This is a genomic window from Sphingomonas sp. UV9, from assembly GCF_004101245.1.
In the GTDB taxonomy this organism is placed as follows: Bacteria; Pseudomonadota; Alphaproteobacteria; order Sphingomonadales; family Sphingomonadaceae; genus Sphingomonas.
Genome location: NZ_SCIN01000002.1, coordinates 172,600 through 283,594 on the forward strand (window position 1 = coordinate 172,600; position 110,995 = coordinate 283,594).

A 110,995-nucleotide genomic window follows, 5' to 3' on the forward strand; every position below is an offset into this window, starting at 1 on the left:
ATGATCTCCTGAAACAGGTCGATCTTGGCCTGGTCGTCCACCTTCATGATGTTCATCCGTACGGTTTGCCCGAATCACTCGAGCTCGCATAGGCTGCCGTCATGGAAAATGACGCATCTGAGTTCGATCTTCTCGGCCAGCTCCGGGCCCTGATTGAGCAACGTAACGAAGCGGCGGAGGCGTTCGACGTCTTCAAACAAGACGCCGTCATGGCGCCGGCGGCTGGTTCGGACATCGGCGAAGCGTCGTCCGACGAAGCGGCGAGCATGGCCGCCGAGGAAGTGGATACGTTCACGTCGCAGACCGAAGGCCTGATGGAGAGCGCGACCGACGACGAGCTTGTCGCCGCGTATCGGCAGACCGAGGGTGAGGTAGGAGACCTTGCTGCCGAGACGCTCCTCGACGAGATGCGACGTCGGAACCTCGATGAGTGAGGCGAGGGCGCGACAAGCCCGTGCCCGGAAGGGGATCGAGGTTGCGTTCGCCTGCTTGCTCTTCGTCGCCGGTGCCGTATCGACGGTAGCGACGAAGTAGGAATGTTCTGATGTGTAACCGCGCAAGGTTCGACGGCGAACCCGAAACCATCACCGAGCGCTTCGGTGCGAAGTGGCTGACCGACAAGCCGATGGACAACCGTTTCGATCCGAAGGAGTTGCGACCCTTCGGCCGGGCATATGTCGTGCGGAACGAAGGCGATCGGCCCGGTCTCGACGTGATGGAATGGGACGTCCTGGCGGGGCAGGCCAAGCAGGCTGGCCGCAAGGTCGCACAGACCAACGTACGCACCCTTCACCTACCCCAATGGCGTTCGCTCGTGAGCGATCCTGCCAACCGGTGCCTGATCCCGCTGACGGAATTCTGCGAGTGGGCGCGAGAGCCCACCGACCTCGGCGACGGCAAGAAGCCGATCAAAGGCGAGATGTGGTTCGCGGTTTCCGATCAGCCCGTATTCGCCATCGCGGGGTTCTGGCGACAGGTCGGCGACCAGCGCTATTTCGCGATGGTCACGTGCGATGCGAACGAACTGGTGGCGCCGATACATCCGAAGGCGATGATAACAATTCTGCGGCCGACCGATCACGAACGCTGGCTCACCGGCGGCTATGACGACGTGCTGGCCTTGCAGCGGCCATATCCGGCCGATCAGATGACTGTGCGTGGCCCGGTGTTCCCGACGCGTGGAGGATCAACCGTTGTCTGAACAGACGGTCATGTCCGATCGGGAGGTCTGGGAAAAAGCGTCGACGATCGCGGCGGAGTTCGGAGACGATGATCCCGAGCATTTCGCGGCCAGGCTCTTCGACATCCTTCGAGACACCGCCAACCCGCAGGACTGGCGCCGGGTCGCCGCTGCGGTGGACCTCATCGCCGCCGCGTCCAAACAGTAGCGCGGTCCCTGACCAATGGTCTGGCTCCGTACCGTCGTCCGTGCGTTTGAACGGCGAAGGAGTCTGTCATGGCGAACAGAGAGAAGATCACGGACGGCGCGAATGAACGGGCTATCGACGAGCCGATAGCGGGCACGGCGCCGGGCATTCCTGATGAAGCGTTGCTGCCCGGCGAGGAGTTGGCGGAAGAGCCGAGTGACGAGGAGGTCGCGCGCATCGCGGCGAAGCTCGGCGCGCCAGTGCCCGACCAGTGACAGGTCAGGTCTGCGACAGTCCAGGCTTCTCCGGATCGATCCGCGGGGCTTCGTCGGCGGATTCGTAGCGCAGGGTCCACCGCGGATATCCACCCGGTGCGATCTCCGTATCCGGCAGCCCGACCGGATCATCACCGGTCTCCACCCAGCCCGCACCGTGGCACCGATCGCAAGCGGTGCGCTTGCAACGGAAGCTGACGAGATCGATCTCGGTGTTCCACTGACCTCTGCCCTGACAGACCGGGCACATGGCATCCAGACTACCCTTGCGAGGCTGGAGAGGAACGATGTCGAACGCATGCGGACTGTCGGGGCCGTCGCAATAGACGATGTTGCTGGCGTGGGGCATGCGTCCTACTCGCGGCGCTGCGGGCCAAATGCAATACGGTCTCACCGCCTTCAGGCTCGGACCGTTGGCACCTGCGCTATGTCGGTCGTCCACGCCGGCGACCGCATCTCGGACCGCATCTTCCACTCGCGCCTGAACCCCTGCGATGCCGTCACCGCCGTCCACGTACCGAACCTTGCGTTGATCGCGTCGAGTGCGCCCATCAGTCGGTCCCGCTTGGCCGTATCCTCCTCGAACAGGGTGCGCGGCCGTTCGTCCTCGGGCAACAGATCGTCGAGCATGATACCGGCCTTCGTATAGGCGTAGCCATCGCGCCACGCCTTCTCCGCACCGCGCCTGGCCGCTGCGATCAGTTCGAGGCTGTCGTTCGTCATCGGATGAAGGGTCACCATCCTCGATGCGCCGTACTGCGGACGATCTGGCTTGTGCTTGTTGGTGTGGAAGAACGCGGTCAGCCGGGCAGCAACCAACCCGTGCGATCGCAGCTTCTCTCCTGCCCGCAGCGCATACTGCGACAACGCGCCCATCATCCTCTCGAAGTCGCAGATCGGCGTGCCGAACGACCGGGTGACGGCCATGCCCTTGCGGCGCGGCTCGACAGACTCGACCGCGTTTGACGGGACGCCGCGTAACTCCGCGACCAGCCGTTCGAGCACGACAGTGCCGACGGCGCGAGCCTGCTTCATCGGCATGTCCCGCAGCGCACCCGCGGTGTGGATCCCCAGGTCGGTCAGCTTGCGTGCGGTCGCACCGCCTACGCCCCAAACGTCGCCAACCGCGAACCCATGCATCACTTCACGACGCACGTCGTCGTCACGCAGATCGGCCACGCCGTCGAACCGCTGGTCCTTCTTTGCCGCGGCGTTTGCCAGCTTCGCCAGCGTCTTCGTCTCCGCGATGCCGACGCACGTGGGTATCGTCGTCCATAGTTGGACCTGGGCACGCATCGCGTTCGCATGCGCCACAAGATCGCGTCCTTCGAAGCCGGCGAGATCGAGGAATGTCTCGTCGATCGAGTATATCTCTAAGTCGCGGGCGAAGGACTCGCATGCGGCGATCACCCGGCGCTGCATGTCACCGTAGAGCGCATAGTTTGACGACCGGACCTGGATCCCGTGTTGCCGAACCTTGTCGCGCAAGTGGTGGATCGGATCGCCCATCTTGATGCCGAGCGCCTTCGCCTCTGCCGATCGGGCGATCGCGCACCCGTCGTTGTTCGACAGCACGATGACCGGCACGCCGACCAGGCTGGCGTCGAAGGCGCGCTCGCACGAGACGTAGTAGTTGTTGCAGTCGATCAGAGCGATCGGCGTGCTCATGCAATCTTGCGCGCGACGCCGACGACCGTGCCCCAGATCTCGACATGCTCGTCGACCAGGATGTCCGCGAACCCTTCGGCCTCAGGCACGAGCCAATGGCGGCCGTCGACATAGCGCAACCGCTTCAGCGTCCGGTCGCCATGCACCAGTGCCACAACGATCGAACCGGCCTTCGGCTTCCTGGCACGGTTCACGACAATCATATCACCATCGTTGATCCCCGCGCCGGACATGGATCGGCCATCGACGCGCATGATGTAGCTGGCGGCCGGATGCTCGACGAGCCACGCGCCCAAGTCGATCGGTTCCTGCATGTCGTCTTGGGCCGGCGACGGAAACCCGGCCTGCGTATGGACGAGGAAGAACGGCACCTCGCAGGGCACCAGTTCGAACGGGACGTCGTGAAGCCGCAGGAATTCTTCGAAACGGTTCAGCGCGATAACGACCGGGCGGTCTCGGTTTGTCGAGGACACGACCTAGAGGATCGCGGCGAAGAGAAGCTGCTCGTGCCGAGCGGCAAGGACCGATCGGGCATCCTGGGCCGCACCGACGGCCTGCCGGTATTCCACCGTGCCAAACCGCTCGGCCTCGTCGAAGCTGAATGGAACAGGATCCGCCGACGCATAGACGTTGTCGTATATGGCGCGGGCAGCCGCACGTAGCCGCAAATCGTGCTGCATTTCGTTGCTCCATCAGTTCCAGGTCGCCGCGAGCGGCATGCCCATAGCTAGGCGTGATGCGACTTGATTCGCAAGAACATTGCAAGAACATCAATCTGATGCGATTGACGGGGCCGACGATTCGAGGGACGCCAGATGACCGAGCACGACGACGACAACCAAGAGCCAAAGCCCGTATTCTGCCAGTGGCTCATGACGCAGAAAGACCGTAGCGACCTCGTCGGCCAGCTTGCGATTGGAGCGGTGGCGGATCGCCGCTTCCCCCGCAACGGCGATCCGGAAGCCGTGCGCAAGCACCTCAGTGCCATGCAGGCCGAGGGCGACATGTTCGCGGCAGTGGACGATGCCGAGTCGGACTGGTTGTCCGCGTGATGCAGGACGCATGGGAACAGGCGTTCGCGCTGATGGCGGATCATGGCCAGATGGGCGCATGCGAGATCGTTGCGTCGGGCATGCAGAAGTCGCCCCCGGAGAAGCCCGAGCAGTACCGGCAATGGGAGTTGCTAGCCGATTGTCTGAACGCCGTGGCGGATGCCAGCCGAACGAAGCACTGATGCGGCTGTTGGGGCGATGATCGCCATCGTACCAGCGACGGCCTTCTCATGCATCGTGACGCGCGTTCATGACGGCGACGGTCCTCTATGGTGCTCGAGCGGGATCAAGGTTCGGATCGCCGGTGTCCAGGCGCCGGACTTCGAGAGCGCGTCACCGTGTCGAGCGGAAGACCCGCGGCGGGTCAACTATCGCTGCGACAACGCCGCTGCGAAGCGCAGCCACCAGATAGTCGAGCGGCTGGTACTGCGGAAGACGCTGCGATGTGAGGCGATCGGCAGAAGCTACAGCCGAATCGTCGCCCGGTGCACGCTGCCCGACGGTCGGTCGCTGTCGTGCGCGACGATCGCGGCCGGCGCGGCGGTCCGATGGGAACGGTATTGGCGGCAGTATCGGATGAACGACTGTCGGTGAGAAGCCTGCGCTACCTGCGGTTCGACCCGGCCCACATGTCCGATATCTCGTCATCGAGCAGCTCGCCGCAGTCGCAGAGCTCTCTCGCCATCCACTCTATCGCCGACATGTTGCGGGCGACCAACTCCTCGGCTTCGAGCCAGGCCCGTATAAAGGCGGCGCGTTCGTCCCCCGGATGAAGCCAACAAAGTCGCCGCCGCACACGGCCGAGATCGCTGTCATCGCTGACATTCTCGTCGGCAATGCACCGCTCGGCCATCTCCGAAGCTGCAAGCCAAAGAAACGCGCGCGAGCGCCGCCGCCATCGCAGTTCGGCCAGGGGACCGCTCAGATAGAACAGGATATCGTTCCACGCGAACGTCCGCCATCGCGACTCGTCTGCAGGCGAAGTCCCCGCCGCTTCCATGCGCGACGGTTGCCACTCGGCCATCGTGTCCACGAAGCCCAGCACATCTCCATGGCCATCGCCGACGGACACGGAATATATCGGCGGACCGTGTGGTGTCAGCATCCTGGCAGCAACATGACCTGCCTCGTGCATCGCCACGGCTAGCCTCGTCGGGAGCTTTGCCAAAGTCGTCTCCATTCAGGGACGACCCAGCGGCGCTCCCTGTCTCAATCCATTCTAGGATCGACGGGTAACTTCAGGAAGCAGATGGTCGAACTGAAAGGTCGAAGATGGCCTACCGATCTCCAATCGACTCCGCAGCGCATTGTATCGCATCCGTCCGCTGCGGGCAGCGGACCAAACACCGGCGGACTTTCGATTTCAATCGAGCCAACCGCGCCAAGATGAGGAACCGTCGATCTCGTTCCTGGGAGTGGCGTTGCTCGAGGAGCCCTGCGGCAGCGCGTGCGGGGCGACCGGTAGCCCGAACTTGCCAATCTGACGTTCGCCGGAGCGATTCACGACCGCCTTGAACGCATCGTGGGACGTGCGTCAGCAAACCGAGAAGCCGTCTCAACTGCGGTTTGCTCATCGCTCCGGTCTCCTGGAGATCCTCGAGGCGGGCATCCGCGAACCACCATTTCCCAAGCGTGGTGATCCTACGCGCAACCATCGAAACGCTTTCGGGGGGGCGCTCGCCCCATTCAGCATTGAAGGAACTCTGACGTATCAGATTTGAGGAGGGAAAAACTGAACGCTATCGACGGTCGTCGCGACGGCTTCATGCGCGTGGCGCTGAGTCGGATCCGTGCCGGGTTCATGATTTGCTCATCGTTGAGCTTCAGAGTGATGGACATGCCAGTGCGCAACACCCCGTTCGATCAAGACGAGCTCTATAACCCGCGCAAGGCCGCGCAACTCATCGCCTACTTCGCGCTACGCGAAGGCGGGCGAGCCATCGAGGTACTGAAGGCGGTAAAGCTCGCATACCTTGCTGACCGCGAAAGCCTGCGTCGCTGGGGTACTCCGATCCTGCACGAGCCTCGCGCGTCTCTGCCCCTTGGCCCGGTCAATCGGACGACCTTGGACTACATCGACGGCAAGCATGTCGATCCAAGCGGATGGAACTCGACCCTTCTTCCACGCGAGAAGAAGGTCATTCGCCTTCAACCGACCTTCGTCGCCGAAGACATAGACGAGTTCAGCGACGGGGAAGTCGACTTGCTCAACGACGTCTGGCGCAAGTTCGGCAGCTACAAGTCCTTCCCGCTCGCAATTTGGACCCACAAGGCGAGCAACGTCCCCGAATGGAAGGACCCAAACGGCAGCAGCAAGCCGATCGAGCTCATCGACATACTGCGCGCCGTAGGTTTCCCTAACCCAGACGCGGCTATCGAGCGGATCGAAGAGCAACGCGTCATCGAGCGAACCTTCCGGAATCTCGAATGCCAGGGGTGAACTTCTTCAGGGCCGGAACCCTGCTGATCCCGTCCGGGCCGCCTGCCGATCCCGACAGGATGCACCTGCACGTCATATGCACGAACCCGGATGCGGCAATGCAGCAGATCGTCGTTTCTATCTCCACCTACGAACCAGGTGACGACCCGACCTGCATCCTGCTGCGCGGGTGCCATAAATCACTCACGAAGCCGCAGTCTTTCGTCGTATACCAGTACACCAGGATCCGTCTGCATGAGCAGCTGCTCGAAGGCGTACGCAAGGCGATGTTCGTCCCCAAGCTCGACATGAACGGGCAGGATTTCCTGAGAATCTGTCGAGGCATCGAGAAATCTCCGCGGACTCCGCAAACGATGAAGAACGCGTACCGAAGGATGGCGGCCGCCGAGAACCAGGCTCGTGTCGAGGCGCGGTCAAGAGATGCGTCAAAGGATCGGCCAGATCCGACCGAGGAATTTCTCGCCACGGAGTGACCTCAAGCTCCGGACTGGGTCATGAAAAAATGGGCCGGCGAGCTTGCCGCACCGTGAATCGGCAGGCCGCATCGGAGATAGCCTGCTCCGCGCCACGACGGCGCTCGCCCCGACAGGAACGCCGCCGGTCTGGCAGGATACCACGTCCAGGACAGAGATTACCCCGCCCACATCGACCCGTGCGCGTACGTAGCTGCGATCGCCCCGATGAACGGCTTCACGCAAGCTGCTTATCACTACGATGTAGGATTGCCTCAAGTCCGGGGATCCACTTGGATCAAGCGGGCGTCACAGGGTGATCAACCGGTAGTAACCCAGCGGTCGAGCGTCAGACGAAGTCGATTGACCGAGACACGCTAGACGACGTCGAAGTCGGTCTTTCTACGCGCCCCGTTCACAGCGACAAGGCGTGCATCGATGCGGTCGCCCGGGGTCAGTCCAGCTGCCGCGATGCGGGTGAGTACCGGCAGATCGCGCAACTGGATGCGGGCATGCCGCGTATCAGCGTCCACGACGATCGCAGGAAACGTCCTACCCACCTGGCCCGCGAGCATCACGGTCTCGGCGAGATCGAGTACCGCTCGATCGATCTGACCCTGCCGCGCGCCGGCGCGCGCCATGACGGGCGGCAGCTTCCCGAACGCCGCGGCGATGGGAGCGGGGACTTCACGGCCGTTTGCGATGGCGAGCGCCGCCATGACGACGTGGCGGTCGGCGAGTCGTCGCAACGGCGCCGTGGCGTGGGCGTAGGTCGCGCCCATCGCCGCGTGCCAAGGCTTCGCGTCGGATCGATAGGGCTCGTAGCTCGCCCCGGACCCGGCACGCCGGATCGCAAGCATCATCGCAGCGCCACCAGGCGTCGCAGGGTTCAAAGTCTGTTCGAAGGTCTGAAGCGACATCTCGTCTGGCCAGACGATGCTCATAGCGGCAGCCGTAGCGCGCAGACGCGTCACCGTTCCCGTGTCAGGTTCGGGCATGACCCTGAACAACCCGGTATGATGCGCGAGCATCGCGTCCGCGACGGCGAGGTTGGTGGCGAGCGATAGCGCGGCGTTGTGATCCTCGGAAACAAGACGTGGCCGGAAGGACAGCGCAAATCCTCCGCCAGGCACCGCTTCCACCTGTTGCTCTGGCGGGTCGACGCGAGAGGCGCCGCGGCGGCGCTCCGCCTCGGCGATGCGTTTCGCCAGCTCGTCCATCTGCGGTGGCAGATCGGAGGCGCGGACGTCGTCGTAGGCCAGCTTGGCCCGACTGCGGATGATCGCGCGTTCCGCCCCGTCGAGTTTCACCCCGCCGTCGGGTGCGACGCGAACGATGAACACGACCGCAGGTCGCGGACCGTCCGGCAGCAGGCTCGCCGCATGTTCGCCCAGGATCGGGGGATATAAGCCAGCCTTCCCATCGGGCAGGTACAGCGTCTCTCCGCGCCGCCACGCCTCGGCATCGATCGCGTCGCCCGGTTCGACGAACCAGGCCACATCGGCGATGGCATAGCGCAGCAGTAGATCCTCGCCGCTCGCCTCGATGCAGAACGCCTGATCGAGATCGGTCGAAGTCGCCGGATCCAGCGTAACGAAGGGGAGATCGAGCCTGTCGATGTGGTCCGTAGGAATCCGTTGGGCCGCCATTTCCGCGGCAGCCAGCACGTCCGCCGGGAAGCCTTCTGGAACCTGGAATTCGGTGCGGATCGCGGCAAGTCCGGCGTCAAGCGCGTGATCGGGATCGACAAGTGCTTTCATCGGACTCGTCTATACGCGAGGTCCACGTCCAGAATACAGCGACCAATGACGGCCTCGGGCTTCGAATCATGCAGCACGCATGCAATGTCAGCGCCGCGAACCGCGGAAGAAGACCTGCGAGGTTGGCGACGCAAAAACCAGGCGGCCGCTTCCCAGCAGCTCGTCCCGTTCCAGCTGCGCTTCATCGCGATCGCGATAGCGGCGCTAGCTGACGTGGGCATCGATAACGGCTTGCTGGGTGCTTGCCAGAGTCGGCGGGCACTCGGCCCGCCGACGCTAAGTCATTGAAAACTGGTGCTGCCGGTGAGGATTGAACTCACGACCTCAGCCTTACCAAGGATGCGCTCTACCACTGAGCTACGGCAGCACTCGTCGGCATCGCTGCCGGCGGAGTGGGGCTAAGAGACGAGGGCGGCGCGGTTGTCAAGCTGTCGTGCCGCATTGTAGGGCGGATTTATGGATGACCGGGATAAAAAGGCCGCCGAGAAGGCGGAGCGGATGGCCGCGGCACTGCGCGAGAATCTGCGTCGGCGGAAGGCACAGGCGCGGGCCGTAAGCGCCGCGCCCGCGCCCGGGGACGCGCTGCCTAAGTAAGCGGGGCGCATTTGGCGGCGAGCCACGCGCGATCGTCCGCGTCGGTCATTTCGGGGGTCAGCACCGCCAGCACCTTTGCGTGATAGTCGTCGACCCATACGCGTTCTTCGTGCGTCAGCAGCGCGGGCTCGATCAGCGTGCGTTCGATCGGGCAGAAGGTGAGCGTCTCGAAGCCCAGCATCGCGCGGTCGGCACCGGGAATGTCGCGTGGTTCGATCAGGATCAGATTCTCGATGCGAATGCCGTATTCGCCGGCCTTGTAGTAGCCGGGCTCGTTCGACAGCAGCATGCCGGCGCGCAACGGCTCCATGGCCGCGCCGCCGGGATAGTTGGGGGCGGCGATGCGCTGCGGGCCTTCATGGACGGCGAGATAGGCGCCGATGCCGTGGCCGGTGCCGTGGCCGAAATCGAGGCCGGCTTCCCAGAGCGGGCGACGGGCGAACGCATCGATCTGGCCGCCCATCGTGCCGTCGGGGAAGACTGCGGTGGCGATGCCGATATGGCCCTTGAGGACTCGGGTGAAGCGGTCGCGCATTTCCTCGGTCGGGTCGCCGATCGGCATGACGCGCGTCACGTCGGTGGTGCCGTCGGCGTACTGGCCGCCTGAATCGATCAGATAGAGCTGGCCGGGTTCGATCGGCGCGCTCGATTCCTCGGTGACGTGGTAGTGCGGGATCGCGCCGTGGGGGCCGGTTGCGGAGATGGTGTCGAACGAGGTGTCCTTGAGGAGGCCAGTCTCTTCGCGGAACGCCAGTAGCTTGGCGGCGGCGGAAAGTTCGGTCTGGCCGCCCTTGACGCATTCGGTCTCGACCCAGCGCAGGAAGCGGGCGAGCGCGGCACCGTCGCGTGCGGAGGCGGCGCGGTGACCGTCGATCTCGACCGGGTTCTTGATCGCCTTGGCCAGCACGACGGGATCGCGCAGCGGCAGGATCTTGGCGCCGCCCGCCTTCAGCGCCTGCGTGATCGCGGCGACGGCGCGTTCGGGGTCGGCGGCGACGCGCTTGCCCGCATACATGCCGAGCGTGGTGGCGAAGGCGGTGCGGTCGTGCAGGCGGACGGCGTTGCCGAGATGCTGGCGGACCGCGTCGTCGAGCTTGTCGGGGGCGACGAACAGGTCGGTGGTGCCGTCCGCACTCACGATCGCATAGGACAGTGCGACGGGGGTGTGGTCGACGTCGCCGCCGCGGACGTTGAGCGCCCAGGCGATCGAATCGAGCGCGGTGAGGACGACCGCGTCGGCTTTGTGCTCGGCCAGCCAGTCGGCGATCGCCGCGCGCTTCTCGGCGGAGGAGGCACCGGTGAACTGGTCGGGCTGGACGGTCAGCTTGGCGGGCGAGGGGAGTGGGCGGTCGGTCCAGATCGCGTCGACGGGGTTGGCCTCGACTGGGACGAGCGTCGCGCCGCGATCGGCGAGCGCGGCGGTGGCGTCGGCGACCCAGCCGCCGGTGTGGAGCCACGGGTCGTAGCCGATCCTGCCGCCTTCGGGGGCGTATTGCCCGAGCCAGGCGGCGGGGCTGGTCTGGGGCACGTCGGCATACTCCCACAGCGCGCCGTCGACCTGCTCGCGGACCTGGATCGTGTAGCGGCCATCGGTGAAGATCGCCGCGCGATCGGCGAGCACGACTGCGGTACCGGCGGACCCGCCGAAGCCGGTGAGCCAGCCGAGCCGCTGCGCATAGCCGCCGACATATTCGCTCATGTGCTCGTCGGTCAGCGGGACCACGAACCCCTTGAGGTTATCGGTGGTGAGCTGGGCGCGGAGGGCGGCGAGGCGGTCGGTCGGGATCGGCATGGGACGGGATCTCTGGTCTGAAATGGTGCTTGGTCGCGGGGTGAGGCGATAGCAGAGGGGCAGGTTTCGGGCGATAGCATGCCGCTGCGGTGACTTTGGGGCGTGGCGGCAGAGGGGCCGGTGTATTCCTGCTGAGTTTGTCGAAGCGCGAGTGTTAACCGGCGCCTTCTTAAATCTGCGTCGAACGGAGGATCTCCGCCGCGCGAAGCGTCTGCGTTAGGATGGGTGGCGGCTGGTCCGCTTTTGAGCGGGCAGATAGCGTGAGCCGACATCTCGTGACGCAGCCGCCTAATTGATCGAGAATGTTCATGCGACCGGCAAGGGCAACGTCAGTCGGCGTGGTCGAACAGTTCATTCAGCTTGGCATCGGAAACGTTGCTGCCTGGCCGTGATGTGATCCGTCTTGCTCGGCGAGTTGCCAGACACAGCCGCTGTCGATCGAGAAGCGACGACCGGATTTCGCTATTCGGACGCCACTATATCCCGATACGCACCCCTCATTCCTGACCCTATCCAGGAGGACCTGTCGGTCTGCACGATTGATCGGTTCCGCGGATAGCCGCGATGGTAACGATATGAATTCGGTCCAATCGTAACCAAAGCAACGCTGGGCCGCCATGTTGGCGTAGATGAATACAGGATCGGGATCGCAGTTGTGTGCGACTACGGCGAAGGGTGCGTGGTGGTAGAGCCAATTTTGATCGCAGGTATCAGGCACTAGGGATTTTCCGACTGCGCGCAGATAGCTGCTAACTAAAAGATCGAAGAACGACCTGTCATGGTAAAGCTCGTCACCCATCATCCCGCGGTTCCTGCTGAACCTTCTCCTGTCAGCAGAATGCGCGTCGCGGTTTCGACGTCGTCCTTGCGCATGAGGCTTTCGCCCACCAGAAACGCGTTGATGCCACAGGCTTTCAACCGCTGGCAGTCGGCATGGGTGAAGATGCCGCTTTCTCCGACTATCAGTCGATCGCTCGGCACCATGGGCGCCAGTGTCTCACTGTTGGCGAGGCTTACGTCGAAGGTCCGCAGATCGCGATTGTTGATGCCGATGAGTGGCGACGACAGCTTCAGCGCGCGTTCCATTTCCGGGGCGTCGTGGACCTCCACCAACACATCCATACCGAGCGCGAAGGCTTCGTCCTGGAGGCGCTCCGCGTCGCCATCGGACAAGCATGCCATGATCAGCAGGATGCAGTCGGCGCCCCACGCACGGGCCTCCTGGACCTGATAGGTCTCGAACATGAAGTCCTTGCGCAATACGGGTAAGGCACAGACATCACGCGCGGCCGTGAGGAACGCCGGAGCTCCCTGGAAGCTCGGTGCATCGGTCAGCACCGAAAGACAGGCGGCGCCACCGGTCTCGTAAGCGCTCGCGAGGGCAGGTGGATCGAAGTCCGGCCGGATCAGCCCCTTCGATGGGCTGGCCTTCTTGATCTCGGCGATCAGGCCGAACTTATCTTCCGTCTGCTTGGCCATCAGCGCCCGGCAAAAACCCCGCGGCGCCGATTGATCGACTTGCAGTGCCTTGAGGTCCGCAATCGAAACTGCTGCCTTTGCGGCCTCGATCTCTCGACGCTTGTACGCCTCGATTTTCTTGAGAATGCTGGTCATGTCGGAAGCGCTTCCTTCGATCGCTGCGGTAAAAGACGGCTCAAGCTGCGAGGCAGCACGGCGACACGCCTTTTACAGGGCAATCATGACGGCTGCTTCTGGCCGAATCGGGACCTTATCGCGAAGTTCGCCCGTTCCGGCTGGCTTTGCCAGTTTTCGTATCGACGGAAGCGGGGAAGCCTTCCTGTCGATCGCACGGATCGAACGGCGGCTTTCGGGAGCCGGCTCTCGCCTTCGCGGGAATGAGGCCTCGACAGGCACGTCGGCCCCGACGCACCGGCGTTGGCTTCCACCCGCGGCGCGGCTAACACGGCGGCATGACCAAACCCCCTATCGCCGAGCAGCGCCCGCATAGCTTCACCACGCACGGCGTGACGGTTGAGGATCCCTATGCGTGGCTGAAGGATCCGAACTATCCCGAGGTCGATGACGAAGACGTGCTGGCGTATCTCGCCGCCGAGAACGTCTATTTCGAAGAGCAGATGGCGCCGCACACGCCGCTGGTCGACACGATCTACGAAGAGATGAAGGCGCGGATCAAGGAGGATGAGTCCTCGGTGCCGCAGAAGGATGGCGATTGGCTGTACTGGACCGCGTATGAGACCGGCGGGCAGTATAAGAAATGGTGGCGGAAACCTGTCGCGGGCGGTGACGACGAGTTGTTGCTCGACGAGCCGGCGCTGGCGGAGGGGCATGAGTATTTCCGGCTCGGGGCGTTCTCGGTCAGCAATGACGGGCGCTATCTGGCCTATGCGATCGACGACAATGGCAGCGAGCGGTTCGAGGTTCGGGTCAAGGATCTGGATACCGGCGAGCATCTGCCCGACGTGATCCCGGGAATGCTGAGCGAGATCGTCTGGACCGCGGACGATGCGGGGTTCCTCTACGGGCTGGCGAACGAGCAGTGGCGGACGGACAATGCGCGGTTCCACCGGTTGGGGACGCCGATTGCCGAGGACGTGGTGCTGTTCCACGAGGAGGACGAGGGGTTTCGCGTCGGGGTCGGCGAGACGAGCTCGCGGAAATGGATCGTCATCGCGACGAGCGACCATGTGACGAGCGAACTGTACCTGCTGCCGGCGCATGAGCCTCTGGCGGTGCCGATCCTCGTCTCGGCGCGGAAGGTCGGGCGCGAATATGATGTGGACGAGCATGACGGGACGCTGTTCATCCATACCAACGACGTCGATCCGAACTTCCGGCTGTGCACCGCGCTGGTCGAGGAGCCCGATGCCTGGACCGAGGTGATCCCGGCGTCGCCGACGTTCTACATGACCGGGGTGGAGTGTTATCAGGACTTCTTCGTGGTCGACGGGCGCGAGGACGGGCTCGATCAGATCGCGATCCACCGGTACGAAACGCCCACCGAGGGACGGCGGATCGAGTTTCCCGAGGCGAGCTATGTCGCGGGGCTGGGCGACAACCCTGAGTACGACATGACGGTGCTGCGGCTTGGGTATGAGTCGATGGTCACGCCGGGGACGGTGTACGACTATGACGTCGATACGGCTGAGCGGACGATGCTCAAGGTGCAGGAGATCCCGAGCGGCTACGACGCGGCGAAATACGCGACCGAGCGGCTGAAGATCGTCGCGCGGGACGGGACCGAGATTCCGGTGTCGATCGTCTATCCCGCCGGGTTCGTGCGTGACGGGTCGGCACCTTTGTTCCTCTATGCCTATGGGGCTTATGGCTATGCGATCCCGCCGGGCTTCTCGACCGGGCGGATGAGTTTGCTCGATCGCGGGTTCGCCTATGCGATCGCGCATATTCGCGGCGGCGATGATCTTGGCCAGCAATGGTACCTGGACGGGAAGCTGGAGAAGCGTGCGAACACGTTCAACGATTTCGTCGACGTGGCCAAGGCACTGGTCGATGCGCAGTGGACGTCGGCGGGGAAGATCGCGATCGCTGGGCGGTCTGCGGGCGGCGAGCTGATGGGGGCGGTGATCAATTCCGATCCCGAGCTCTGGGGCGCTGTGATCGCCGACGTGCCGTTCGTCGACGTGCTCAACACGATGCTCGACGCGGAGCTTCCGCTGACGCCGGGCGAATGGCCCGAATGGGGCAATCCGATCGAGGACAAGGCGGCGTTCGACCTGATCCGGTCCTATTCGCCGTACGACAACGTAACCGCGCAGGCCTATCCGCCGATGTTCATCAGCGGCGGGCTGAACGATCCGCGCGTGACCTATTGGGAGCCCGCGAAATGGGCGGCCAAGCTGCGGCTGATGAAGACCGACGACAACGTCCTGCTGCTCAAGACCAACATGGGCGCGGGGCATGGCGGCAAGTCGGGGCGGTTCGAGTCGCTGCGGGAGGGCGCGGAAGAACACGCGTTCGTGCTGTGGCAGCTGGGCGTCGCGGGGTGAGCCGGTTCACGCTCTCGATCACCGCCGAGGACGCGGATATCGACGAGCTTGGGCATGTGAACAATGCGGTGTGGGTGCAGTGGATCCAGGCCATTGCCACCGCGCATTGGGAGGCCGTCGCGCCGCCTGCGCACAAGCTGGCCTATGTCTGGGTCGTGACGCGGCATGAGATCGACTATCGCGGGAGTGTCGTCGCGGGAGAGACAGTTGTTGGCGAAACCTGGGTCGAGGGCGCGCCGAAGGGGGCGCGGTTCGATCGGCATGTGCGGTTTGTCGGCGATGACGGGCGGGTGAAGCTGGAGGCGGTGACGACCTGGGCTTTGCTCGACCGCGGGACGGGGCGGCTGATGCGGGTGCGCGAGGATATCGCCGCGCCGTTTTACTCGTAAATCCCCTCCCGCTTGCGGGAGGGGTTAGGGGAGGGCGCGACGTACGTACTGGCGTCCGGTCGGTGGGGCACGCCCCTCCCCCGACCCCTCCCGCAGGCGGGAGGGGAGCAGCTTTAGCCGCTGTTTCTGAGCGCGGTGGCGATGGCGTTGATCGATAGGAGGATGCCTTCGCCGATGCGGGGGTCGTCCTCGCCGGCGCGGCGGCGTTTTATGAGTTCGATCTGGAGCAGGTTTAGCGGCTCGATATAGGGGAGGCGGAGGCGGATCGAGGCGTCCAGCGCGGGGTGCTTTTCTAGCAGGCGGGACTGACCGGTCACCGTGAGCAGGCCGTCGTGGGTCTGGTGCCAGCCGTCGCGGATCGTCGTGAAGATTTCGCGGAGTTTCTCGTCCTCGACGAGGCCGGCATAGCGTTCGGCGATGGCGATGTCGGATTTCGCCAGCACCATTTCGAGATTGGCGAGCGCGGAGGCGAAGAGCGGCCAGCCTTGCGCCATGTCCTTCAGCAGCGCCTTGTCCTCGAAATCGGCGATCGCGCGGCCGACCCCGTACCAGCCGGGGAGCATGACGCGCGCCTGCGCCCAGCTGAACACCCAGGGGATCGCGCGGAGGTCTTCGATCCGGTCGGACTTGGTGCGGCTGGCGGGGCGGCTGCCGATCTTGAGCCCGGCGATCTCGGCGATCGGCGTCATCTGGCGGAAGAAGGTGCGGAAGCCTTCGGTGCCGTAGACCAGGTCGCGGTAGCTGTGGAACGCAGCGTCGCTGAGTTTATCCATCGCCGCGGAGAAGCTGGCGTTGTCGGCGTTGGAGAGGCGTTCGGGTTCGAGGCTGGCGAGCAAGGTGGCGGACGCGATTGCCTCGAGATTGGTCATCGCGGCGTCGCGCGTGCCGTATTTTGCGGCGATGACCTCGCCCTGTTCGGTGATGCGGATGCGGCCCTGGACGGTGCCCGGTGGCTGCGCGCGGATCGCGCGGAACGCCGAGCCGCCACCGCGCCCGACTGCGCCGCCGCGGCCGTGGAACAGCTGCATGCCGACGCCTGCCGCGGCGAAGACGGGTTTCAGCGCGGTCGAGGCCTTCGATAGCTGCCAAGTGGAGGTGAGGTAGCCGCCGTCCTTGTTGCTGTCGGAATAGCCGATCATTACTTCCTGGTGACCACGCGTCTTGGCGATCGTAGCGATCTCGGGGAGCGCGAACCAGGCGGTCATCACGCCGGGTGCGGCTTCGAGATCGCCGATCGTCTCGAACAGCGGGACCGCCATGACCGCTGCGGTCGGGGTCTCGCCGGGGCGGTAGAGGCCGACTTCCTTGAGGAGCAGGTTCACTTCGAGGAGGTCGCTGACCGACTGCGCCATCGAGACGATGTAGTTGGCGATGCAGGCGGGGCCGTAGGCGGCATGCGCGTCGGCGGCGGCCTGTGCGATCGCGAGTTCGCTGGCGGTCTCGTCGGTATATTCGGTGAACCGCGAGGTCAGCGGGCGGGCGTTGGCGAGTTCGCGGCGGAGGAGCGCGACGCGCGCGTCTTCGTCGAGCGACAGGTAATCTTCCTCGACGCCCGCGACCTGGAGCAGTTCGGCGACGACGCGTTCGTGGACGGCGCTGTTCTGGCGGAGGTCCAAGGTGGCGAGGTGGAAGCCGAACGTCTCGACCGCGCGGATCAGCCGGCCGAGCGCGCCGCCGGTCTTCAGCGCGGTGCCGAGACCGTGCGCGAGCGTGACGAGATCGGCGCGGAAGTCGGTGGGGCTGGCATAGGGTTCGCCGGTGAGACGGCCGGGGCGCGGTGATGGCTTGCCGGTCAGCGCGTCGTGCGTCTTGGCAAGGCGCGCGTAGATGCCCGAGAGCGCGCGGCGATAGGGTTCGTCGGCGCGGCTGGCGGCATCGTCGCCGCTGGCGTCGGCGAGCGCCTGCACCGCTGCGTCCGCGGGCGCGTGTTCGGTCGAGATCGACAGTTCGGCACCAAGCGCGTGGACCGCCTCGCAATAATAGCCAAGGACGGCTTCGCTGGCCTTCGAGAGCGCCGTGCGGAGCGAGTCGGCGGTGACGTACGGGTTCCCGTCGCGGTCGCCGCCGATCCAGCTGCCGGGGCGCAGGAAGCTGGGCGTGCGTTCGCCGAGCGCGCGGTCCCAGCGCTGGTAGAGCGCGGGGAGCGCGGGGAGGAAGACGTCGCGCAGATAGCTGAGCGCGGTGTCGACCTCGTCGGTGACGTAGAGCCGGTCGCGGCGCAGGACGCGGGTCTGCCAGAGCAGCGCGATCTGGCGGAGGATCGCATCGTCGACGCTGTCGCCGTCGGGCGTGGTGTCGCGGCCGAGATCGCGGAGCGCCATCAGCTCGGCGATGCGGTTGCGGTGATCGATCATGCTCTTGCGGCGCACTTCGGTGGGGTGCGCGGTGAGGACGGGGGCGATCAGCGCCTTGTCGAGCAGCGCGCGGATCTGCGCGCGGTCGATGCCCTCTGATTCGAGCTGGGCGATCGCGGAGGCGAGGTCGGCGCCGTCCTCCGCGGCGATGCCCTGGCGATCCTCGGCGAGGTTGGCGAGCATCGAGAACAGCATGAAGCCGCGGACGAAATCGAGTGTCTCGTCGAGGCCGAGCTTTTCGAGGCCGAGATCGACTGCGCTGTGATCCGCAACCCTGCCTTCGGAGACGTCGCGGTGGCGCTCGACCGAGGCCTTGCGGATCGTCTCTGTTGCCTCGAATAGCGCGTCGCCGCCATAAGCGCGGATGACGTCACCCAGCAGTTTGCCGAGGAAACGGATGTCGGAATTGTTCGCGATCGCGGGAAGGCTTGCCATGATTCCCTGCTGCGCTGCGGCAGGGATCAGGTCAACCTCCGACGGTGGATTCATCGCGCAAAACCGTCACTCAACGACAGATAGTTACGCCGATCAGCGCTTGCGCGACTCCGCACGCTCTTCCGACGTGACCGTGCCGTCGTGGTTCAAGTCCATCCGGTCGAACCAGGCGAGCGTGCCTTCGCTCCACTCGATCGCGGTGATGACGCCGTCCTTGTTGCGGTCGAACGCCTTGATGCGCGCGTTGGGGGCGGGCAGCTCTTCCTTCGTAATGCGGTCGTCGGCGTTGCGATCGAGCGTGCGGAAGCGGCGTTCCATGCTGGCGCCGAAATCGAGCCGCGACGTCACCGAGGGGGGCACGAAGCCGGACGCATTGGCATCGGCCTGCGCGCGCTGCGCGTCCTTGTCGCCGCATGCGGACACCAACATTCCCGTCGCGGCGAGGACCACCACCAGTTTCACGCGCATAAAATCTCCCGTCTTTTCGAGAAGCCGTCAGGCCTCGAGTTCGACGTCCCAATACAACCAGTCGTGCCATGTGTCGTGCAGGTAGTTGGGCGGGAAACTGCGGCCGTGTTCCTGGAGATGCCAGTTGGTCGGGCGGATCGCCTCGATATGCAGCGGCATCGCTGCCTGTTTCGGCGTGCGGCCACCCTTTTTCAGGTTGCACGGCGAGCAGGCGGTGACGACGTTCTCCCACGTGGTACGACCGCCTTGCGCGCGGGGGACGACATGGTCGAAGGTGAGATCGCGCAGCTTGCCGCAATATTGGCAGGTGAACTTGTCGCGCAGGAACAGGTTGAAGCGGGTGAAGGCGGGAAATTGCGACGGTCGGACGAACTGCTTGAGCGCGATCACCGAGGGCAGCTTCAGCGCGAAATTGGCGCTGCGCACTTCGCGTTCATAGGTGGCGACGATGTCGACGCGGTCGAGGAACACCGCCTTGACCGCGGTCTGCCACGGCCACACGCTGAGCGGATAGTAAGAAAGCGGCGTGTAATCGGCATTGAGCACAAGCGCCGGACAACCATCCGGATGACGCATCAGATCGGGGTGAAACACGGCTCCTCCCACTCAGGCTTCGCAGAGCGCCCTATGGACGACAGCGATGACACCGGCATGACAGCACGGCGCGTATCGTCAGGTCAAGCGCGGTGAGCGGCGAGACGGTCGTAACCCGGTTCGCGCCGAGCCCGACCGGGCGGCTGCATCTGGGGCATGCGGTGTCGGCGATCCGGTCGCATGATTTCGCGCGGGAGCGGGACGGGCGGTTCGTGCTGCGGATCGAGGATATCGACGGGACGCGCAGCCGGGTGGAGTTCGCCGACGGGATTCTCGAGGATCTGACGTGGCTCGGGCTGCGGTGGGACACGCTCGTGTTTCAGTCGGCGCGGCTCGCGACGTACGAGGCGGCGCTCGATCGGTTGAAGGCGCGCGGGCTGGTCTATCCGTGTTTCTGCACGCGGGCGGAGATCGCGGCGAGCGCGTCCGCTCCGCAGGGGGATGTCGGGCCGGCGTATCCGGGGACGTGTCGGGGGCTGTCGGCGGCGGAGATCGCGGCGCGGACGGGGGCGTGTTGCTGGCGGCTGGATATGGCGAAGGCTGTTGCGGAGACGGGTGCTTTGACGTGGCACGATGCGACGGCGGGGGAGGTGGTCGCGGATCCGATGCCGCAGGGGGACGTGGTGCTGGCGCGCAAGGATGCGCCGGCGAGCTATCATCTTGCGGTGACGCTCGACGATGCGGCGCAGAGGGTGACCGATGTGGTGCGCGGCGTGGATCTGTTCGCGGCGACGCATGTGCACCGGGTGTTGCAGGCTTTGCTGGAGTTGCCGGTGCCGGCGTATCATCATCATCCGCTGGTGGTGGATGCGGCGGGGCGGCGGCTGGCCAAGCGGGATGGGGCGCGGTCTTTGGCGGAGATGCGGGCGGCGGGGGAGGATGGGCTTGGGTTGGCGGCTCGGTTGCGGGCTGCGGGTTAGGGTGGTGTCTGAAGCAACAGCTGCGGCCGCGCCCACTTCCACCACCCCGGCCTTCGCCGGGGTGGTGACCTGCCCTAGGTGGCGGCCTCTGTCGGGTGGCGTCGCGCCCGCTTCCTTGTTCTCCCGCGAAGGCGGGAGCCCAGACTGGGTCCCCGCCTTCGCGGGAGAAACATGCTGGTTTTGCGGGCTTCCTGGTGCGCTCGTTCTAAAGCTCGATCCCTAACCTCGGCGCGGCCCAAGTCATCGCCGCATACAGCGCGATCGTCAGCGCGCAGCCTGCTACGAGCGCCAGCCAGAACGGCGCGCCGTGGCGGAGCATTGCGGGGATCAGCAGGAACATCGGCAGCGACGGCAGGACGTACCAGAAGGTCGCGCCGGCGTGCGCGGCCATCGTTCGCGGATCGGGTTTGTCGTGCCACAGCCAGATCATGCCGAGGACGGATACCAGCGGCAGCGATGCCACGAGCGCGCCGAAGCCCGGATAGCGCTTGGCCAATTCCGACGCGGCGGCGATCAGGATGCCGGAGATCAGGGCCTTGAGCGCTAAATAGAGCATGCGCTATCTGTGCGCATCGCCGACCCTTTCGCAATATCGATACTTCGTAACATCGGTCATTCCGCAGCATCGGCTATGCCATTGCTACCCCGCCGTTGCACGCTTACATTCGGGTAATGAACACGTTTCTCGTCATCCTCCTGATCGCGGCGATGATCGCGACCCTCGTGGCTCTGGTGCGGGGCGTCGTGTCGTTCCTGCAGGAGGGAAGCGCACAGGTCCGCGACGGCAACGGCCCGAGCACGGCCTCGCTCAAATCGAATCGGATGATGCAGCAACGCATCTTCTTTCAAGCGATCGCGATCCTGATCGTCGTCGTCATCCTGTTCGCGGCAGGCCGGACCTAGGTCGGGAGACTGGACCGATGGTCAAGCTGAACAAGATTTACACGCGGACCGGTGACGACGGCACGACGGGGCTGGTAGACGGATCGCGCGTGTCCAAGTCGAGCGCGCTGATGCAGGCGATCGGCGATGTCGACGAGGCGAATTCGGCGATCGGCTTGGCGGTGATTGCGCTGGGCGATCACCCGATGGCGACGGCGCTGACCCGGATCCAGAATGACCTGTTCGATCTCGGCGCGGATCTGGCAACCCTGGCCGGCGCGGACGAAGCGGGAGCCGACGATTTCACGCCGTCGGAGATGGTGTTGCGAATCGTGCCCTCGCAGGTCGAGCGGCTGGAGCGCGAGATCGACGCGATGAACGTGCACCTCGCGCCGTTACGTAGCTTCATTCTGCCGGGTGGTTCGGCCGAAGCCGCCGCGTTGCATCTGGCGCGCGCGATCAGCCGGCGGGCGGAGCGGTCCGCGGTCGGTGCGAGCGAGACGCATCGGCTCAATCCGGCTGCATTAGCGTATGTTAACCGGCTTTCGGATTTTCTCTTCGTCGCATCGCGCGCCGTGAACCAAAACGGCGCCGGGGACGTTCTTTGGCGACCGGGGGCTACGCGCAACTAGGCGCGTATCGTCGCTCGCGTTCCAACGTCGCATCGGTTGACGTAGAACTGAGGAGAGATCGATGCCCAGTCCCGTCCGTCCCGACCGCGCCGCGGCGCCGCAAATCTCCCACATAGCCGAGCGTTTTGCAGCAGTTCGCGACCTGACGCTCGCGCTCGCCGCGCCGCTTTCGGATGCCGACGCGACCGTGCAATCGATGGCGGATGCGTCGCCGACCAAATGGCACTTGGCGCATACGACGTGGTTCTTCGAGACGTTCGTCCTGCGCGATCATGTCGCGGATTATGCGCTGCACGACGAGCGTTTCCCGTTCCTGTTCAACAGCTATTACGAGGCCGAGGGGAGTCGCCATGCGCGCGACCGCCGCGGGATGGTGACGCGGCCGTCGCTCGACGAGGTGAAGGCGTATCGTGCGCATGTCGATGCGGCGTTGCTCGCGGCGTTGCCCACTTTGTCCGAGGATGCGCAGACGCTGGTCGCGCTTGGTTGTCACCATGAGGAGCAGCATCAGGAATTGCTGGTAACCGACATCCTCCACATGTTTTCGGAAAATCCGCTCGAACCGGCGATGTGGCCGGCGGCGCGGAAAGTTCCGGTGGCGATGCCGGGCCCGATCGGCTGGATCGAGCGTGGCAGCGAGATCGTCGAGATCGGCCATCACGGCGAAGGCTTCGCGTTCGATTGCGAGGGGCCACGGCATTCAGCGTTGGTGTCACCGCATGCGATCGCCGACCGGACCGTGACAAACGGCGAATGGGCCGCGTTTATCGCTGATGGCGGCTACCGCGATGCGCAGCATTGGCTGGCGGATGGTTGGGCCTGGGTAAAGGCGGAAGGCATCGTCGCGCCGCTGTATTGGGAAGAGCGAGACGGCGGCTGGACCCGGTTAGGGCTCGACGGTCGCCGCGCGATCGATCCGGCCGCGCCGGTGACGCATGTCAGCTTTTTCGAGGCGGATGCGTATGCGACCTGGGCCGGCGCACGATTGCCGACCGAGTTCGAGTGGGAGGCCGCCGCCGCGTTGCATGACGCGTCCGGCGGCAACCAGATGGACGTCGCAGGTCCGGTCGAACCGCGGCCTTCGTCAGGCGGTCCGGCGTTCTTCGGCGACGTGTGGGAATGGACCGGCAGCGCGTATCGACCTTATCCGAAGTTCGCGAAGGTCGATGGCGCGGTCGGCGAATATAACGGTAAGTTCATGAGTTCGCAGTTCATCCTGCGTGGCGGCAGCTGTGCGACACCGCGCGGCCACGTCCGCGCGAGCTACCGCAATTTCTTCTATCCGCACCAACGATGGCAGTTCACCGGCGTGCGCCTTGCGAAAGATATCTGATGTTGAAGCCTGAGATCGAGGACGGCCAGCAGACGCTTGCCGACCCGCAATTCCGTGCCGACGTGCTGGACGGCCTCGCCCGCCGCCCGCGGGCGATTCCAGCGCGGTGGTTCTACGACCGGCGTGGCTCGGAATTGTTCGAGAAGATCACCGACCTGCCGGAATATTACCCGACGCGGACCGAGCGCTCGATTCTTGAGACGGTGTGTCCGGAGGTGGCGAGGATCGCCGGCGAGGGCCGTGCGGTCGTCGAGTTCGGTTCGGGATCGTCGGTCAAGACGCCGATCCTTCTCGATGCGGTCGCGCCCTCGGTATACGTGCCGATCGACATTTCGGGCGATTTCCTGCGAGAATCGTCCAAGGTGCTGGGCGAGCAGTTCCCCGACCTGCTGGTGCTGCCGTTCGAAGCCGATTTCATGCGGCCGCTGAGCTTGCCGAAGACGATTGCGGACACGCCCAAGCTGGGGTTCTTTCCCGGCTCGACGATCGGCAACATGATTCCGCTGATGGCGGTCGACCTGCTGCGGGCGATGCGGACGTCGCTCGGCGTCGGCGCGATGCTGTTGATCGGGATGGACCGGATCAAGGGAAAGGACGTGCTCGTCCCCGCCTATGACGACGCGCAGGGCGTGACCGCGGCATTCAACCTCAACTTGCTCGAGCGGATCAACCGCGAGCTGGGCGGGGATATTCCGGTCGAGGCGTTCCGGCACAAGGCGGTCTGGAACGACGATCGCGCGCGCGTCGAGATGCATCTGGAGGCGACGCGTGATGTGGCGTTCACGGTGGATGGGCGTACGTTCGAAATGTCTGCAAGTGACTCTATTCATACGGAAAACTCGCACAAATATGGCGAGCGGGATGCGCGGATTTTGTTGCGGTCGGGGGGGTGGACGCCGGTGGCGGCTTGGACCGATCCCGAGGGGCTGTTCGGGGTGTATCTGGCCGAGGCTCAGATGGAGCGGCCGGCGCCCTGATTGCCTGGGCTTTCGGGATTTCGCCCTGCGCGCTAACCCCAGGCCCTGCTCATCAGGAAAAGAAGCGACCATTCGACGAAATCGCCGGTATTGTGCGCGATGATCGGCACCACGACACTGCGGGACCGTTCGAACAGCCAGCCATAGAAGACGCCGAAGGCCGTCTCGTATAGCTACTGACCGATCGCTGCGGTCAGCGGTTTCTGCCAAAAGGACTGGATGTGCGCGAGCGAGAAGATGACGGCGGTGGCGATCGTCGCCTATGAAATGTCGGTACGGCCAACGCTGATGCGCTGTGGCATGATCGCAAGCAGGTAGCCGAGGAACAACGCGCGAAACGGGATTTCCCCGGTGATTCCGACGAACACGCCTTGCATCATCAGCAAGGGGACAATGCCGATATAGGCGTACCCCTTCGGCCAGCGGAAACCCGGATCGAACGTCGGCAGCGGCCGAAGCACGGCGATCAGGGCCAGCGCGACGAGGTATATCGTATATTACAGCGCTGACTTTTGCCGGACCACCGTCGTGCGCCACGTCGTGACGTAGTCGATGTTGCCGCGGCATTCGCCCATTTCGGATTGCTCGGACAGGCGCAGGCGGGTGCCGTCCCAGACGAAACTCTGCATCACGCCGCAGTCGCCGAGGCCGCGGCCCTTGGCGTAGCTGGTGAGGACGCCGTTCTCGAAAGTGCCGTTGACGACGCTCTTCACGCGCGTGCCGGGGTCGGCGCCGGTTTCCTCGAAGCCGGAAGGGGCGTCGGTCTGGGCCGGGACGATCTTCGCGCCGTCGATAATGAAGAGGATGCCGATAAGGTTGTACGCGCCGGTCGAGCAGGGGAGGATCGCGAGCGACTTGCCGCCGCCCAGTGCGTGGATTTCGGGCGCGAACATTTCTGGTGCCGCCCCGGACGGGGAATTGCCGAGATCGCAGGACCCGCGTTTGCGCATCGTCGCGATCTGCGCCGCGGTCAGCCTGGCGGCCGCGCCCGACGGAGCGACCGCGGCGATGACCGGGAGGGCGGGCGTCGGTGCGCGCGAGGCGGCCGGGCCCTTGGCGACGATCGCGTCGGTGCTGCCGGCGCGACCCTGTTGCGCGTCGATGTAGCGGAGCGCGGCGGCGGCGCCCTTGAGCGAGAGCGTGGACAAGGTGCCGCCCTTCGCGTCGAGGATCTTCAGCGACTGGGCGTTGGCGATCGCGGCGGCGAGGGCGCCGCCGTCGCGCAGGGCGATGGGCTTGCCGTCGACCGCGAAGCTGGCGGGCGGGCGCTTGGTGGCGGCCTGGTCGTTGCGGGTTTCGATCGCCAGCGAGATCTTGCCGCCGCCGTTCGCGACCGGGCCGGGCTCGCGCGTGAGGTTCAGCGTGATCGTATCCTGGCCCATGCTCGCCTCGGGGAGGAGCGAGCCGAGCGTGCAGCGCAGGCCGTTGTCGCAGCCGACCGTCCAGTCGGTGAAGGTCTTCGTGGCGCCGGGCTTTGGCGGCGCGTTAGAGTCGGTGGTCGGGGTCGGCTGGGACGCCGGCTGGGGCGTTGCCGGCGCGAGGGGGGCTGGCGCGGGCGCTGTCCCGGTGTCCGCCTTGGGCTCCGGCGCGGGCTGGCTTGGCGAACAGGCTGCCATCAGCGGCAGCATGACGAGGGGCGTGAGGGCGGAAAAGATCGGTTTGCACAGCATGATTGCAGCCTAGCGCTCTGGCAGCGCGGGGAAAAGCGGTTAGGGAGGGGCAACGATTTCAGGAGAGCGACATGCAGACGATCGGTGTGATTGGTGCAGGACAGATGGGCGCGGGCATCGCGCAGGTATCGGCGCAGGCGGGGTACCGCGTGCTGCTGGCGGACGTATCGCTGGAGGCGGCGACCAAGGGGAAGGCGGGGATCGCCAAGGCGCTCGGCCGGCTGGTCGAGAAGGAAAAGATCGCGGGCGAAGCGCGTGACACGGCACTCGCGGGAATCGAGCCGGTCGCGAGCGTGGGCGAGATGGGCGACTGCGCCATCGTCGTCGAGGCGGCGACCGAGCGCGAGGCGGTGAAGCGCCAGATCTTCGCTGAGGTCGGCAAGGTGCTGGGGCCGGACGCGATCCTGGCGTCGAACACGTCGTCGATCCCGATCACGCGGCTGGCGCAGGCGGCGCCAGATGCGGCGCGGTTCATGGGCGTGCATTTCTTCAATCCGGTGCCGGTGATGCGGCCGATCGAACTGATCCGCGGTCTGGCGACATCGGATGAGACGGTGGCGGCGGTCGAGGCATTTGCGGAAAAGCTCGGCAAGCAGGTGGTGCATGCGAACGACGCGCCGGGCTTCATCGTCAACCGCGTGCTGATGCCGATGATCAACGAGGCGTGCTTCGCGCTCGGCGAGGGCGTGGCGAGCGTGCGCGACATCGATCTCGCGTGCCAGCTCGGGCTGAACCATCCGATGGGGCCGCTGACACTGGCGGACTTCATCGGGCTGGATACGTGCCTGGAGATTACGCGCGTGCTGTTCGAGGGGACGGGCGATCCGAAGTTCCGGCCGGCGCCGATGCTGGTGAAGTATGTCGAGGCTGGGTGGTTTGGGCGGAAGACCAAGCGCGGGTTTTATGATTATTCTGGGGCGGAGCCTGTGCCTACTCGGTGAGGGGGGTAGTCGCTTCGCCCTCGGAATTGCGCCCGCTGGTGGAGCCGAGGGGGATCGGTTAAAATCCCCGTAAGCACTGAAAAACAAAGGATATTTATTTCGACATCGGGACCGTTGTGTTAGCCCTTTGTACTAGCTGACGCAAGGGTGAGATAATCCGCGAGACTTACGGGAGGTAAGCGTTGACGATGCCGCGAGCGCAGGTAGGGTAGAACAATGATAGCGTGACGTGCCGTTCACATAGCGGCTAACCATCGTCGGCTAAAGGTTGGAGCCTGCGCCCTGTTCGACTGGCCTTTTAGAGCGGAGAGTACGCTTCTCGTTGCAGGCTGGGGATTTTGGCTTGCCATCGCAGGTATGGTGCTAACAATCGTCGGCTTCGGCATTACGCTAGTTCAGCTTTCTAGAGCAAAGGGTGCAGCTACAGCTGTGAAAGATGAAGTTGCTCGGATACGCGACTCCCTTTCTAAATACGATGCAGCTCAAGACATAGCTAAGGCAAGTTACGCTCTAAGCGCCACTAGACGCTACTTGAGCAACGGATCTTGGCAAGACGTCACTGACAGCTACGAAGACGTAAGGCGCGGCCTTGTTCAGGTCAAAGCCACCGGACATGTCACCGATGAGGACTTGCTAATACAAATATCCACGGCCTCGGAACACATCGAAAAGCTTTGCGCTCGTATTGAGAGGTCGCTTGAGAAGCCGCCCGTATCAATAGATGTGTCAAAAACACGAGGCATGTTACGAAGGCATGACGAGCTTATAGCTGCGATAACGTCTTCCATTCAGAGAGATATGATATGACCCAGTATACCCTTAACAAACAAAAGAAGTTTGTGGAGCTTTTGTACAAAAAGACGCTGGAGCGTGGTATAAATTGGGGAATTAATGATGCCAAGCAAATATATGCAGTCGTAGCAGGACGCTCCCTGTTCGTATATTCTTCACTTAATGGCGAAGGTGAAGAGCTTATAAACTTTGCAATATTTGGAACTGATAGTAAGATATCCGATTCATTTACCGATGAAACCATAAAATATGGCGATATGGCTCCTGCTGGATTTGATAACTGGTACTTATTATGCTCAGCATTACTTGATATGGCAAAGCGGCAAGCGTCTGGGGCAGATGACGCGCTAGATGCAATGATCAACGAACTAGACGACGACGTTCCATTTTGATTGAGATCGTTTGTAGTACCCCGCCTACGGCCCAAAAATCATAGAGATTTGCGAGAGGGCAATTCAAACAGGAGTGAGCGCGGTTCTCCCCGTATACCCGGTCCCAGCCTCAGGCGATTATGACACGCCTAGCGCGACCTGCATTATCGCGCGTGGTTCTTTATCCCTGCATGACGTGTCACAGTCGCCAAACGATCCGCTCCCTGCTCTGTCCAGAATAATCTAACGAGCGATTGGCCGATTGTCCGTCAGACCGTCGCGCGCGCCTTCTTGTTCTCCCGCGAAGGCGGGAGCCCAGGCTGGGTCCCCGCCTTCGCGGGGAAACACGCTGCTTGGTGTAGGCCACACTACTCCGAACCAGATCGGTTAAAAGGCTTGACATCGTCACGCTCCTTTGGTACATAAGGGGAACGCTGAAGAATTGCGGGTTGGGCTGGGTGGCTCGGGCGGAGAGAGGCCGGGACGGTCGGGGTGGGAGCCTCGGGTGTCGCCGGCCTTTTCGCGTTCTGGCGGGTCCTATTGCTGGGAGAGCGGGGATGGTGCGGTTGGTGGCGGCGGATAATCGGATCGTTCAGTGCGCCGCGGTGCGCAAGGATGGGTGGACCAAGGCGCGGCGCGAGGGGTTTTTCGCGATGCTGAGTGCGACGTGCAACGTGCGGGCTTCGGCGGCGGCGATGGGGATGACCGATTGCGGCGCCTATTATCTGCGGCGGCGCGATCCGGTGTTTGCAGGCCAGTGGGAGGAGGCGCTGGCGGAGGGCTATGGGCGGCTCGAACAGGCGCTGATGGCGCTCGCGCTGGAGGGGATCGACCCGGCGCCTGCGATCGAGGCGGGGATCGAGGAGGCGCGGGCGGCGACGTGCGGCGAGGCGAAGACCGAGGGCTTCGGGGCGGAGCGGCGGCGGGCGGAAGCGGCGGCTCGGGCGGCGGACGGGGCCGGGGACGCGGTGGTTCCCGGCGTGGCGCGCGATGCTGGTGGTGGCGCGGGGCGGGCGGGCGTTGGCGACGGCGTTGCCGTGGGGGCGCTGGGCGTTGCTCCGGGGATTACGCCGGCGATTACGCCGGCGATTACGTCGGCGATTACTGGCGTCGATCTGGCGCTGCGGTTGCTGGCGCGGAATGCGGACCGGGTGGCGGGGAAGGCTGGCGGCCGGGGGCGCAAGGCTCGGGCTTCGGCGGAGGAAACCGATGCGGCGCTGATCAAGCAGCTCGATGCGCTGGCGCGGCGGATCGCGGCGACAGAGGTCAAGCGGGTCGGGGGTAAGATCGTCGAGCATGGGGTCGTCGCGCAGGGGGCCGTCGCGCGGGGGGCCTTGGAGCAGGATGGGACCGGGCAGAATGTCGTGCCCGCAGTGCTTTGCGAATGAGCGGGGACGGGGCGGCGCCGGTGCGCGATCCGGTGGCGGAACTGGCGATGCTGCCGCGGACGCGGGCGGATTGGGTGCTGGGCATGCTGACCACGGCGCAGCGGCGCGAGCTGCATGATCGGTGGGCGGTGTGGGCGCATCCGGGGCAGCATCTCGGGACGGGTGCTGGCGCGGGTGCGGCGGCGGACGACTGGCGGATCTGGGTGATCCTGGCCGGACGCGGGTTCGGGAAGACGCGTGCCGGGGCGGAGTGGGTCAGCCAGGTGGCGCGGGATAATCCGGGGGCGCGGATCGCGCTGGTCGGGGCGACGATCGAGGACGTGCGGCGGGTCATGATCGAGGGGGAGAGCGGGTTGCTCGCCGTCGCGCGGGATGACGAGGATCCGGTCTGGCGGGCAGGCCTTGGCGAGCTGCGGTTTGCGAACGGGGCGTTGGCGTCGGCGTATTCGGCCGAGGCGCCGGAGGGGTTGCGCGGGCCCGAGCATCATGTGGCGTGGTGCGACGAGGTGGCGAAATGGCGCAACGGGGCTGCGACGTGGGATAACCTGATGATGGGGCTGCGGCTGGGGACGCTGCCGCGGATCGTGGTGACGACGACGCCGCGGCCGGTGGCGTTGCTGCGGCGGATCCTCGCGCTGCCGGGGGTGGTGCGGTCGCAGGGGCGGACGCGCGATAATGTGCATCTGCCGGCGAGCTTCGTCGAGGCGGTGACGGCGTCCTATGCGGGGACGCGGCTGGGGCGGCAGGAGCTGGACGGCGAGCTGATCGAGGATGTTGCGGGGGCTTTGTGGACGCGGGATCTGGTGGAGGCTCGGCGGGTGGCTTTCGCGCCGGCGGTGACGCGGGTGGTCGTCGGGGTGGATCCGCCGGCCGGCAGTGTTTCCGGGGGGCCGGGGGATGCCTGCGGGATCGTGGTGGTGGCGCTCGGGGTCGATGGGTTTGCGTATGTGCTGGAGGATGCGAGCGTGTCCGGCGCCAGTCCGGAAGGGTGGGCTCGGGCGGTGGCCGAGTGTGCCGAGCGGCACGGCGCGGACCGGGTGATCGCGGAGGCCAACCAGGGGGGGAAGATGGTGGGGAGCGTCCTTGCCGGGGCCGACCGCGCGATGCCGGTGAAGCTGGTGCATGCGTCGCTCGGGAAGGTGGCGCGGGCCGAGCCGGTGGCGGCTTTGTACGAGAGTGGCCGGGCCTGGCATGTGGGGGCGTTTCCGGACCTGGAGGACGAGCTTTGCGGGCTGATCGCGGGCGGCGGGTATGAGGGGCCGGGGCGGTCGCCGGATCGCGCGGATGCTCTCGTCTGGGCGATGACGGAGGTGATGCTGGGGCCGGTGCGGCGGGTTTCCGTGCGGGTTTTGTAGGGTTCCGTTCTCCTGCGTGCGCAGGAGAACGGGGACAACGGGAGATCATCATGAAATTGTTCGGGTGGAAATCCGGGCGCGAGGAATCGCGGCCGGTGTTGTCGCGTGCGCTCAGCGCGCCGATGTTTGGGGATGTGCCGCAGTCGTACGAGGCGCAGGTGCGCGATGGGTATCTGCGCAATCCGATCGTGCAGCGGGCGGTGAAGCTGGTGGTCGAGGGGGTGGGATCGGCGCCGTTGCTCGCGTCGGACCCTGCGTTGATCGCGCTGGTGACGGCGCGGTCCGGGGGGCAGTCGTTGATCGAGACGGTCGTCGCGCAGATGCTGTTGCACGGGAATGCGTATGTGCAGGTGCTGCGCGACGTCGATGGCGGCGCGGCGGAGTTGTTCGCGCTGCGGCCCGAGCGGGTCGCGGTCGAGGCGGATGCGAGCGGGTGGCCGGCGGCGTATCGGTACCGCGTCGGCGAGCGGGTGACGCGGCTGCATGCGGAGGCGGTGCGGCCCGAGGTGATCCACCTGAAGAGCTTCAATCCGGTCGATGACCATTACGGGTTGGGGTGTCTTGGCGCGGCGTCGGGAGCGGTGGCGATCCACAATGCGGCGGCGCGGTGGAACAAGGCTTTGCTCGACAATGCGGCGCGGCCGTCCGGGGCTCTGGTGTTCGATCCGGGTGACGGCTCGGCGTTGTCGGGGGAGCAGTTCGCGCGGTTGAAGGGGGAACTGGAGGAGTCGTTCTCGGGGGCGGGGAATGCCGGGCGGCCGATGCTGCTGGAGGGCGGCCTCAGGTGGCAGGCCTTGAGCCTGTCGCCGGCGGACATGGATTTCGTGGGGACCAAAGCGGCGGCGGCGCGGGAGATCGCGCTGGCGTTCGGGGTGCCGCCGATGCTGCTCGGGCTGCCGGGGGATAACAGCTACGCGAATTACCGGGAGGCGAACCGCGCGCTGTGGCGTCTGGGGGTGCTGCCGATCGCGTCCGCGGTGCTGACGGGGATCGCGCAGGGGTTGAGCGGGTGGTTCGCGGGGGCGGCGATTGCGGTCGATCTCGACCGGGTGCCGGCGCTGGTCGAGGATCGCGAACGGCTCTGGGGGATGGTGAGCGGGGCGGGCTTTCTCAGTGACGGCGAGAAGCGGGCGATGCTGGATATTGCGGAGGTGGCGTGATGGATGGGGCGGTGTTGGCGCAGCTGATGCGGCAGGGGGCGGAGCGGGGCGTCGATCTGGTGACGTTGCGCGCGATTGCGGAGGAGGCGGGGGAGTTGGGCGCGACGCGGGCGTTGGCGCGGGTGGCGCTCAGCGACGAGCGCGCGCGGGAGGACGTGGCGGAGCTGCGCGAGCTGTTGGCGGCGTGGCGCGATGCGAAGCGGTCGGCGTGGAAAGCGGTCGCGGGGTGGATCGCGCGGCTGGCGATGGCGCTGATGCTGGCGGGGCTGGCGGTGAAACTGGGGTTCGCCGCGTGGCTGAAGTGAGGCCCGGCGAGACGGTGGCCTTTGCCGGGTATGCGGCGGTGTTCGATGTGGTCGACCGCGCGGGGGATATAGTTCGGCGAGGAGCCTTTGCCGGGGCTCGCGTGGTGCCTTTGTTGTGGCAGCATCGGGGGGCGGCCGTGGGCTCGCTGTCCTTCGTCGGGGAGGATGCTCGCGGGTTGCGGGTGGAGGGGATGGTCGAGGATCGGGAGGTCGCTCGGCTGGTGCGGTCGGGGGCGATTGCGGGGTTGTCGGTGGGGTATCGCGCGACCTCCGTGCGGCAGGGAGTGCGGCGGGAATTGCTGGCAGTGGAGCTGGTCGAGGTGAGTCTGGTGGCGGTGCCGATGCAGGCTTTGGCGCGGGTCGAACTGGTCGACATCCTGGCGTGATCGTTTTCCTGCGGAGGCAGGAATCCAGGGTGGAGGGGTGAGACGCGTGTGATCCTGGGCTCCTGCGTTCGCAGGAGAACGGGGCGGTTCCGAGCCTCATGCCCCTCACCCTCCCACGCGCGAAGGGCGCGCGGGCCCCTCCCTCTCCCCTGGAGGGAGAGGGTTTTTAGGTTTCACGAGGCGTCCTGCGGGGCGCCTTTTTTCGTTCCATGCGAGGAGATGACTGATGGGTGTTGTTGACCGGCCGGTGTTGGAGGGGGCTTCCCCCTTGGCTCAGAATGCGGCGTTTGCGGGGTTCGTGCGGACCGGCGCTACGCTGGAGATGAAGGCGTTCACGGGGGTGACGGGGGACGCGGGCGGCTTTGCGGTGCCGCGCGAGATCGATGCGCAGATCGATACGCTGTTGAAGGGCATTTCGCCGATCCGGGGAATCGCCAATGTCGTGAAGGTGGGCTCGGCCGGGTATCGCAAGCTCGTTACCACGGGCGGTACGCCGTCCGGCTGGGCGGCGGAGAATGCGGCGCGGCCGGAGACGGCGACGCCGGTGTTCGTCGAGATCGCGCCGCCGGCGGGCGAGCTGTATGCCAATCCTTCGGCGAGCCAGGCGATGCTCGACGACGCGGCGTTCGATGTCGAGGAGTGGCTGGCGGGCGAGATCGCGATGGAGTTCGCCAAGGCCGAGGGGGCGGCGTTCGTGTCGGGGTCGGGTGTCAGCCGGCCGAAGGGGTTCCTGACGCAGCCGACCGCGGCGACGGCGGACGGCGTGCGGGCGTTCGGGACGGTGCAGTATCTCGCGAGCGGTACCGCGGGCGACTTTTCGGCCAGTCCGCAGGAGCGGCTGATCGATCTCGTCCAGTCGTTGCGCGGGCCGTATCGGCAGGGCGCGAGCTTTGTCATGAATGCGGCGACGCTGGCGCGGATCCGCAAGTTCAAGACGACCGATGGCGCGTTCGTGTGGGCGCCGTCGCTGGCGGCGGGGGTGCCGGCGACGCTGCTCGGCTATCCGGTGATCGAGGCGGAGGACATGCCCGATATCGCCGCCAACGCGCTGGCGATCGCGTTCGGCAACTTCAAGGCGGGGTACATCATCGCCGAGCGCACCGAGACGGGGATCCTGCGCGATCCGTATTCGAACAAGCCGTTCGTGAACTTCTACGCGACCAAGCGGGTCGGTGGGTGCGTGACGAACTCCGAGGCGATCAAGCTGATGAAGTTCTCGGTGGCTTGAGTGCTCGTCCCTCTCCCCGTCGGGGAGAGGGACTGAGGAGCCGTGGGGGCGGGAGGGTGAGGGCACGTGCTTTGGTGGGCGTGCCCTCACCCTCCCACGACTTCGTCGCGGGCCCCTCCCTCTCCCCGGAGGGAGAGGGGTTAAGTTTGGGAGATCTGGCATGGGTGGGTCGGCGATTTCTGCCGGGGTGATCGCTGAGGTGGTCGTCGCGGCACGGGCTTTGTTGCGCGTGGAGAGTGGCGAGGACGCGGTGCTCGCGCGGTTGGCGCAGACCGCGTTGCTGCTGGCGGAGGCGTATCTGGGGGCGGCGGTGATCGCGCGGCCGTTCGAGGATGTGGTGACCAGTGCGGCAGGGTGGCAGCGGCTGATGGTCGCGCCGGTTGCGGCGATTGCCGGGGTGACCGGGTTGCCGGCCGAGGGCGCGCCGTTCGTCTTGGGGGTCGGGGCGTATGCGGTCGATATCGATGCGGATGGCGTTGGGTGGGTGCGGGTGATCGCGGCGGGCTCTGCGGGGCGGGTGGCGGTCGCGTATTCGGCTGGGCTGGCGGTGACGTTCGAGGCGGTGCCGGCGCCGATCGCGCAAGGGGTGGCGATGCTGGTCGCGCATCTGTTCGATCACCGCGAGAGCGACGTCGCGCCGCCGGCGGCGGTGGCGGCGTTGTGGCGGCCGTATCGGCGGATGCGGCTTGGCTTGGCGTTGCACCCGAGAGCTTTGGCATGAGTGCGCGGGTGGTTTTGCAGGCGGCTCTGGTGGCGCGGTTGAACGCGGTGCTGGCGGTGAGCGTGTTCGATGCGCCGCCGGTGCGCGGGGGGCTGCCGTACGCGGTGGTCGACGAGCCGGTGCTGTCGGACTGGAGCACCAAGAGCTGGAGCGGGCGGGAGGGGCGCGTCGTGCTGACGCTGTTCGATGGCGGGGAGCGGCCGGTTCGGCTGCGCGCGCTGTTGGCGGCGGCGGAGGAGGGGCTCGACGCGCTCGATCCCGATCTGGGCGAGGGGTGGCGGGCGGTGCGTGTGGCGCTGGTGCGGTCTCGCGTGCTGCGGGTCGGCGATCGGTGGCGCGGGACGGCTGAGTTTCTGGTGCGGATGTACCGCGATATCTGAAGGGAGCTGACATGGCGGTGGAGAAGGGGAGTGCGTTCCTGCTGAAGGTGGGGAACGGGGCGGCGCCGGTCGTCTATGCGACGGTGGCGGGGCTGCGGACGACGCAGATGTCGGTGAATGGCGAGGCGATCGTCGTCACGACCAAGGATTCGGGCGGGTGGCGGCAGTTGCTGTCGGGGGCCGGGGTCCGGAGTGTTTCGGTGTCGGGGGCTGGCGTCTTTACCGGGTCGGTGGCGGAGTTGCGGGTGAAGGCCAGCGCGCTGTCGGGCGTGCTCGATGACTATCGGCTGGCGTTCGAGGGGGGCGATACGATGACGGGGAAGTTCCTCGTGTCGCGGCTGGACTATGCCGGGGATTTCAATGGGGAGCGGTCCTACACGCTGAGTTTGGAGAGTTCCGGGGCGGTTGTTGTGGGGTGATTTTCTCAACCCTCTCCCCTTGGGGGAGAGGGAAGGAGGAGCGGTAGCGACGGGAGGGTGAGGGCACGGTGTTTGGTGGGCGTGCCCTCACCCTCCCACGCTTCGCGCGGGCCCCTCCCTCTCCCCTGCAGGGAGAGGGTTTTTGGGAGATTTCTTATGACGGATCTGGCGAATGCGGTTCGGGGGGAGGCTTCTCTTCGGGTCGCGGGGGAGATGCTTGTTTTGCGACCCAGTTTTCAGGCGCTGGTCGCGGCTGAGAGCGAGCTGGGGCCTTTGTTCGCGCTCGTCGAGCGGGCCGCGGAAGGGAAGCTTGGGATCGGGGAGATGGTGGGGCTGTTCTGGCATTGTCTGCGCGAGTGTCCCGAAGGGGTTACTCGGGAGCGGCTTGGCGAGGCGGTGGTGGAGGCGGGGCTGGCGGCGATGACGCCGGTGCTGCGGGTGCTGTTGCGGCAGATCCTGGCGGGCAAGTGACGTTTTCCGAGAGCGCCGCGCGGCTTGCCGGGTTTGCGGGGGCGGTGTTGGGGTGGGCGCCGGAGGTGTTCTGGCGGGCGACGCCGGCGGAATTGGCGGGGGTCGTGGGGGCGCTGGTCGGCGAGGCGGAGACGCCGCCCGATGCGTCGACGATCGCGCGGTTGAGGGGGGCTTTTCCTGATGGATGATGATCTTGAACCGGCGCTGGTGAGCGTTCGGGTGGGTACGGCCGGGTTTGCGCGCGATGTCGCGTCGATGCGGGAGGAACTGGAAAGCGTGCTGGGGAGCGGGGCCGAGCGGGCTTCGCTGCGGGTCGAGGCGGGGCTGTTGCGCGCGGTTCGGTCGGGGAAGCTGGGGTTCGAGGAACTGAAGGGCGTCGCTCTGTCGGCGTTGGATGCGATCGCTTCGGCGGCGTTGAAGGCCGGGGTGCAGTCGGTGCTGGGCGGCGGCGGTTTGAGTGGCGCGCTGGCCGGGTTGGTCGGCGGGTTGCCGGGGCGGGCGACCGGCGGACCGGTGTCGCCGGGGCGGGCGTATGTTGTCGGGGAGCGGGGGGCGGAGGTGTTCGTGCCTACTTCCAGCGGGCAGGTCGTTGCGGCTGGCGGCGGGGTTCGGGAGGTTCGGGTCGCGATCACGGTGAACGCTGCTGCCGGGGGTGCGCCCGGGGTTTTGGCGCAGTCGAGCCGGCAAGTGGCGCGCGCGGTGAAGGCGGCGCTTGCGGTGGAGTGACGATGTTGGAGCAGGTGGCATTCGTCATGCCGGGCTTGTTCCGGCATCCACCGTTGCGCTTGGCCGTCGGCCGTTGATTCGCGGCACGGTGGACCCCGGAACAAGTCCGGGGTGAGGGGGCTTTGGGGTGGGCGTTCCTACCCTCACGCCCCTCACCCTCCTACGCGCAAAGGCCGCACGGGCCCCTGCCTCTCCCCGGAGGGGCGAGGGACACAAGAGGAGGACTTTATGGCGCAGTGGCTTTGCTCGGCTCGGACGGTGCAGGTCGAGGGGCTTGTGTCGCGGTTCGATCCTCGGTTTTGGACGGTGGATTTTCCTCGGCCGATGATGGCTTCGGTCGTCACCACGGGGCCGGATTCGCTGCGGGTGGATGCGGTGTTCTACAAGGCAGACGATCTGGCGGGGCTGATCTGGGAGGCCGAGGACCGGTTCGATCATCCGTTGCTGAAGTACGAGACGTCGCGGGATTTTCGGGATTGTCGGCTGAGCTTTCGGTGGCGTTCGAGCGGCGTGATGGCGCTGGATGCCATCAATGGCCCGACGTTGACGATCGAGGGGCGCGATGCCGCTGGCGTGGCGCGCGCGTGGTATGTGCGGTTGTGGAATTATGCGGTCGGGACGCCCGAGGATGCGCGCGTTTCGCTCGATTTTGCGGCGATTGTTGGCGGATTCGAACTGCCCGAGGACTCCGATCCCGTTTGGGTGGGGGATATCGACCGGATGTTCGTGTCGGTGGTGCCGCCGGAGTATTCGGGGGTGGATGTGGCCCTCGCCGCGGCGCGAGAGGGGTGGGTCGAGTGGACCGATCTGGTCTGTGAGGGGCCCGGGTCGGTGCTGGCGATCGGCGACGCGGTGGTGCCCGAGCACGAGGTGCGGATCGCGGGCGGGTATGACGACAGCTACAACCTGACGCCGGCGCGGTTGCTGCGCAATGCGCTGCACCTCGGCTACCGGGGGAGCATCACGCATTATGTGGGCATGAGCCATTATTTCCGGCTCGAGGGGGCTGGGGGCGGGTTTTACGTGTCGGCGGCCGGGGGCGTCTTGAACGCGGCGTGTGCGGCCTGGCATCGGGACTTTGCGGTGCGGGCCCAGGCGCTTGGGTTCGGTGTGATCTGGTCGCTGAGCTACGAGCTGTTCGACGCGCATTGCTGGAACGACTGGAAACAGCGCGCCGCGGACGGGTCGCCGGCGTTGACCGGGTGGGCGCCGCCGTCGACGTTGCTGTCGCCGGCGCATGGCGGGGCGATGGGGTATCTGCAGGCGGTGGCGCGGGCGTTCGTGGCGATCGCTGTCGGGGCCGGATTGGCGGCGAAGTTCCAGGTCGGCGAGCCGTGGTGGTGGATCATGCCCGACGGGCGACCCTGCATCTATGATGCAAGCGCGGTGGCGGCGTTCGCGCCGGTCGCGATCGGCAGTATCCTGGGCGCGAAGAACGCCGCGCGGATCGCTACGCTGGATGCGGCGGGGGTATGTCTGGCGGCGTCTACGGCGGCTCTGGTGGCGGCGGCGAAAGCCGAGGCGCATTCGCTCGGAGCGGGGGGATGCGTTTCGCACTTGCTGACGTATCTGCCGACCGTGCTGGATGCGGCGGCGCCCGAGGCGAAGCGGGCGAACATGCCGGTGGCGTGGGCGAGCCCGGCGTTCGATGTGTTGCAGCTCGAGGATTACGACTGGGTGACGGCGGGGGATAGCGCGTCGTCGGCGGAGGGCGTGGCGGTGGCGTTCGCGCGGCTGGGGTATCCGGTGGAGCGGCAACATTACCTGTCGGGGTTCGTGTTGCGGCCGGACCAGGCCGTGCAGTGGGGACTGATCGAGGCTGCTGCCGAGGTCGCGCGCGCGCGCGGGGTGGCGGAGACGTTCCTGTGGGCGCTGCCGCAGGTGATGCGCGACGGGTTCGTGCATTTCGATACTGCTGGGGAGGATGCCGTGGACGCGTTCGATGACGTGCTGTTTCCGTTGGAGCTGGGGCGCGAGGCCGAGGTGGCGCCCGGGTTCTCGACTGCGATCGTGACGAGTGCCGGGGGGCGGGAGGCGCGCAATGCGGCGTGGGCGGAGGCGCGGACATCGTATGATGTCGGGCCGGGGCTGCGGAGCGAGGCGGATATCGGCGTGCTGCTCGCGTTCTTTCGCGCGCGGATGGGGGCGGCGCGGGGGTTTCGGTTGCGCGATCCTTTCGATTTCGACGCGGCGGGCGAGGTCGTTGGGGTTGGGGACGGGGTGGCTCGGCGGTTTGCCCTGGTAAAGTCGTACGGGGCGGCGGAGCGGCGGATCACGCGGCCGGTGGCGGGGAGCGTTGCGGTGGCCGTGGAGGGCGTTGGGACTGCGGCGTTTTCCGTGGAGGCTGGGGGGTGGGTGGTGCTGGATCTGGCGCCTGCCCTCGGGGCTGTGGTGACGGCCGGGTTTGCCTTCGATGTGCCGGTTCGGTTTGCCGAGGATCGGTTGAGCGTGGCGCGGGCTACGTTTCTGGCGGGGGTGGCGGCGAATGTGCCGTTGGTTGAGATTCGGGAGGCTTGAGGCCCTCGTCCCGACGGGAGAGCTACGGTCGGTTGAGGGTTAGGTGGAATTTAGGTCCCGTGCCTCACGCCCCTCTCCCTCCCACGCGCAAGGGCGCGCGGGCCCCTCCCTCTCCCCGGAGGGGCGAGGGAATTGCTTTGGAAGGAGGCTGCCATGTTTCTGGATGCGGAGCTGGCGACGATCGCCTTGTGCTGGCGGATCGAGCGTCGGGATGGGGTGGCGGTGGGACTTACCGCGCATGACCGGGATATTGTGGTGGACGGGCTGGTGCACCGCGCTGCGCCTGGGATGACGCCATCGGCAATCCAGCGCGCCGATGGCCTGGAGGCGGATACGATGGATGTGGCGGGCGCCTTGACGAGCGCCGCTATCGGCGAGCGGGATTTGCTCAGTGGGCGCTGGGATGGGGCTCGGGTCGTGCTGTTTGCGGTGGATTGGACCGATCCAGCTTCTCGGGTCGCGCTGGGCGAGGGCGTGATCGGGGCGGTCGAGGTGGGAGATGATGGCTTTACCGCGGAGCTGCGCGGGGCGAGTGCGGCGCTGGATCGGCCGGTTGTCGAGGAGACGTCGCCCGAATGTCGCGCGGAACTGGGGGATCGACGGTGTCGGGTGGCGATGGCGGGGCGGCGGCGGTTTGCCCGGGTTGTTGCATGCGAGGGGGCGGTGGTGACGCTGGACTCGGGCGCGGAGGGGCTTGGAGGCGGGCTGCTGCGCTGGTTCGGGGGCGAAAATTGCGGGTTGGAGAGTGTTGTCGCGGGGGCGCTCGGGATGGTGGTCACGCTGCGGGCCATGCCGGCGTTCGTGGTCGAAGCGGGGGTGCTGGTCGAGGTGGTGGAGGGGTGTGACAAGAGTCTCGCCACCTGCGCGGGGCGGTTTGGCAACGCGGTGAACTTTCGTGGCGAGCCGTTTCTGCCGGGGATCGATTTGCTCACGCGGTATCCGGGGGCTTGAGCCGGATTGCAGACGCTGCCGTTGCGGCGGTGGGAACGCGGTTTCGGTTGCATGGGCGGGGGCTGGACGGGCTCGATTGCGTCGGGCTGGTCGCGTTGGCGTTGCGGGCTGACGGGTATGCCGGCGCGGTGCCGACCGGGTACTCCCTGCGAGGCGGCGATTGGGGTTTGCTCGATCGGGTGCTGGTGCGGGTTGCGACCGCGGAGCCGGGCGACGTGCTGCTGATGGCGGCGGGGCCGGGGCAGGTTCATCTGGGGATCAGGACGGCTGCAGGGTTCGTGCATGCGGATGCCGCCTTGCGGCGTGTGGTGGAGCGGCCGGGGATGCCGCCCTGGCCCTTGATCGGTGTTTGGCGGATGGGGGTGTAGCATGGCGACCTTGGTATTGACGGCCGTGGGCACCGCCGTGGGTGGGCCGATCGGGGGCGCGATCGGGGCTTTGATCGGGCAGTCCGTGGATCATGCGCTGTTCTCGCCGAAGCGACGCGAAGGGCCGCGGCTGGTCGAGCTGGCGGTGCAGACCTCGTCCTATGGCGCGCAGATCCCGAAGCTGTTCGGGACGATGCGGGTGGCGGGGACGGTGATCTGGGCGACCGACCTGATCGAGAGCCGCGCCTCGTCCCGATCGGGCAAGGGGCAGCCGAGCGTCTCGACCTATTCCTACGCGGCGTCGTTTGCGGTGCTGTTGTCGGCGCGGGCCGTGCTGGGCGTGGGGCGGATCTGGGCGGAGGGGAAGCTGCTGCGGGGGGCTGCAGGGGACTTCAAGACTGCGACCCGGTTCCGGCTGCATCTTGGCGGTGAGGACCAGGCGGTCGATCCGTTGATCGCGTCCGCTGAGGGGCCGTCGCCGGCGTATCGCGGGTGCGCTTACGCCGTGTTCGAGATGTTGGCGCTCGCGGATTTCGGGAATCGGATTCCTTCGCTGACGTTCGAGGTGATTGCCGACGAGGGGCCGGTGCTGGTGTCGACGATAGCAAAAGCGCTGGCGGGGGAGGTTTCGGGGACGGCGGCGCTGGCGGTGGGCGGATTTGCGGCGTCGGGCGGGAGCGTTCGGGCCGTGCTGGAGATGTTGGGGCGGGCCGGCGGGGCCTGGTTTGCGCCTGATGGGGCGACACTGGTGATGCGGGATGCGGCGGACGCTGTCGTTGCGGTGGCCGACGAGGGATTTGCGGTTTCGGGCAGGGGCGTGCGGCGGGCGCGGGCGGTGGCGGCGATCGAGACCGTGCCGCGGACGGTGACGGTCGGCTATTATGATGCGGCACGCGATTACCAGGCGGGCGTGCAGCGGGCGCGGCGGCCGGGCGCTGGCGTGCGCGACCTGTCGGTCGAGGTGCCGGCGGTGCTGGAGGCGGGCGCGGCGAAGACGGTGGCCGAGGCGATGCTGTCGCGGGCCGAGGCTGGGCGGGTTCGAAGGACCGTGGCAGCGGGGTTCGGCGCGCTGGCGATTGCGCCAGGCGCCTGCGTGACGATCGTCGACGAACGGGGCGCGGGCGAGGGTGGCGTCTGGCGGGTCGCCGATATGAGTATCGAGGGGATGGTGACGACGCTCGGGCTGGTGCCGTTCGTGGCGGCGTCGTTGCCCGCGACCGCGACGAGCGGGCGGGTGTCGGCGGCGGTCGATGCGGTCGTCGGGGCGACGATCCTGCGGGCTTTCGAGGTTCCCGGGCTGGAGGACGCGCCGTCGACCGCGCCGCGGATGACGGTGGTTGCGACCGGTACGGGCGCGGCGTGGCGGCAGGCGGCTTTGCTCTACAGCCTGGATGACGGGGCGAGTTGGGTTGCGGCCGGGGCGACGGCTGCGCCTGCGGTGGTAGGGACGATCGCGGTGGTGGCGCCGGGCGCGCCGGCGACGTTGGTCGATCGCCGAGGAGTGTTCGACGTCGTCCTTGCACATGCCGACATGGCGTTGGCGGATGCCGATGCGGCGGCGCTCGATCGGGGCGCGAACCTCGCGTTGCTGGGGGAGGAACTGGTCCAGTTCGCGCGGTCGGAACCCTTAGGTGGCGCGCGGTGGCGGTTGAGCGGGTTGCTGCGCGGGCGGCGGGGGAGCGAGGCGGCGGTTGGCGCGCAGGTGATCGGGGATCGGTTCGTGCTGATCGAGGCAGAGGCGGCGCGGGCGTTCGACCTGCCAGTGTCGGTGCTGGGGCGCGAGGTTCGCGTGATGGCTTCGGGCGTAGGCGACGCGACGCCGGTCGAGACCCGGTGCGTGATGCGCGGGGCATCCGTGGTGCCGCCGTCGCCGGTGCATCTTGGCTGGCGTGGCGAGGCGGATGGCAGCGCGACCGTGCGGTGGACGCGACGGAGCCGGGCGGGGTGGCGCTGGATCGACGGGGTAGACGCGCCGCTGGCCGAGGAAGGCGAGGCGTACCGGGTGACGCTGACGACGGGAACCAACGTCCGCGACGTCGATGTGGCGGTGCCGTCGATCGTTCTGAGCGCGGCGGAGCGGGCCGGGCCGGTCGGCGTCGCGGTGCGGCAGCGCGGCGTGTTCGGCGAATCGCTGGCGGCGGCGCTGATCGTACCGGCCTGATTATCGAACGGGGGAACGAATGATGAGCGACGACATCACACCGCGACTGGCATTGCCGTTGTTGCAGCCGGGACAGGCGCAGAAGGAAACGACGCATAACGAGGCGCTCGCGCTGCTCGACCTGGCGGTGCAGGCGAGCGTGCTGGCGATGGGAACCAACGTGCCGCCGGCGAGTCCGGTGGCGGGGAACGCCTGGATCGTCGGTGCCGCGCCGACCGGTGGCTGGGTCGGGCAGCCGCGCTCGATTGCAGGATGGACGAGCGGGGGCTGGCGATTCGTCGCCGCGCGCGACGGGATGGCGGTGTGGAGCGTGGCCGACGAGCAGGTCGCGCGGTTCGGTGGCGGGGCTTGGACGCTCGGGGTGCTGGCGGGATCGCGCGTGTCGATCGGCGGAATCGACGTCGTCGGCGCGCAGCGCGAGGCCATCGTCGAACCGTCGGGGGGAATCGTCGCCGACCTGGAAGCGAGGGCGGCGATCGGCGCCATATTGGGGGCGTTGCGGGGTCACGGATTGATTTCTGTCTGAAACCCCCAAAAACTGTGTCGTTCCAGCAACAGTATCAACTTTTGTTAGCTTGCGTGGAAACAAGCCCGAGGATAGGGAGTTTGCGATGTCCGTGTGACACTCATGAAAGGGGATTTAGTATGCGGAAGCTTGCCGTCGTTCTGGCACTCGCCTCCACCGCACTCGCCACTCCCGCCCTCGCCCGCGATAAGTCGTGGTACGTTGGCGTCGAAGGCGGTGCGATGATCGTTGAAGACATCGACTATGATATCGGCGCATTGAACAATGCCGGTTCGGTCGATCATGACTATGGTTACGATGTCGACGCCGTAATGGGCTACGACTTTGGCGGTTTCCGCCTCGAAACCGAAGTCGGCTACCGCAAGGCAACCGTGGACGGCTACTCGTCGACCACGACCACGCCAGTGTTCGGCCCGACCGGCGTACGCGGCAACGCGGCTGCTGGTAACTACGACTACGCCGGTGGCTCGTCGTCGGCTCTCAGCTTCATGCTGAACGGCCTTCTGGACTTCGGTCCGGACGATGGCATCCAGGGCTTTATCGGCGGTGGTGTTGGTGTTGCTCGCGTCAAGGCGCAGTACGCACTCAACAACAACGGCGACTTCCTGAACGACTCGGACACCGTGTTCGCGTATCAGGGCTTGGCCGGTATCCGCGCACCGCTGACCGACCACATCGACGCGACGCTGAAGTATCGTTTCTTCAACGCCGAGAACGTCAAGCTGGTCGACAACTCGAACCGCGTGTTCGACGGTCGCTATCGTTCGCACAGCATCCTTGGTGGTGTGACGTACAACTTCGGCGAGCCTGCTGCTCCGCCGCCGCCGCCGCCGCCGCCGCCGCCGCCTCCCCCGCCTCCTCCGCCGCCGCCGGCGCCGGTCGAAGTGGTCTGCTCGCCTGGTCCGTTCATCGTGTTCTTCGAATGGGACAAGTCGGACATCACGCCAGAGGCAGCGTCGATCCTCGACAACGCGATCACGCAGTACCAGTCGTGCGGCAACGCACAGGTCATGCTCGCAGGTCACGCGGACAAGTCGGGTTCGGCTTCGTACAACGTCGGTCTGTCGCAGCGCCGCGCAGATGGCGTGAAGGCATATCTGTCTTCGCATGCCATCCCGGACAGCGTCATCTCGACGGAAGCATTCGGCGAGAGCCGTCCGCGCGTCGAGACCGCCGATGGCGTTCGCGAAGTGCAGAACCGTCGCGTGGAAGTCACCTACGGTCCGGGTTCGGGCCAGTAAGACTTTCGCCAACCGGCTCTCGGGTCGGTTACGGAATGAAGATCGGGGAGGTCGGCGCAAGCCGGCCTCCCTTTTCTTTTGTGGTTTGCGTTTGGGGCGTGGACCGGTCGCGGAGACGGCGGCTTGGGCTGGCGTAGATTGTGTTCACGCGGAGACGCGGAGACGCGGAGAGTAAGAGTGGAGATGGCTCGTTCCGGGTAAGCGCCCGCGAATGCGGCTTTCGATGATTGGCTTCGCCAAAGCGGGGCCATGGCGGGAAGCGCTGTCCAAAGCTTCTTCTCACTCTCCGCGGCTCAGCGTCTCTGCGCGAACAAAATCAACGTTTGGACCTTTCGCGACGGCGGCGTTTGGTGGAACGCCGATGTGTTCACGCGAAGGCGCAAAGGCGCGAAGAGGGTTCGCGTGGGGCGGCGTCGATCGCCTTCTCATGGAATTTTGGGCTGCCGCACGAGTGCGAGGCGGAGCGCGCGGCCGGGGACGACACCTTTGCGCCTTCGCGCCTTCGCGTGAACACATCTATCTACCCTTCACCGTAGCGGCTCGTGGCTATATTGGGGCGGCCCTAGCGAGGAGATGCAGATGAAACCGCTGATTGGCCGGGATACGCAACTGTGCATGTCGCTGTCGGCGCGGCCGGGAAATTTCGGGACGCGGTTCCATAACCGGCTGTACGAACTGACCGGACTGGATTTCGTCTACAAGTCGTTCTCGACCACCGACCTGGACGCGGCGATCGGCGGGATACGGGCGCTGGGGATTCGCGGATGTGCGATCTCGATGCCGTTCAAGGAGGCGGTGATTCCGTTGCTCGACGGGCTGGCGCCGACCGCGGGCGCGATCGACAGCGTCAACACGATCGTCAACGACGATGGCGTGCTGACCGGGCACAACACGGATTACGGCGCGGTGGTCGATCTGGTCGCCGACCTCGATCGGGCGATGCCGTTCGTGGTCCAGGGCTCGGGCGGGATGGCGAAGGCGGTCGCGGCGGCACTGAGCGACAGCGGGTTTCGCAACGGGACGATTGTCGCGCGGAACGAGCGCGCTGGGCGGGCGCTGGCCGATCTCCATGGGTATCGCTGGGCTTCGGTGGCCGATGGGGCGGTGGCGTTGCTCGTGAACGTCACCCCGCTGGGGATGACCGGGGCGGATGCCGAGGCGCTGGCGTTTCCGGCGGCGATGATCGCGGCATGCGAGGTGGCGTTCGACGTGGTGCAGTACCCGATCGAGACGCCGTTCCTGCGCGCGGCCGCGGCGGCGGGGAAGCGGTGCATCACAGGAGCGGATGTCGCGACATTGCAGGCGGTGCAGCAGTTCATGCTGTATACCGGGGTGCAGCCGGATGCGGCGCAGGTCGCGGATGCGGCAGCCTGGGCGCGCGCCAATTCTTGAGTTTTGGGCCGTTCGATCCTTCCTCTGGCGGGGGGAGGATCGTGGGGGCGGCGCTAGAGCGTTTCCGTTAGCGCTGCGGCCAGCCAGGGTGGCGTCAGCGCATCGCCGAGCGCGTCGACGCGGCGGTGTTCGACCATCAGGTTCAACTCGGGGTAGGTGACGCGCGTTCGGCTGCTCGGTTCGGTGAACGGGGCGACGACGAGACGACGGTTGACCTTCGATCGGTGGTGCATCCGCGCGGTGTTCTCCTGGCCGACGTAACAGCCCTTCGTGAAGCTGACGCCGTTGAGTTCGCGGGCGTTGCATTCGAGCCAGAGCGTTTCGCCACTGCCGAGCTCGGCAACGCCCTCGGTGACGCCAAGCGACAGGCGGTGGGCGTGCCAGCCGGTTGCGGGGTCGCCCGCGGGGGCGAGCCAGCGGTGGCCGAGCGCCGCCAGCCGCGGGTCGGGGACGCCCAAGGAGCCGTTCGGGGACCAATGGACTTTGGTATCGTCGGGCTGGAGCGTGATCGCGCGGCGAAGGCGATAGAGCGACAGGCGTTTCATCAGCGCCTCGGCCTGTGCCGCCTCGACGTCGATCAGCACGTCGTCGCCCTCGGCCCAGAGGATGAAGTCGAACAGCACCTTGCCTTGCGGGGACAGGAGCGCGGCCCAGGCGGGGGCGTCTGGCGTGAGCAGGGTGGTGTCGGCGGTGACGAGGCCTTGCAGGAAGCCGCGCACGTCCTCGCCTGCGATACGGATCACGCTGCGGTCGATGAGCATCGTTGCGGGGGCGGGCTGGTCCATACCTACCACCTAGTGCGTGCGGGTCGATTTCCAAGCGCGGTTCAATTCCAAGCAGGGCTGAATTCCAAGCGAGGGGCGGCTGGCATCTCGGCCCATGCGCCGATAGGAAGGCGCCATGACCGAGCGCCTCACGATCCGCCGCCCCGATGACTGGCATGTCCACCTGCGCGACGGCGCGATGCTGGAGGCGGTGGCGGGGTATACCGCGCGGCAGTTCGCGCGCGCGATCATCATGCCGAACCTGACCCCGCCCGTGACCTCGATCGAGGCCGCCACGGCGTATCGGACGCGGATCATGGCGGCGTTGGGAGCGGGGGCGACTTTTACGCCGTTGATGACGTGCTACCTCACCGACGGCACCGATCCCGCCGAACTCGAACGCGGCCATGCCGAGGGCGTGTTTACCGCGTGCAAGCTGTATCCTGCGCATGCGACGACCAATTCGGCGCACGGCGTCACCGATATCCGCGCGCTGACCGGCGTGCTGGAAACGCTGCAACGGATCGGCATGCCGCTGTTGATCCACGGCGAGGTGACCGACAAGTCGATCGACATCTTCGATCGAGAGGCGGTGTTCGTCGAGCGCATACTGACCCCGCTGGTGCGTGATTACCCGGGCCTTAAGATCGTGCTGGAGCATATCACGACCGCGGAGGCCGCTGCATTCGTGACCGAGGCGGATCATCCGATCGCCGCGACCATCACGCCGCAGCATCTGCTGATCAACCGCAACGCGCTGTTCGACGGCGGGCTCCGGCCGCACGCATACTGCCTGCCGGTCTTGAAGCGCGAGACGCACCGGATCGCGGTGCGCCGCGCCGCGGTGTCCGGATCGCCGCGATTCTTCCTCGGAACGGACAGCGCGCCGCATGTCGTGGGGGCGAAGGAATCCGGTTGCGGCTGCGCGGGAATCTTCAACGCGCCGTTCGCGCTGGAGGCCTATCTGCGCGTGTTCGACGAGGAGGGCGCGCTCGACAAGTTCGAGGGGTTCGCCTCCGAGCATGGCGCGCGCTTCTATGGACTGCCGCTCAACGAGGGCACGGTGACGCTGGTGCGCGACGATGTCGAGGTGCCTGCGTCGATCGGCGCGGGCGAGACGGCGGTGGTGCCGTTCCTGGCCGGGACCAATGTAGGGTGGCGGTTCGAGGGGTAATGTCGCCTCTCCCGCACTCTTCCGAAAACGACGGGTGAGGGCAGGGGCAGAACGCTTTTAAGTTGCGGGATCCTGCGCGTTCAGCCGGTCCAGCCACAGGCGCGCTTCCTTCTGTTCGCCGACCGCGCTGGCCTTGACCGGGCCACGGGCGGCGAAGAACTCGCGGTGGAGCGCGAACGGGTCCATCATCAGGCGGTTGCGCATTGCGTCGATGTCGGTGCCCATCTCGGTGAGGACGTCGATCGTCGGGGCAGTCGCGGCGCGGACGCGGCGGTCCGGGGTGCGGTCGAACAGGCCGAGCGATCCTGACGCGGTCTTTTCCAGCGCTGCGATCAGTGTGTCGCGATATTCGGTTTCGAGGTCTTCGCGCTGGGCGTCTAGACGGGCGAGGCGGTCGGGTTTTGCCATTTTCCGGGCGTAGCGCTTGGGGTGGGGGCGTCAACTCGTGTGGCGGGCGAGCCGATCGGCGACGTTGCGGTTTGGGCGCGCGCCGTGGGCTAAGCCCACGGCGTCGGTCGGGGCTTTGCCCCGCCGGCCGGGCTTGCGCGAGTCAGGCGGGCGTGACCGCCTGTCGCGCTGCGCCTAGAACGGCAGCCACCTGCTCTTATGCGTGATGTTCATGTAGCCGACGTTGACGCCCGCGCGCCAGCCGACGCCCAGGCGGATCGGGATCAGGACCACGTTGCCGCGCCGCAGATAGGTCGCGGCGAAACCGCCGACCAGGTACAGACGGCCTTCGACGGCGGGGAAGCGCTTGTAGAGTTCCTCGGTGTCGTAGAGGTTGTAGACCAGCACGAAGACCTTGTTCGCGTCGCCGCCGATGTCGAAGCCGACCGAGGGCCCGGTCCAATAGACGGGCTGCTGACCCTCCACCTTGTGGCTCATGATGCCGGAGCCGTAGCGCACGCCGAGGATGAACGCGCCCGAGGCCTCGCGCCCTGCGATGTACGCATTGGGTTGGCCTTGGTCCTTGAGGATGTTCTCGAGGATGTTGCCCAGACCTGCCGCCCCCTTGCCGAATACCCCTTCGCCGGCGGCGAGCAGGTCGTCGCGCTGATAGGTGTCGGCGGCCTGCATGGTGGCCTCGGCGCGTGTTTCAGGGGCGGGTGTGTTGGTGGTCGCGACGGGCGGTGGCGGTGTGTCCTGCGCCGGCGTCTCCGGATAGGCGGGTTCCGGATCGGCGGGACGCGAAGGCTGCGTGGTTGCCTGGGCGCGCGACGGCGCCTGATAGGCCTTGGCGGAAAGATCGCCGTCGATCGCCTGGTTGGGATCGATCGTGCGGACCTGCGCGGATGCGGTGCCTCCGCAAACGGCTGCCGCTAGGGCACCAAGGCCAAGCCAGACGCTACGCATGTCGATCGATCCCCAAAATACCAAGGCATCCGAGATGGTAGATTGACCACCGGGATGCCCGCCGCTGCCTCAGTTAACCAACGTCGGCCTTGCCGCGCAATGAACGAACCGGGCGCCCGTGTCGAATTTGGGCGAAATCGGGGTGAACGGCTGAAATGCAGGCGTCGGGCTGGTGAGGTGTTCGGTTACCAAGGCGTGGCAGGCATGTCCGGTTTGGCGCGAGCGTGGGCGCGGCGATGGGGCCGAGATTGAGGCCGATCCGGGGAATGCCGGAATTCGCGAACCGGACCATTACAGGCGTTGCCCCCTGGACCGACCCTCGTTATAGCCCCGCATCTGCTGCAGCCGGAGACGTGGGTGAGTGGCTGAAACCAGCGGTTTGCTAAACCGCCGTACCGGGTTTACTGGTACCGAGGGTTCGAATCCCTCCGTCTCCGCCAACAGCTCACATCTTGTCCTGTAGATTCAGCGACCTACGCTCCATCGTGGTCAGCTGCCCCACGCATAGCCCCACCAGATGGATTTGCCGCTAATTGCGTAATGCAGTCAGTACGCTCTCTTAAGCGAGTGTTTGATTACAGATCGAGGTGACTGGCGGGCCTGTTCGCGCACTGCGTTTATCGTTGATCGGGAAGAGAACATCATTCTTTTGTCTGCAGCTCCCAGGCACTTGGAGCATTTTTCCGTCTTACATTTGGGAAGGTGTGGCAAAGGTGAGAAAACTCCCTTTTGCAGGAGGGGCCACAGTCAAGCATGGATGCTCATGACCGAGCCGCCAAAGTTCACAGTTGGCCTTATCAACTAGAGCGGCGACTGGGATGAGCGGCTCAGTACCGATGGAGCAACATGCCGTCGTCGGGATCGCCCGCACTTGCTCGTCCTCGAATGATTAGAAATATGCGAGCGGACGCAAGTAAATCACGCCCTTCTCAATCAGAGCACGCGCACAGGATTCTTCCCGATAATATCTGAAAAGCGGAGCCCACATCTCGCCTTAGCCGGATAGCTTGACGAAGCGCGGCGCTAGGCTCGCGACCAGTTGCTCGCCACAGCCGTTGAAGTTGAACAGGCGGAGGATCGGGCAGGCAAGGCTGGCTGACGTGACCCCCGTTTTTTCCTCCAGTTGGAGCTAGAGTCCGACCCCGGAAGAAGGACGGACAGATGAAGCGGAAGCAGTTTTCGGAAGAGCAGATCGTCGGCATCCTGAAAGAGGCCGAGGCTGGCGCGGTGGTGACGGATCTGTGCCGACGGCACGGGATGTCGAGCGCGACCTACGACGCCTGGAAGGCTAAGTTTGCCGGCCTGGAGGTGTCCGATGCGAAGCGGCTCCGGGCGTTTGAGGAGGAGAACGGCCGACTCAAGCGGCTGTTGGCGGACACGATGCTCGACAATCCTGTCCTGAGCCTGTCGAAGGGGCAGGTCTGAAGGACCTGCTGTCAAAAAAATGGTGACGCTGGCCGCGAAGCGCGAAGCGGTCGCGCATCTCCAGACGGCGCTGGGGATGAGCGAGCGGCGGGCGTGTGCTGTCGTCGGGGCGGATCGCAAAAGCATGCGGTATCGCTCGTGTCGGGGAGATGATGGCGACCTGCGGTCGCGTCTGCGGGAGCTGGCGCAGCAGCGCCGGCGGTTTGGGTAGAAAACCGGCCCGTCGATCCCACGGCAGGTTAATAATCTGAGGAGGGCGCGTTCGACCCTAGGCGTTCGATCCTACGGTTTGATGGTGCGATCCTTCCGTTGGAATGGAAGGAAGCCGCACGGGACAGGTACCCCACGGGGCCGCCACGACCACGCACGCTGTCCGAGCAGCAATACCGCAATCGCGAGCTTCGCTCTCCACGCTGAGCCAGTAGCTCTGGATCAATCCGACGACAGTGGCGAAGTGGCCGAAGCGGGCAATGGTCGAGGATCTGAAGATTGTGCCGAAGGCCCCACCGCCCAACTCTCCTAGCCGAAGCCGAAGAGGCAGCGATCATGTGTGGCTTCGGCTGTCTGATCAGGCACGCGGTCTCGACAAGTGGATCGCCGCTAATTCGTCAGCCCCATCGTATCCGTTCAAAACAGACAACGAATTTACTTCGGAGATAATTCTGGATACTGATCAAGGATCGCGCTGGTGACGCCGTTGGTCCAGCCGAGATCGTCCTGGACCGGATACTCGCCACCGCCGCCCGGTGTGCGCTGTTCGACGTTATATTTCTCAAGCACCTTGTCCGTCTCGGCATAGGCCGCACCGACCGTGCCCAACCAGCGGTCGGCGATATCCCTCGCCAGCGCGGGCTCTCCGTTGGCCGCGAGCGGGGCGATCGCCACTAACTGCAGCGGTGCCCAGCCATTGGGTTCGTCCCATTGCAACCCGGTCCTGAGCGTGGCCGTCCGCAGACCGCCCGCGGCGACCAGCGACTTGCGGACCGTCATCGCCACCGACTTCGCCCGACCTCAACCAGATTGACGCTCGGATGGTGCTTGGCCCTCGACCGATCAAGCTTGATGAAGATGTCGGTGTCCGCGGTGCTGTGGAAGATCGTCGTCGGGACGGCTGGACCAGCAACGGGTTCGAAATAAAAGGCTTCGTTCGTCAACGCTCGGCCAAGTGTTGGGCTGTCATGCTAGGAGTGATCCTCGTGCTTAAGCTGCCTTCGCCATTTCGGCCCGCAGTGGTCGATATCCGCGAGGTTGTCGAACACCGGAGCGATCAGCGAGACGTGGCTTTGGACATGCCGGCTAGTGTGATGATATTCCCGATTGAAAGGCCGTAATCGCCTGCGGCATACAGAGAACGATGTGGCGGCAGTTCGTTCGGATCTTCTCGAATTGCCGTGATCGGACAACCAGCATGCTGGGCGTGCCTGAAGGTCGCAAGCGCTGGAGAAACCGTTCGTTTAACCTTTCGTGGCTAAGCGGTCGTCATGCCGACGTTCTCCTCCGCGCCTGCGACGGCAACATCCGGGCACCGCCACAATGTCCTGGCGGGCGCCGTCCGTGATTGTCGACGCCATCTGGTGTTTGCGGCGCTGTTCTCGGGGCTGGTGAACGTCCTGTACCTCGTGCCGTCGATCTTCATGTTGCAGGTGTACGACCGCGTGGTACCGACACGGGGCGGCGCCACGCTGCTGCTGCTGACGCTGATCCTCGTGCTGTCGCTGGTCGTGTTCGCGATCCTCGATGCGGTGCGGATGCGGTTGCTGTTGCGTGCCAGCATGCGGCTGGAGCGTCGGGCGGCGCCAGGCATATTGCTGCGGATTCTCGGCACCGACGGCGCGACGATCGGCCAGCGCAGTCAGGCGATGCGCGATTTCGATACGGTGCGCGGCACGCTCACCGGGCCGACGATCATCGCGCTGTTCGATGCACCCTGGGCACCGATCTACATCGGCATCGCGTTTCTGCTCCACCCCTGGATCGGCGTGCTGGCGCTGGTGAGCGCGCTGCTGCTCGGCGGGATCGCGATCCTCAGCGACCGGGTGACCGCGGGGGCCGCGCGCGACACGCATGCGCGTGCGGTGCTGGCGACGCGCGAACAGGACGTGTCGATCCACGGATCGGAGGTGGCGCGGGTGATGGGGATGCGCAACGCGCTGATCACCCGGCACCTGCTGGAGCGCGCCGAACTCGTCCGCCGCCAGTCCGCCCTCGCCGGTACAGCCGGCCAGTTCCTCGCGATCACCAAGTTCCTCCGCCTTTTGCTGCAATCGCTGGCGCTGGCGCTCGGCGCGTTGCTGGCGATCCGGCAGGATATCTCGGGCGGCGCGATCTTCGCCGCATCGTTGCTGCTCGGGCGTGCGCTCCAGCCGGTCGAGCAGATCCTAGGCGCGATGAAGCCGCTGGCCGCCGCGCGCAACGCCTACCGCGATCTCGACGCGTTCTGCGCGATGCCGGGGCCGGCGATCGATCCGACCATTCTACCGACGCCGGTCGGGCGGATCGACGTCCGCGGCGTCACCGTACGCGCGGAGGGGAGTGATCGGGCGCTTCTGTCGGATATCAGTTTCGCGGTCGAGCCCGGCGAGATCGTCGCGCTGGTCGGCCCGAGCGGGGCGGGCAAATCGACCTTGCTGCGGGTCTTGTCGGGGGCGCTGTCGCCGGATACCGGCGAGGTCCGGATCGACGGTGCGAGCCTGGCGGACTGGAACCGCGAACAGCTGGGTCGCCACGTCGGCTACATGCCGCAATCGCCTTCGCTGTTCCCGACGTCGGTCCACACCAATATCTCGCGATTCCAGTCGGTGCTGGCGGGCGAGAGCGAGCAGCTCGACGCCAGGGTGGTTGACGCGGCGCAGGCGGCGGGCGCGCATGAGGTGATCCTCGGCCTACCGCAGGGCTATGCCACGATGCTGAGCATGGCGGACGGATCGGGGCTCTCGGCCGGGCAGAACCAGTCCGTCGCGCTGGCGCGGGCGCTGTTCGGCACGCCGACGATCCTGTTCCTCGACGAACCCAACGCGCATCTCGACAGCGACGGCGAAGCGCGGCTCGTGACGACGCTGACCGCGTTGCGTGAGCGCGGTGCGACGGTGATCGTCTCGACGCATCGGACCGGGCTTTTGCAGGCGGTCGACAAGATCATGGTGCTGAAAAATGGCATGATCCAGCTATTCGACGAACGGGCGAACGTGGTGCGTCCCGCCAACGCCGCGCCCGCAGCGGCGCCCGCAGCGGCGCGTGCTGTCGCGCCCGTCGCTGCGGCCGGAGGCGCACGATGATCCCCGCCGAACTGGCCAGCCCGGTCCCGGCCGCCGGTGGCGCGAGCCTGGCGGATCGCCTCCGCCTCGACGACTCGCCGCGCCGTGCGATACTGGTCGGCGGACTGGTTGCGATCCTGTTCTTCATCGTCGGGCTCGGCTGGGCGGCGTTCGCGCGACTCGATGCGGCGGCAGCCGGCGACGGGCAGGTGGTCGTCGCCGGCAACCGCCAGACCGTCCAGCACCGCGAGGGCGGGATCATCGGGGCGATGACCGTGCGGGATGGTCAGCATGTCCGCGCAGGTGAAGTCCTGTTCCGGCTGGAAGGCGCGGAAGTCACCGCTGCCGAGCGCGCACTCGCCGCCAGCGTCATCGACCTCCAGGCGCAACGCGCGCGGCTCGAAGCGGACGTTCGCGGTGCCGCGATCGTCTGGCCGGCCGAGTTCGCCGCGGCACAGGGCGACGACCTTCGCCTCGTCGAGCGGGCGAAGTCGCTCCAGATCGCGCAACGTACGGCGCGGTCGGCTGCGCTCGCTGCCAATGGTGCCGTTCTTCGCCAGCAGGCGGCGACCGTCGCGCAGCAGACGACCGGTTTCAATGCACAGGCCCAGGCGACGGCCCGCCAGCGCGCATCGCTCCGCCAACAGCTTGAGAGCACGCGTACGCTTGCCGATGAGGGCTATGTCTCGCGCAACACGGTGCGCGCGATCGAACGCTCGATCCAGCAGCTCGAAGGGACCGACGCCGACTATGTCTCGCGCTCGGCGGCGGCCCGCGAGCAGATCGGCCAGACGCGCGCGGAGGGCGTCCAGACGCGCCGCAAATATGTCGAGGACAGTGCGACGCTGCTGCGCGACACGCAATTCCAGTTGAACGAGGTGATGCCCAAGTTCGCCGCTGCGCGCGAGCAGCTTGCGCGCACGGTCATCCGTGCCCCGGTGGCTGGCCGCGTGGTTGGCCTGCGCGTCTTCTCGGTGGGGGGCGTGATCCAGCCAGGCCAGGCGATCCTCGATATCGTCCCCGACGCCGCGCCTCTGGTGGTGCGCGCGAACTTCTCGCCGGGCGACATCGACGGCGTGTTCGCCGGCCGGGAGGCGGAGGTGAAGTTCCTGTCGCTGCACGAACGCGATCTGCCGATCCTGCTCGGCACGGTGCGCACCGTCTCCGCGGATTCACTCCGCGACGAACAGACCGGTAACAGTTATTTCAGCGCCGAGATCACCGTGCCGCGTGACCAGATCGCCAAGATCGAGGCGGTGCGCGGGCGCGATACCGGCATCCGCGCTGGCGTCCCGGTCACCGTTCTCGTCAAGCTGCGGTCGCGGACCGCACTCGACTATCTCCTCGATCCGTTGACCGAGGCATTTTCACGGTCGCTTCATGAACGCTGATATCCTTCGCCTTGCCGCCGCCATGCTGGTGCTGCCGGCTGCATCCGCGGTCGCCCAGACGGCACCGGAGGCACCGTCCGCCGCGTCCGAAACGCTGGGGCAGGCGATCGCCGATGCCTATCGCAGCAATCCCGCGCTGGAGGGACAGCGTGCGCAGCTTCGCGCGGTCGACGAGCAGATCGTTCAGGCGGGGGCCGCGTATCGGCTCACCGCGAACATCAACATGACGCTGCAATATCAGTCGCAGGACCAGCGCGGGCTGCTCGGGGACTTCGATACGGCGCGGGGGCGGACGGTCGGCGCGTCGCTGACCGCGTCTCAGATCCTGCTGAACGGTGGGCGGACCGCCGCGCAGGTATCGGCGGCCGAGGCCACCGTGCTGGCGGCGCGCGAACGGCTGCGCGAGGCGGAGAACGCGATCCTGCTCGAAGTCGTCGATGCGTTCGTCTCGGTCCGGCGCGATCAGGCTCTGGTGGCGATCCAGCAACGCTCGCTCGACTCCTATGGGCGGCAGGTGACCCAGGCGATCGCTCGCGAACGCGGCGGCGACCTGACCCGCACCGATATCGCGCAGGCGCAGGCGCAGCGCGAGATCATCCGTGCGCAACTGGCGCAGGCGACAGTCAATCTTCAGGCGAGCCGCGGGCGGTTCGCGACCGTGGTCGGGCGCAATCCGGGCACCTTGCTCGTACCGCCGACGCTGCCCGGCCTGCCGCGCTCGCTCGACGCGGCGTTCGCGGTGGTCGAAAAGGAAAGCCCGAGCCTGTGGCAGGCGATACTCGCGACCAAGGCAGGCGATGCGCGGATTGCCGCGCAACGTGCCGAACGTGCGCCGATCGTCGCGCTGTCGGGCAGCTATGGTTATGCCAGCCCCTATTCCTATCGCCTGCGCGATGCCGGTGCGCAGGCGACCGGCGGGGTTACGTTGACGATGCCGCTGCTGACCGGCGGCGTGATCGGATCGCGCGTCCGCGCCGCGGTCGCCGAACGCCAGCAGCTTGGGTTCGAGGTCGAGACGGCGCGGCGGGCGGCCCTCGCCAGCGCGCAGAACGCGTGGAACCAGGCGGTGGCCGGCGGGGAGCAGATGGCGGCGGGCCGCCTCGCGACCGAGGCTGCGGAGTCTGCGCTCACCGGCGTCCAGCGTGGCTTCGCCGAAGGGTTTCGCTCGAATTTCGAAGTGCTGGATTCGGAACAGCGGCTGCTGACCGCGCAACTGGTCTTCGTCAACGCGACCTACGGCGCCTATGCCGCGGAAGCGCGCCTGCTGGCTGCGCTCGGGCGCCTTCAGGCGGCGGCGATCGATCAGGCCGTGCCGACCTATGACCCGGCGCAGAACACACGGGTGGTCCGGGCAAAGACGTTCGGGCCGTTCGATCCGGTCTTGGCACCGATCGATCGCGCGCAGGTTCCGAGCGCGGTTGCCCGACCTGCGCCGCTGCTCGCGCAAGCCACCGATGCCCGGATCAAGCCAGCGCTCGTGCAGGTGTTGCCGGGACCGGTCGGCACCGCCCTGCCGATCGCAAACCTGCCGGTACTGGCCGGGCCGGTCGCGAGCGACCTGACGGATACGGTGGTGACGGGCGGGACCTGAACTGGCGGCCAGGTCGCTGCGCCAACGCACTTACCGCGCGATCAAAGACCCGTAGAGTTCGGCATAGGCCCCGATGATCGTGTCGTGATCATAGTCGCGTCGCACGCGCTCGCGCATGGTTTCACCCATGGCCAATCGCATCGCCGGATCGCCCGCGATCGCCAGGATCCCCGCCGCGGTCGCTGCCGGATTGACCAGCGGGGTGACGATGCCGCCATGACCCGAATCTGCGCCGCCCCGCCCTTCGATCATCTCGCGGCAACTGCCGACATCGGGCGCCACCACCGGGATTCCGCAGGCGCCGCCTTCCAGGATCACCAGCGGCTGCGCTTCCGACAGGCTGGTGAGCACGAGCAGGTCGATCTTCGCCATCCAATCCTCGATCCGCACGCGCCCGGCGAACCGGAAGACCGGCGACAATTCCAGATCCTCGACCAGCCGCGTGCATTCCGCGGCATATTCCGGGTCCTCGTCCTCGGGGCCGAGTACGACGAAGCGGATGTCGGGGCGTTCGGCGTGCGCGATTGCAGCGGCGCGGATGAACGTCTTCACGTCCTTGATCGGTACTACGCGGCCGAGCAGAGCGACCAGCGGATGGGCCGGATCGCGCTGGTCCGGAAGTGCGGCGAACCGCCGCGAATCAATCCCGTTGGGGATTACGCGGACACGACCGGCGGCGGCGCCCAGCCGGCGCTGGACCGCCGTATTGGCGCCGTACAGCGCCACGATCGGATCGCAGCTGTCGTAGCAGGCGGTGGCGTAACTGGTGAACGCGCGTACCCACAGATCGCGAAGGTCGCGGACGCTGCGTTCGAGTTCGAGCCCCGTGTCGACCTGATCGCCGATCCAGTCGGCCATCATGACCTCGATCTGGCGTTCGAGCAGGTAGATGCCGTGCTCGGTAATGACCGCCGGGCGCCCGGTCTGGCGGGCGGCACGGGCGGCGAGCAGCCCCGCAAATCCGGTCGAGATCGTGTGATAGGCCTTCGCACGGGGCAGGGGCGTGGTCAGCACCGCGAGCAACCCGCCCAGCAGAACGCGCATCGCCCAGAAATAATGGTGGAACGACGCCTTGGGCAGCATCGCCTGATAATGACGCCTGAGCCGCGCGAAGACCGCGGGATGCGACAGGATATCGCCGGGCGCGAGCGGCCGGGCGCTGCCGCCGATCACGTCGATCAGCGTCGCGAGCCGGTCGGCGCCGCCGGTCGCGACGAACGCGACCAGCGCGTCCGCGATCGGCGCCGCGATCCGATCGGCGATGGCGCGTGGAACGGCCGGCGCGGGTGCGAGACCGATCTCGACAACGGCGACGACATTGGGCGGCGGCATCAACTGGAAGGGGAGCAGCCCGGCGCCCGGCTTGATTGCCGCGATCACGAACCGGACGTCGGGAAGATGCGTGATCAGGTCCTGCAGCCAACCGGACACGCCGCCGATGACATACGGATAGGCGCCCTCGACGATCAGGCAGATGTCGGCGTCCGGCATGTCGAGCGACGTCGGCTGCAAGCGTTCGGCAAATGTCGACAGGGGACTCACGTCGTCGCTCCGGTCAGCCACCATGTCGCCAGCGTGGTCGCGCTGCTGTTTCCGTCGCCCGCGGGCGCATCGTCCCGGTCCGAAGAACCCTCGATCGCGATCGCCACGCGGTCGATCGCGTCATAGTCGCCCGCCGCCCACAAGGCCTCGATCATCAGTGTATCGCAGCTTGCCGAACGCGGGCCCGAATGCGAATTCTCTGCACCGGAAGACCGTGCGGCGACCATCGTCGCGAGCGCATCTTCGCGAAGGTGCAGGCGTTGGGAATCGGACAGCAGCACGTCCGAACGGGCATGATCCGCGAGCAGCGCCGACAAACTTGTAGCAGCTTCAAGATCGGCGCCATCGGCAACGCGCACCGCCAGCCTCGCCCGTGCCAGGACGAGGTTCTCCGCAACCCGGGCCGAGGCCGCCGCCGCTAGCGCGCGGATGGTCTGGTCGCTATCGGTCAGCGCCAGCGCGATCAGGGGCGACAGGGCCGGCTCGAACGACCGCACCACGGTTTCCAACGCACGCCGTCGCTCGGCAACCGCGCCGTGGCGCATGATCGTGACCAAGGAACTGAGCGTTTCGGGGGTCGCATGATGGACGCGTCCGTCTAGCATCCGTGCGACCGCGAGACGCGCGCCGCGCTGTGCGGAACCGCCTGCAACCGGGCCGAACATGTCGTCGTCGCTGCGCGGCCGAGTGATCCGAGACAAACGCCGGATGGCCAGTGCTACGGGGAGTGCTACGAGTAGCGCGACGAGCAGCCCGAGCGGCCCGAGCACGCCGAGCATCGCCGCGGCAAAGCCGGTGGCCGCACCGCTGCGAAGCCACACGCCGAACCCGCACGCGCTCACCACGGCATGCGCGGCGAGGCCCCAGCCGACCGCGCCTCCGGACATCCAGCATGTCGCCAGGATCATCACTTCGACAACCGCAAGCGCGATCAGGCGGAGGATCACGCGACCAGCCCGGCGGATCTGACCGATTGGCGGTTCGCATGCGGCAGATCGGCGAGCAGTGGCGCCAACCAGGCGGCGATCTCGGCGAGTTCGGCAGTACGGCTGGCGTTCAGCGCCTCGAAGGACAAGGTGTGGAGCACCAGGCACCCGACGATCTCACCGGTATTTTGGTCTGGCAACGCAATTGCGGCGACGCCAATGCCGTCGAGTACAGGACGATCGCTAGGCCTGGCGACATGCACAATGCGTTTTTGCCGTACGATCCGCGCCATGAGGGGCGCCGGCAGGACGTCGCGCCGTCCGGTGGTCACCGGCCCGCGGAGCCAGGCACGCGCCTCGCCGCCGGTAACCCTGTAACAGGTGAAGTCGGCAGTGCGCGCGGCGAGGGCGACCAGTTCGCCGATCGCGCTGCGCCGCACGGCAGGGTCCGGCGAACTGAGACGCGTCGCCGTCTCGATCGCATGGCCGACGGTATTTGCTTCGGTTGCGATCTGGACCTGTAACAGGCGGTTCGTCTTCGATAGCGTCGCGAACGCTTCGGTCAGCCGCGCCAGGTTGCGCGTCGCGACGCGGCCGCGCTTGGCCAGCCGATCGTGCCGCCCGGTCCGCATGATCGTCACTTCGCCGATGATGCCCGCTACGACGAACCACATCAGCGGCTGGAGCGAGAGGTGGAACAAATGGTCCAGATAGTCGCGTTCGCCCGGGTCGTCGTGGACGTGTGCGAGCCACAACGCCGATGCGATGGCGGCGGCGACGACGCCGGGGCCAGTGCCATAGGCGAGCGCCATCGTCAGGATCGGTAGCCAATAGGGGTTGGGCTGGACACCTGCGAACCCGGTTCCGTCCGTCAGCCACCAGTCGAGCGCGATCAATGCGGCAAAGGCAATCGCCATCTCCGCGGCGACACGGGCGGGACGGCGCCACCGCATCCGCCACGGTGGCGCGTGTTTGTCGTCCGTCACTGCGTTTCCCCAAGGCTGCGTGTCAGCAGCGCGCGTGCGTAGAGTTGGCGGCCCGAAAAGCCGGGCCGTGCGATCGATGTGATGCCTCCGCTGCCCTCGACCCGCCAGGCCACCGCGATCGGTGCGGCTATGCCAAGGCTGGCGGTGGGGCCGTCGCCGCCGAACCGGTCGATGGTCCACCCGGCCAGTGCGGTCATCTGCACCGCGCCGACCGCGCCGCTGACGAGGCCCTGGACAGTATGGTTCTCGCGCGTGGCCAGCGGAATGATCGCGAGACTGTTCGCGCCGAGTTGCATCCGCCGCACATATTCCGCCTCGAACCGATAGGTCAGGCCGAGAGCGGGAAACTGGCGTCTGACGAGATAATCGACCCCGCCGCTCGCGACGATGGTGTCGCTCGCGCCGTTACCGCCGGCGAGCCCGTAGCGGTTCGCGCCGATGTCTGCCTGCGCGACGAGGCCCGGCGTGAGGCGATAAGTCACCCCGAGCAACGCGCGGGACAAATACCCGCCCGCCAGCACCTGCGCCGGTGTCGAGTAATCGGGCATGTGGCGGGTCACCGTCACGCGAACCTGCGCATCGGCGGATCCCGCAACAGCCTTGGCACCGCCGCCGGTAACGCCGTCATCGAGCGCCGCGGACGCGAGCAGTTGCACGCGGACAGCGCCGTCGAACGCCGCTGCCATCGAGGCGTCGACGACCGTGTCTCCCGTTCGTACGGTCTGCGCGCCCGTGCCGACCCTGCTGACGACCTGGCGCAGGCCGCCACCGGCGACGACGGTCTCGCCGATCGCCGCGTCGATCCGTGCGGCGAACTCCGCCTGCGACAGGTCGTTGCCGTCGCGCGCGGTCACGCCGATGCTCGCCGTCCCCGGCGCGGCGGCGATCGCGCGCCGGGCTGTCAGGTCGTCGGCCGCGAGCGCACGGTAATCGCGTGCCGCGCCGCGAACGTCGCCGTCGGCGAGCCGTGTATCGGCGCGTATGCGCGCAACGCGCCGGTCGGTCGGATAGCGTTTCGCCAATTTCGTTGCGGCGCGTCGTGCGGGCCCCGGATACCCGGCCGCGGCGTCCGCCTCGATCGCGATCAACGCGGCATCGGATGCGCTGTCGTCGACGCTTTCGGGGAGCACCTCGTTCGAAGCTAGCGGTGAAAACGCGAGCGCGACCACCGAACCGGCCTGCCGCCACGTCATCGTCCAGCCGGTGGCGGGACGCAGGACGAGGCTGTCGTCGTTCCACCGCAGATCGCCGATCGCATCGCCCGCCGCAGCACGGAACGCCGCGATCCGGTCCGGCGTCACCGGCTGGTCGAACCGCGCGACCAGTTCTCCGTCGCGCTCGTCGACCTGGACGATGGCATCGTCGGGCCAGGCGAGCACGGACTCGGGCACCACGACCCGACTGTCCGCGAAGACGGTGCGGGGAACGGCCAGTGCCGGCACGTCGGTCAGGCAGAAGAGCAGTGCGATCATTGCGCCAACACCGTTCGCGCACGCCCGGCCTGTCCCTGCGCGATCAGCAAGCGCGCGTGCAGCGCGGCCAGCGATTGGTCTCGCGGCGTTTCGGCCCGCAGTCTCTCGACCAGTGCGACCGCTTCGGCCCGGCGACCGAGCTTTTCCAGTATTTCTGCGCGAGCCTTGCTGTCATCAGGAGCCTGGGCAAGCGCACGGGTCAGCCAGGGGCGTGCGGCACGCTCGCCCCCGATCCGGGCCTGCACGTCGGCCATCTGCCGCAGCGCCGGCAGATCGGTTGGCGTCGTTTCCAGATACGCGTCCAGCCACGTGGCAGCGCCTTTCGCATCGCCGGCATTCCACGCCGTCCAGGCCAGGTCGAGCTGGTCACGTGGCGCAGCGACCCCGGACGCGACGCGGCGTTTCGCGATCGCAGCCGCTTGTGCCGGTTCGATCCTGGCGGGGGCTGCAGCGGCCAGCGCTCCGAGCTGAGCCGGATCGAGCGGTCGACCGTCCAGCAACGACGTCAGCATGGCGCGACCGGCGGCATCATTGCCAGCCGTGCGGGCCAGCGACAGCCGCATCAACATCACGTTGGTCTGGCTCGCGAGCGGATGCCGCGACAGGAACGCCAGCGCCTCGGCCGGTCGGTCCCGCTCGGCATAGCGCGCCAGCCAAGTACGTTGCTGGGCCGGATCGCCCTGTAGGCTCTGCTGTTTCAGCCAGGCGAGATCGTCGGATCCCGGCCGCGGCCCCATCAGGTACAGCAGGCGCTGTGCCGCCGGGGTGGCCGTTGGCTGCCCGGTGGCCGCACGGCGCAGCACGGCCATTGCATCGGCACGGTAGCCCGAGGCGAGCAGGCGTTCCGCCTCCCGCTCGGGTTGCGCGCCCGGAGCCGCGGCACGTGCCAGCAGTTCGCTGCGCAGGCCGGCCCGGTCGCCTGCCTCGGTCAGGATCGCCTCGCGCGCTGCGGGACGCTGCTCGACAGGGAGATAGTCCGCCGCCCTCAAGCCTGCAGCGGTATCCTTCGCGCGCGCCGCGACACGGATCGCCAGCCATGGATCCGCCGCACGCCAGTTTGCCGTCGTCGCCTTGTCGAGCAGCGCGATCAGGTCATTGCGGCCAGCCTTGTCGGCGCGCCGGGCCAGATCGAGCGACAGCGCGCCATCGGGCGGCGGAATGGTGTGGTTCGCGGCCGCCAGAATGACGAGGTCGGGCCGGTCGATCGCATAGGCCGCCGCAACGAGATCCGCAGCCGGAACCGGCCCACGTCTCCGCGCCTCCTGCGCGACGAGCGCAGCCGCATCCGCGGTCCGCCCGGTCTGGCGGAGAAGATCGACGCGCAACCGCCATGTCGCTGCGGTTGTACCGTCGGGCCGCGCGGCAAGATAAGCGAGCGCCACCGCCGGCCGCTTTGCCGCGACCAGGTCATAGGCGACCTGCAGCGTCGATACCGAGCGACCTTCGGCGATGAGCTGCGTGGTCAAGCCGGCAAGCGTTGCCGCGTCGGCGGTCGGGATCTGCGCTGCGATCGTAGAATGCACGGGCGGCAGTACTGGTGCCGATACCGGCGCGGCAGGCATTGAACTGCTGGTCGCCGGCACAGGCTGCGCGCGGCGCTCGGCGTGAAGGATCTCGCGGTCGTTCGGCAACAGTGTCAGCCCGCCCGCGAGCAGGCCGAGCCCGGCCAGTGCGGGCAGGACGATCGCGAGCCGTCCGCGTCGGCGGTCAATCCTCACCCGGCTGGCTCCGGCATCAGTCGGTCGAGCGCGAGCGTCGCGACATAGGGGCGGAACCCCGCCGCCCGTTCGCGGGCATATAGCGCTGCGACCTGCTTCGTATCGGCCGGATCCCAGTAATCGAGCGTCGTCAGCGTCAGCGTCGGGTTCCGAGCCTGAGCCGCGCGCAGGCGACCGGCTTGCCACGCCCAATCCGAATCGCTGAGCAATTCATAGCGTTTGGCGGTAAAATTCCAGCGCGATGCCATCGCTTCGCCGAGCAGGTAATCGATCTTCGGCGCGACGTCGGGCAGAAGCGCATAGCCTCGATTGAGCATGATGCGGATCTTGGGAAAGCGCGTCCGCACGGCGGCGATCAGCGACACGCCTGCCGCTACCATGCCCGCGTTGGCCACCGGATCCTGCCGTTCCATTGCTTCGGCGTTATCCATCGTATCGATGAAGATTCCGTCATAGCCGAGCGCCAGGATCGCGGGCACGAGCCGGTCGAGCACGGCGGCGCGCCACGCCGGGTGACGCAGGTCGGCAAGTCGAGCGTCGGGCCAGTTGGGGTTGGCGGCCCTCAACGCGCCCGCCTTTTCGAGCCCGGCGAAATACGGCCGGCTGCGTTCGACTTCGCCAAAGCTGACATAGCCGAGCAGAATGCTGCCGGGGCCCCGGAGCGGTGCGATCGGGCGGGCGTGATGCGGCTCCAGTACAAGCAGGGCGCAGGCCCTCGCCAGTACGGGATCGGTCGTTGCGCCGTAATCGATGCCCCAGCGTAACGCAGTGTTCGCGGGCGGCTTGGCGGTGGCCTCCGACCGCGATCGAAAGCCGAGTGTGAAGGCGGTTGCGCCCAGCGCGAGCGCCCGCCGCAGGATCTTTCGGCGCGCCATAATCCCGAATCCTGTCACAGCAAACGCCCTCCATGCCCCACGACCGAGGGATTGTTGCCGACGAACAGCAGGTAAGTGAGGTTGACCGTGGCTTCAGCGACCAGCGCCATGCCGACCGACGCACCGACCACCGCGCCTGCCATATATCCCCAGCCGAACGCGGCAAACCCTGCGTCCCATTGCAGCAGCGTCGCTGCACCACTGCCGATCGCGAAGGCGGTCCAGGTCAGCAGGATCCGTCCGAACAGGTCATAATAAGCGAGCACCACCGTCGTCGCGATCACCACGAGGTGGAAGACGGTGCCAAGCGAGGTCTGGCGGAACGCAAAGATCGCCCGCGCGTCCGCCCCGATGAACTCGAACAGCGGCACCGCGAACACCCAGGCGAGTGCCGCGAAGAGCGCCTGCACCAGCAGCATGATGCGTAGCCCATCGAACATCGTCCGCGCGAGTTCGCTACGCGCTTCCTCGATCCGTTGCAGCGTCGACGTGCCGGTACACCGGACGATCATGTCGCCGAACGCACGATCGAACCGAGTCTCGGTGACGATCAGCAACAGCGTCAGGCCCGGCACGATCGTCAGCAGTCCGAGAAAGCTGCCCTGGTCGTTGATCGGATTGAGCCGCAACAGGCCGATCGCCTGGATGCTGTCGGGCCCGGTCCACAACAGCCATTTGTCGATCCAGATCGCGGCAACCCCGGCGACGCCCGCTGCTGCGACGATCCACGCAAGTCGCGGCGCCATCGCGTCGTGCGCCGGCAAGACGGGCGGGGCGGAGAAGTGCCGGCGGATCACGATCATGATCGCGGCCAGCGTCAGTCCGATGCCGCCGGCGATGACCGCGAGCACGGTGACGACGTCGGGCTTCGGCAAGAGAGACAATGTCAGGGCCGAAAAGCCGATGCCGAGCAGATAGGCGAGGGGGATCGCGCGGTAGCGGCGCAGCGCGGTGAGCAAGGGCGCGGCGATCCAGACCTGTGTCAGCCATGCGAGGATCAGCGTCGCAATCGCGGCTTCACCAAGCGGAAGCCCGGCAAGGGTTCCGAACACGATTGCGCCGGTGGCCAGTGCGAGCACCCCGCCCGCGGCGATTCCTACCAGCATGATCCCCGACACACCGCCCGCGTCGCGTGCGAAGATCCGATCCGCCACCATCCGCGTCGACAGAATGCCCACCGGAGCGGCGGCCAACGCGGACAGGCTGAACGCATAGACCAGGATCGTCTGGACGGTCTGCGCGCCGCGCGCACCCAGATGCGCGCCCGACCAGCGGCTGAGCATCGCCATCGCGACCGCCGTAATCAGCCACGGCCCGGCGCTGATCACCGCACCGAACGCGGCGGCGCCGGCGATTCCACCGACGCCGCCCTCGCGCGCGGTTCTCGCCAATTGAAAGCCTATGCCTGCCATAACACCGCCGGCCTATGCCGTGGTTTACATGAAGAAATCGTTCGCAGTCAGCACATGATGGCCGGTCAGCGCGATCGAGAAGTCAGCGGCCGAACCGCTGTCGGTATTGCCTTCGACGATCGTGAATTCCTTGCCGCCAATCATCTGGTAGCTGTAGCGAAGCTGGCCCGGCGCGGTGAACTTTCCGGTCGTGCCGATGAAGCTGAACGCCTGATCGCCGCGCGCGAACAGCGACGTGTTGGCGTCGATCATCGACAGGTCGATCTTGTCCTGCCCGACGGTGAAGTCGGTAATGGCGTCGCGCGACGACGATGCCAGGCTGTCGCCCTTGACCTCGATGCGGAAGATGTCCGCGCCTGCGCCGCCGGTCATCGTGTCCATATCGTCGCCGCCGATCAGGATGTCGTTGCCGTCGCCGCCATTGAGCACGTCCTTGCCGTCGCCACCGATCAACGTGTCGGTACCCGCCCCGCCGTTGAGCGTGTCGTTGCCCATGCCACCGACCAAGCGATCGTTGCCGCCAAGCCCGTTGAGCACGTCGTTGCCCCAGCTGCCGTCGAGCATGTCCTGCTCGCTGGTGCCGTTGATCGTATCGGCGAAGATCGTGCCGGTCTTGGCGATGCCGACCACGTCCGTCACGCCGATCGTGAGCGTCTGCGTATCGATCGCGCCGCGTGCGTCGGTCGCCACCACGGTCACGCCGTAGATATTGTCGCGGTTGGCGTCGGTCGGCGCCTCGTAATCGGGTGCGGTCACGAACTTCAGCACGCCCGTCGTCGCGTCGATCGAGAAATTGGCGCCATCACCGCCTGCGCCGATCGAATATGTGATCGAATCGCCCCAGACGATGTTGGCGTCGGTGGCGGTGATCGTCGTCAGTGCCGTGCCGTTCTCGGCAATCGACAGCGACCCCGTCGTGCCGCCACCGAACGACGTCAGCACCGGGTCGACATTGGCCTGGTGACCGATCTTGACGTCGTGAACGCCGATCGCGCCGAGGTCGATCGTCAGGATCTCGCCGATCTGGCTGGCGATCGTACCGCCGCTCAGCGTCGTCCAGTCGGTGCCGGGCGCCTTCAGGTCGACTGTGACCTTGCCTTCGCCCTCGACCGTGAACGCCAGGTCGCGGCCGTCGCCGCTCAGCGTCGTCAGCGTCGCGCGCATCGGCAGCGCGGTGATGTGAGTCACGTCGTCGGCGACGGCGCCCATCGTGATCGCATAGGTGCCGCCCGCCTTGGGCAGGAACACCGTGTCGGCGTCATAGGCATACCAGTTCGCGACACTCTTGATCACTTGACCGCCGCTCTGACCATCGACGTCGAGCGAGAAGCTGCCGGTGGTCGCGCCGACCGTCGCGGTGATCGTGTTGCCGACCACGGTCGAGGTGATCGTCGCATTCTGGAACGCGCTGACCCGGCCCGCCAGATCGGCGAGCGTCACGAACTCGACGCCGGCGGCGGCGGCCTGCGCGACGAAGGTGGTAAACATCTGCTTGGTGTAGAGGCTGGTGAGGCCGTCGGCGGCCCACATCGTCGGGCCGTAATCATGCCACGGCCACACGATGACGGGCGCATCGGCGTTGGCGGTCAGCGCGCCGAGCTCCTGCGCCCAGATCGCGCTGGCCTCGGCAACGGTCTTTTTCTGGAACTCGATCAGCGAGAAGTCGAACGACGTGTTGGGCGCGATATACACCTTGTCGTCGGCGGCGTTCTGCGGCGTCATATAGCCGACCGCGTTGGGATAGCCGGCGCCGACGCCCGAATAGCCGCCACTGAGATACGTCACGTATTTCAGGATTTCCTGGCTCGTCGCGATCTGCTCGGGCGCGCCGGGCACTGCCGCGCCACCGACCGTCACGGTCTTACCGAGATACGCGCTCAGCTGCTGTTCCAGCTCGGCGCGCGACTGGCCGAACTCGAACGCGATCTGCGCGTCGGTCAGCAGGTTGGTGTCTACCGGATGCGTATAGCTGTGCGTGCCGATCTCGTTGCCCGCGTCGAGCAGCGCCTTGTAGACCGGCAGCGAGACTGCCCAGTCGGTCGCCTGGCCGTTGGCCGCGTCGTTGCCGATATTGACGTAATAGCTGCCGACGAAATTATACGCGGTCTTCCACTCGGTCAGGATCGGCAACAGCTTGTCGTAGATCCCGGGCGCGGTGCCGGCAGGATTGACCTCGTTGGTCTGCTGGCTCTGGTCCATGTCGACGCGCGAGGCGAACAACCCGGCCTGGCGGGTCATCTGCAGCCCGACCGACAGGCCGTCGCCATGAACCGAATAGTCGATCGCCTTCTGCAGCAGATTGTCGTCAGCCATCACGGCTTCGCTCGAGAACAGCACGTTGCGCCCCCCCGTCTGCGTCGCGAGCGCGGCGGCATAGGTCTGGCCGTTCACCGTCTCGGTGGCGATCGTCGTGCCGGTCCCGCTGACGCTGGCGAACGCGTTCCAGCCGACGCCGGTGTATTGGCGGATGACCTGGCCATCGCCATAGCCGTCGAGCACGAGGTGCGATGCATCGCTCGCCTTCACCGTCACGTCAGCGGGGAAGCCACCGGTCACGCGCGTCGCATCGAACAACAGCTTCATCCGCGAATACGAATCGCCCGCCAGCGCGGTATTGTCCGCACCGTTGGTCATGAACTCGCCCGCCGCGACCAGCCCGATGCCGAACTGCTTGGTCGCCTGTTCCAGCGTCTGTGCGATCAGGTCGGCCTTGCTCGCCTCGACGTTGCGGAACGACGGGAAGACGATCGTGTCGTACTTCGCGAGCGTCGCCAGGTTGGTCAGGTCGCCCTCGGTCAGGATGTCGAACGGCACGCCCGCCTGCATCGCCTGCGACTGTGCTGCCATGAACAGCTGCGAATAGGCGGTCTTGCTGAAATAGGCGTTGGCGGTCGAATCGGACCAGACGATCGCGATCCGGTGCGACGGATCGGCGACGATGCCGGTGTCGTTGAAGACGGTGAAGGCGGGGTTCGAATAATTGCCGGGCAGGAACGCGGTGTCGTTGACGTCGTAGATCGTGTCGATCGCCTGCGGATTGCCGATCGCCGCCTTGGGCACCTTGAACTCGACGGTGGTGCGATCCGCCGACCACGCCGCCTGCAGGCCGCTGGCCACGAGGGTCTGCCCCGCCGCACCGCTGTACAGCGAGACGGTGCCGTCTGCGGCGAAGTTGACGTTGTATTCGGCGCCTCCCGCAAACCCGAACACCTGGTATCCGGTGGTCGCGTTGCGATCGGTGTTGAGCCACGCGGTGGTGTTCGCGCCGATCGTGGTCGGGGCCGTCATCGCGAACGCGACATCGCCGCCGTCACTGCGGGCGTAGATCGCGTAGCCGGTGCCCAGACCGCGATCGATCCGATCAGCGGCGGTCCAGTCATTCAGGTTGCCATCTAGAATCACTGGTGTCGCGTTCGCCATCATTCATCCCCGTTTCAGCCACGGGCTGCATGAAAGCGCTAAAGCTGCCCATCATGAAGCTCGAGCACTCGCTAGCAAATACAGCCGGCCTTTCGAACAGCTTAGATGTCTGGCTCCCGCCGCGCCTGTATCAACGTGGTACGGGAGTAGCTCCTCTTATACCGGGAGCAGTGGTGGGGGCGCATAAGTCAAAATGGAACAAGGTAGCATTTGAGACACGTTAAGCGTCAGGCTTTCGCACCGGGTAAAAGTAGTCCTATGTCCGAGGTGAATGAACGTCTGAAGTTGGTAAGTGAAGAAGGGGTTGTGAATGTATGAATGTGGGGCGTTTGGGCCGGGAAAATGTGTTCGTGACATATTCCCGCAAAAGTCATGAGTTGGCCTGCTCGCATTAGCCTTTTAACGGAGCGGTTGCGAGCGTCCCGGGCCGTTGGGGCGCCTGAATTTTGCGCTACCTTGCGACGCACCTTTGGTATGAATCGGAAGGACCGCGTCGCTAGGCTTTGTCGCCCAGGGAGCGGCGGCATGACCGCGCGCTCGCTACACGAGATCCTCGGCGGCAAGACCAGCAAGTACGGCATCTGGCGAAACCGTGTTCGCCGCGACAGCTTTCCCAAGGGCTCGTGCGAGGCCCGGTTCGGGCACTCTGTCAGCAGCCGACACAAGGATCCGTCAGATCGGCAACGCGTATCGACTCTGCATCCCGGCATTTGCCCGCGTGATCGTGGAACGGATCGTTGGCCCTGCGCCGGTACCCGCCGACGTGATCCAACATCTTGAGCAACGCCGCACCGAGCAAGCGGAGATGGTGGCTCCGCTACCGTTTGGCGGTCCCTATGGGAACGGCATTCATAGCATCGCGCACGCGCGGTCTTTAATGAGGGCGTCGACCTAGGCGGCACAGCGTGTAATGGCTGTGCCTCTAGGTCTCCGGAGATTCTACTATGGTCCTGGCGGCCCTGCTGTTTTTGCCGTTCGCTGCAGCCATCGCATTGGCACTGTGTGCTCGCGCGTCGCGTGGCGTCCATGTGGCGATCGCAGCGGGTGGCAGTGCGGCCGGGCTGGCGCTGGTGTTCGGCGCTGCACGCGGCGTGATCGCGGGTACGCCGATCGAGACGCGTATCGGCTGGATTCCTGCGCTCGACCTCGATTTGAGCTTGCGGCTCGATCCGCTGGCGTTGCTGTTCGCGGGGTTGATCCTCGCCATCGGCCTGCTCGTCGTGATCTATGCGCAGGGGTATCTTGCCAAAAGCGAGCCCACGGGGCGGTTTCTGTCGTTCCTGATGCTGTTCCAGGGGGCGATGGTCGGGATCGCGCTGTCGAGCAACATCCTGCTGATGCTGGTCTTCTGGGAGCTGACGAGTCTGTCGTCCTTCCTGCTGATCGGGTTCTGGCGCGACCGCGCCGATGCGCGTCAGGGCGCGCGGATGGCATTGGCCGTAACCGGAGGCGGTGGGCTCGCGCTGATCGCCGGGATGCTGTTGCTCGGCCAGGCGGCGGGATCCTACGAGCTGGTGACGATCCTCGATCGCGCTGATCTGGTCCAGGCGTCGCCGCTCTATCCCGCGATCCTCGTCCTGGTCCTGCTCGGCGCGTTCACCAAGTCGGCGCAGTTCCCGTTTCACTTCTGGCTGCCGCACGCGATGGCGGCGCCGACCCCGGTCAGCGCCTATCTCCATTCGGCGACGATGGTGAAGGCCGGCGTCTTCCTGCTCGCGCGGCTCTGGCCGGTTCTCGCCGGGACCGATATGTGGTTCTACCTCGTGGCCTCTACCGGCCTCGTCACGATGATCTTCGGTGCGGGCGTCGCGCTGTTCCGCGACGATCTGAAGGCGATCCTGGCCTATTCCACGATCAGCCAGCTCGGACTGATGGTGATGCTGCTCGGCTTCGGGACGCCCGCCGCCGCGACCGCCGCGGTCTTCCACATCCTCAACCATGCCGCGTTCAAGGCGGCGCTGTTCATGACCGCGGGCATCGTCGATCACGAGACCGGCACGCGCGACATCCGCAGGCTCGGGGGGCTGGTCGCGCTGATGCCGATCACCGCGACCCTGGGAACGCTGGCGGTCGTGGCGATGGCGGGGCTGCCGCCGCTCGGCGGGTTCATTTCGAAGGAGATGATGCTCGAGCAAAGCGCGCATACCGTCTTTGCGGGGCAGGACTTGCTGGTGCCGCTGCTCGCGACGATCGCGGCGATCCTGTCGGTCGCCTATTCTCTGCGCTTTGCGACCGGGCTGTTCTTCGGCGCGCGGCGTACGGGCGACGTCGCGGCACCGCACGACCCGGGCACGGCGATGCTCGTCCCGCCTGCCATATTGGTGGTGTTGGCGCTGGCGTTTGGTCTGTTGCCGATGACGGTCGCGGGGCCGCTCGTGGCCACCGCGACGGGCGCGGTGATCGGCGGCTCGCCGCCCGAATTGCACCTTGCGCTGTGGCACGGGCTCAATCCTGCTCTCGCAATGAGCCTGGCCGCGATGGCGATCGGCGCGGTGCTGCTCTGGCGGCGCGCACCGGTCGCGGCGTGGTTGGCCGGGCGTCGCGGACTCGACGCAAAGCACGTCTTCGACACCGCGATGGGCGCAGTCGTCGACGGCACGCGCCGCGTGTCGCTCGCGGTTCATGCCGGATCGCTCCAACGCTATCTGTTCGCGCTGTTCGCGGTGGCGATCCTGCTCGGGATCGACGCGGCATCGACGCCGGGGGGGCTTGCCGCCGGGGCACGGGCGACGCTGCCCGCATCGCCGGTTGCGATCACCGCCTGGTTTGCGCTGGTCGTCGCCACGCTCGTCGTGGTCGCCCGGCAACGCCAGCGGTTCCTGGCGCTGGTGTTCATCAGCGTTATCGGCCTCGTCATCGCGCTCGCCTTCGTCCATTTGTCCGCGCCCGACCTCGCGCTGACCCAGGTCGCGGTCGAGGTCGTCACGATCCTGCTCCTGCTGCTGGCGCTCCATCTCCTGCCGAAGACGCCGCCGAGCCTGTCGAGCACGCCCCGCAGGCTCCGCGACGCCGCGCTTGGGGTCGTCGCGGGGGTCGGAACCGGCTGGGCGGCCTGGGCGGTGATGACACGCGAGACGCGCGACACGGTGTCGTCCTATCACTGGGCCAACAGCTATTCGGGCGGTGGCGGCACCAACGTCGTCAACGTGACGCTGGTCGACTTCCGCGCCTTCGACACGCTGGGCGAGATCATCGTGCTGGGCATTGCGGGGCTCGCAATCTACGCGTTGCTCGAGCCTGCCGCGCGCGGCGTGGCAGGGCGGCGATTGCGCGAATGGCGTGAGGACATGCCGCACTCGCCCGAGCGTCACCCGATGATGTTCGTGATGGCGGCGCGGCTGCTCATGCCGCTCGCGCTGCTGGTGGGCATCTACATCTTCCTGCGCGGGCACAACCAGCCGGGCGGCGGTTTCATCGCCGCGCTGGTCTTCGCGATCGCGATCCTGCTCCAGTATCTCGCCTCGGGCTTCGACTGGACCGACGATCGTCGTCGGATTGGCGAGCATCCGCTGATCGCGTTCGGCGTCCTGATCGCCGCTGCCACCGGGCTCGGGTCGCTGGTCTTCGGCGCGCCGTTCCTGTCGAGCAGCTTCGGATATTTCCACGTGCCCCTGATCGGCGAAGTCGAACTGGCGACGGCCACATTGTTCGACACCGGCGTGGCCTGCGTCGTGGTGGGGGCGGTGATGATGGCGCTGGCGCAACTCAGCCATGTCGCGCAGCGGGCCACCCGGCATGCTGAGGCCAATGACGGGCCGGACGCGACCGATGGGGAGGCTGTACGATGAGCCTGGAATTTCTCGTCGCCAGCGCGATCGCCGTGCTGACCGCGGGCGGCGTCTACCTCTCGCTTCGCGGCCGCACCTTCCAGGTCGTGCTCGGGATGACGATGCTGTCCTATGCGGTGAACCTGTTCCTGTTCGCGATCGGCCGGCTGGTGGTCGATCGTCCCCCGCTGTTCGCCAAGGGCGTGACCGACCACGCCGATCCTCTCCCACAGGCGCTGGTGCTGACCGCGATCGTCATCACCTTCGGCATGACCGCGCTCGTCGTCATTCTTTCGCTGCGCAGCTTCCTGGAAAGTGGATCGGACCAGGTGGACGGCATCGCCGACCCGTCCGATGACACGCCTGACGCCACGGCCGACGAAACGGGCGCACCCCCATCCGGCGCCGTTCCTTCCGGGCCCACCGCGGAGAGGGAGGCCCGCCAGTGACCGCGCTCGATCATCTGGTCATCGCGCCGGTCGTGATCCCCGCCATCGTCGCGCCGCTCGCGCTGCTGGCGATGCGCCGGCGTCGGCGCGTCGGCGTGGCGATCTCGATGGCGGGATGCGTCGCGATGCTCGTCGCCGCGCTTTGGCTGTTCGGGATCGCGCAGGACGATGCGATCCGCGCCTATCCGCTCGGCAATTGGCCGGCGCCGTTCGGCATCGTGCTGGTGCTCGACCGGCTGTCGGCGATGATGCTGGTCCTGGCGGCGGTCCTCGCACTGGTCGTGATGATCCATGCGATCGTGACTGCGGTCGACCGCAAGGGCTGGCATTTCCACCCGATGTTCCATTTCCAGCTGCTCGGTCTGAACGGTGCGTTCCTGACGGGCGACCTGTTCAACCTGTTCGTCTTCTTTGAGGTGTTGCTGATCGCCTCCTACGGGCTGATGCTCCACGGCCAGGGCTCCGCGCGTCTGAAGGCCGGGGTCGCCTATGTCATCGTCAACATCGTCGGGTCGGCGCTGTTCCTGATCGCACTGGGGCTGCTCTACGGGCTGACGGGGACGCTCAACATGGCCGATCTGGCGCGCCGGGTCGCCGCGCTCGGATCGCAGGACCAGGGCCTCGTCCGGCTTGCGGGCCTGTTGCTGCTCACCGTCTTCGCGCTCAAGGCCGCGGTGGTGCCGCTCCATCTGTGGTTGCCGCGCACCTATGCGGCGACCGCGCCGGTCGTCGCGGCGCTGTTCGCGATCATGACGAAGGTCGGCGTCTATGCGATGATCCGCACCGTGCCGCTGATCTTCGGCGATGCCGCCGGCGCCGCGGCATGGGTGCCGGCACCCTGGTTGCTACCGGCTGCGGTGCTGACGGCGATCGTCGGCTTTGCCGGCGTGCTCGCGGCCCGCGCGATGCGCGAGCAGGCGGCGTTCGCCATTCTAGGATCGACCGGCACGCTGTTGCTGGCGGTATCGTGCTGGACGCAGGCGACGACCGCGGCATCGCTTTTCTATCTGGCCCATGCCACGCTCGCGGGGGCGGCACTCTTCCTCGTCGCCGACGCAACGCTGCGCCGGCGCGGCCAATACGGCGACGCGACCGTGCCGAGCCCGCGCTTTGCCGGGCAAGACGCGCTGGGGCTGTTGTTCATGGGTGCGACGATCGCTGCCGTCGGACTGCCGCCATTGTCGGGCTTTGTCGGGAAGCTCTTCATCCTGCAGACGACGTTTGCTACCCCTGCGTGGGTGGTGGTCTGGGCGACGATCCTCGGTACCACGTTGGTCGGCGTCATCGGCTTCGCACGCAGCGGCAGCACGCTGTTCTGGAAGACCGCGGCAGCCGACGCCGATGCGATCGCCTGTACGGAACGGTCGCGCGCGGAACTCGCCATGCCCGCAGCGCTGATCGCGTTGCTTGGCCTGCTCACCCTCGGCGGAGGCTGGGCCACGGCGCAGGCGCAGGCGACCGCGGCGCAGATCTTCGCGCCCCAGCACTACATCGAAGCCGTATTGGGGGAGGGGGCCCGATGATGAAGCGCATCCTGCCGCATCCCGCGCTGTCGATCATGCTGTTGGTCGTCTGGCTGTTGATGGCGAACGACATCACCGTTGGTGGCGTCCTGCTGGGCGCGCTCCTGGGGCTGGTCCTCCCCAAGTTCACCGAGCCGTTCTGGCCGGATCGCCCGCGCGTCCGCTTCGGTCGCGCGCTGCTTGGCTATTGCCTCGTTGTCCTGGCCGATATCGTCGTCGCCAACTTTCAGGTCGCGTGGCTGATCCTGTTCCGGCGCAACCGCGATCTGCGGTCGCGCTGGCTGGTCGTCCCTGTCGCGCTGAAGACGCCCGAGGCGATCACGGTCCTGGCGGCGACCATCAGCCTGACGCCGGGTACGGTGTCGTCCGACGTCTCCGCCGATGGTCGATCGCTGCTCGTCCATGCGCTCGACGTTGGCGACGAAACCGCCGAAATCGCGCGGATCAAGAGCCGCTACGAGGCGCGTCTGCAGAGGATTTTCGCATGATCGGCATCGCCCTTCGGATCGCCTTCGGCTGCGTAGCCCTCGCGCTGCTGTTCAATGGCTGGCGCCTGCTCAAGGGGCCCGCGCTCGGCGACCGGATCGTCGCGCTCGACACCATGGTCATCAACGCGATCGCGCTCATCGTCCTGATCGGCATGATCGGCGGCACCGCGACCTATTTCGAGGTGGCGTTGCTGCTGGCGATGGTCGGATTTGTCAGCACGATCGCCTACTGCAAATTCATTCTTCGCGGGGATATCGTCGAATGACCGTGTTCGTCGATATCGTCGTCTCCGCGCTGGTCCTTCTCGGTGCCGCATTCGTCCTGATCGGAAGCTGGGGGCTGGTGCGCCTGCCGTCGACGATGGAGCGGCTGCACGGTCCGACCAAGGCGACCACGCTCGGCCTCGGCTCGCTCCTTGTCGCCTCGGTCGTCTATTTCCACGCGCGGTTGGGGATCTGGACCGCACACGAACTGCTGATCTCGCTGTTCCTCTTCATCACCGCGCCGATCTCGGCGAACATGATCGCCAAGGTCCACCTCCACCGCGTGCGGATCGGCGCGATCGAGGAACCCGACAGCATCGCAGGCCCCCCACCGCGTCCAGCGGGCGATGGCGACTGGGCAACGTTCGAAGCACCGGAGCAGGATACGCCGGCCTCGACCGCCAACACCTGATCATTCGCAGCCGCTGTTAGCCCGATGACAGTTTGCAGGCAGTCAGCATAAGCTGTGGCGCCTACAGCCGCTCGGTGTCTCAAAGGCCATCCGCTTTCGCTGGCCCGATGGGTTTGGATTTGACGAGTTCACAGTCGTCTACCCCGATCACGCCTTGCTCGTCGCGATCGGGCTCGACCCGGCCGGCAAGTTTGTTGACCTCATCGGTCCTGACCCCAATAAGGTTCACGCTGAGCATTCATCGAAACTGGATCGTTGATCTGGAATTAGAAGGTGTCGATTGCGAACGACATGGACCACTGCTTTCTCGAATCAGGCCATGTTGTCGCCCCAAATAATGCGGAAATGGATGCGACGCGATCGCCATCGGAAAACCCGATAATTGCGGTCTTGGCAGGAGATCGAGCCGTGCTTGTACGGAATGCTCATGGTCATTGACGTGATCGCCGCGACCATCGCTGTCTTTTTTTCAGCATCGGATGGTCAGACTACCGTCACACCGCGGATGGCTGAATTCGATCTTGAAAAGGTTCACCACAAAGAAGCAACGTGTGCAGACCGCAGCCCATCAGATGACATAATCGTGTGTGCTCCGAAGAACATGAATATCTGGATCTCTGACGCGGATAAGGCAAAATTTGTGACGAAGCCACTTCGCGGAGAGTTTACCGGGCCGCTCAATGCGGAAACAAAGCTCCATGTCATTCAAAGCAAAAATCCTGCGGTTGTATCACCGGCGGCGGCGGTATCGCTCAAGTGGCGCTTCTAGCGGTTTGCTCTCCCCCTAATTTACGTGAACGAAAGGCCGGTTTGAGTGTGCTGTGAAGAGGCCGTAAGTGCCCGCTTCTAGGTCGACGCAGGTGTGCAATGGGGAGAGTACGCAAAGAATGCGAGAACCTTGAGCGACCTGAGCAGACCTTCAAAGGTCGGCTTATCAAGGCTGGCGGCTGAAACCTCAAGTGATCGCAAGAGGGCTGCGCCATCGGTTCTATGACCGTCGATCGGCGGACTGAAACGCACAAGGTCAAGGAGGTAAAACTTGTTCTCGTCAATTCCACGTCGCGCTAACGCGCCGAACGCTTCATTTTGTTAATCGGGTCTCGAACACCGAGTTACCCAGCAATCGGGTCAGCGTCCTACGTAGAAGAATGCGATCGCGTCGGTGTGCATGAGGCAGGGAGGAGACGAAGCGCGCCAAGGTGACGCTGATGAACGGGTAGACCGGCCAAAGCCCGAAGCGAAGCAGCCGCTGCGACCGTGCTGCCGCGCTTTGCCAGCAGGACGGCTGCAGCCATGAGTCTGGATAGTCGCTTTGCACGGCCTGCGCGCCGCCAACCACCGCGACCCGAGCCGCGGGCAGCCGCAATAAGTCCGCCGATGGTATCGATAAGCACGCTCTCCAGATCGATGTTGGGGGCGACTAATCGAGGCACCTCGTGCTGGATGGGCGGGGGATGGCAAACGGTCACACCCGTTAACCTCACGGTCGTCACGGAATCGGCAACCATTCGATGTAGGTTCTCCACTATCGTGCGACTGCCATAGGGTGAACGTCCCCCGGTCCGGGCGACACGCAACGTCAGTCTCACGGTATTCCGCTGCTTCTGGCCCATATCATGGCAGCATCGACGGTGCGTTCTGGTGCACCACCGGTCGCTTGGGCGAAACCGCATACGCCAAGTCCATGCTGGATGTTCAAACACGCCAGACTGCTCGATCCCTGTCGCCACAGGCGTATTGCCACAGAGCAGGTCTGATCAGCGCCTCGTTCCTATCGCCAAAGCCCATTGCTTCGCGCTGCGGTAGCAAAGCCACCATCTCCGCCTGCTCGGTCCGGCGTTGCTCGATAGGCTGGATCACGTCGGCGGGTACCGGCGCAGGGCCAACGATCCGTTCCACGATCACGCGGGCAGATGCCGGGATGCAGAGTCGGTACGCGTTGCCGATCTGACGGGTCCTTGTGCCGGCTGCTGACAGGGTGCCAGAACCGGGCCTCGCACGAGCCCTTGGGAAAGCTGTCGCGGCGAACACAGTTACCCGAGATGCCGTACCGGCTGGTCTTGCCGCCGAGTATCTCCTGGAGCGAGCGCGCGGTCATGCCGCCGCTCGCTGGGCGACCAAGCCTAGCGGCGCGGTCCTTCGAGCAGTTCGACTGCTGGCGCACCCCATCAAGCAGCAGGTCCGCCGACTCCTGCGCACTCTCGGTGCGGCGCGATAGGTACGCGGCGCGGTTGTAGGTCGCCACGATGGGACGGCGCAAGACGACTGCCCGAGGAAAAGCGAGGCAAATCTGCCCCTTGCGAGACAGTATGGGACGGGTTGATATCGGAAAAAATGGCGGAGCGGGTGGGATTCGAACCCACGATACGCTTTTGACGTATACTCACTTTCCAGGCGAGCGCCTTCGACCACTCGGCCACCGCTCCGCATTGCTCTGGAAGGGGGTCTGCTAGTGCGGGTTTCGTGCGCGCGCAAGCGATTGCGTGTGGGGACGGGGTCGGGCAGTCTGGGGCCATGATGAATTTGCTGATCGCCGCCGCGTTTGCGCAGGCCGTTCCCGCCGCCGTGACGCTGCCGTCCGATCCAGTGCCGGCCGACTGGATGGCGGTGCCGGATGACGAAATCCTCGTGTTCACGCTCGCCAATGGGCACCGCGTCACGGTCCGGCTCGCGCCGCGCTATGCGCCGGTGCATGTCGCCAACATCCGGAAGCTGGCGGCGGCGCAGTGGTGGGATCAGGGGACCAGCGTGTACCGCTTGCAGGACAATTATGTCGCGCAGTGGGGCGATGCGACCGAGAAGAAGCCGCTCGCGGCGGGTGTCGTCGCCAACCCTCCGGCGGAGTATTCGCATGCCGGGCCGACCACCGTCGCACGGCTGTCGCGGCGCGATCCCTATGCCGAATGGGCAGGATATAGTCGCGACGGGTGGCCTCTCGCAGGCAATGGCGCGACCGAGTGGCTGCCGCATTGCTATGGCATGGTCGGCGTTGCGCGCGACCTGGCACCGAGTACCGGGAGCGGGGCCGAACTCTACACCGTGATCGGCCACTCGCCGCGTGCGCTCGATCGCAACATCGCGGTGGTCGGGCGCGTGATCGACGGGATCGAGTGGTTGTCGTCGTTGCCGCGCGGGACCGGTGATCTCGGCTTTTACACAACCGAGGGCGAGCGAAGCCCAATCGTGTCGGCGCGCTTGGCCAGCGCGCTACCGGCGGCCGAGCGACCGCATTTCCAGTATCGCGCGACCGACAATCCGCGGTTCGTCGCGTGGATCGCGTCGCGCGAGAACCGGTCGGGGCCGTTCTTCACGGTGCCGGCGGGCGGCGCGGACATCTGTGCCGCGCTGCCGCCGGTCCGCCAGACGCCCTAGCTTACGACCGGCGGTTTGCCGAAGAGGCCCGCATTATAGTCGTCGATGGCGCGCACGATCTCCTCGCGGGTGTTCATGACGAAGGGTCCGTGCGAGACGACGGGTTCGCCGATCGGGTCGGCGTGGCCGTATAGGATCGTCGCGGGCGCCGTGGTGGTGACGGCAATCGTATCACCGGCGGTGTCGAACGTCGCGAGGTGGTGCGGTTTGATCGCGGTCGCGCCGACCGATGGGGTGCCGGCGACGACGTAGAAGAAGACCGCGCGATTGCTTGGCGCCGGCAGCTCGACCTGAGCGCTGGCCTCGAGTTCGACGGTCATCATCGACACGCCGGTCAGCGAGGCGATCGGACCGTGCTGACCCGCGAACGCGCCGGAGATCAGGTTGACGGCGCCGCCCTCGATTGGGATCGCCGGAATGTCTTCGCGCTGGAGGCCGGTATAGGCAGGCTTGGTCATCTTCAAGCGACCGGGCAGGTTGACCCAGAGTTGCAGGATCTCGAGCGGGCCGCCGTCGCGCTTGAACGACGCGGGCGAGATTTCGGCGTGGATCAGGCCCGAGCCCGCGGTCATCCACTGGATGCCGCCCGCGCGGATGACGCTTTCGTGGCCGCCGCTGTCGAGATGCGCCATTTCGCCCTTCAGGATGAAGCTGACCGTCTCGAAGCCGCGATGCGGATGCGGGCCGAACGGGAGGCCGCTGTTGCCAGGGCGATAGGTCTGCGGGCCGTGATGGTTGAGGAACAGGAACGGGTCGACCTGCGGCAGGCTCGGCCCCGGCAGGGGACGGCGGGTGACGAGATCGGCGATGTCGTCGCGCTGGGCGGGATATTGGTGGAGGACCTGCCGCATCTTACGACGCCTCGCGGTCGGCGGTAGTGGGCCGGGCGATGTCGGCAAGCAGATCGTCGACGCCGGCTTGCAGGAAATCGAGCGTGCGCTGGTCGATCAGGCGGCCGTCGGCAATCTTTTCGTGAACCGCACCGACGACGGCCTGGGGGCGCAGGACGACGCGGGCGCCGATCGAGGCGAGCGTCTCGTTCAGTTGGGCGTGCGCGCGAGCACCGCCGACTGCGCCGGGTGAGGAGGTGAGCGTGAAGACCGGCTTGCCCGTCAGCGTCGCCTTGCCGTGCGGACGCGAGGCCCAGTCGAGCGCGTTCTTCAGGACGCCGGACGTGCCGTGGTTATATTCGGGGGAGGCGATGACGATGCCGTCGGCGGCGCCGATCGCCGCGCGCAGGTCTGCGACTGCGGCGGGGGGCGTGTCGGTGTCCGCATCCTGATCGTAGAGCGGGATTTCGTTCAGCGGGAAGATCTCGAGCGTGACCTTGTCGGCTACCGCTTCGGCCAACGTGGCGAGGATCGCGGTGTTGTAGGAGCCGCGGCGCAGGCTGCCGGAGATGGCGAGGAGGACGGGAGAGGACATCGGTTTTCCTTAGGTGAAGCGGTAGCCGGAGATCGCGGTTTGCAGGACGCGCTCGCTATAGATTTGCGTGCCGGGTTGGTCGGACGCGCCGGCCGCGACCATCAGCGGGAGGAGGTGTTCCTCGCGCGGGTGCGACAGGCGACCGGCGGGGGCGTCAGCCCAGTTGGCGAGCGCCGTCTCGCGCGCTTCCGGCTTGGCTTCGACGGCGGTGGTGAGCCACTGGTCGAACGCTTCCGAGGGCGTGGTGAAGCGCGGGTCGCCGTAGCCGCGCATGTTGTGGAAGCTCATGCCCGAGCCGAGGATCAACACGCCTTTGTCGCGCAACGGCGCGAGGGCGTGGCCGGCGGCGGCGTGGAGCGCGGGGTCGAGATCGCGGTCGACCGACATTTCGACGACCGGGATATCGGCGTCGGGGAAGGCGACCTTCATCGGGATGAAGACGCCGTGGTCGAGGCCGCGTGCCGGGTTGACGGTGGCGGTCATGCCGGCGGCGCGGATCAGGTTGGCGGCGCGAGCGGCCAGCGCCGGGTCGCCGGGGGCGTCGTAGCGCAGGTCGTAGGTATGCTGCGGGAACCCGCCATAGTCGTACATCAGCGGCGGGGTGGCGGCGCCGGTGAACGCGAAGCCGCGCGTCTCCCAGTGGCCGGAGACGACCAGAATCGCTTTTGGTTTGGCGGGGAGCGAGGCGGGGATGGCGCGGAGGAAGGCCGCCATGCCGGTCCAGGTACCGGCAGGGTCGTCCATGAAGAAACAGGGGCCGCCACCGTGCGGGATGAAGAGCGTTGGCTGGCGGGGGTTGGTCATGGATTGAACCTAGGCAGCAGGGGCGGCGTTCGGAAGGGCGGGAATGGCAACGCTGCGTTGCGAGGCGGGACGCGATGGGGGGGGCAGTGTCTCCACCGAGGTTGGGGGCGTTTGGGCAAGCATCGCCACTGGGGATCGAGGGCGATCGTTACCGTTCCCCAATTGGGCCCGGGCCTTCGCCGGGGTGGTGGGTAGCTGGTTCCCCGGTAGTGGAATTGTATGCGTAGCGCCTCCGGTCTCACGTCCAGTAGAGGATCCGGGATTGAGGAAGGTGGGCGGCGATCTCGGTTTGGAAGAAAGCACGGAGGTCGCGCATCGTGTCGGCGTCGTAGACGTATTTGACCGACCCGAACTTGGTGCGCTTTTCGGTGCGGTTGGCCATGCTGAGGTCGAGCGACGAGCCAGGGTACCAGGTTTCGAGCACCGCCTTCGACCCCGGCGTATAGCGGTGGGTGATCAACTCGATCGTAACGTCGGCGACGTCGGCGAGCACCCGGCCCGCCTCCGCCAGCAATTCGCCATACGCCTCGCGCCAGCCTTCGGCCGCGATGATCGGGGCGATCGTCAGGCCGATCTTGTAGCCAGCGTCCGCCATCCTGCGCAGCGCCAGCAGGCGGGCGGCGACGGGACTCGTGCCGCCCTCGAAGCGCGCATAGGCGGCGGGGTTGATCGAGGCGCGCATGCGCGTGCGGCCGCGGTGGTCGAGCGCCAGCAGCGGTTCCACGGCGTCGAACTTGGTGGTGAAGCGCAGTTGCACGTCCGCCTCCCACGCGCCGAAATGCGCGATCAGCGCGGAGAGCGATTCGGTGACGTGCTCGATGCCGAGCGGATCGGTGTAGCAGGACGCTTCGAACGTGGTGCCTTCGTGCGCGCGGGCGGTCGAGCGCGAGGTGACGGCGCCCTGCCCGAGATGCGCGGGGAGTTCGGCGAGGATCTCGGGCAGGTTCGCATAGACGCGCGTGATCGGCGGGCCCTTCAACGAGCCGGCAAGGTAACAATAGCCGCAATGCGCGGGGCAACCTTCGGCGAGGTCGATTCGCCAGTCGGCGCTGGGGGCGATCGGCTGGAGCTTTCGTTTGGACGGTGGCGCGACGACCAGCGCGAGCGTGGCCTTGGCCTCGGCATAGGCGCGCCGGGAATCGTCGGGGAGGTCGAGCTTGAGGCGGTCGCCCGGGAGCGTCGTGACGGGGACGCCTAGCGCGGCGGCCCGCGCTGCGATCGATGTGCCGTGATCCCACGTCAGCGCGGATGGGGTCGCGAGCAGGCGGCGGGGCTGCCAGAAGGGTTTGGGCGCTGGCATCGGAGGGACAACGCAGGCCCTGCGCGATGCGTTGCGATTATTTTACCGGGCGTTTCTCGAGTTTTCGCGCGAGCGTGCGGCGGTGCATGCCGAGGCGGCGCGCGGTCTCGGAGATGTTGAAGTCGGTTTCCGCCAACGTCGTGTGGATCCGCTCCCATTCGAGCGTCTTGATCGAGGTCGGGCGTTCCGACAATTCGGTGTCGACCACGCCTTCGGTGCGGTCGAAGGCGGCTTCGATGTCGTCGGTGTTCGAGGGTTTGACGAGGTAGTGCGAGGCGCCGAGCTTGATCGCCTCGACCGCGGTGGCGATGCTGGCGAAGCCCGTGAGGACGACGACGATGATGTCGGGATCGTGCGCGTGGAGCGTCTGGACGCAGACGAGGCCCGACGCGCCGCCGAGCTTGAGGTCGACGACCGCATAGCGCGGCGTGCGCTCCGCCAGTTGCGCGACGAGTTCCTCATGGCTGGCGGCCTGCATCACCTCGTAGCCGCGGCGTTCGAACGAACGGCGGAGCGTTCGGGCGAAGGTTTCGTCGTCCTCGATGATGGCGAGTAGTTTGGCGTCCGTCATGACAGGGCGATCGCCGAGAGGGGCATGCTGATCGTGACCTCCGCGCCGCCGTCGTCGCAGTTCACGACGGACACGCCGCCACCGAGCTTGCGCATGACGTTGACCGCGAGAAACAGGCCGAGGCCGTGCCCGGGTTCGCGCTTGCTCGACTGATAGGGTTTGCCGAAGCTGGCGAGACGCTCCTCGCTGAACCCCGGCCCCCGATCGCGGACGATCAGCGCGAGATCGCCGCCATTGCGTTCGCCACGGAACGCGACCCAGTGCGGCGAGGCTTCGGCGGCGTTGTCGAGCACGTTGGCGATCACCTGTTTGAGCGCGGGATCGGAGACGACTTGCGGGTCATCGCCGACTCGGGTGGTGTAGTCGAACTCGACGCCCGCGTGCACCGCGCGCCATTCGTCGACGATCGCGTCGAGGAACTGGTGGAGCGGCATGATCTCGGGCGCCTCGCCGCGCGCTTCGCCCGCGGACAGGAGGATGCCGGTGACGATCGCCTTGCAGCGCTGCACCTCGGACTGCATCTCGACGATCTCGGCCTGGAGATCGGCGTCCTGCGCGAGCGTCGGCATGCGACGCCAGTCGGCTAGGATGACCGCGATCGAGGCGAGCGGCGTGCCGAGTTCGTGCGCGGCGCCGGACGCGAGCAGGCCCATGCGGACGATATGATCCTCCTCGGCGGCTTGCTGGCGCAGATCGGCGAGCCGCGTGTCGCGCGCGCGCAGATTGCCGGTGATTCGGGTCATGAAGAGCATCAGCAGAGTTGCGATAAGCATGAAGCAGAGCAGCGAGCCGATCGTGTAGAGAACGAAATACTCGCCGCTATAATCGGCGGGCAGGATCAACGGTCGGTAGTAGAGCGTCAGCAGCCCGAAACAGACCGCAGTGACGCCGACGATCGCCCAGCTCGACCAGCGATCGAGGAGCACGGCGCCGAGCACGACGTGGAGCAGGTACAGCGAGATGAAGGGGTTGGTCGCGCCGCCCGCGAGATAGAGCTGCGTGGTGAGCAGTCCGACGTCGAACAGGAGCGCCAGCAGGAGCTGGATATTGGCCCCCTTGCGCCACCCGTATAGCGGCATGCTGACCAGATTGAGCCCGACCCCCGCCGCCAGCGCCGCGAGCATCGGGATCATCGGCAGATCGAAGCCGAGCGCGAAGCGGGCGAACAATATGGTGACGAACTGGCCAGCAACGGCGATCCAGCGCAGCGTGACGAGCTGACGCATGTTGGCGTTGCCGGTCGCATCGGTGCGCGCGGTGGCGAGCGCGAGCCAGCGCTGCCAGCTTTGGCGTGCAACGCTTGGGCCCATGCCTGCCGATGTCACGTGTCGAGCGCCCCTTGCCGCTTGCGGGCATCCTGCCGCACGAACACGATGAAAGCGACGATCGTCATCGCGGCGAGCGCGAACCAGGTTAGCATGTAGACGAGGTGGTTGTTCGGGAAGGCGATGATCGTCAGTCCGCCGACCGGCGCGGCGGTCCCGGACTTGTCGGCGTCGACGAAATACGGCGCGACGTTCGACAGGCCGCGGGCCGTGGCGATCGCGGCGACATCGCGCGAATACCATTTGCCCGCGGCCGGATCGTTGCTGCGCAGGAAGCCGCCCTTGGGTTCGGTGATGCGGAGATAGCCGGTGATCGTCACTGGGCCGGTGGGCTTGGCGTAGTTGGTGCGCTGTTCGGGCGAGACGTAGCCGCGGTTGACGAGGACGGTGAAGCCTTGGTGAGTCCGAAACGGAGTGACGACCCAGTATCCGCTGCCGAGCGCAGTCGCCGCGCGGACCAGCGTTTCACGGCTATTATCGAGAACGCCGTCGAGCCGGATGCGGCGATAGGCATCGGTCGTGGCGGAGATAGCGCCCCAGCCTGTGGGTCCGGGTGGTGCAACCGGTGCGGCATGGGCCCGAGCCGCCACCTGATCGATCAGGTTCAACTTCCAGGCACGGCGCTCGATCTGCCAGATGCCGAGCGCCATGAACCCGGCGAACAGCAACAGCGCGACCAGGCCTGCAACATAGACGGCAGGGCCCGGTCGCGTGCTCATCACATGTCTGCCGCGGCCTGCATCGGCATCATGTTCGTGTTCATGTGATACATCACCCAGATCGATCCACTGAGCGTGATGACGACGAGGATGATCGTGAAGATCAGCGCCATCATCGTCCAGCCGCCCTCCGACTTGCCGCTCATGTGCAGGAAGTAGATCATGTGGACGACGATCTGCGCGACCGCGAACACCATCACGACGAGCGCGGCGGTCGACGGATCCTTGAACGCGCCGGTCATCACGGCCCAGAACGGGATCGCGGTCAGGATGACCGAGAGGAAGAACCCCTTGAGGTAGCTGCCACGGGTGCCGTGCGAGGCATGATCGCCGTGATCGCCATGGCCGTGATCCGCATGCGCATCATGCGGGGTTGCGTGCGTGTCGCTCATCGTAGGGTGCCCATCAGATAGACGAAGGTGAAGACGCCGATCCAGATGACGTCGAGGAAATGCCAGAACATGCTGAGGCACATCAGGCGGCGCTTGTTCGCGGCGATCAGACCGTGCTTCTGCACCTGCACCATCAGCGTGACGAGCCAGATCAGGCCCATCGTGACGTGCAGCCCGTGCGTGCCGACGAGCGTGAAGAACGACGACAGGAACGCACTGCGCGTCGGCCCTGCACCCTCATGGATAAGAGTGGCGAACTCGTACATTTCGATCGACAGGAATGCCAAGCCGAACAGGCCGGTGCAGACCAGCCACATCTGCATGATGCGCTGGCGACCTTCCTCCATCGACAGCATCGCGAAGCCGTAGGTGATCGACGAGAACAGCAGCATCGCGGTGTTCACCGCCACCAGCGGCAGCTCGAAGATCTCCTTCGGGCTGGGGCCGCCGGCATAGCTGTTGCCGAGCACGGCGTACGCCGCGAACAGCACCGCGAAGATGAGGCAATCGCTCATCAGGTACATCCAGAAGCCCAGCATCGTGCTGCCGCCATCGGGATGCTCATGCTCGTCCAGGTCGTAGAACGAGACGGGTTTGGTCTCGTTCAGGCCGTCCTTCATGGGTATTGCGGACATCGCGTCAGGCTCCCTGGGTCGCGAGCTGGCGGGTGCGCGCGTCCTCGCTGGCGATCACATCCTCGACCGGGATGTGGAAGTCGCGCTTGTAGTTGAAGGTGTGGAAGATCGTCGTCGCAAAGATGCCGACCAGCGTCAGTCCTGCAAGCCACCAGATGTACCAGATCATCGCGAAGCCGAACGCCACGCTCAGTCCGGCGAGCACGACGCCCGTTCCCGTACCGCTCGGCATGTGGATCGACTTGAAGCCACTGACCGGACGGACCGCCTTGCGCTCCTTCATGTCGTACCAGGCATCCAGGTCGTGGACGATCGGCGTGAACGCGAAGTTGTACTCCGGCGGCGGCGACGAGGTCGCCCACTCCAGCGTGCGGCCGTTCCACGGATCGCCGGTAAGGTCGGCGAGCTTCTCGCGGTTCCGGATGCTGACGAAGATCTGCATCAGGAAGGCACCGATACCGGCGGCGATCAGGGCTGCACCAAAGGCGGCGATGACGAACCAGATCTGCAGGTTCGGATCGTCGAAATAGCGCATCCGGCGGGTCACGCCCATCAGGCCGAGCACGTAGAGCGGCATGAAGGCGAAGTAGAAGCCCACGACCCAGCACCAGAACGAGATCTTGCCCCAGGTCTGGTCAAGCTTGAAGCCGAACGCCTTGGGGAACCAGTAGTTGATCCCCGCGAACATGCCGAACAGCGTGCCGCCGATGATCACGTTATGGAAATGCGCGACCAGGAACAGCGAGTTGTGCAGCACGAAGTCGGCAGGCGGCACCGCGAGCAGGACGCCGGTCATGCCGCCGATCGTGAAGGTCACCATGAAGGCGATCGTCCACATCATCGGCAGTTCGAACCGGATCCGGCCCTTGTACATCGTGAACAGCCAGTTGAAGATCTTGGCCCCGGTCGGGATCGAGATGATCATCGTGGTGATCCCGAAGAACGAGTTCACGCTCGCGCCCGACCCCATCGTGAAGAAGTGGTGCAGCCAGACCAGGTAGGCGAGGATCGTGATGACGAGCGTCGCATAGACCATCGAGCTGTAGCCGAAGAGGCGCTTGCCCGAGAAGGTCGAGGTGACTTCCGAGAAGATGCCGAACGCCGGCAGGACGAGGATGTAGACCTCCGGGTGACCCCAGATCCAGATCAGGTTGACGTACATCATCGGGTTGCCGCCCGAGTCGTTCGTGAAGAACGCGGTGCCGATGTAACGGTCGAGCGACAGCATCGCGAGAACCGCGGTCAGCACCGGGAAGGCGGCGACGATCAGGATGTTGGTGCACAGCGACGTCCAGGTGAAGATCGGCATCTTCATCATGGTCATGCCAGGCGCGCGCATCTTGACGATGGTCGCGACCAGATTGACGCCGGACAACAGCGTCCCGATGCCCGCGATCTGCAAGGCCCAGATATAATAGTCGACACCGACGTCTGGCGAATAGGCCAGTCCCGAGAGGGGGGGCATCGCCAGCCAGCCGGTCCGCGCGAACTCGCCGATGAACAGCGACATCATGACGATCACGGCACCGGCCGTGGTCATCCAGAAGCTGAAATTGTTGAGGAACGGGAACGACACGTCGCGCGCGCCGATCTGGAGCGGGACGACATAGTTCATCAGGCCCGTGACCATCGGCATCGCCACGAAGAAGATCATGATCACGCCGTGCGCGGTGAAGACCTGGTCATAGTGATGCGCGGTCAGGTACCCTTCGGACCCGTTGAACGCCATCGCTTGCTGCGCGCGCATCATGATCGCGTCGGAGAATCCGCGCAACAGCATGACGATCGCGAGGATCATGTACATGATCCCGATCTTCTTGTGATCCACGCTGGTGAACCACTCGTTCCACAGATAGCCCCAGACCTTGAAATAGGTCAGCGCGGCGACGAGCCCTAGCCCGCCGATCGCCACCATCGCGAAGGTGGCGACGACGATCGGTTCGTGCAGCGGCAGCGACTCCAGGGTCAGGCGGCCGAAGATTGTCTTCAACAATGTGTCGTTCATGATGTGTCTCTAGCCGTTGGCGACGGGGCGCGTGCCCGGCATGATGGAGGGGGTCAGCATCGTATGGTTGCGGTTGGCGTCCGAGCCGGGCGCGCTGTTGGCGCCGTCCCGTTTTATGTCGGCCGGCGCGGTCCAGTGTTTACCGCTGCCCTTTTCGTCGGCCTCCTTCATGAGCGCGCCTTCGACGCGCTCCGACCCCCCTTGTGGACCCTTGCCGCCATTGACTCCGGGCATGGCCATGTCTGCATGCGAGTCGCCGCCGGTTTTGCCGCCGTGCATCATCTGCGACATGCAGACCTTGCCAGGCTGGACGCACTGCTCGACGACCAGCTTGAACATGCCCTGCTCGACCGCGTTGTAATAGCGGACCGGGACCTTCTCGCTTGGCTTTTCCAGCTGGAGATAGCTGGCGCGGTTCAGACCACCGCCACGCTGCTTGACCTGGTTGATCCAGGCGTCGAAGCCCGCGTCGCTGACGCCGTGGAAGCGGAAGCGCATCCCCGAGAATCCAGCGCCGCTATAGTTGGACGAGAAGCCCTCGTAATTGCCGGGCTTGTTGATGACCGCGTTCAGCGTCGTCTGCATGCCCGGCATGGTGTAGATCATGCCGGCGAGCGCAGGGATGTAGAACGCGTTCATCACCGACGACGAGGTCATCTGGAAGCGAATCGGCCGATCGACCGGCGCGGCGAGTTCATTGACCGTGGCGATGCCGTATTCCGGGTAGATGAACAGCCACTTCCAATCGAGCGCGACGACCTGCACCTCGAGCGGCTTGCCCGCGCCATTGGGCCCGTTGCCCGCCTGCTGCTTGTCGACGAGGTTGCCGACCGGCACGTTGTTCGCCAGCGTCGGGGTGTCGGGCTTGATGCGGCCAAGCGGACGATACGGATCGAGCAGATGCGTGCTGGTCCAGGTCAGCGCGCCGAGCGCGATGATGATCAGCAGCGGCACGCCCCAGATCAGCAGTTCGAGGCCGACCGAGTGATCCCAGTTGGGCTCGTACTTGGCGGTCGTGTTCGACTGGCGATAGCGGAACGCGAACACGAGCGTCAGGATGATCACCGGAACGATGATCAGCAGCATCAAGCCGGTCGCGATCAGGACGAGGTCGCGCTGCTGCACTGCGATATCGCCCGACGGCGACATCACCACCCAGTTGCAGCCGCTGGTCAGCAGCGCAAGCGGCAGAGCGACAAGCCATTTTTTCGCGCGGGAAACGGTTTTCTCAACGATCATGCGGATCCCCTACGCCTAGCGCGTGCCGCACTACAGTGGACAATTTGTCCAATGGGCGCTGCACTGCAACATCGGCATGGCTTTATCATGACCAAGGGTAGCATAGATTGCCCCTGCCCGCATCCGCCGGAACAGCGTATGATGGGTCCGCGCCCCGAAGAGCGAGTTGAAGAATGAGTGCTAACACGATCCCCGAGACGAGCTTCGAAGCCGATGCTCGCAGTATCCATAGCGACGGCGAGCACGTCACGCCCGGCGTGATCGCGATCGGCGTGGTGATCGGCCGCACCTCGGAATTCTTCGATTTCTTCGTGTTCGCGATCGCCTCGGTGCTGGTGTTCCCGACTCTGGTGTTCCCGTATGTCGACCGGTTGCAGGGCACGCTGTATTCGTTCGCCGTGTTCGCGCTGGCGTTCTTCGCCCGCCCGATCGGCACGATCATCTTCATCGCCGTCGATCGCGCCTATGGCCGCAGCGTCAAGCTGACGATCTCGCTGTTCCTGCTCGGCACGTCGACGGTCGCGATGGGGTTCATCCCCAGCTACGACTCGGTCGGCAACTGGTCGGTCGCGATCCTCGCCCTTCTTCGCATCGGCCAGGGCGTCGCGCTCGGCGGCGCGTGGGACGGCCTTGCCTCGCTGCTGTCGCTCAATTCGCCCGAAAAACATCGCGGCTGGTACGCGATGCTGCCGCAGCTGGGCGCGCCGATCGGCTTGCTGGTTGCGAGCGGGTTGTTCGCGTTCTTCGTTGCCGCGCTGCCGACCGAGGATTTCTTCGCCTGGGGCTGGCGCTATCCCTTCTTCGTGGCGTTCGCGATCAACGTCGTCGCACTGTTCGCCCGCCTTCGCCTCGTGGTGACGCCGGAATTCGAAGAGATGTACGCCAAGCGCGAGCTCGAGCCGGCGCCGGTCGTCGAGACGATCCAGTCGCAGTGGAAGGCGATCTGGCTCGGTTCGTTCGTGCCGCTCGCCAGCTTCGCGCTGTTCCACATGGTCACGGTGTTCCCGCTGTCGTGGGTCGTGCTGTTCACGCGCGAGGCACCAGCGCGCTTCCTGATGGTCGAGGTGATCGGCGCGGTGATCGGGATCGGCGCGATGCTGGTATCGGGCTTGCTCGCAGACCGGTTCGGCCGTCGCACGATGCTGGGCACGATCGCGGTGTTGATCGCGCTGTTCGCGATCGCCGCACCGTCGCTGCTCGATGGCGGCGACGTCGGCGAGCGACTGTTCATGGGCATCGGCTTCCTGCTGTTCGGTCTGTCGTTCGGGCAGTCGTCGGGCGCGATCGCGTCGAGCCTGTCGCCGCAGCACCGCTACACGGGATCGGCGCTGACGACCGATCTCGCCTGGCTGTTCGGCGCGGGCTTCGCGCCGCTGGCGGCCCTGTTGCTGACGAGCAAGCTGGGGCTGGCGGCGAGCGGGGCATACCTGTTCTCGGGCGCTGTGTTCACGCTGATCGCACTGGGTCTGAACAAGCAGTTGGCCAAGCGCGACATCGCGCGCTGAGCTGATATCGGGACTTAATCCAGGGCCGCGCGGATGGCGGCGGCGGCGATGAAGGGGGCGCCAGCGACCAGCACGAGGCTGACCGCGGCGAGAAGCTTTACCGCCCCGGCACCGCCCGCAGGGTCCAGCGAGCCTGCACCGAAGATGAGCAACGGGACGGCGAGGGGGAGCATCACCAGACCCGTCACCGCCCCGCCGCCGCGAACGCCAGCGACCAGCGCGCTGGTGACGACCGCGAGCGCCGCCAGGCCGGGCGTGCCGATGAGCAGACCGATCTCGACTCGCAGCAAGGTGTCCGCCGACAGGTTGAGCAGGCCGGCGGCGATCACCGCGGCGAGAATCAGCGGCGGGCCGAAGCCGAGCCAGTGCGCGATCGTCTTCGCCATCGCGACCGAGGTCATCGACAGGCCGCGCACCGCGAACTGATCGAAGACGCCAGCCTCCAGATCCGGGCCGATCAGGCGTTCGACCGGGAGCAGGGCCGCGAGCAGCGCTGCGGTCCAGATCACGCCGCCACCGATCCGTGCGAGCAGCGCCGCATCCGGCCCGATCGCGAACGGGAACAACGTGGCGACCAGCAGGAAGAACGCGACGACCAGCGTCGCGCCGCCACTCGATACGCTCCGGCGAAGGTCGCGGCGGATGAGCGCGATCACAGGCCGATCTCCTGCGCGCCCGGCAGCGATAGCGGCAGGTGGGTGGCGACGAGCGCGATGCCGCCGCCGGCGCGGTGTCGGGCGATCAATGCCTCCAGTCGCGTGACCGAGGCCGTGTCGAGACCGTTGGCGGGTTCGTCGAGCAGCCAGACCGGCGCTTCGCTGGCCGCGATTCGCGCGATGGCGGCGCGGCGGCGTTGGCCGGTAGAGAGGAGTCGGACGGGTATGTCGGCCAGCGCTTCGAGATCGAGCGCCTGCAACGCGTGGGCAACGCGCGCTTCGGGATCGGGCGCGCGATCGAGGCTGGCCCAGAAATGGAGTGCGGCGACGAGCGTACGGTCGGTGTCGAGCGCGCTGGCTTCGGTGAGCAGCGCCCTGTCCGCATCGCACGTCACGGCGCCTTCGAACGGCGCAAGCAGGCCGGCGGCGATGCGGATCAGGCTCGACTTGCCGATGCCGTTGGCGCCGGTGACGACCGCTGCGTCGCCGGGTGCGAGATCGAACGACACGCTCGAGAACAACATCCGCCCGCCCCGTACGCACGCGACGTCGCGAAACGCGAGGCTCATGTGGCCGAATCTTCTGCAGCATCTTCGAGCGCGTGCATGTCGTCGTCGCTGAGGCCGAAATGATGCCCGATCTCGTGGATCGTGACGTGCGCGACGAGATCGTCGAGACGGACGCCGGTCTCGATCCATTCTTCCAGGATCGCGCGACGGTACAGGACGATGCGGTCGGGCATCGCCCCGGAGTCCATCGACGATTTCTCGCCGAGCGGGCGACCGTGGTAAAGGCCGGACAGGTCCAGCGGATGCTCCAGGCCGAGTGCGGCGAGCGTCTCTTCGTCGGCATAGTCCTCGACTGCGAAGACGATGTCGCCGAGATGCTGGGCGAACTGAGCCGGTAGCCTGGCGATCGTCGCGCGGCAGATCGCTTCGATCATGTCGGCGTCGGGGGCTTCCCCAAGGCTCCGGCCGTGTATTGCTGCTTGCCCGCTCATGCCGCCAGCCATAGTCGGTGGCGAACTATGGCGGCAAGGGAGAGCCCGATGATCGAAGCGCTGAACGAAACGGAGCGGGCCGAGGCGCTCGATGGGCTGGACGAGTGGGATTACGACGACGCGCGCGATGCGATCACGCGGACGATCGTGTTCGCCGATTTCGTCGAGGCGTTCGGCTTCATGGCGCAGGTCGCGCTGATCGCCGAGCGCGCCAACCATCATCCGGAGTGGAAGAACGTGTGGAACCGGGTGGAGATCTTGCTGACCACGCATGACGCGGGAGGCTTGAGCCCGCGCGATATCGAGATGGCCGAAGCGATCGACGCGATCGTCGGGGACGCCTGAGAAATCAATCCTCCCCCGCCAGGGGGAGGTGGCTGGCGCTTGCCAGACGGAGGGGGCGGTAAGCGACCACCGACGTTCCGTGTCCTCCCCCTCCGTCACCGTCGGCAGCACCTCCCACTTGCGGGGGAGGATCGAAGTTTATTCCCGCGTCATGCTGCGGCGCATCCGCTTGCGGAGTGCGCCCGGCATCCATCGGGCCGCAAAGGCCATGCGCTGCGCGGTCTTGCCTACGTAAGTGTGAATCTTGTCGCCGTGGACCGCGTCCCAGGCGGCTTCGGCGACCTTGTCGACCCCCGTCAGTTCCAGCCCCGCCCCGGTTACCGTTTCGCGGATCGAGTGGTTGGTTTTCCCTGCGGCGGAATCGAGCAGCGGCGTGTCGATGAAGCTTGGGACGATCGAACGCACCTTGATGCCGTCCGCCGCCCATTCGCCGTCAAGCGCCTCGGTGATCGCGCGGATGCCGAACTTGGTCGCGGAATAGGGTGCGAGGCCGGACGAGCCGTAGATTGCGGATGCCGACGCGGTGTTGAGCAGGCAGGATCCGGGCGTGCGCTTGAGATACGCGTAGCCGATTCGCGCACCGTTGAGCGCGCCGACGAGGTTGATCGCGATCACGCGGTCGATCTCGTCGAAGTCGGTGTCGGCAAGCGGGCCGCCCGAGCCGACTCCGGCATTGTTGAACAGCACGTCGAGCCGCCCGCCGGTGGTGGCGACGAACGCGTCGAGACAGGCCACCCACGCGTCGCGGTCGCGCACGTCCATCTGGTAGGTGGTCGCCATTCCGGCAGGGAGCAGGGCGGCGGTTTCAGCAAGGCCGACGGCGTTCACGTCGGCGAGCCCGACCCGCCATCCTTTGCGTGCAAACAGCAGTGCGGTCGCGCGGCCGATCCCTGATCCGCCGCCGGTGATGAAAATGCCCTGTTGGGTCATGACGCGCCCCTCTCCATTTGATTTTCGGGTATGTTTCCCGCATCCTGCGCGCAGATGCCAGACAATTTGCCAGCGCCCGACCCCGTTCTGGCTTTCGACCGCGTCACCAGGGCCTACGGGTCGACGATCGCGGTCGATCACGTCTCGCTGGAGATCCTTCCCCGCGCGTTCGTCGCGCTGGTCGGCACGTCGGGATCGGGCAAGTCGACGCTGCTCAAGACGATCAACCGGCTAGTCGAGCCGAGCGAGGGCCGCGTGCTGATCGACGGCGCGGACGTCGCCGCCGAGCCCGCACCCGAGCTGCGCCGCCGGATCGGCTATGTGTTCCAGAATATCGGCCTGTTCCCGCACATGACGATCGCCGAGAACATCGCGATCGGCCTGCGCATCGCCGGGCGGCGCGACGAGGCCAAGGTGGGCGAACTGCTCGACCTGGTCGACCTGCCGCGCGACATCGCCGGGCGGATGCCGGATGCGCTATCGGGCGGCCAGCGGCAGCGCGTCGGGATCGCGCGTGCGCTGGCGCCGGGCGCGAAGCTGCTGCTGCTGGACGAGGCATTCGGCGCGCTCGACCCGGTGACGCGCGATGCGCTGGGGACTCGAATTCGCGAGCTTCATGACCGGCTGGGCCTGACGACGATCCTGGTGACGCACGACATGGCGGAGGCGCTGCTGCTCGCCGACCGCGTATTGGTGATGAAGGAAGGGCGGATCGTCGCGGACGCAACACCGGCCGAATTGGTGTCAGGCAAGGGCGGCGGCGATGCGCAGGCGCTGGTCCAGGTGCCGCGCGCGCAGGCCGAACGCTTGCAGGCGCTGGTGGCATGAGCCCGTTTCTCGATGCGCTCGGCCGCGTGCCGCCGTTGCTCGCCGCGCATGTCCTGCTGTCGGCGTCTGCATTGCTGCTGGGGATCGCGATCAGCCTGCCGCTGGGGATCTGGTCGGCGCGCAACGCGACTGTTGCGCGCGTGTCGCTCGGGTTCGCTAGCCTGGTGCAGACGATTCCGAGCCTTGCGCTTCTTGCCCTGTTCTATCCGCTGTTGCTGAGCCTGTCCGCGCTGGTCGGCGGCGGCATCCCCGCGCTCGGCTTCCTTCCGTCGCTGATTGCGCTGACGCTGTATGCACTGCTGCCGATTATCCGGAACGCGGTGGCGGGGCTGCACGGGATCGATCCGGCGGTGATCCAGGCGGCGGATGCGGTCGGAATGACTCCCGTGCAGAAACTGCGGCTGGTCGAGGCGCCGCTGGTCGCGCCGGTGCTGATCGCGGGCATTCGAACCGCGGCGGTGTGGACGATCGGTGCGGCGACGCTGTCGACGACTGTGGGCCAGCCGAGCCTGGGAGATATGATCTTCGCGGGGCTGCAGACGCAGAACTGGGCACTGGTGCTCGCCGGCTGCGTGTCGGCGGCGGCGCTGGCGCTGGCGGTCGACGCGCTGATCGGCGGAATCGAATACGGCATCCGTTCGCGGCAGCGGTGGTTGTGGATCGCCTGCGCCATCGTGCTGGTGGCCGGAACCGTGGTTGCGACGCTGCCGCTATGGCCGAAGAGCGGCGACGGCCGGACGGTCGTGGTCGGCGCGAAGAACTTTTCCGAGCAGTATATTCTCGCGCGGCTGATCGGCGATCGATTGGAACATGCGGGCTACAGTGTCGAGTATCGCGACGGGCTGGGCTCGGCGGTCGTGTTCGGGGCGCTCTCGGGCGGCGATATCGACGTCTATGTCGATTACGCCGGGACGATCTGGGCGAACGAAATGAAGCGGCGCGACGTGCCTGAGCACAACGCCATGATCGCGGCGATCGGCGACTGGGCGAAGCGCGAGCATGGCGTCGGGCTGATCGGATCGCTCGGCTTCGAGAATGCCTATGCGTTCGCGATGAAGGGCGCGGAGGCCAAGGCCAAAGGAATCGCCAGCCTCGACGATCTGGTGAAGGCCGCGCCCGGCATGACGCTCGGCAGCGACCTGGAGTTTCTGGAGCGGCCCGAATGGGCGGCGGTGAAGCGTGCGTATCCGCTCCGGTTCGCCAAGACCACGCCGTACAGCCCGACCTTCATGTATCGCGCGCTGGAAAGCGGAAATGCCGACGTGATCTCGGCCTTCTCGTCGGATGGGCGGATCGCGGCTGATGGCCTGACGGTGCTGACCGATCCGCGGCGGGCGATCCCCGGGTATGACGCAATCCTGATGGTGGCGCCGAAGCGGGCCGGAGATGCGAAATTCGTCGCTGCGCTCAAGCCGCTGGTCGGGCGAATCCCCGTCGAGGCGATGCGGGATGCGAACTACCGCGTGGACCGGGATACGAACAAGCAGACGCCCGAAGCCGCGGCGACGTGGCTCGCTAATCGGATCGGGCGTTAGATACGACCGCGTGAGCGGATGCGCTGCGCGTCGATCCGCCTTAGGATACGGTGCCGGTCCGCCATCAACCTTTGGCTCGTCACCAAGGCGGGCCGGCACTTTACGTATGATAGCGATGCTTGCCGGGGGCGCTTACGACGCCTCTGCGATGAGCTTGGCGGCGCCGGGTGTGTTCCATTCATAGCCGCCGGTCATCCGCCAGACTTCCTTGCCAGCCGAATCATACAGAATCGTGGTCGGCAGGTTCGCCTGGTAGGCGAGGCTGAGGCCGAGCTTCGGATCGAGATAGGGCTGCAACGTCGTGAACTTCTTCTCGGCGAAGAACGGCGTTACCTTCTCCGCGCCCTGAAGGTCCTGGCTGACCGCGATGACCTGCACCTTGCCGGATAGCGACTTGGCGGCGGCGTCGAGCGTCGGCATCTCCGCGACGCACGGCGCGCACCAGGTGGCCCACAGGTTCAGCAGCAGCGGCTTGCCCTTGAACGAGGATAGCGTGACCGGCTTGCCGTCGGGCGCGGTGAAGGAGACGGTAGGGCCGCTCTCGCCCTTGTGGCTGCGGTCCAGCTTTTCGGTCGCGGTGGCAGGACCGGTGGCTTCGTCGGGAGCGGGGCCGGACGGGACCTCGTCGGCGGAGGCCGTATTGGCCGCGACGACGTTCGCTTGCTCCAGCGCGGGCGATTTCCTATCGCAGCCGGCGACCAGCAGGCCCATCCCCACGAAACAGATGATTGGCCGCGCAGTGAACACAGGACGCGAGAACATGGACGGTTCCAATTCGATGTGGGGTGGGCGGTTCGCCGAGGGGCCGGCGGCTGTCATGCGGGAGATAAACGCCTCCATTCCCTTCGACAAGCGGCTCTGGCAGCAGGATATTGCCGGTTCGAAGGCGCATGTCGCGATGCTTGGCGCGCAGGGCATCGTGTCGATGGAGGATGCCGCGACGATTGCGGCCGGGCTCGACACGGTGGCGGCGCATTATGCAGCGAATGGCGTCGAGGAGGACCTGGTCCTCGAGGATATCCACATGCAGACCGAGGCGCGGCTGGCTGATGCGATCGGGCCGGTCGCGGGTCGCTTGCATACCGCGCGCTCGCGCAACGATCAGGTCGCGACCGACTTCCGCCTGTGGGTGCGCGATGCGATCGATCAGGCGCTGGCGGCGCTCGGCGGATTCCAGGCGGCACTTCTCACGCGGGCCGAAGAGCATGCGGCGAGCGTGATGCCGGGGTTCACGCACCTCCAGTCCGCGCAGCCGGTGACGCTCGGGCATCACCTGATGGCGTATCACGCTATGATTTCGCGCGACGTCGGGCGGTTCGCCGATGCGCGCGCGCGGATGAACCGGTCGCCGCTCGGCTCGGCTGCGCTGGCCGGCACGGGCTTTCCGATCGATCGCGAGATGACGGCGCAGGCGCTCGGATTCGATGGTCCGATGACCAACTCGCTCGACGGCGTGAGCGATCGTGACTTCGCGATCGAGTATCTTACCGCCGCGACGCAGGTCTCGCTCCACCTGTCGCGTCTGGCCGAGGAATTCGTGCTGTGGGCGTCGCAGCCGTTCGGGTTCGTCGCGCTCAGCGATCAATGGTCGACCGGCAGCTCGATCATGCCGCAGAAGCGCAACCCTGACGCCGCCGAGCTGGTGCGTGGCCATTCGGGGCGCATTCTCGGCTGCATGACCGCGCTGATGGTGACGATGAAGGGCCTGCCGCTCGCCTATTCGAAGGACATGCAGGACGACAAGCCGCCGGTGTTCGAAGCGCACGACCTGCTCGCTTTGTCGATCGCGGCGATGACCGGGATGGTCGAGAGCGCGACGTTCCGCACCGATCGGATGCGCGGGCTCGCCGAGAGCGGGTTTGCGACCGCGACCGATCTCGCCGACTGGCTGGTGCGCGAGGCGGGGCTGCCGTTCCGCGAGGCGCATCATGTCACCGGGCGCGCGGTGAAGCTGGCGGAAGAGCGCAAGGTCGCGCTCGAGGCGCTGCCGATCGACGACCTGAAGGCAATCGATGCGCGGATCGACGAACGCGTGTACGGCGTGCTTTCGGTCGACGCGTCGGTCGCCAGCCGGACCAGCTTCGGCGGCACCGCGCCGGACAATGTGCGTGCCGCGATCCGTGCGGCCCGAGCGGAGATGGCAGGGGGAGAGACGGCGTGAAACGGCTTCTAGGATTGGCGGGACTGGCGCTGGCTCTGTCGGGCTGCGGCGCGGCGGATGGACTTGTTCCTGCAGAGGGCAAGACGCTTCCGGTCGCGCCGTACGGTGCGACGACCCAGCCGACCGCCGCGCAGCTGCTTACGCCGACCACGCAGCAACGCCCGCAGCGCAGCGACGAGCTGCTCACCAAATCCGACGAGCGACGCAGCGACGAATTCGACCTGCCGCCGCCAAATTGAAGACCTGATCCATGAACCATTTCGACTATCGTGACGGTGTGATGCATGCCGAGGACGTGGCCCTGCCGGCAATCGCCGAGGCCGTCGGCACGCCCGTCTACGTCTATTCGACCGCCACGTTCCGCCGCCATGCGCAGGTGTTTCGCGATGCCCTGAAGCCTGCGGGGCGCGTGCATCTGGCCTATGCGATCAAGGCGAACCCCAACGTCGCGGTGCTGCGCGTGCTGGCCGACGAGGGATACGGCGCCGACGTCGTCTCGGCCGGTGAAATGCAGCGCGCGCTGGCGGCGGGGATCCCAGCGTCGGACATCGTGTTCTCGGGCGTCGGCAAGACGCGTCGGGAACTGGCGCAGGCGCTCGATGTCGGGATCGGCCAGTTCAATCTCGAACTGGAGGAGGAGGGCGAGGTGCTCGCCGCGCTCGCCCATGCCCGCGGCGAACGCGCGCCGGCGGTGCTGCGCGTCAACCCCGACGTCGATGCCGGTACGCACGCGAAAATCTCGACCGGGCGCAAGGAGAACAAGTTCGGGGTCGCGATCGACCAGGCGGTCGCGATGTTCGATCGCCTGTCGAAGCATGACGGCCTGAACTTGCGCGGTGTGGCGATCCACATCGGCAGCCAGCTCGCCGATCTCGCGCCGCTTGAAGCCGCCTATGCGCGGATCGGCGAACTCGTCGCCGAACTGCGCGCCGGTGGGCACACGATCAGCCGCGTCGATCTCGGCGGTGGGCTCGGTGTGCCATACAAGCCGGACGACGTGCTGCCGAGCCCGGCCGAGTACGGCGCGATGGTCGCGCGGGCGACCGCCGACTGGGACGTCGAACTGATGTTCGAACCGGGGCGGGTGATCGCGGGGAACGCGGGCGTGCTGCTGACCGAGGTGATCTGGGTAAAGCCCGGCGTCGTGAACCCGTACGTGATCGTCGACGCGGCGATGAACGACCTCGCACGCGTTGCGATGTACGACGCCTATCACGACTTCGTCGCGGTCGAACCGACCGGCGAGCGGATGATGGCCAATATCGCGGGGCCGGTGTGCGAGACCGGCGATACGTTCGCGATGGGGCGCGATATCGACGTCGTGAAGTCTGGCGATCTTGGCATCTTCCGCACGGCGGGCGCCTATGGGGCGACGATGGCGTCGACGTACAACAGCCGTGCGCTGGTGCCCGAAGTACTGGTCGACGGCGACCGGTTCGCGGTGGTCGCCGACCGGATTCACCCCGAGACGATCCTGGCGGCCGAGCGCGTGCCGGAATGGCTCAAGCGGTGACCCCTGCGTCGCCGCCACCGCTCCAGAGCCTGCCGCTGTTCGTGAGGCTGGCGGGGCGCCCGGTGATCCTGCTGGGCGAGGGCGAGGCGGCGGATGCGAAGCGGCGGTTGCTCGATCGCGCGGGCGCGGACGTCGTCGGCGAGGATGCGGCGGCGTCGCTGGCAATCGTCGCGATCGACGACGAGGACGAGGCACTGGCGGCCGTCGCGCGGCTGAAAGCGCGCGGCATCCTCGTCAACGCAGTCGATCGGTCGGCGCTGTGCGACTTCACGTTGCCGGCGATCGTCGATCGCGCGCCGGTGCTGATCGCGATCGGGACAAGCGGCGTATCGGCCGGACTGGCGGCGGCGCTGCGGCAGCGGTTGGAGGCGCTGGTGCCCGCCGATCTCGGCAAGCTCGCGCTGGCGTTGCAGGCCGCGCGCGGCGTGTTGCGAAAGCGCTGGCCTGATATGGGGGAGCGCCGCCGTGCGCTGGCGACCGCGATGGGGGCGGGGGGCATGCTCGATCCGCTGTCGCCGACGCACGATGTCGATGCGTGGCTGGCCCCGACGGACGTGCCCGCTGCCAAGCGCGACGTGGCCATAACTCTCGTCCTGCTCTCCGACGATCCCGAGGACCTGACGTTGCGCCAGGCGCGAGCGCTGGCCAGCGCCGACCGGGTCTATCACCGGCCTAACGTGCCCGCGGCGATCCTCGATCGCGCGCGCGCCGATGCCGCGCGGCTGTGCGAGACGATGCCGCGCGACCCGGGCACCGGCCTGTCGGTCGATATCGAGATGGCGCGGTGAGCGGCTTTGGGTTTCGTGTCACCGATGGCAAGGCAACGCGCGTCGATGTGAAGCAGGCGCTCGACGGGACCGCGGATCTAGTCTGGGTGCATCTGTCGACGGCCGCGGAGCATGCCCAAACCTGGCTTCGAGACGAGGCCAAGCTTCCCGACTATGTCGTCGACGCGTTGACTGCGACCGAGACACGGCCCCGCTGCGAGGCGCTGGACGAGGGCGCGTTCGTCAATCTTCGCGGACGCTCGCACGAAGAGCTCGACACGTCGGATATGCTTGCGTCGGTCCGGATCTGGGCCGTGAAGGGCCGAGTGTTCTCGGTTACGCGGAAACCGCTGATTGCTGTGACGGAAGTGGAAAAGCTGGTCGAGCACGGTAACATGCGTGATCCGGGCGACCTGATTGCCGCGTTCGCGACCGCGATCACTGCGGATCTCGATCCCGACGTCGCCACTCTCGGCGACGAACTCGATGATTGCGAGGAACAGCTCGACGCCAACCGGGTGTTCGAACTGCGCCGCGCGGTCAGCAAGGTCCGGGTGGCGGCGATCGGCTACAAACGCTTCCTGAGCCCGCAACGTGCTGCGCTGGAAAAACTGGCGGCGCTGTCGGGCGACTGGCTGGCCGACGACGACCGGTTGCATCTGGCGGCGGCGGCGGACCGGGCTGCGCGGATGGCGGAGGAACTCGAATCGATCCGCGAACGCGCCGCGCTGATCCACGAGACGCTGACCGACCTGCGAGCGGAGCAGATCGACAACCGCTCGCTGATCATCTCGGTGGCGGCGCTGGTCTTCCTGCCGCTGACGTTCCTCACCGGGCTGTACGGGATGAACGTGAAGGGCCTGCCCTATGCGGAGGAGCCCTGGGCGTTCGATGCGATCGCCGGCGCCTGCGCGATCATAGCGGCCGGTGTCGTGCTGTACTTTGCCGGGCGCCACTGGTTCCGGCGGTAAAGGTCAGGCGGCGCTGGCGGTTCGCCAAGCCTGCGCGATTTCGTCGAGCATGTCCGCCGAATCGCGGAACGGCTTCGGATCATGGCCGAGCGAGGCGTTGATCACGGTCTTGCGCGCACCGCCGTATAACCTGGCGAGCGTCTCCGAGACCTGGCCGCCCTTTTCGAAATCGAGCCCGGCTTCGAGCGCGAACAGGATCGCGGTGGCGCGCGTGATCCGGTCGCTCTTGATGGAGAATTTGCGGTTCTCGCAGGCCCAGGCGGCGGCGCGCAGGGCGGCGACGAGTTCCTTGTAGAGCAATTGGATGAGGGCAGGGCCGTCTGCCGTGGCGGTACGGCCGACCGCGTCGATCTGGCGATAGGTCGCGAACGGATCGCGTACGAGGGTACTGGCGTAGGTCACGAGCTCTTGTTCCAGGCTGCGATCTGGTTGGTGAGGAATGCCTGGGTCGATTTGTACGCGGACACGCGCGCGTTCATGCTCGCATATTGCTGGGTCAGGCGGGTGGTGAGCTGGGCCGACTGGTCGGTCATCTTGTCCTGCTGCTCGGCTACGTCGGCTTCGGCGGCCGTATACCGTGCGGTCGACGCGCCGAGGCCGGTCAGCGTGTTGGTCGCGCTGTTGGTGAGCGCGCTGAGCGTGCCGGACAGGCCCAGGACGTTGGTGGAGGACGGCGCGAACATCGATTCGATCGTGTCGGGATAGGCTGCGAGCTGACGGGCGAGCAGCGCGGTATCGACGCGCAGCGTACCATCGGTGTTGGTCGCGACGCCGATCTCGGACAGGCTGCGCGGAATGCCTGCGGTCGCGCCGCCGACCAGCGGCTTCGACACCAGCGCCTTCAGCGAGCGGAGCAAGGCCGTTGCGGCCGGGTCGGCGCGCAGACTGCCGGTGATCGGATCGGTCTGTTCGGCGATCGTCGCCAGCACCTCGTTGAAGGTCGTGACGACATCGTTGACCGCCTGGGTCAGCGCGTCGGTTGGCGTACTGCTGGCGAGCGTGATCGGGATCGTCGACACCGCGTTCAGCTGCAGTTTGACGCCGTCGACGAGATCGCTGACCGTGTTGCTCGGTCGCTCGACGTCGATGCCGTCTACGGTGAGCTGCGCGTTCTGTGCGGTCGACACCAGGCTGGTCTGCGTCGCACCACCGCCGATATCGACCGCACCGCTGGCGCCATCGCCCTTCAAGGTGAACGCCTGTGCGGTGCCGGTGCCGCCCTTGACCGACAGATAGGCGCCGCCATTCGCGTCGGTCACGACGGAGGCCGTGACCCCGCTCTTCGACGCGTTGATGCCCGCGGCGATCGCATCGATGCTGCCGTCGCCGATATCGATCGGAATTGCCGTGCCCCCGCCGATCGTCAGGGTCAGCGCGCCGGTATCGAGCGAGGCGCCACGGTTCGCCGCAGGCACCGCAGTCGTGGTGCGTGCCACCTGGGCGGTCGCAAGGCGCGTTACGGTGACGCTCGCCGACAGGTTCGACAGTTTTGCGCCCGATATGGCGGTCGCGGATAGGACGGCGTTGTTGGAGCTGCTTGGCTGCGATTGCAGACTGCCGCTCTTGACCAGATTGGCGAGCGCCGTGGAGAAACCGGTCATCGTGCTCTTGAGCGTACCGACCCCCGAGATCTGCGCGGTGAGGGTATCGGATTTCGCCTTCAGTGCGGCCGTACGCGCCGCAAACTGGGCTTCGACCAGCGACGTGACCAGGGTGCCGGTGTCGACGCCCGAGCCTGCATTCAGCCCATTGAGCAGCGCCTGCGTCGCGGCGTTGACCGCGCTTTGCGGGGTGGGCGTGGCCGTGGGTGTCGGCGTGGCCGTCGTGCTCGTCGTCGATGTTACCATGGCGAAATCCCTGCACGTGCGCGCTCGTCTGTAAGAACGGCCGCGCGGCCGCGATGTTTAGGCGTGTTTGATGCCGTTTTCGTCGAACCGCGCATCCTTCGGCACGGTGACGAAGGGTTGCACGCCACCAGCGGTGCCGCCGGCCGCCGCGTTCAGCCCGAACACGAAGGCGAGCACGGTCGCGATCGCCATGTAGAGGTCGTCGCGGACCTCCTGGTTCTCCTTGCTGGTGTAGTAGACCGCGCGCGCCAGCATCGGATATTCGAGCACCGGCACGCGACCTTCAGCCGCCAGTTCGCGGATCGCCAGCGCGGTCGCGCCGCGCCCCTTGGCGACCACCACCGGCACCTGATCCTTGCCGCGGTCGTAGCGCAGTGCCACGGCGAAATGCGTCGGGTTGGTCAGCACGACATTCGCCTCCGCGACCGACTTGCGCAGGCCGCCGCTCGCCATCGCCCGCATCTTCGCGCGCATCTGGCCCTTGGCCTCGCCGTTGCCCTCGGTCGACTTGTGCTCGTCCTTCACCTCCTGCTTCGACATCCGCATCTTGCCCAGGCGGCGGATGATCTGGATCGGCAGGTCGATACCGGCGATCGCGCACAACCCGAACGCCATCGCGATCAGGATCGCCTTGAACGTGCCGCCGAGCGACGACAGCGCCTGGTTGAGGTCCGCGGAAGAGGCGAGGCCCATCGTCGTGTGCGCCGCGTTCCACAGCATCCAGCCGCCGATCGTGCCGAGCAGGATCACCTTCAGCAGCGACTTGCCGAGTTCGATCCAGCCGTTCGATCCGAAGATCCGCTTGAGCCCTGCGGCCGGATCGACCCGGCTGTATTTGGGCGCCATCAGCTTGCCGTTGAAGCCGAGTGAGCCGAGTGCGCCCTGGCTGAGGATCGCGGCGGCGATGGTGACGACGAACAGGCTGATCAGCGACGGCGCGAGCTTGCCACCCGCCTCCATCAGCGGCCGCCACGGCGAGAAATCCTCGACATCGGCGTGGGTGAACTGGAAGCTCGACGCCATCACCTGCTTGCACGCGGTGATCAGCGAGGGGCCGGCGTAAATCAGCCAGCCGACGCCCGCGACCATGCTGAGCGCGGTGGCGAAGTCGCGCGACTTGAGGATGTCGCCCTTTTCGACCGCATCCTTCTTGCGCTTGGCGGTTGGGGATTCGGTCTTTTCACCCGAATCTTCGGACATCAGCCGAGCACCAGATTGTCGGCGGCGGCGAGGCCTTCGCGGACGATGACGAGCATGTAGTCGCCCATCGTCGGGAACGCGATCGCCAGCGTGACGACGCCGACCGCGAGGCTGGCGGGCAGGCCGACCGCGAACAGGTTGAGCGAGGGCGCGGCGCGGCTGAGCATGCCGACGACGATGTTGAGGCACAGCAGCAGGAAGCCGACCGGCAGCGCGAGCAACAGTCCCGCGAGAAACGCATAGCCGCCGAAGAACGCGATCGCCTTCAACCGCTCGACACCGATCCACGCGGCGCCGGGGGGGAGCACGTCATAGCTCCTGACGATCAGGTCGATCAGGATCAGATGGCCGTCGACCGACAGGAACAGCAGGGTCAGCATGATCGAGAAGAACTGGCCGAGGGCTGGCGACGATTTGCCGTTCTGCGGGTCGATCGAGGAGGCGAAGCCGAGCCCCATCGCGCCGCCGATGACTTCGGCCGCGATCATCGGCGCGGCGAACGCGATCTGGAGCACGAAGCCGAGTGCGAGCCCGACCAGCGCCTCGGCGGCGGCCGACAGCATCGTCGAGACCGAGAAGATGGTGTCCGGGGGCGTGATCGGGTGGATTGCGAGCACGAGGAAGGCGATCGCGCCCGACAGCGTGACGCGCACGGTGACCGGCACCGAGACGTTGCCGAACACGGGCGCGGCGATGAATGTCGCGCCGATCCGGATCATCACGAAGAAGAGCGCCCACAGCTGGGGCTCGATGCTGAGTCCGAAGCCTAACATGGCGCAGACCGCGAGAGCGCGCACGCTGCGCGCCACGTGGGCAAGCCCGGCCGGCCTCGGCACAGCCGAGGACCGACGACGCGGCTTTGCCGCGGCGCCGCGCTCGAGCCATGCGCCCCGCCGCGGCGAAGCCGCGTCGTCGGACGGGGGCTGCGCCCCGCCGGCCGGGCTTGCGCCGGGCGCGCGGGCGTGGCCGCGCTGGCGCTGCGCCTCACTTCACCAGATCCGGGATGCGCTCGAAGATTCCGATCGTGAAATCGCTCAGCAGTCCCAAAATCAGGCTCCCGAAGATCAGGATCGACACTGCGACCACGACCAGCTTCGGCACGAACGACAGCGTCTGCTCATTGATCGACGTCGCCGCCTGGATCATCCCGAGGATCAGCCCGGCCAGCAGCGCCGGGATCAGGATCGGTGCGCTGGCGAGCGCCAGCACCCACATCGTCTGGTTGGCGACGGTCAGGAAATATTGCGCGTCCATCCGCTCAGGTCGCGAACGAGTTGGCGAGGCTGCCCATCGTCAGAGCCCAGCCGTCGACCAGCACGAACAGGAGGAGCTTGAACGGCATCGAGATGATCGTCGGGCTGAGCATCGCCATGCCGAGCGACATCAGCACGGTCGCCACGACGAGGTCGATGACGATGAAGGGGAGGAAGATCAGGAATCCGATCTGGAACGCGGTCTTGAGTTCCGAGGTCACGAACGCGGGGAGCAACACCGAGAAGGGAATGTCGAGCGACGACGCGTAGGGGCCGGACTTGGCCATCTGCGCGAACATCGTGACGTCCTTGACGCGCGTCTGCTTGACCATGAACGCATGAAGGGGGACGCCAGCCGTCGTAATCATCTGCGTGCCGGCCAGCTGGCCTGCGGCATAGGGCTGGATCGCGGTCGTGTTGATCTGGTTGATCGTCGGCGCCATGATGAAGAAACTGAGGAATAGCGACAACCCGAGCAGTACCTGGTTGGGCGGCGTCTGCTGAAGCCCGAGCGCCTGGCGCAGGATCGCGAGCACGATGATGATCCGCGTGAAGCTGGTCATCATCAGCAGGATGCCCGGCAGGATCGTGAGCAGCCCCATGATGATGAGGACTTGCAACGAGAGCGACAGCGAGCCGCTCTGGCCGGTGTTACCCGCGGCCTGGCCGCCGAGCTGGCCGAGCGCACGATCGACGGCGTCGCCGACGGCGGGCGGGGTCGGGGCGGGGAGGCCTTGCGCGAACGCCGGCATCGCGAGGAACAGCGCCAGGAGGAGGGCAAGCCCTATCCACACCAAGCTGTTTCCCCGCGAACGCGGGGATCCAGGGTTATGGAGCGCTACGATCTTGGCTCCTGGATTCCCGCGTTCGCGGGAAAACGTAGAGCGCTTCGGCGCGGTAAACAGGGCAGGACCCGAGCCCTTGCGGGTCACCGTCGGACGAGCAACAGCGCTCATGCGTCGACCTTGTCGATCAGGTGCACGCCGCCGCGGCCGACCGAGACGAGCAGCCGGCGGCCCTCGAAGTCGATCACCGCGAGGCGCAGGCCCGGCGAGATCATCATCGTTTCCTTGACGCCGATCAGCCGCGTCGAGGGCTTGCCCGGGATCCGGCTCTCGAACTTGCGCCACAGATACAGGCAGCCGAACATCAGCCCGCAGACCAGCGGGAGCAGCACGACGAGCTTCAGGATATAGGTCCAGAGCATCGGGTTCAGCCGCGCCCGACGAGAGATTTGTCGGGCGAGACGAGCTCGGTCATCCGCACGCCGAAGCGTTCGCCGACCGTGACGACTTCGCCGCGACCGATCAGGGTGCCGTTGACGAACACGTCGAGCAGTTCGTTGGCCTGGCGATCGAGTTCGATGACGCTGGATTCGCCGAGCGCGAGCAGTTCGCGCAACGTCAGGCTGGTCGAGCCGATCTCAACGGTCAGCTTGACGTCGACATCCTGGAGCAGCCGGAAATTGGCGGCCACCGCGGCGTCTACCGGAAACCCGCCGGTCATGTCGTTCATGCTGCAAATCCTTCGTCGAAACGGGTAATCGAGGTAAGCTGGATGGCCGCGAAGCCATTGGAGGTTCCGACCGTGCCGCAGCCGAGCCGGTTGTTGCCGACCATCACCGGCACGTCGCCCGAGATGGTGATCGGGATCACGTCGCCGGGCTTCAGGTCCATCAACATGGTCAGCTTGACGACCGGCTCGGCGAGCACCGAGCGGATCGGGAAGCGCACGTTCATCGCCGCGCGGGTCAGCTCGTTGCGCCACGCCGGATCGGGCTCGGCCGACTTGCCGACGACCTTGGCGGTGAGCGAGGGCGCATGCGGTTTCAGCGCGGAGACGGGGTAGACGAGGTCGAGGAACACCGGCTTTGCAGAGCCCGCCGAGATTCCGAAGCGCGTGACGATCATCGCGTCCTCGCCATCGAGATCGGCGATCATCGCCGGGTTCACCTCGACGCGCGTCGGCTGGAAATCGAACCGCGCCATCGGCTCCCACGCGGTCTTGAGCGGGGTCGCGATCATCTGGCCGATCCGCGCGACCATCGCCTCGGCGGCGGGCGAGAACTCGCTCGGCAGCGTATGCGGTGCGGCACCGGTGCCGCCGAAGAACATGTCGAGCATTTCGAGCACGAACTTGCCGTCCATGATGCACAGCGCCTGCGCCATCCCCGGCGTCATGACCAGCGGCAGCCACGCGGTCAGCGCATCGCTGCGTTCCGCGCGGTAGTCGGTGAAGCGCTGGACGACCAAAGGCTCCGCCCAGCAGCGGACCTCCTGACGCAGCAGCGGCTCGAACACGCCGCGCAAACCGCGCGCGAACCGCGCGGAGAGATGCTGCAACGAATGCAGGTCGCCGAACGGATTGAGCTTGGCCCCGCCGAGCATACCCTGATGCAGCACGCCGCCCTGGGGGGCGGTGGAGCGATCCCGGTCGCGCCGTTCGCGCGTCTTTGCTGAGCCCTCGTTAACCATGCCTCACTGAACGACGAAACTGGTAAAGTAAACGTTACCGATGCCGCCGAATCCTTCCTTCTGCTTGAGCGTATCGTTGATCGCCTTGGCCAGTCTGACCTGCAATTGGCGCTTGCCGTCGCTGCTCATCACCTGCTCCTCGGTGGTGTCGCCGAGCGCCATCAGGATCGCCGAACGGACCGCGATATCATTGGTCTTGAGGTTGGTGATGACGGTGTCGTCGTACGGCGTCGCGACCGCGATCCCGACCTGGACGAAGTGCGCCGAGTCCTGGAGATTGGAGGTGAATTCCTTCTCCATCGGGTAATAGGTCGAGGCATATTTATCGCCGCCCTCTCCTGCGGGGGGCTTCATCCCGTGGTTTTCGGGTGCGGCCTCGTCGCCGCCATGACCGCCGCCTTCGCCTTCGGTCGGATGCTTCTGCTCGCTCTTGGGGACGAGCTTGGGCTTGCCGTCGTCGACCGCGGCGTGGCCACCGCCGAGCAGCCCGGCGTTGCTGGCATAGACGCCCGCGCCGACGCCGCCACCGACCAGGACCAGCAGCGCAACGCCGCCGATCAGGATCTTCTTTATCTTGCCCTTTTTCTTGGGCGCTGCGTCCGCAGTCTCTTTCTTGTCGGCCATGTCGGGGTCCTTCGGGTCAAGCGATTCGGGTGTCTTCGGTGGCGTCCGCGGTTACGGACGTCGATGGAGCGGGGGCACGGGCGGTCGACTGCGCGCGTTGCTGGCCGGAGCTGGCATTGCTGCCGGCCTGGTCTGCGCCGGCCTGGAGCGCGCCTTGACCGAGCTTCAGTCCGCGCGCTTCGGCGAGTTCGGCGAGCCTGGGTTGCGCGTCGGCCAGCAGCGTCCGCGTCGCGCTCTGCTCGGCGTTGAAATGGACGTGGACGGTATCGCCGTCTTTCCGCACGGATACGTCGATCGCGCCGAGCGCGTCGGGGATCAGGCGGATCCGCGTGTCGGTCGCATCGGCGGCGTCACGCAGGATCTCGATCCGTTCGATCATCGCATGCGGCCAGCGCTCCTGCCGCATGTCGAGTGGGGCGTGCTGGGCGTCGAAGGTTCTGATCGTCTCGGTGGATGTGGGGGCGCTCACTGGGGTTGATAGAGCGGCCTGATCAGGGATGTCGCGGTCTTCGCGTGCCTTGGTGGCGGCCTGGATCGCCGCGCCGAACACCTGGCTGGCCGAGGCGACCGTACCGGGCTCCGGCTGGACGGGTTCGGGCCGGGCGAGCGCAAGCGCGACCGGGGTCGTCGCGTCGGTGGCGACCCAGCGCGGCGTTGCGATCGTAGCGATGTCGGTAGTGGGCGGTCCGTCTGCCACCGGGCCCGACGTTGGCGGTGGCGATATTGAAACCTGTTCGCCCATGGGCTTCGGTGCGATCGGAACGGCCGCTGCAAGAGCCGCGATCTGCAACGGCGGGATCGCAACGGGCGCGGTGGAGGCCAGGGGCGCGATCGGTGCGGCTTGGCCGGGTACGAGCTGACTGGGCTCCACCACGCCCGGCATCCGACGCGCCGCTGCGGAGGTTAGGGCGGTGGTCTTGAATTGTGAGGTGGGGCTTGTCGGTTCCGCGAGCGCAGCGATCGGCGCATCGCGCGGTTGCCGTGGAACCGGGGCGATCTGCGTCGTGTCGCTTGGCACGATTTGCGGCTCAACTGCCGCGAGAGGCTTTGCGGCCGCGACAGTCTTGCCGGCCGGTTTTGCGCTATCGATGGTCGATGCGGCCGGTGCGACGACGACCTCGTCCAACGGCGTCTTGGTGCCCTCCGGCAATGGCGGCGGGATGGTTGGCTGCGGCACGCGCAGCATTTCGGCGAGCGTCACGACGACAGGCGGGTCGATCGCGTGCGGATCGGTCGCGGCCGGCTGATCGGTGGGCGTTGCGTCGGACGCGTCATCCGACGGCGTCGCTGGCGCGTCATCCTTGGCTTTGCCGGCGCGGGGCGACACGGCGAACGACGCGGGCCGCGCTACCGTGGCGGATGCACGCGCGGCGACCGTGGGGTTGGCGCTGACGTCCGGCACCGGAGTCTCAGCCTTTGGCTGGGTCGGACGCAATGGTGTGGGCGAGGTCGCGAGCTGCTCGGGCAGGAGGGTTGCTAGCGCCGGGATGATCACCGGCGCGGCATCGGGCACAACCACAGTCGGCAAGGTGTTGCCGGTTGCGGCGACGTCCT

General features: G+C 66.4%; 113 protein-coding genes, 3 tRNA genes and 1 pseudogene (2 of these 117 running past the window's edge). 60 read left to right on the forward strand and 57 right to left on the reverse strand.

The window, feature by feature from the left end; all coding sequences use genetic code 11:
• Positions 1-56, reverse strand: partial view of a hypothetical protein gene (locus EQZ23_RS07090; RefSeq protein ID WP_128453780.1) — the start only. Its footprint begins 271 nt before the window's first position; 56 of the gene's 327 nt are visible here — the first part of the coding sequence; its start codon is at positions 54-56; the stop codon falls past the left edge of the window.
• A gap of 45 nt (positions 57-101) precedes the next feature.
• On the opposite strand from EQZ23_RS07090, the gene EQZ23_RS07095 reads away from it, so the two are divergent.
• From EQZ23_RS07095 to EQZ23_RS07110, 4 genes are all read left to right on the forward strand, one after another.
• A complete protein-coding gene (locus EQZ23_RS07095; protein ID WP_128453781.1) occupies positions 102-434 on the forward strand; it encodes a hypothetical protein in 333 nt (110 codons plus the stop codon).
• 110 nt (positions 435-544) lie between these two features.
• On the forward strand, positions 545-1,201 hold the full coding sequence (locus EQZ23_RS07100) for an SOS response-associated peptidase family protein (RefSeq protein ID WP_128453782.1): 657 nt from the start codon (positions 545-547) through the stop codon (positions 1,199-1,201).
• The gene (locus EQZ23_RS07105; protein WP_128453783.1) at positions 1,194-1,388 is read left to right on the forward strand and encodes a hypothetical protein; all 195 of its coding nucleotides are present in this window, start codon (positions 1,194-1,196) and stop codon (positions 1,386-1,388) included. The genes EQZ23_RS07100 and EQZ23_RS07105 overlap by 8 nt, the downstream gene beginning before the upstream one ends.
• Before the next feature lie 68 nt (positions 1,389-1,456).
• The gene (locus tag EQZ23_RS07110; RefSeq protein WP_128453784.1) at positions 1,457-1,642 is read left to right on the forward strand and encodes a hypothetical protein; all 186 of its coding nucleotides are present in this window, start codon (positions 1,457-1,459) and stop codon (positions 1,640-1,642) included.
• Between the two features lie 4 nt (positions 1,643-1,646).
• Here the strand turns inward: EQZ23_RS07110 and EQZ23_RS07115 are convergent, their stop codons facing one another.
• Genes EQZ23_RS07115 through EQZ23_RS07130 form a run of 4 tightly spaced genes read right to left on the reverse strand, consistent with a single transcriptional unit; the run spans position 1,647 to position 3,990 of the window.
• Complete coding sequence (locus EQZ23_RS07115) at positions 1,647-1,991, reverse strand: hypothetical protein (protein ID WP_128453785.1); 345 nt, start codon at positions 1,989-1,991, stop codon at positions 1,647-1,649.
• A 50-nt stretch (positions 1,992-2,041) separates the two neighbouring features.
• Positions 2,042-3,310, reverse strand: coding sequence for a Y-family DNA polymerase (locus EQZ23_RS07120; protein WP_128453786.1), 1,269 nt, complete (start codon positions 3,308-3,310; stop codon positions 2,042-2,044).
• Positions 3,307-3,783, reverse strand: a complete 477-nt coding sequence (gene umuD / locus EQZ23_RS07125; RefSeq protein WP_206364202.1) for a translesion error-prone DNA polymerase V autoproteolytic subunit — start codon at positions 3,781-3,783, stop codon at positions 3,307-3,309. The genes EQZ23_RS07120 and umuD overlap by 4 nt, the downstream gene beginning before the upstream one ends.
• Positions 3,784-3,786: 3 nt before the next feature.
• Complete coding sequence (locus tag EQZ23_RS07130) at positions 3,787-3,990, reverse strand: hypothetical protein (protein WP_128453787.1); 204 nt, start codon at positions 3,988-3,990, stop codon at positions 3,787-3,789.
• 135 nt (positions 3,991-4,125) lie between these two features.
• Between EQZ23_RS07130 and EQZ23_RS07135 the strand changes: the two genes are divergently transcribed.
• From EQZ23_RS07135 to EQZ23_RS07145, 3 genes are read left to right on the forward strand one after another with little or no spacing between them, the layout of a single operon-like run.
• Positions 4,126-4,362, forward strand: a complete 237-nt coding sequence (locus EQZ23_RS07135; protein ID WP_128453788.1) for a YozE family protein — start codon at positions 4,126-4,128, stop codon at positions 4,360-4,362.
• Positions 4,362-4,544: a hypothetical protein gene (locus EQZ23_RS07140; protein ID WP_128453789.1), complete on the forward strand. Its 183-nt coding sequence runs from the start codon at positions 4,362-4,364 to the stop codon at positions 4,542-4,544. The genes EQZ23_RS07135 and EQZ23_RS07140 overlap by 1 nt, the downstream gene beginning before the upstream one ends.
• A gap of 16 nt (positions 4,545-4,560) precedes the next feature.
• Complete coding sequence (locus EQZ23_RS07145) at positions 4,561-4,956, forward strand: hypothetical protein (protein ID WP_128453790.1); 396 nt, start codon at positions 4,561-4,563, stop codon at positions 4,954-4,956.
• 10 nt (positions 4,957-4,966) lie between these two features.
• Here the strand turns inward: EQZ23_RS07145 and EQZ23_RS07150 are convergent, their stop codons facing one another.
• Positions 4,967-5,434, reverse strand: coding sequence for a hypothetical protein (locus tag EQZ23_RS07150; RefSeq protein WP_128453791.1), 468 nt, complete (start codon positions 5,432-5,434; stop codon positions 4,967-4,969).
• 693 nt (positions 5,435-6,127) lie between these two features.
• On the opposite strand from EQZ23_RS07150, the gene EQZ23_RS07155 reads away from it, so the two are divergent.
• The gene (locus EQZ23_RS07155) at positions 6,128-6,802 is read left to right on the forward strand and encodes a Panacea domain-containing protein (protein WP_128453792.1); all 675 of its coding nucleotides are present in this window, start codon (positions 6,128-6,130) and stop codon (positions 6,800-6,802) included.
• Entirely contained in the window at positions 6,799-7,275 is a 477-nt protein-coding gene (locus tag EQZ23_RS07160; protein WP_164913406.1) for a hypothetical protein, read from the forward strand. The genes EQZ23_RS07155 and EQZ23_RS07160 overlap by 4 nt, the downstream gene beginning before the upstream one ends.
• A gap of 356 nt (positions 7,276-7,631) precedes the next feature.
• On the opposite strand, the gene EQZ23_RS07165 is transcribed toward EQZ23_RS07160, so the two are convergent.
• The 4 genes from EQZ23_RS07165 to trpC form a co-directional block, all read right to left on the reverse strand.
• Positions 7,632-9,014: an RNB domain-containing ribonuclease gene (locus tag EQZ23_RS07165; protein ID WP_128453794.1), complete on the reverse strand. Its 1,383-nt coding sequence runs from the start codon at positions 9,012-9,014 to the stop codon at positions 7,632-7,634.
• Positions 9,015-9,306: 292 nt separating this feature from the next.
• Positions 9,307-9,381, reverse strand: a tRNA-Thr gene (locus EQZ23_RS07170).
• Positions 9,382-9,600: 219 nt separating this feature from the next.
• Positions 9,601-11,400, reverse strand: a complete 1,800-nt coding sequence (locus EQZ23_RS07175; RefSeq protein WP_128453795.1) for an aminopeptidase P family protein — start codon at positions 11,398-11,400, stop codon at positions 9,601-9,603.
• Positions 11,401-12,198: 798 nt separating this feature from the next.
• Positions 12,199-13,014 carry an indole-3-glycerol phosphate synthase TrpC gene (trpC, locus tag EQZ23_RS07185; RefSeq protein ID WP_128453796.1) on the reverse strand — a complete coding sequence of 272 codons (816 nt, stop codon included), beginning with the start codon at positions 13,012-13,014 and terminating at the stop codon, positions 12,199-12,201.
• A 317-nt stretch (positions 13,015-13,331) separates the two neighbouring features.
• On the opposite strand from trpC, the gene EQZ23_RS07190 reads away from it, so the two are divergent.
• The gene (locus EQZ23_RS07190; protein WP_128453797.1) at positions 13,332-15,386 is read left to right on the forward strand and encodes a S9 family peptidase; all 2,055 of its coding nucleotides are present in this window, start codon (positions 13,332-13,334) and stop codon (positions 15,384-15,386) included.
• Positions 15,383-15,775 carry an acyl-CoA thioesterase gene (locus EQZ23_RS07195; protein ID WP_128453798.1) on the forward strand — a complete coding sequence of 131 codons (393 nt, stop codon included), beginning with the start codon at positions 15,383-15,385 and terminating at the stop codon, positions 15,773-15,775. Before EQZ23_RS07190 ends, EQZ23_RS07195 begins: the two co-directional genes overlap by 4 nt.
• Positions 15,776-15,888: 113 nt before the next feature.
• Here EQZ23_RS07195 and ppc read toward each other — a convergent pair whose 3' ends face one another.
• The 3 genes from ppc to EQZ23_RS07210 all read right to left on the reverse strand — a co-directional run bounded on the left by ppc (position 15,889) and on the right by EQZ23_RS07210 (position 19,626).
• On the reverse strand, positions 15,889-18,564 hold the full coding sequence (gene ppc / locus EQZ23_RS07200; protein WP_128453799.1) for a phosphoenolpyruvate carboxylase: 2,676 nt from the start codon (positions 18,562-18,564) through the stop codon (positions 15,889-15,891).
• Between the two features lie 93 nt (positions 18,565-18,657).
• Positions 18,658-19,032, reverse strand: coding sequence for an EF-hand domain-containing protein (locus tag EQZ23_RS07205; RefSeq protein ID WP_128453800.1), 375 nt, complete (start codon positions 19,030-19,032; stop codon positions 18,658-18,660).
• Positions 19,033-19,059: 27 nt separating this feature from the next.
• A complete protein-coding gene (locus EQZ23_RS07210; protein ID WP_128453801.1) occupies positions 19,060-19,626 on the reverse strand; it encodes an HNH endonuclease in 567 nt (188 codons plus the stop codon).
• Between the two features lie 92 nt (positions 19,627-19,718).
• Here EQZ23_RS07210 and gluQRS point away from each other — a divergent pair, with 92 nt between their 5' ends.
• Positions 19,719-20,546 carry a tRNA glutamyl-Q(34) synthetase GluQRS gene (gene gluQRS, locus EQZ23_RS07215; protein WP_128453802.1) on the forward strand — a complete coding sequence of 276 codons (828 nt, stop codon included), beginning with the start codon at positions 19,719-19,721 and terminating at the stop codon, positions 20,544-20,546.
• A gap of 205 nt (positions 20,547-20,751) precedes the next feature.
• Here gluQRS and EQZ23_RS07220 read toward each other — a convergent pair whose 3' ends face one another.
• Positions 20,752-21,102 carry a DUF3147 family protein gene (locus EQZ23_RS07220; RefSeq protein WP_128453803.1) on the reverse strand — a complete coding sequence of 117 codons (351 nt, stop codon included), beginning with the start codon at positions 21,100-21,102 and terminating at the stop codon, positions 20,752-20,754.
• Positions 21,103-21,218: 116 nt separating this feature from the next.
• Between EQZ23_RS07220 and EQZ23_RS07225 the strand changes: the two genes are divergently transcribed.
• The 4 genes from EQZ23_RS07225 to egtD all read left to right on the forward strand — a co-directional run bounded on the left by EQZ23_RS07225 (position 21,219) and on the right by egtD (position 24,370).
• Positions 21,219-21,449, forward strand: coding sequence for a twin transmembrane helix small protein (locus EQZ23_RS07225; protein WP_128453804.1), 231 nt, complete (start codon positions 21,219-21,221; stop codon positions 21,447-21,449).
• A gap of 17 nt (positions 21,450-21,466) precedes the next feature.
• Positions 21,467-22,060, forward strand: coding sequence for a cob(I)yrinic acid a,c-diamide adenosyltransferase (locus EQZ23_RS07230; protein WP_128453805.1), 594 nt, complete (start codon positions 21,467-21,469; stop codon positions 22,058-22,060).
• A gap of 61 nt (positions 22,061-22,121) precedes the next feature.
• The gene (egtB, locus tag EQZ23_RS07235) at positions 22,122-23,393 is read left to right on the forward strand and encodes an ergothioneine biosynthesis protein EgtB (RefSeq protein ID WP_128453806.1); all 1,272 of its coding nucleotides are present in this window, start codon (positions 22,122-22,124) and stop codon (positions 23,391-23,393) included.
• Positions 23,393-24,370 carry an L-histidine N(alpha)-methyltransferase gene (egtD, locus tag EQZ23_RS07240; RefSeq protein WP_128453807.1) on the forward strand — a complete coding sequence of 326 codons (978 nt, stop codon included), beginning with the start codon at positions 23,393-23,395 and terminating at the stop codon, positions 24,368-24,370. The genes egtB and egtD overlap by 1 nt, the downstream gene beginning before the upstream one ends.
• A 260-nt stretch (positions 24,371-24,630) precedes the next feature.
• On the opposite strand, the gene EQZ23_RS07250 is transcribed toward egtD, so the two are convergent.
• On the reverse strand, positions 24,631-24,831 hold the full coding sequence (locus EQZ23_RS07250; protein WP_128453808.1) for a hypothetical protein: 201 nt from the start codon (positions 24,829-24,831) through the stop codon (positions 24,631-24,633).
• Between the two features lie 36 nt (positions 24,832-24,867).
• Positions 24,868-26,040, reverse strand: coding sequence for a DUF1176 domain-containing protein (locus tag EQZ23_RS07255; RefSeq protein WP_128453809.1), 1,173 nt, complete (start codon positions 26,038-26,040; stop codon positions 24,868-24,870).
• Positions 26,041-26,111: 71 nt separating this feature from the next.
• Here EQZ23_RS07255 and EQZ23_RS07260 point away from each other — a divergent pair, with 71 nt between their 5' ends.
• From EQZ23_RS07260 to EQZ23_RS07360, 21 genes are all read left to right on the forward strand, one after another.
• Positions 26,112-26,981, forward strand: a complete 870-nt coding sequence (locus EQZ23_RS07260) for a 3-hydroxyacyl-CoA dehydrogenase NAD-binding domain-containing protein (RefSeq protein WP_128453810.1) — start codon at positions 26,112-26,114, stop codon at positions 26,979-26,981.
• Between the two features lie 803 nt (positions 26,982-27,784).
• Entirely contained in the window at positions 27,785-28,165 is a 381-nt protein-coding gene (locus EQZ23_RS07265) for a hypothetical protein (protein WP_128453811.1), read from the forward strand.
• A gap of 536 nt (positions 28,166-28,701) precedes the next feature.
• Complete coding sequence (locus tag EQZ23_RS07270; RefSeq protein ID WP_128453812.1) at positions 28,702-29,532, forward strand: hypothetical protein; 831 nt, start codon at positions 28,702-28,704, stop codon at positions 29,530-29,532.
• On the forward strand, positions 29,529-30,887 hold the full coding sequence (locus tag EQZ23_RS07275) for a terminase family protein (RefSeq protein WP_128453813.1): 1,359 nt from the start codon (positions 29,529-29,531) through the stop codon (positions 30,885-30,887). The genes EQZ23_RS07270 and EQZ23_RS07275 overlap by 4 nt, the downstream gene beginning before the upstream one ends.
• Before the next feature lie 50 nt (positions 30,888-30,937).
• Entirely contained in the window at positions 30,938-32,047 is a 1,110-nt protein-coding gene (locus EQZ23_RS07280) for a phage portal protein (protein ID WP_128453814.1), read from the forward strand.
• Entirely contained in the window at positions 32,047-32,352 is a 306-nt protein-coding gene (locus EQZ23_RS07285) for a DUF6127 family protein (RefSeq protein WP_206364233.1), read from the forward strand. The genes EQZ23_RS07280 and EQZ23_RS07285 overlap by 1 nt, the downstream gene beginning before the upstream one ends.
• Complete coding sequence (locus EQZ23_RS07290) at positions 32,340-32,738, forward strand: HK97 family phage prohead protease (RefSeq protein ID WP_240663401.1); 399 nt, start codon at positions 32,340-32,342, stop codon at positions 32,736-32,738. Before EQZ23_RS07285 ends, EQZ23_RS07290 begins: the two co-directional genes overlap by 13 nt.
• A 226-nt stretch (positions 32,739-32,964) precedes the next feature.
• Positions 32,965-33,966, forward strand: a complete 1,002-nt coding sequence (locus EQZ23_RS07295) for a phage major capsid protein (RefSeq protein ID WP_128453816.1) — start codon at positions 32,965-32,967, stop codon at positions 33,964-33,966.
• A 160-nt stretch (positions 33,967-34,126) separates the two neighbouring features.
• Complete coding sequence (locus EQZ23_RS07300; protein ID WP_128453817.1) at positions 34,127-34,687, forward strand: hypothetical protein; 561 nt, start codon at positions 34,127-34,129, stop codon at positions 34,685-34,687.
• Positions 34,684-35,067 (forward strand): DUF3168 domain-containing protein, encoded by a 384-nt coding sequence (locus tag EQZ23_RS07305; protein ID WP_128453818.1) that lies wholly within the window; start codon positions 34,684-34,686, stop codon positions 35,065-35,067. The genes EQZ23_RS07300 and EQZ23_RS07305 overlap by 4 nt, the downstream gene beginning before the upstream one ends.
• An 11-nt stretch (positions 35,068-35,078) precedes the next feature.
• On the forward strand, positions 35,079-35,486 hold the full coding sequence (locus EQZ23_RS07310; protein WP_128453819.1) for a phage major tail protein, TP901-1 family: 408 nt from the start codon (positions 35,079-35,081) through the stop codon (positions 35,484-35,486).
• A gap of 156 nt (positions 35,487-35,642) precedes the next feature.
• Entirely contained in the window at positions 35,643-35,957 is a 315-nt protein-coding gene (locus EQZ23_RS07315; protein WP_128453820.1) for a gene transfer agent family protein, read from the forward strand.
• Positions 35,954-36,145, forward strand: coding sequence for a phage tail assembly chaperone (locus tag EQZ23_RS07320; protein ID WP_128453821.1), 192 nt, complete (start codon positions 35,954-35,956; stop codon positions 36,143-36,145). The genes EQZ23_RS07315 and EQZ23_RS07320 overlap by 4 nt, the downstream gene beginning before the upstream one ends.
• Complete coding sequence (locus EQZ23_RS07325; RefSeq protein WP_128453822.1) at positions 36,138-36,683, forward strand: tail tape measure protein; 546 nt, start codon at positions 36,138-36,140, stop codon at positions 36,681-36,683. Before EQZ23_RS07320 ends, EQZ23_RS07325 begins: the two co-directional genes overlap by 8 nt.
• Before the next feature lie 228 nt (positions 36,684-36,911).
• Positions 36,912-39,200 carry a DUF2460 domain-containing protein gene (locus EQZ23_RS07330; protein WP_128453823.1) on the forward strand — a complete coding sequence of 763 codons (2,289 nt, stop codon included), beginning with the start codon at positions 36,912-36,914 and terminating at the stop codon, positions 39,198-39,200.
• Between the two features lie 153 nt (positions 39,201-39,353).
• Complete coding sequence (locus EQZ23_RS07335) at positions 39,354-40,151, forward strand: DUF2163 domain-containing protein (protein WP_128453824.1); 798 nt, start codon at positions 39,354-39,356, stop codon at positions 40,149-40,151.
• Complete coding sequence (locus EQZ23_RS07340) at positions 40,148-40,519, forward strand: peptidoglycan endopeptidase (protein ID WP_128453825.1); 372 nt, start codon at positions 40,148-40,150, stop codon at positions 40,517-40,519. The genes EQZ23_RS07335 and EQZ23_RS07340 overlap by 4 nt, the downstream gene beginning before the upstream one ends.
• 1 nt (position 40,520) lies before the next feature.
• On the forward strand, positions 40,521-42,680 hold the full coding sequence (locus tag EQZ23_RS07345; protein WP_128453826.1) for a phage tail protein: 2,160 nt from the start codon (positions 40,521-40,523) through the stop codon (positions 42,678-42,680).
• A gap of 22 nt (positions 42,681-42,702) precedes the next feature.
• A complete protein-coding gene (locus tag EQZ23_RS07350) occupies positions 42,703-43,206 on the forward strand; it encodes a DUF2793 domain-containing protein (RefSeq protein ID WP_128453827.1) in 504 nt (167 codons plus the stop codon).
• A gap of 119 nt (positions 43,207-43,325) precedes the next feature.
• Entirely contained in the window at positions 43,326-44,447 is a 1,122-nt protein-coding gene (locus tag EQZ23_RS07355; RefSeq protein ID WP_128453828.1) for an OmpA family protein, read from the forward strand.
• A 573-nt stretch (positions 44,448-45,020) separates the two neighbouring features.
• Positions 45,021-45,839, forward strand: a complete 819-nt coding sequence (locus EQZ23_RS07360; RefSeq protein ID WP_128453829.1) for a shikimate 5-dehydrogenase — start codon at positions 45,021-45,023, stop codon at positions 45,837-45,839.
• A 53-nt stretch (positions 45,840-45,892) separates the two neighbouring features.
• Here the strand turns inward: EQZ23_RS07360 and EQZ23_RS07365 are convergent, their stop codons facing one another.
• Positions 45,893-46,624 carry a folate-binding protein gene (locus tag EQZ23_RS07365; RefSeq protein WP_240663403.1) on the reverse strand — a complete coding sequence of 244 codons (732 nt, stop codon included), beginning with the start codon at positions 46,622-46,624 and terminating at the stop codon, positions 45,893-45,895.
• Between the two features lie 115 nt (positions 46,625-46,739).
• Between EQZ23_RS07365 and pyrC the strand changes: the two genes are divergently transcribed.
• Positions 46,740-47,777: a dihydroorotase gene (gene pyrC, locus EQZ23_RS07370; RefSeq protein WP_128453830.1), complete on the forward strand. Its 1,038-nt coding sequence runs from the start codon at positions 46,740-46,742 to the stop codon at positions 47,775-47,777.
• 57 nt (positions 47,778-47,834) lie between these two features.
• On the opposite strand, the gene EQZ23_RS07375 is transcribed toward pyrC, so the two are convergent.
• Together EQZ23_RS07375 and EQZ23_RS07380 are read right to left on the reverse strand one after the other, a co-directional pair.
• Positions 47,835-48,185, reverse strand: coding sequence for a hypothetical protein (locus EQZ23_RS07375; protein ID WP_128453831.1), 351 nt, complete (start codon positions 48,183-48,185; stop codon positions 47,835-47,837).
• A gap of 174 nt (positions 48,186-48,359) precedes the next feature.
• Entirely contained in the window at positions 48,360-49,130 is a 771-nt protein-coding gene (locus EQZ23_RS07380; protein ID WP_128453832.1) for a DUF1134 domain-containing protein, read from the reverse strand.
• Between the two features lie 347 nt (positions 49,131-49,477).
• On the opposite strand from EQZ23_RS07380, the gene EQZ23_RS07385 reads away from it, so the two are divergent.
• Positions 49,478-49,570, forward strand: a tRNA-Ser gene (locus EQZ23_RS07385).
• Positions 49,571-50,291: 721 nt separating this feature from the next.
• Positions 50,292-50,763, forward strand: a pseudogene (locus EQZ23_RS07390) (transposase); the annotation flags it as partial.
• 437 nt (positions 50,764-51,200) lie between these two features.
• Here EQZ23_RS07390 and EQZ23_RS07400 read toward each other — a convergent pair.
• Positions 51,201-51,545: a trehalase family glycosidase gene (locus EQZ23_RS07400; protein WP_128454672.1), complete on the reverse strand. Its 345-nt coding sequence runs from the start codon at positions 51,543-51,545 to the stop codon at positions 51,201-51,203.
• A gap of 491 nt (positions 51,546-52,036) precedes the next feature.
• On the opposite strand from EQZ23_RS07400, the gene EQZ23_RS07405 reads away from it, so the two are divergent.
• Genes EQZ23_RS07405 through EQZ23_RS07415 form a run of 3 tightly spaced genes read left to right on the forward strand, consistent with a single transcriptional unit; the run spans position 52,037 to position 56,791 of the window.
• A complete protein-coding gene (locus EQZ23_RS07405) occupies positions 52,037-53,830 on the forward strand; it encodes a type I secretion system permease/ATPase (RefSeq protein WP_128453833.1) in 1,794 nt (597 codons plus the stop codon).
• Positions 53,827-55,200, forward strand: coding sequence for an HlyD family type I secretion periplasmic adaptor subunit (locus tag EQZ23_RS07410; protein ID WP_128453834.1), 1,374 nt, complete (start codon positions 53,827-53,829; stop codon positions 55,198-55,200). The genes EQZ23_RS07405 and EQZ23_RS07410 overlap by 4 nt, the downstream gene beginning before the upstream one ends.
• On the forward strand, positions 55,190-56,791 hold the full coding sequence (locus EQZ23_RS07415; RefSeq protein WP_128453835.1) for a TolC family protein: 1,602 nt from the start codon (positions 55,190-55,192) through the stop codon (positions 56,789-56,791). Before EQZ23_RS07410 ends, EQZ23_RS07415 begins: the two co-directional genes overlap by 11 nt.
• 30 nt (positions 56,792-56,821) lie before the next feature.
• Here EQZ23_RS07415 and pelF read toward each other — a convergent pair whose 3' ends face one another.
• From pelF to EQZ23_RS07455, 8 genes are read right to left on the reverse strand one after another with little or no spacing between them, the layout of a single operon-like run.
• The gene (pelF, locus tag EQZ23_RS07420; RefSeq protein ID WP_240663404.1) at positions 56,822-58,333 is read right to left on the reverse strand and encodes a GT4 family glycosyltransferase PelF; all 1,512 of its coding nucleotides are present in this window, start codon (positions 58,331-58,333) and stop codon (positions 56,822-56,824) included.
• Positions 58,330-59,280 carry a hypothetical protein gene (locus EQZ23_RS07425; RefSeq protein WP_128453836.1) on the reverse strand — a complete coding sequence of 317 codons (951 nt, stop codon included), beginning with the start codon at positions 59,278-59,280 and terminating at the stop codon, positions 58,330-58,332. The genes pelF and EQZ23_RS07425 overlap by 4 nt, the downstream gene beginning before the upstream one ends.
• Positions 59,277-60,245: a hypothetical protein gene (locus EQZ23_RS07430; protein WP_128453837.1), complete on the reverse strand. Its 969-nt coding sequence runs from the start codon at positions 60,243-60,245 to the stop codon at positions 59,277-59,279. The genes EQZ23_RS07425 and EQZ23_RS07430 overlap by 4 nt, the downstream gene beginning before the upstream one ends.
• Positions 60,242-61,717 carry a hypothetical protein gene (locus tag EQZ23_RS07435; protein WP_128453838.1) on the reverse strand — a complete coding sequence of 492 codons (1,476 nt, stop codon included), beginning with the start codon at positions 61,715-61,717 and terminating at the stop codon, positions 60,242-60,244. Before EQZ23_RS07435 ends, EQZ23_RS07430 begins: the two co-directional genes overlap by 4 nt.
• On the reverse strand, positions 61,714-63,435 hold the full coding sequence (locus EQZ23_RS07440; protein ID WP_128453839.1) for a tetratricopeptide repeat protein: 1,722 nt from the start codon (positions 63,433-63,435) through the stop codon (positions 61,714-61,716). The genes EQZ23_RS07435 and EQZ23_RS07440 overlap by 4 nt, the downstream gene beginning before the upstream one ends.
• Positions 63,432-64,310: an endo alpha-1,4 polygalactosaminidase gene (locus EQZ23_RS07445; RefSeq protein WP_128453840.1), complete on the reverse strand. Its 879-nt coding sequence runs from the start codon at positions 64,308-64,310 to the stop codon at positions 63,432-63,434. Before EQZ23_RS07445 ends, EQZ23_RS07440 begins: the two co-directional genes overlap by 4 nt.
• Positions 64,311-64,324: 14 nt before the next feature.
• Entirely contained in the window at positions 64,325-65,722 is a 1,398-nt protein-coding gene (gene pelG / locus EQZ23_RS07450; protein ID WP_128453841.1) for an exopolysaccharide Pel transporter PelG, read from the reverse strand.
• A gap of 24 nt (positions 65,723-65,746) precedes the next feature.
• Positions 65,747-69,124, reverse strand: a complete 3,378-nt coding sequence (locus EQZ23_RS07455; RefSeq protein WP_240663405.1) for a cadherin domain-containing protein — start codon at positions 69,122-69,124, stop codon at positions 65,747-65,749.
• A 962-nt stretch (positions 69,125-70,086) separates the two neighbouring features.
• Between EQZ23_RS07455 and EQZ23_RS07460 the strand changes: the two genes are divergently transcribed.
• From EQZ23_RS07460 to EQZ23_RS07485, 6 genes are read left to right on the forward strand one after another with little or no spacing between them, the layout of a single operon-like run.
• The gene (locus EQZ23_RS07460; protein ID WP_128453843.1) at positions 70,087-72,930 is read left to right on the forward strand and encodes a monovalent cation/H+ antiporter subunit A; all 2,844 of its coding nucleotides are present in this window, start codon (positions 70,087-70,089) and stop codon (positions 72,928-72,930) included.
• Entirely contained in the window at positions 72,927-73,358 is a 432-nt protein-coding gene (locus tag EQZ23_RS07465) for a Na+/H+ antiporter subunit C (protein ID WP_276318460.1), read from the forward strand. Before EQZ23_RS07460 ends, EQZ23_RS07465 begins: the two co-directional genes overlap by 4 nt.
• Positions 73,355-74,881, forward strand: a complete 1,527-nt coding sequence (locus EQZ23_RS07470; protein WP_128453844.1) for a monovalent cation/H+ antiporter subunit D — start codon at positions 73,355-73,357, stop codon at positions 74,879-74,881. The genes EQZ23_RS07465 and EQZ23_RS07470 overlap by 4 nt, the downstream gene beginning before the upstream one ends.
• Complete coding sequence (locus EQZ23_RS07475; RefSeq protein WP_128453845.1) at positions 74,878-75,369, forward strand: Na+/H+ antiporter subunit E; 492 nt, start codon at positions 74,878-74,880, stop codon at positions 75,367-75,369. The genes EQZ23_RS07470 and EQZ23_RS07475 overlap by 4 nt, the downstream gene beginning before the upstream one ends.
• Entirely contained in the window at positions 75,366-75,635 is a 270-nt protein-coding gene (locus tag EQZ23_RS07480) for a K+/H+ antiporter subunit F (protein WP_128453846.1), read from the forward strand. The genes EQZ23_RS07475 and EQZ23_RS07480 overlap by 4 nt, the downstream gene beginning before the upstream one ends.
• Complete coding sequence (locus EQZ23_RS07485; protein ID WP_128453847.1) at positions 75,632-76,045, forward strand: Na+/H+ antiporter subunit G; 414 nt, start codon at positions 75,632-75,634, stop codon at positions 76,043-76,045. Before EQZ23_RS07480 ends, EQZ23_RS07485 begins: the two co-directional genes overlap by 4 nt.
• 79 nt (positions 76,046-76,124) lie before the next feature.
• On the opposite strand, the gene EQZ23_RS19775 is transcribed toward EQZ23_RS07485, so the two are convergent.
• Entirely contained in the window at positions 76,125-76,283 is a 159-nt protein-coding gene (locus EQZ23_RS19775) for a hypothetical protein (RefSeq protein ID WP_164913408.1), read from the reverse strand.
• A 189-nt stretch (positions 76,284-76,472) separates the two neighbouring features.
• On the opposite strand from EQZ23_RS19775, the gene EQZ23_RS07490 reads away from it, so the two are divergent.
• A complete protein-coding gene (locus tag EQZ23_RS07490; RefSeq protein WP_164913409.1) occupies positions 76,473-76,814 on the forward strand; it encodes a hypothetical protein in 342 nt (113 codons plus the stop codon).
• 1,566 nt (positions 76,815-78,380) lie between these two features.
• Here the strand turns inward: EQZ23_RS07490 and EQZ23_RS07495 are convergent.
• Positions 78,381-78,471, reverse strand: a tRNA-Ser gene (locus EQZ23_RS07495).
• 88 nt (positions 78,472-78,559) lie between these two features.
• Between EQZ23_RS07495 and EQZ23_RS07500 the strand changes: the two genes are divergently transcribed.
• The gene (locus EQZ23_RS07500; RefSeq protein ID WP_128453849.1) at positions 78,560-79,417 is read left to right on the forward strand and encodes a peptidylprolyl isomerase; all 858 of its coding nucleotides are present in this window, start codon (positions 78,560-78,562) and stop codon (positions 79,415-79,417) included.
• On the opposite strand, the gene EQZ23_RS07505 is transcribed toward EQZ23_RS07500, so the two are convergent.
• From EQZ23_RS07505 to EQZ23_RS07555, 11 genes are all read right to left on the reverse strand, one after another.
• The gene (locus EQZ23_RS07505; protein ID WP_128453850.1) at positions 79,414-80,268 is read right to left on the reverse strand and encodes a pirin family protein; all 855 of its coding nucleotides are present in this window, start codon (positions 80,266-80,268) and stop codon (positions 79,414-79,416) included. The genes EQZ23_RS07500 and EQZ23_RS07505 overlap by 4 nt on opposite strands.
• A 1-nt stretch (position 80,269) precedes the next feature.
• A complete protein-coding gene (locus EQZ23_RS07510; protein ID WP_128453851.1) occupies positions 80,270-80,842 on the reverse strand; it encodes an NAD(P)H-dependent oxidoreductase in 573 nt (190 codons plus the stop codon).
• Between the two features lie 9 nt (positions 80,843-80,851).
• Positions 80,852-81,646 (reverse strand): class III extradiol ring-cleavage dioxygenase, encoded by a 795-nt coding sequence (locus EQZ23_RS07515; protein WP_128453852.1) that lies wholly within the window; start codon positions 81,644-81,646, stop codon positions 80,852-80,854.
• 238 nt (positions 81,647-81,884) lie between these two features.
• Positions 81,885-82,946 carry a spore photoproduct lyase family protein gene (locus EQZ23_RS07520; protein ID WP_128453853.1) on the reverse strand — a complete coding sequence of 354 codons (1,062 nt, stop codon included), beginning with the start codon at positions 82,944-82,946 and terminating at the stop codon, positions 81,885-81,887.
• A 37-nt stretch (positions 82,947-82,983) separates the two neighbouring features.
• Entirely contained in the window at positions 82,984-83,517 is a 534-nt protein-coding gene (locus EQZ23_RS07525; protein ID WP_128453854.1) for a response regulator transcription factor, read from the reverse strand.
• Positions 83,514-84,743: an ATP-binding protein gene (locus EQZ23_RS07530; RefSeq protein ID WP_206364235.1), complete on the reverse strand. Its 1,230-nt coding sequence runs from the start codon at positions 84,741-84,743 to the stop codon at positions 83,514-83,516. Before EQZ23_RS07530 ends, EQZ23_RS07525 begins: the two co-directional genes overlap by 4 nt.
• 95 nt (positions 84,744-84,838) lie before the next feature.
• A complete protein-coding gene (locus EQZ23_RS07535; protein WP_128453856.1) occupies positions 84,839-85,561 on the reverse strand; it encodes an SURF1 family protein in 723 nt (240 codons plus the stop codon).
• The gene (gene cyoD / locus EQZ23_RS07540; RefSeq protein ID WP_128453857.1) at positions 85,561-85,953 is read right to left on the reverse strand and encodes a cytochrome o ubiquinol oxidase subunit IV; all 393 of its coding nucleotides are present in this window, start codon (positions 85,951-85,953) and stop codon (positions 85,561-85,563) included. Before cyoD ends, EQZ23_RS07535 begins: the two co-directional genes overlap by 1 nt.
• On the reverse strand, positions 85,950-86,588 hold the full coding sequence (gene cyoC, locus EQZ23_RS07545; RefSeq protein WP_240663406.1) for a cytochrome o ubiquinol oxidase subunit III: 639 nt from the start codon (positions 86,586-86,588) through the stop codon (positions 85,950-85,952). Before cyoC ends, cyoD begins: the two co-directional genes overlap by 4 nt.
• Before the next feature lie 4 nt (positions 86,589-86,592).
• Positions 86,593-88,593, reverse strand: a complete 2,001-nt coding sequence (gene cyoB, locus EQZ23_RS07550) for a cytochrome o ubiquinol oxidase subunit I (protein WP_128453858.1) — start codon at positions 88,591-88,593, stop codon at positions 86,593-86,595.
• Between the two features lie 9 nt (positions 88,594-88,602).
• A complete protein-coding gene (locus EQZ23_RS07555) occupies positions 88,603-89,742 on the reverse strand; it encodes a ubiquinol oxidase subunit II (protein ID WP_206364236.1) in 1,140 nt (379 codons plus the stop codon).
• Positions 89,743-90,005: 263 nt separating this feature from the next.
• On the opposite strand from EQZ23_RS07555, the gene EQZ23_RS07560 reads away from it, so the two are divergent.
• On the forward strand, positions 90,006-91,337 hold the full coding sequence (locus EQZ23_RS07560; protein ID WP_128453860.1) for an MFS transporter: 1,332 nt from the start codon (positions 90,006-90,008) through the stop codon (positions 91,335-91,337).
• A 14-nt stretch (positions 91,338-91,351) separates the two neighbouring features.
• Here the strand turns inward: EQZ23_RS07560 and EQZ23_RS07565 are convergent, their stop codons facing one another.
• From EQZ23_RS07565 to EQZ23_RS07575, 3 genes are read right to left on the reverse strand one after another with little or no spacing between them, the layout of a single operon-like run.
• Positions 91,352-91,993: a heme exporter protein CcmB gene (locus EQZ23_RS07565; RefSeq protein ID WP_128453861.1), complete on the reverse strand. Its 642-nt coding sequence runs from the start codon at positions 91,991-91,993 to the stop codon at positions 91,352-91,354.
• Positions 91,990-92,562 (reverse strand): heme ABC exporter ATP-binding protein CcmA, encoded by a 573-nt coding sequence (ccmA, locus tag EQZ23_RS07570; protein ID WP_128453862.1) that lies wholly within the window; start codon positions 92,560-92,562, stop codon positions 91,990-91,992. Before ccmA ends, EQZ23_RS07565 begins: the two co-directional genes overlap by 4 nt.
• Positions 92,559-93,005 carry a metallopeptidase family protein gene (locus EQZ23_RS07575; RefSeq protein ID WP_128453863.1) on the reverse strand — a complete coding sequence of 149 codons (447 nt, stop codon included), beginning with the start codon at positions 93,003-93,005 and terminating at the stop codon, positions 92,559-92,561. The genes ccmA and EQZ23_RS07575 overlap by 4 nt, the downstream gene beginning before the upstream one ends.
• Positions 93,006-93,041: 36 nt before the next feature.
• Here EQZ23_RS07575 and EQZ23_RS07580 point away from each other — a divergent pair, with 36 nt between their 5' ends.
• Complete coding sequence (locus EQZ23_RS07580; protein WP_128453864.1) at positions 93,042-93,338, forward strand: 4a-hydroxytetrahydrobiopterin dehydratase; 297 nt, start codon at positions 93,042-93,044, stop codon at positions 93,336-93,338.
• A 138-nt stretch (positions 93,339-93,476) separates the two neighbouring features.
• On the opposite strand, the gene EQZ23_RS07585 is transcribed toward EQZ23_RS07580, so the two are convergent.
• Positions 93,477-94,268 (reverse strand): SDR family oxidoreductase, encoded by a 792-nt coding sequence (locus tag EQZ23_RS07585; protein WP_128453865.1) that lies wholly within the window; start codon positions 94,266-94,268, stop codon positions 93,477-93,479.
• Positions 94,269-94,322: 54 nt separating this feature from the next.
• Between EQZ23_RS07585 and EQZ23_RS07590 the strand changes: the two genes are divergently transcribed.
• Together EQZ23_RS07590 and EQZ23_RS07595 are read left to right on the forward strand one after the other, a co-directional pair.
• Entirely contained in the window at positions 94,323-95,096 is a 774-nt protein-coding gene (locus EQZ23_RS07590; protein WP_128453866.1) for an ABC transporter ATP-binding protein, read from the forward strand.
• Entirely contained in the window at positions 95,093-96,631 is a 1,539-nt protein-coding gene (locus tag EQZ23_RS07595) for an ABC transporter permease/substrate-binding protein (RefSeq protein ID WP_128453867.1), read from the forward strand. Before EQZ23_RS07590 ends, EQZ23_RS07595 begins: the two co-directional genes overlap by 4 nt.
• A 132-nt stretch (positions 96,632-96,763) precedes the next feature.
• On the opposite strand, the gene EQZ23_RS07600 is transcribed toward EQZ23_RS07595, so the two are convergent.
• Positions 96,764-97,393, reverse strand: coding sequence for a TlpA disulfide reductase family protein (locus tag EQZ23_RS07600; RefSeq protein ID WP_128453868.1), 630 nt, complete (start codon positions 97,391-97,393; stop codon positions 96,764-96,766).
• Here EQZ23_RS07600 and argH point away from each other — a divergent pair.
• From argH to EQZ23_RS07625, 5 genes are read left to right on the forward strand one after another with little or no spacing between them, the layout of a single operon-like run.
• Positions 97,392-98,792 (forward strand): argininosuccinate lyase, encoded by a 1,401-nt coding sequence (argH, locus tag EQZ23_RS07605; protein ID WP_128453869.1) that lies wholly within the window; start codon positions 97,392-97,394, stop codon positions 98,790-98,792. The two genes, EQZ23_RS07600 and argH, sit on opposite strands and share 2 nt — an antisense overlap.
• A complete protein-coding gene (locus EQZ23_RS07610) occupies positions 98,789-99,031 on the forward strand; it encodes a hypothetical protein (protein ID WP_128453870.1) in 243 nt (80 codons plus the stop codon). The genes argH and EQZ23_RS07610 overlap by 4 nt, the downstream gene beginning before the upstream one ends.
• A gap of 11 nt (positions 99,032-99,042) precedes the next feature.
• Complete coding sequence (gene lysA, locus EQZ23_RS07615) at positions 99,043-100,305, forward strand: diaminopimelate decarboxylase (RefSeq protein ID WP_128453871.1); 1,263 nt, start codon at positions 99,043-99,045, stop codon at positions 100,303-100,305.
• Positions 100,290-101,093, forward strand: coding sequence for a bifunctional precorrin-2 dehydrogenase/sirohydrochlorin ferrochelatase (locus EQZ23_RS07620; protein WP_128453872.1), 804 nt, complete (start codon positions 100,290-100,292; stop codon positions 101,091-101,093). Before lysA ends, EQZ23_RS07620 begins: the two co-directional genes overlap by 16 nt.
• On the forward strand, positions 101,090-102,043 hold the full coding sequence (locus EQZ23_RS07625; RefSeq protein WP_128453873.1) for a CorA family divalent cation transporter: 954 nt from the start codon (positions 101,090-101,092) through the stop codon (positions 102,041-102,043). Before EQZ23_RS07620 ends, EQZ23_RS07625 begins: the two co-directional genes overlap by 4 nt.
• A gap of 3 nt (positions 102,044-102,046) precedes the next feature.
• Here EQZ23_RS07625 and EQZ23_RS07630 read toward each other — a convergent pair whose 3' ends face one another.
• The 11 genes from EQZ23_RS07630 to EQZ23_RS07680 form a co-directional block, all read right to left on the reverse strand.
• Positions 102,047-102,445 (reverse strand): flagellar protein FliS, encoded by a 399-nt coding sequence (locus EQZ23_RS07630; protein ID WP_128453874.1) that lies wholly within the window; start codon positions 102,443-102,445, stop codon positions 102,047-102,049.
• Positions 102,442-103,890 (reverse strand): flagellar filament capping protein FliD, encoded by a 1,449-nt coding sequence (gene fliD, locus EQZ23_RS07635; RefSeq protein ID WP_128453875.1) that lies wholly within the window; start codon positions 103,888-103,890, stop codon positions 102,442-102,444. Before fliD ends, EQZ23_RS07630 begins: the two co-directional genes overlap by 4 nt.
• A 57-nt stretch (positions 103,891-103,947) precedes the next feature.
• Positions 103,948-105,090 (reverse strand): flagellar type III secretion system protein FlhB, encoded by a 1,143-nt coding sequence (locus tag EQZ23_RS07640; protein ID WP_128453876.1) that lies wholly within the window; start codon positions 105,088-105,090, stop codon positions 103,948-103,950.
• Complete coding sequence (gene fliR / locus EQZ23_RS07645) at positions 105,090-105,863, reverse strand: flagellar biosynthetic protein FliR (protein WP_128453877.1); 774 nt, start codon at positions 105,861-105,863, stop codon at positions 105,090-105,092. The genes EQZ23_RS07640 and fliR overlap by 1 nt, the downstream gene beginning before the upstream one ends.
• A 211-nt stretch (positions 105,864-106,074) precedes the next feature.
• On the reverse strand, positions 106,075-106,344 hold the full coding sequence (gene fliQ, locus EQZ23_RS07650; protein ID WP_055874447.1) for a flagellar biosynthesis protein FliQ: 270 nt from the start codon (positions 106,342-106,344) through the stop codon (positions 106,075-106,077).
• Positions 106,345-106,348: 4 nt separating this feature from the next.
• Entirely contained in the window at positions 106,349-107,140 is a 792-nt protein-coding gene (gene fliP / locus EQZ23_RS07655) for a flagellar type III secretion system pore protein FliP (RefSeq protein ID WP_240663408.1), read from the reverse strand.
• A 155-nt stretch (positions 107,141-107,295) separates the two neighbouring features.
• Complete coding sequence (locus EQZ23_RS07660; protein WP_128453878.1) at positions 107,296-107,550, reverse strand: flagellar biosynthetic protein FliO; 255 nt, start codon at positions 107,548-107,550, stop codon at positions 107,296-107,298.
• Positions 107,551-107,555: 5 nt separating this feature from the next.
• A complete protein-coding gene (fliN, locus tag EQZ23_RS07665) occupies positions 107,556-107,858 on the reverse strand; it encodes a flagellar motor switch protein FliN (RefSeq protein WP_055874438.1) in 303 nt (100 codons plus the stop codon).
• Complete coding sequence (locus EQZ23_RS07670; RefSeq protein WP_128453879.1) at positions 107,855-108,817, reverse strand: flagellar motor switch protein FliM; 963 nt, start codon at positions 108,815-108,817, stop codon at positions 107,855-107,857. Before EQZ23_RS07670 ends, fliN begins: the two co-directional genes overlap by 4 nt.
• A gap of 3 nt (positions 108,818-108,820) precedes the next feature.
• Positions 108,821-109,441 (reverse strand): flagellar basal body-associated FliL family protein, encoded by a 621-nt coding sequence (locus EQZ23_RS07675; protein ID WP_128453880.1) that lies wholly within the window; start codon positions 109,439-109,441, stop codon positions 108,821-108,823.
• 16 nt (positions 109,442-109,457) lie between these two features.
• Positions 109,458-110,995, reverse strand: partial view of a flagellar hook-length control protein FliK gene (locus EQZ23_RS07680; RefSeq protein ID WP_128453881.1) — the 3' portion only. It continues 181 nt past the right edge of the window; the window shows 1,538 of its 1,719 coding nt (coding positions 182-1,719); its start codon lies off the right edge, out of view; the stop codon is at positions 109,458-109,460.

Excerpts from the sequence above, each read along its gene's own strand:
- EQZ23_RS07575 (WP_128453863.1), bottom strand. The coding sequence starts at position 93,005 with ATGGCTGGCGGCATGAGCGGGCAAGCAGCAATACACGGCCGGAGCCTT.
- EQZ23_RS07270 (WP_128453812.1), top strand. The coding sequence starts at position 28,702 with ATGGTGCGGTTGGTGGCGGCGGATAATCGGATCGTTCAGTGCGCCGCG.
- EQZ23_RS07295 (WP_128453816.1), top strand. The coding sequence starts at position 32,965 with ATGGGTGTTGTTGACCGGCCGGTGTTGGAGGGGGCTTCCCCCTTGGCT.
- EQZ23_RS07490 (WP_164913409.1), top strand. The coding sequence starts at position 76,473 with ATGGTCATTGACGTGATCGCCGCGACCATCGCTGTCTTTTTTTCAGCA.
- EQZ23_RS07205 (WP_128453800.1), bottom strand. The coding sequence starts at position 19,032 with ATGCGCGTGAAACTGGTGGTGGTCCTCGCCGCGACGGGAATGTTGGTG.
- EQZ23_RS07580 (WP_128453864.1), top strand. The coding sequence starts at position 93,042 with ATGATCGAAGCGCTGAACGAAACGGAGCGGGCCGAGGCGCTCGATGGG.
- EQZ23_RS07620 (WP_128453872.1), top strand. The coding sequence starts at position 100,290 with ATGGCTCAAGCGGTGACCCCTGCGTCGCCGCCACCGCTCCAGAGCCTG.
- EQZ23_RS07315 (WP_128453820.1), top strand. The coding sequence starts at position 35,643 with ATGACGGATCTGGCGAATGCGGTTCGGGGGGAGGCTTCTCTTCGGGTC.
- EQZ23_RS07530 (WP_206364235.1), bottom strand. The coding sequence starts at position 84,743 with ATGCGTCAGCTCGTCACGCTGCGCTGGATCGCCGTTGCTGGCCAGTTC.
- egtD (WP_128453807.1), top strand. The coding sequence starts at position 23,393 with ATGTTGAAGCCTGAGATCGAGGACGGCCAGCAGACGCTTGCCGACCCG.
- EQZ23_RS07275 (WP_128453813.1), top strand. The coding sequence starts at position 29,529 with ATGAGCGGGGACGGGGCGGCGCCGGTGCGCGATCCGGTGGCGGAACTG.
- EQZ23_RS07225 (WP_128453804.1), top strand. The coding sequence starts at position 21,219 with ATGAACACGTTTCTCGTCATCCTCCTGATCGCGGCGATGATCGCGACC.
- EQZ23_RS07485 (WP_128453847.1), top strand. The coding sequence starts at position 75,632 with ATGACCGTGTTCGTCGATATCGTCGTCTCCGCGCTGGTCCTTCTCGGT.
- EQZ23_RS07230 (WP_128453805.1), top strand. The coding sequence starts at position 21,467 with ATGGTCAAGCTGAACAAGATTTACACGCGGACCGGTGACGACGGCACG.
- EQZ23_RS07130 (WP_128453787.1), bottom strand. The coding sequence starts at position 3,990 with ATGCAGCACGATTTGCGGCTACGTGCGGCTGCCCGCGCCATATACGAC.
- EQZ23_RS07120 (WP_128453786.1), bottom strand. The coding sequence starts at position 3,310 with ATGAGCACGCCGATCGCTCTGATCGACTGCAACAACTACTACGTCTCG.
- fliQ (WP_055874447.1), bottom strand. The coding sequence starts at position 106,344 with ATGGACGCGCAATATTTCCTGACCGTCGCCAACCAGACGATGTGGGTG.
- EQZ23_RS07165 (WP_128453794.1), bottom strand. The coding sequence starts at position 9,014 with ATGAAAGCACTTGTCGATCCCGATCACGCGCTTGACGCCGGACTTGCC.
- cyoC (WP_240663406.1), bottom strand. The coding sequence starts at position 86,588 with ATGTCCGCAATACCCATGAAGGACGGCCTGAACGAGACCAAACCCGTC.
- EQZ23_RS07520 (WP_128453853.1), bottom strand. The coding sequence starts at position 82,946 with ATGCCAGCGCCCAAACCCTTCTGGCAGCCCCGCCGCCTGCTCGCGACC.
- EQZ23_RS07260 (WP_128453810.1), top strand. The coding sequence starts at position 26,112 with ATGCAGACGATCGGTGTGATTGGTGCAGGACAGATGGGCGCGGGCATC.
- EQZ23_RS07460 (WP_128453843.1), top strand. The coding sequence starts at position 70,087 with ATGGTCCTGGCGGCCCTGCTGTTTTTGCCGTTCGCTGCAGCCATCGCA.
- EQZ23_RS07220 (WP_128453803.1), bottom strand. The coding sequence starts at position 21,102 with ATGCTCTATTTAGCGCTCAAGGCCCTGATCTCCGGCATCCTGATCGCC.
- EQZ23_RS07505 (WP_128453850.1), bottom strand. The coding sequence starts at position 80,268 with ATGCGGCAGGTCCTCCACCAATATCCCGCCCAGCGCGACGACATCGCC.
- EQZ23_RS07535 (WP_128453856.1), bottom strand. The coding sequence starts at position 85,561 with ATGAGCACGCGACCGGGCCCTGCCGTCTATGTTGCAGGCCTGGTCGCG.
- EQZ23_RS07305 (WP_128453818.1), top strand. The coding sequence starts at position 34,684 with ATGAGTGCGCGGGTGGTTTTGCAGGCGGCTCTGGTGGCGCGGTTGAAC.
- EQZ23_RS07585 (WP_128453865.1), bottom strand. The coding sequence starts at position 94,268 with ATGACCCAACAGGGCATTTTCATCACCGGCGGCGGATCAGGGATCGGC.
- EQZ23_RS07110 (WP_128453784.1), top strand. The coding sequence starts at position 1,457 with ATGGCGAACAGAGAGAAGATCACGGACGGCGCGAATGAACGGGCTATC.
- ppc (WP_128453799.1), bottom strand. The coding sequence starts at position 18,564 with ATGGCAAGCCTTCCCGCGATCGCGAACAATTCCGACATCCGTTTCCTC.
- EQZ23_RS07310 (WP_128453819.1), top strand. The coding sequence starts at position 35,079 with ATGGCGGTGGAGAAGGGGAGTGCGTTCCTGCTGAAGGTGGGGAACGGG.
- EQZ23_RS07560 (WP_128453860.1), top strand. The coding sequence starts at position 90,006 with ATGAGTGCTAACACGATCCCCGAGACGAGCTTCGAAGCCGATGCTCGC.
- EQZ23_RS07145 (WP_128453790.1), top strand. The coding sequence starts at position 4,561 with ATGATCGCCATCGTACCAGCGACGGCCTTCTCATGCATCGTGACGCGC.
- EQZ23_RS07325 (WP_128453822.1), top strand. The coding sequence starts at position 36,138 with ATGGATGATGATCTTGAACCGGCGCTGGTGAGCGTTCGGGTGGGTACG.
- egtB (WP_128453806.1), top strand. The coding sequence starts at position 22,122 with ATGCCCAGTCCCGTCCGTCCCGACCGCGCCGCGGCGCCGCAAATCTCC.
- EQZ23_RS07445 (WP_128453840.1), bottom strand. The coding sequence starts at position 64,310 with ATGGCGCGCCGAAAGATCCTGCGGCGGGCGCTCGCGCTGGGCGCAACC.
- pyrC (WP_128453830.1), top strand. The coding sequence starts at position 46,740 with ATGACCGAGCGCCTCACGATCCGCCGCCCCGATGACTGGCATGTCCAC.
- EQZ23_RS07405 (WP_128453833.1), top strand. The coding sequence starts at position 52,037 with ATGCCGACGTTCTCCTCCGCGCCTGCGACGGCAACATCCGGGCACCGC.
- EQZ23_RS07190 (WP_128453797.1), top strand. The coding sequence starts at position 13,332 with ATGACCAAACCCCCTATCGCCGAGCAGCGCCCGCATAGCTTCACCACG.
- trpC (WP_128453796.1), bottom strand. The coding sequence starts at position 13,014 with ATGACCAGCATTCTCAAGAAAATCGAGGCGTACAAGCGTCGAGAGATC.
- EQZ23_RS07555 (WP_206364236.1), bottom strand. The coding sequence starts at position 89,742 with ATGTCGCCGTCGGGCGATATCGCAGTGCAGCAGCGCGACCTCGTCCTG.
- EQZ23_RS07095 (WP_128453781.1), top strand. The coding sequence starts at position 102 with ATGGAAAATGACGCATCTGAGTTCGATCTTCTCGGCCAGCTCCGGGCC.
- lysA (WP_128453871.1), top strand. The coding sequence starts at position 99,043 with ATGAACCATTTCGACTATCGTGACGGTGTGATGCATGCCGAGGACGTG.
- EQZ23_RS07285 (WP_206364233.1), top strand. The coding sequence starts at position 32,047 with ATGGATGGGGCGGTGTTGGCGCAGCTGATGCGGCAGGGGGCGGAGCGG.
- EQZ23_RS07670 (WP_128453879.1), bottom strand. The coding sequence starts at position 108,817 with ATGGTTAACGAGGGCTCAGCAAAGACGCGCGAACGGCGCGACCGGGAT.
- EQZ23_RS07330 (WP_128453823.1), top strand. The coding sequence starts at position 36,912 with ATGGCGCAGTGGCTTTGCTCGGCTCGGACGGTGCAGGTCGAGGGGCTT.
- EQZ23_RS07375 (WP_128453831.1), bottom strand. The coding sequence starts at position 48,185 with ATGGCAAAACCCGACCGCCTCGCCCGTCTAGACGCCCAGCGCGAAGAC.
- EQZ23_RS07335 (WP_128453824.1), top strand. The coding sequence starts at position 39,354 with ATGTTTCTGGATGCGGAGCTGGCGACGATCGCCTTGTGCTGGCGGATC.
- EQZ23_RS07400 (WP_128454672.1), bottom strand. The coding sequence starts at position 51,545 with ATGACGGTCCGCAAGTCGCTGGTCGCCGCGGGCGGTCTGCGGACGGCC.
- fliD (WP_128453875.1), bottom strand. The coding sequence starts at position 103,890 with ATGGTAACATCGACGACGAGCACGACGGCCACGCCGACACCCACGGCC.
- EQZ23_RS07525 (WP_128453854.1), bottom strand. The coding sequence starts at position 83,517 with ATGACGGACGCCAAACTACTCGCCATCATCGAGGACGACGAAACCTTC.
- EQZ23_RS07175 (WP_128453795.1), bottom strand. The coding sequence starts at position 11,400 with ATGCCGATCCCGACCGACCGCCTCGCCGCCCTCCGCGCCCAGCTCACC.
- EQZ23_RS07660 (WP_128453878.1), bottom strand. The coding sequence starts at position 107,550 with ATGCTCTGGACCTATATCCTGAAGCTCGTCGTGCTGCTCCCGCTGGTC.
- EQZ23_RS07640 (WP_128453876.1), bottom strand. The coding sequence starts at position 105,090 with ATGTCCGAAGATTCGGGTGAAAAGACCGAATCCCCAACCGCCAAGCGC.
- EQZ23_RS07500 (WP_128453849.1), top strand. The coding sequence starts at position 78,560 with ATGATGAATTTGCTGATCGCCGCCGCGTTTGCGCAGGCCGTTCCCGCC.
- EQZ23_RS07300 (WP_128453817.1), top strand. The coding sequence starts at position 34,127 with ATGGGTGGGTCGGCGATTTCTGCCGGGGTGATCGCTGAGGTGGTCGTC.
- EQZ23_RS07480 (WP_128453846.1), top strand. The coding sequence starts at position 75,366 with ATGATCGGCATCGCCCTTCGGATCGCCTTCGGCTGCGTAGCCCTCGCG.
- EQZ23_RS07100 (WP_128453782.1), top strand. The coding sequence starts at position 545 with ATGTGTAACCGCGCAAGGTTCGACGGCGAACCCGAAACCATCACCGAG.
- EQZ23_RS07265 (WP_128453811.1), top strand. The coding sequence starts at position 27,785 with ATGACCCAGTATACCCTTAACAAACAAAAGAAGTTTGTGGAGCTTTTG.
- EQZ23_RS07140 (WP_128453789.1), top strand. The coding sequence starts at position 4,362 with ATGCAGGACGCATGGGAACAGGCGTTCGCGCTGATGGCGGATCATGGC.
- EQZ23_RS07350 (WP_128453827.1), top strand. The coding sequence starts at position 42,703 with ATGAGCGACGACATCACACCGCGACTGGCATTGCCGTTGTTGCAGCCG.
- EQZ23_RS19775 (WP_164913408.1), bottom strand. The coding sequence starts at position 76,283 with ATGCTCAGCGTGAACCTTATTGGGGTCAGGACCGATGAGGTCAACAAA.
- EQZ23_RS07410 (WP_128453834.1), top strand. The coding sequence starts at position 53,827 with ATGATCCCCGCCGAACTGGCCAGCCCGGTCCCGGCCGCCGGTGGCGCG.
- ccmA (WP_128453862.1), bottom strand. The coding sequence starts at position 92,562 with ATGAGCCTCGCGTTTCGCGACGTCGCGTGCGTACGGGGCGGGCGGATG.
- EQZ23_RS07590 (WP_128453866.1), top strand. The coding sequence starts at position 94,323 with ATGCCAGACAATTTGCCAGCGCCCGACCCCGTTCTGGCTTTCGACCGC.
- EQZ23_RS07115 (WP_128453785.1), bottom strand. The coding sequence starts at position 1,991 with ATGCCCCACGCCAGCAACATCGTCTATTGCGACGGCCCCGACAGTCCG.
- argH (WP_128453869.1), top strand. The coding sequence starts at position 97,392 with ATGGACGGTTCCAATTCGATGTGGGGTGGGCGGTTCGCCGAGGGGCCG.
- EQZ23_RS07515 (WP_128453852.1), bottom strand. The coding sequence starts at position 81,646 with ATGACCAACCCCCGCCAGCCAACGCTCTTCATCCCGCACGGTGGCGGC.
- EQZ23_RS07155 (WP_128453792.1), top strand. The coding sequence starts at position 6,128 with ATGCGCGTGGCGCTGAGTCGGATCCGTGCCGGGTTCATGATTTGCTCA.
- EQZ23_RS07465 (WP_276318460.1), top strand. The coding sequence starts at position 72,927 with ATGAGCCTGGAATTTCTCGTCGCCAGCGCGATCGCCGTGCTGACCGCG.
- EQZ23_RS07475 (WP_128453845.1), top strand. The coding sequence starts at position 74,878 with ATGATGAAGCGCATCCTGCCGCATCCCGCGCTGTCGATCATGCTGTTG.
- EQZ23_RS07510 (WP_128453851.1), bottom strand. The coding sequence starts at position 80,842 with ATGTCCTCTCCCGTCCTCCTCGCCATCTCCGGCAGCCTGCGCCGCGGC.
- cyoB (WP_128453858.1), bottom strand. The coding sequence starts at position 88,593 with ATGAACGACACATTGTTGAAGACAATCTTCGGCCGCCTGACCCTGGAG.
- fliR (WP_128453877.1), bottom strand. The coding sequence starts at position 105,863 with ATGTTAGGCTTCGGACTCAGCATCGAGCCCCAGCTGTGGGCGCTCTTC.
- EQZ23_RS07355 (WP_128453828.1), top strand. The coding sequence starts at position 43,326 with ATGCGGAAGCTTGCCGTCGTTCTGGCACTCGCCTCCACCGCACTCGCC.
- EQZ23_RS07360 (WP_128453829.1), top strand. The coding sequence starts at position 45,021 with ATGCAGATGAAACCGCTGATTGGCCGGGATACGCAACTGTGCATGTCG.
- EQZ23_RS07675 (WP_128453880.1), bottom strand. The coding sequence starts at position 109,441 with ATGGCCGACAAGAAAGAGACTGCGGACGCAGCGCCCAAGAAAAAGGGC.
- fliN (WP_055874438.1), bottom strand. The coding sequence starts at position 107,858 with ATGAACGACATGACCGGCGGGTTTCCGGTAGACGCCGCGGTGGCCGCC.
- EQZ23_RS07280 (WP_128453814.1), top strand. The coding sequence starts at position 30,938 with ATGAAATTGTTCGGGTGGAAATCCGGGCGCGAGGAATCGCGGCCGGTG.
- EQZ23_RS07600 (WP_128453868.1), bottom strand. The coding sequence starts at position 97,393 with ATGTTCTCGCGTCCTGTGTTCACTGCGCGGCCAATCATCTGTTTCGTG.
- EQZ23_RS07345 (WP_128453826.1), top strand. The coding sequence starts at position 40,521 with ATGGCGACCTTGGTATTGACGGCCGTGGGCACCGCCGTGGGTGGGCCG.
- EQZ23_RS07595 (WP_128453867.1), top strand. The coding sequence starts at position 95,093 with ATGAGCCCGTTTCTCGATGCGCTCGGCCGCGTGCCGCCGTTGCTCGCC.
- EQZ23_RS07135 (WP_128453788.1), top strand. The coding sequence starts at position 4,126 with ATGACCGAGCACGACGACGACAACCAAGAGCCAAAGCCCGTATTCTGC.
- EQZ23_RS07380 (WP_128453832.1), bottom strand. The coding sequence starts at position 49,130 with ATGCGTAGCGTCTGGCTTGGCCTTGGTGCCCTAGCGGCAGCCGTTTGC.
- pelG (WP_128453841.1), bottom strand. The coding sequence starts at position 65,722 with ATGGCAGGCATAGGCTTTCAATTGGCGAGAACCGCGCGCGAGGGCGGC.
- cyoD (WP_128453857.1), bottom strand. The coding sequence starts at position 85,953 with ATGAGCGACACGCACGCAACCCCGCATGATGCGCATGCGGATCACGGC.
- EQZ23_RS07255 (WP_128453809.1), bottom strand. The coding sequence starts at position 26,040 with ATGCTGTGCAAACCGATCTTTTCCGCCCTCACGCCCCTCGTCATGCTG.
- EQZ23_RS07435 (WP_128453838.1), bottom strand. The coding sequence starts at position 61,717 with ATGATCGCACTGCTCTTCTGCCTGACCGACGTGCCGGCACTGGCCGTT.
- EQZ23_RS07415 (WP_128453835.1), top strand. The coding sequence starts at position 55,190 with ATGAACGCTGATATCCTTCGCCTTGCCGCCGCCATGCTGGTGCTGCCG.
- EQZ23_RS07365 (WP_240663403.1), bottom strand. The coding sequence starts at position 46,624 with ATGGACCAGCCCGCCCCCGCAACGATGCTCATCGACCGCAGCGTGATC.